This is a genomic window from Polymorphospora sp. A560, from assembly GCF_045781765.1.
Classification (GTDB): domain Bacteria; phylum Actinomycetota; class Actinomycetes; order Mycobacteriales; family Micromonosporaceae; genus Polymorphospora; species Polymorphospora lycopeni.
Window position 1 is genome coordinate 7,389,907 of record NZ_CP122282.1, and the last position, 114,892, is coordinate 7,504,798.

Annotated in this window: 103 protein-coding genes, 1 tRNA gene, 1 pseudogene and 2 riboswitches (2 of these 107 running past the window's edge); of the genes and pseudogenes, 47 read left to right on the forward strand and 58 right to left on the reverse strand. The window is 72.6% G+C overall.

All coding sequences use genetic code 11. The annotated features are described in order from the left end of the window. Positions 1-723: the 3' portion of a class I SAM-dependent methyltransferase gene (locus QCD66_RS33305; protein WP_375733735.1), read on the forward strand. It extends 78 nt beyond the left edge of the window; the window shows 723 of its 801 coding nt (coding positions 79-801); its start codon lies off the left edge, out of view; it ends in the stop codon at positions 721-723. 8 nt (positions 724-731) lie between these two features. Here QCD66_RS33305 and QCD66_RS33310 read toward each other — a convergent pair whose 3' ends face one another. Further along, positions 732-1,523 carry an LPXTG cell wall anchor domain-containing protein gene (locus QCD66_RS33310; protein WP_375733736.1) on the reverse strand — a complete coding sequence of 264 codons (792 nt, stop codon included), beginning with the start codon at positions 1,521-1,523 and terminating at the stop codon, positions 732-734. 59 nt (positions 1,524-1,582) lie between these two features. Continuing rightward, a complete protein-coding gene (locus tag QCD66_RS33315) occupies positions 1,583-2,671 on the reverse strand; it encodes a UDP-N-acetylmuramate dehydrogenase (protein ID WP_375733737.1) in 1,089 nt (362 codons plus the stop codon). A gap of 68 nt (positions 2,672-2,739) precedes the next feature. On the opposite strand from QCD66_RS33315, the gene QCD66_RS33320 reads away from it, so the two are divergent. The 3 genes from QCD66_RS33320 (at position 2,740) to QCD66_RS33330 (ending at position 6,218) form a co-directional block, all read left to right on the forward strand. Next, complete coding sequence (locus QCD66_RS33320) at positions 2,740-3,501, forward strand: maleylpyruvate isomerase family mycothiol-dependent enzyme (protein ID WP_364211312.1); 762 nt, start codon at positions 2,740-2,742, stop codon at positions 3,499-3,501. A 310-nt stretch (positions 3,502-3,811) separates the two neighbouring features. After that, on the forward strand, positions 3,812-5,194 hold the full coding sequence (locus tag QCD66_RS33325; RefSeq protein ID WP_375733753.1) for a GH1 family beta-glucosidase: 1,383 nt from the start codon (positions 3,812-3,814) through the stop codon (positions 5,192-5,194). Positions 5,195-5,201: 7 nt separating this feature from the next. Beyond that, a complete protein-coding gene (locus tag QCD66_RS33330; RefSeq protein ID WP_357535548.1) occupies positions 5,202-6,218 on the forward strand; it encodes a LacI family DNA-binding transcriptional regulator in 1,017 nt (338 codons plus the stop codon). 12 nt (positions 6,219-6,230) lie between these two features. Here the strand turns inward: QCD66_RS33330 and QCD66_RS33335 are convergent, their stop codons facing one another. Further along, complete coding sequence (locus QCD66_RS33335) at positions 6,231-6,746, reverse strand: O-acetyl-ADP-ribose deacetylase (RefSeq protein WP_364211308.1); 516 nt, start codon at positions 6,744-6,746, stop codon at positions 6,231-6,233. Between the two features lie 37 nt (positions 6,747-6,783). Further along, a complete protein-coding gene (locus QCD66_RS33340) occupies positions 6,784-7,128 on the reverse strand; it encodes a hypothetical protein (RefSeq protein WP_375733738.1) in 345 nt (114 codons plus the stop codon). Between the two features lie 88 nt (positions 7,129-7,216). On the opposite strand from QCD66_RS33340, the gene QCD66_RS33345 reads away from it, so the two are divergent. Beyond that, positions 7,217-7,933, forward strand: coding sequence for a DNA polymerase beta superfamily protein (locus tag QCD66_RS33345; protein WP_375733739.1), 717 nt, complete (start codon positions 7,217-7,219; stop codon positions 7,931-7,933). Here the strand turns inward: QCD66_RS33345 and QCD66_RS33350 are convergent. The 8 genes from QCD66_RS33350 to QCD66_RS33385 form a co-directional block, all read right to left on the reverse strand. Continuing rightward, positions 7,926-8,810 (reverse strand): alpha/beta fold hydrolase, encoded by an 885-nt coding sequence (locus tag QCD66_RS33350; protein ID WP_375733740.1) that lies wholly within the window; start codon positions 8,808-8,810, stop codon positions 7,926-7,928. The two genes, QCD66_RS33345 and QCD66_RS33350, sit on opposite strands and share 8 nt — an antisense overlap. Next, on the reverse strand, positions 8,807-9,121 hold the full coding sequence (locus tag QCD66_RS33355) for a DUF2516 family protein (RefSeq protein ID WP_357535538.1): 315 nt from the start codon (positions 9,119-9,121) through the stop codon (positions 8,807-8,809). The genes QCD66_RS33350 and QCD66_RS33355 overlap by 4 nt, the downstream gene beginning before the upstream one ends. Before the next feature lie 65 nt (positions 9,122-9,186). Continuing rightward, the gene (locus tag QCD66_RS33360) at positions 9,187-9,717 is read right to left on the reverse strand and encodes a hypothetical protein (RefSeq protein ID WP_375733741.1); all 531 of its coding nucleotides are present in this window, start codon (positions 9,715-9,717) and stop codon (positions 9,187-9,189) included. Next, complete coding sequence (locus QCD66_RS33365) at positions 9,714-10,316, reverse strand: helix-turn-helix domain-containing protein (RefSeq protein WP_375733742.1); 603 nt, start codon at positions 10,314-10,316, stop codon at positions 9,714-9,716. The genes QCD66_RS33360 and QCD66_RS33365 overlap by 4 nt, the downstream gene beginning before the upstream one ends. A 185-nt stretch (positions 10,317-10,501) precedes the next feature. Beyond that, positions 10,502-11,473 (reverse strand): asparaginase, encoded by a 972-nt coding sequence (locus QCD66_RS33370; protein WP_375733743.1) that lies wholly within the window; start codon positions 11,471-11,473, stop codon positions 10,502-10,504. Beyond that, positions 11,470-12,309 carry a 3-keto-5-aminohexanoate cleavage protein gene (locus QCD66_RS33375; protein ID WP_375733744.1) on the reverse strand — a complete coding sequence of 280 codons (840 nt, stop codon included), beginning with the start codon at positions 12,307-12,309 and terminating at the stop codon, positions 11,470-11,472. Before QCD66_RS33375 ends, QCD66_RS33370 begins: the two co-directional genes overlap by 4 nt. A 67-nt stretch (positions 12,310-12,376) precedes the next feature. Further along, entirely contained in the window at positions 12,377-13,483 is a 1,107-nt protein-coding gene (locus QCD66_RS33380) for a YgfZ/GcvT domain-containing protein (RefSeq protein WP_375733745.1), read from the reverse strand. Continuing rightward, on the reverse strand, positions 13,480-13,902 hold the full coding sequence (locus tag QCD66_RS33385; protein ID WP_357535528.1) for a Fur family transcriptional regulator: 423 nt from the start codon (positions 13,900-13,902) through the stop codon (positions 13,480-13,482). The genes QCD66_RS33380 and QCD66_RS33385 overlap by 4 nt, the downstream gene beginning before the upstream one ends. A gap of 40 nt (positions 13,903-13,942) precedes the next feature. Here QCD66_RS33385 and QCD66_RS33390 point away from each other — a divergent pair, with 40 nt between their 5' ends. Further along, positions 13,943-14,788, forward strand: coding sequence for an aminotransferase class IV (locus QCD66_RS33390; protein ID WP_375733746.1), 846 nt, complete (start codon positions 13,943-13,945; stop codon positions 14,786-14,788). A 70-nt stretch (positions 14,789-14,858) separates the two neighbouring features. Here the strand turns inward: QCD66_RS33390 and QCD66_RS33395 are convergent, their stop codons facing one another. Both QCD66_RS33395 and mtfM read right to left on the reverse strand, forming a co-directional pair. Next, on the reverse strand, positions 14,859-15,461 hold the full coding sequence (locus QCD66_RS33395; RefSeq protein WP_364211281.1) for an FABP family protein: 603 nt from the start codon (positions 15,459-15,461) through the stop codon (positions 14,859-14,861). Beyond that, complete coding sequence (gene mtfM, locus QCD66_RS33400; RefSeq protein ID WP_269746704.1) at positions 15,458-15,562, reverse strand: small membrane protein MtfM; 105 nt, start codon at positions 15,560-15,562, stop codon at positions 15,458-15,460. Before mtfM ends, QCD66_RS33395 begins: the two co-directional genes overlap by 4 nt. Before the next feature lie 12 nt (positions 15,563-15,574). Here mtfM and QCD66_RS33405 point away from each other — a divergent pair, with 12 nt between their 5' ends. Further along, the gene (locus QCD66_RS33405; RefSeq protein ID WP_357535523.1) at positions 15,575-15,949 is read left to right on the forward strand and encodes a DsrE family protein; all 375 of its coding nucleotides are present in this window, start codon (positions 15,575-15,577) and stop codon (positions 15,947-15,949) included. A 34-nt stretch (positions 15,950-15,983) separates the two neighbouring features. Here QCD66_RS33405 and QCD66_RS33410 read toward each other — a convergent pair whose 3' ends face one another. Next, complete coding sequence (locus QCD66_RS33410) at positions 15,984-16,892, reverse strand: hypothetical protein (protein WP_407566915.1); 909 nt, start codon at positions 16,890-16,892, stop codon at positions 15,984-15,986. Positions 16,893-17,025: 133 nt separating this feature from the next. Next, positions 17,026-17,325: pseudogene (locus tag QCD66_RS33415) on the reverse strand (winged helix-turn-helix domain-containing protein); the annotation flags it as partial. Positions 17,326-17,956: 631 nt separating this feature from the next. Here QCD66_RS33415 and QCD66_RS33420 point away from each other — a divergent pair. After that, positions 17,957-22,336: a S8 family serine peptidase gene (locus QCD66_RS33420; protein ID WP_375733755.1), complete on the forward strand. Its 4,380-nt coding sequence runs from the start codon at positions 17,957-17,959 to the stop codon at positions 22,334-22,336. Between the two features lie 126 nt (positions 22,337-22,462). On the opposite strand, the gene QCD66_RS33425 is transcribed toward QCD66_RS33420, so the two are convergent. The 5 genes from QCD66_RS33425 to QCD66_RS33445 all read right to left on the reverse strand — a co-directional run bounded on the left by QCD66_RS33425 (position 22,463) and on the right by QCD66_RS33445 (position 25,967). Continuing rightward, positions 22,463-22,783, reverse strand: coding sequence for a DUF1416 domain-containing protein (locus QCD66_RS33425; protein ID WP_212825993.1), 321 nt, complete (start codon positions 22,781-22,783; stop codon positions 22,463-22,465). 5 nt (positions 22,784-22,788) lie between these two features. Beyond that, on the reverse strand, positions 22,789-23,637 hold the full coding sequence (locus QCD66_RS33430; protein ID WP_364211274.1) for a sulfurtransferase: 849 nt from the start codon (positions 23,635-23,637) through the stop codon (positions 22,789-22,791). Between the two features lie 169 nt (positions 23,638-23,806). Next, on the reverse strand, positions 23,807-23,935 hold the full coding sequence (locus QCD66_RS33435) for an Ms5788A family Cys-rich leader peptide (RefSeq protein WP_375733748.1): 129 nt from the start codon (positions 23,933-23,935) through the stop codon (positions 23,807-23,809). Positions 23,936-23,948: 13 nt separating this feature from the next. Continuing rightward, positions 23,949-24,734, reverse strand: a complete 786-nt coding sequence (locus tag QCD66_RS33440; RefSeq protein WP_375733749.1) for a DUF2993 domain-containing protein — start codon at positions 24,732-24,734, stop codon at positions 23,949-23,951. A 222-nt stretch (positions 24,735-24,956) separates the two neighbouring features. Then, positions 24,957-25,967: a hypothetical protein gene (locus QCD66_RS33445; RefSeq protein WP_375733750.1), complete on the reverse strand. Its 1,011-nt coding sequence runs from the start codon at positions 25,965-25,967 to the stop codon at positions 24,957-24,959. Between the two features lie 276 nt (positions 25,968-26,243). Between QCD66_RS33445 and QCD66_RS33450 the strand changes: the two genes are divergently transcribed. From QCD66_RS33450 to QCD66_RS33465, 4 genes are all read left to right on the forward strand, one after another. Next, positions 26,244-26,957, forward strand: a complete 714-nt coding sequence (locus tag QCD66_RS33450) for a response regulator transcription factor (RefSeq protein ID WP_212825987.1) — start codon at positions 26,244-26,246, stop codon at positions 26,955-26,957. Positions 26,958-27,202: 245 nt separating this feature from the next. Next, positions 27,203-28,099, forward strand: coding sequence for a polysaccharide deacetylase family protein (locus QCD66_RS33455; RefSeq protein ID WP_407567267.1), 897 nt, complete (start codon positions 27,203-27,205; stop codon positions 28,097-28,099). A gap of 65 nt (positions 28,100-28,164) precedes the next feature. Then, entirely contained in the window at positions 28,165-29,100 is a 936-nt protein-coding gene (mshD, locus tag QCD66_RS33460) for a mycothiol synthase (RefSeq protein WP_407566916.1), read from the forward strand. Positions 29,101-29,231: 131 nt separating this feature from the next. After that, positions 29,232-30,110: an IS5 family transposase gene (locus tag QCD66_RS33465; protein ID WP_407566917.1), complete on the forward strand. Its 879-nt coding sequence runs from the start codon at positions 29,232-29,234 to the stop codon at positions 30,108-30,110. A gap of 19 nt (positions 30,111-30,129) precedes the next feature. Here the strand turns inward: QCD66_RS33465 and QCD66_RS33470 are convergent, their stop codons facing one another. Continuing rightward, positions 30,130-30,966, reverse strand: coding sequence for an NUDIX hydrolase (locus QCD66_RS33470; protein WP_375736873.1), 837 nt, complete (start codon positions 30,964-30,966; stop codon positions 30,130-30,132). Positions 30,967-31,135: 169 nt separating this feature from the next. Between QCD66_RS33470 and QCD66_RS33475 the strand changes: the two genes are divergently transcribed. Then, positions 31,136-32,104, forward strand: a complete 969-nt coding sequence (locus QCD66_RS33475) for a Gfo/Idh/MocA family protein (RefSeq protein WP_375736871.1) — start codon at positions 31,136-31,138, stop codon at positions 32,102-32,104. Between the two features lie 86 nt (positions 32,105-32,190). Here QCD66_RS33475 and QCD66_RS33480 read toward each other — a convergent pair whose 3' ends face one another. The 4 genes from QCD66_RS33480 to QCD66_RS33495 form a co-directional block, all read right to left on the reverse strand. Continuing rightward, positions 32,191-33,192, reverse strand: coding sequence for an inorganic phosphate transporter (locus QCD66_RS33480; RefSeq protein ID WP_364211256.1), 1,002 nt, complete (start codon positions 33,190-33,192; stop codon positions 32,191-32,193). Between the two features lie 3 nt (positions 33,193-33,195). Beyond that, on the reverse strand, positions 33,196-33,822 hold the full coding sequence (locus QCD66_RS33485; RefSeq protein ID WP_357535507.1) for a DUF47 family protein: 627 nt from the start codon (positions 33,820-33,822) through the stop codon (positions 33,196-33,198). A gap of 158 nt (positions 33,823-33,980) precedes the next feature. Further along, a complete protein-coding gene (locus tag QCD66_RS33490; protein WP_375736872.1) occupies positions 33,981-34,853 on the reverse strand; it encodes a PPK2 family polyphosphate kinase in 873 nt (290 codons plus the stop codon). 158 nt (positions 34,854-35,011) lie between these two features. After that, entirely contained in the window at positions 35,012-35,515 is a 504-nt protein-coding gene (locus QCD66_RS33495) for a DUF402 domain-containing protein (RefSeq protein WP_357535505.1), read from the reverse strand. 148 nt (positions 35,516-35,663) lie between these two features. On the opposite strand from QCD66_RS33495, the gene QCD66_RS33500 reads away from it, so the two are divergent. Next, entirely contained in the window at positions 35,664-37,796 is a 2,133-nt protein-coding gene (locus QCD66_RS33500; RefSeq protein WP_375736870.1) for an ATP-dependent DNA helicase, read from the forward strand. 23 nt (positions 37,797-37,819) lie between these two features. Here QCD66_RS33500 and QCD66_RS33505 read toward each other — a convergent pair whose 3' ends face one another. After that, the gene (locus QCD66_RS33505; protein WP_364211252.1) at positions 37,820-39,115 is read right to left on the reverse strand and encodes an AI-2E family transporter; all 1,296 of its coding nucleotides are present in this window, start codon (positions 39,113-39,115) and stop codon (positions 37,820-37,822) included. Positions 39,116-39,240: 125 nt separating this feature from the next. Between QCD66_RS33505 and QCD66_RS33510 the strand changes: the two genes are divergently transcribed. Further along, complete coding sequence (locus tag QCD66_RS33510; protein WP_364211249.1) at positions 39,241-39,579, forward strand: co-chaperone GroES; 339 nt, start codon at positions 39,241-39,243, stop codon at positions 39,577-39,579. Positions 39,580-39,589: 10 nt separating this feature from the next. Here QCD66_RS33510 and QCD66_RS33515 read toward each other — a convergent pair whose 3' ends face one another. Next, entirely contained in the window at positions 39,590-41,086 is a 1,497-nt protein-coding gene (locus QCD66_RS33515) for a PrsW family intramembrane metalloprotease (protein ID WP_407567268.1), read from the reverse strand. 280 nt (positions 41,087-41,366) lie between these two features. Further along, a riboswitch (SAM riboswitch) is annotated at positions 41,367-41,517 on the forward strand. 47 nt (positions 41,518-41,564) lie between these two features. Between QCD66_RS33515 and QCD66_RS33520 the strand changes: the two genes are divergently transcribed. Next, positions 41,565-42,854 (forward strand): aminotransferase class V-fold PLP-dependent enzyme, encoded by a 1,290-nt coding sequence (locus QCD66_RS33520; protein WP_375735869.1) that lies wholly within the window; start codon positions 41,565-41,567, stop codon positions 42,852-42,854. A gap of 3 nt (positions 42,855-42,857) precedes the next feature. Here QCD66_RS33520 and QCD66_RS33525 read toward each other — a convergent pair whose 3' ends face one another. Next, positions 42,858-44,021 carry an aromatic acid exporter family protein gene (locus tag QCD66_RS33525; RefSeq protein ID WP_375735868.1) on the reverse strand — a complete coding sequence of 388 codons (1,164 nt, stop codon included), beginning with the start codon at positions 44,019-44,021 and terminating at the stop codon, positions 42,858-42,860. Positions 44,022-44,113: 92 nt separating this feature from the next. Between QCD66_RS33525 and QCD66_RS33530 the strand changes: the two genes are divergently transcribed. Continuing rightward, positions 44,114-44,758 (forward strand): metal-dependent phosphohydrolase, encoded by a 645-nt coding sequence (locus tag QCD66_RS33530; protein ID WP_375735870.1) that lies wholly within the window; start codon positions 44,114-44,116, stop codon positions 44,756-44,758. Between the two features lie 34 nt (positions 44,759-44,792). Here the strand turns inward: QCD66_RS33530 and QCD66_RS33535 are convergent, their stop codons facing one another. Beyond that, the gene (locus tag QCD66_RS33535; protein ID WP_364211235.1) at positions 44,793-45,068 is read right to left on the reverse strand and encodes a DUF4031 domain-containing protein; all 276 of its coding nucleotides are present in this window, start codon (positions 45,066-45,068) and stop codon (positions 44,793-44,795) included. 36 nt (positions 45,069-45,104) lie between these two features. On the opposite strand from QCD66_RS33535, the gene QCD66_RS33540 reads away from it, so the two are divergent. Further along, on the forward strand, positions 45,105-46,499 hold the full coding sequence (locus QCD66_RS33540) for an FAD-binding oxidoreductase (RefSeq protein ID WP_375735867.1): 1,395 nt from the start codon (positions 45,105-45,107) through the stop codon (positions 46,497-46,499). Here the strand turns inward: QCD66_RS33540 and QCD66_RS33545 are convergent. From QCD66_RS33545 to QCD66_RS33555, 3 genes are all read right to left on the reverse strand, one after another. After that, entirely contained in the window at positions 46,496-47,248 is a 753-nt protein-coding gene (locus QCD66_RS33545; protein ID WP_375735866.1) for a MerR family transcriptional regulator, read from the reverse strand. The genes QCD66_RS33540 and QCD66_RS33545 overlap by 4 nt on opposite strands. Then, positions 47,245-48,618: an MFS transporter gene (locus tag QCD66_RS33550; protein WP_375735865.1), complete on the reverse strand. Its 1,374-nt coding sequence runs from the start codon at positions 48,616-48,618 to the stop codon at positions 47,245-47,247. Before QCD66_RS33550 ends, QCD66_RS33545 begins: the two co-directional genes overlap by 4 nt. A gap of 113 nt (positions 48,619-48,731) precedes the next feature. Then, entirely contained in the window at positions 48,732-50,552 is a 1,821-nt protein-coding gene (locus QCD66_RS33555) for a glycerol-3-phosphate dehydrogenase/oxidase (RefSeq protein ID WP_364211924.1), read from the reverse strand. 58 nt (positions 50,553-50,610) lie between these two features. On the opposite strand from QCD66_RS33555, the gene QCD66_RS33560 reads away from it, so the two are divergent. From QCD66_RS33560 to QCD66_RS33570, 3 genes are all read left to right on the forward strand, one after another. Then, positions 50,611-53,067: a S8 family serine peptidase gene (locus QCD66_RS33560; RefSeq protein WP_375735864.1), complete on the forward strand. Its 2,457-nt coding sequence runs from the start codon at positions 50,611-50,613 to the stop codon at positions 53,065-53,067. 11 nt (positions 53,068-53,078) lie between these two features. Beyond that, the gene (locus tag QCD66_RS33565) at positions 53,079-54,032 is read left to right on the forward strand and encodes a GNAT family N-acetyltransferase (protein WP_364211220.1); all 954 of its coding nucleotides are present in this window, start codon (positions 53,079-53,081) and stop codon (positions 54,030-54,032) included. Positions 54,033-54,187: 155 nt separating this feature from the next. Continuing rightward, entirely contained in the window at positions 54,188-54,418 is a 231-nt protein-coding gene (locus QCD66_RS33570; RefSeq protein WP_364211995.1) for a hypothetical protein, read from the forward strand. An 81-nt stretch (positions 54,419-54,499) separates the two neighbouring features. On the opposite strand, the gene groL is transcribed toward QCD66_RS33570, so the two are convergent. Next, positions 54,500-56,122: a chaperonin GroEL gene (gene groL, locus QCD66_RS33575; protein ID WP_357535479.1), complete on the reverse strand. Its 1,623-nt coding sequence runs from the start codon at positions 56,120-56,122 to the stop codon at positions 54,500-54,502. Positions 56,123-56,824: 702 nt separating this feature from the next. Continuing rightward, positions 56,825-57,028, reverse strand: coding sequence for a cold-shock protein (locus QCD66_RS33580; RefSeq protein WP_357535477.1), 204 nt, complete (start codon positions 57,026-57,028; stop codon positions 56,825-56,827). A gap of 253 nt (positions 57,029-57,281) precedes the next feature. On the opposite strand from QCD66_RS33580, the gene QCD66_RS33585 reads away from it, so the two are divergent. Then, the gene (locus QCD66_RS33585) at positions 57,282-58,217 is read left to right on the forward strand and encodes a serine hydrolase (protein ID WP_375735862.1); all 936 of its coding nucleotides are present in this window, start codon (positions 57,282-57,284) and stop codon (positions 58,215-58,217) included. Positions 58,218-58,269: 52 nt separating this feature from the next. Beyond that, positions 58,270-58,788, forward strand: coding sequence for a GNAT family N-acetyltransferase (locus tag QCD66_RS33590; RefSeq protein WP_375735861.1), 519 nt, complete (start codon positions 58,270-58,272; stop codon positions 58,786-58,788). A 119-nt stretch (positions 58,789-58,907) separates the two neighbouring features. On the opposite strand, the gene paaN is transcribed toward QCD66_RS33590, so the two are convergent. Further along, positions 58,908-60,575, reverse strand: coding sequence for a phenylacetic acid degradation protein PaaN (paaN, locus tag QCD66_RS33595; protein ID WP_364211211.1), 1,668 nt, complete (start codon positions 60,573-60,575; stop codon positions 58,908-58,910). Positions 60,576-60,640: 65 nt separating this feature from the next. On the opposite strand from paaN, the gene QCD66_RS33600 reads away from it, so the two are divergent. Further along, positions 60,641-61,105: a hypothetical protein gene (locus QCD66_RS33600; protein WP_375735860.1), complete on the forward strand. Its 465-nt coding sequence runs from the start codon at positions 60,641-60,643 to the stop codon at positions 61,103-61,105. A 44-nt stretch (positions 61,106-61,149) separates the two neighbouring features. Here the strand turns inward: QCD66_RS33600 and QCD66_RS33605 are convergent, their stop codons facing one another. The 4 genes from QCD66_RS33605 to QCD66_RS33620 all read right to left on the reverse strand — a co-directional run bounded on the left by QCD66_RS33605 (position 61,150) and on the right by QCD66_RS33620 (position 67,768). Continuing rightward, a complete protein-coding gene (locus tag QCD66_RS33605) occupies positions 61,150-62,169 on the reverse strand; it encodes a GNAT family N-acetyltransferase (protein ID WP_364211205.1) in 1,020 nt (339 codons plus the stop codon). A 263-nt stretch (positions 62,170-62,432) separates the two neighbouring features. After that, positions 62,433-63,725, reverse strand: coding sequence for a threonine synthase (thrC, locus tag QCD66_RS33610; RefSeq protein ID WP_407566918.1), 1,293 nt, complete (start codon positions 63,723-63,725; stop codon positions 62,433-62,435). Positions 63,726-63,734: 9 nt separating this feature from the next. Next, positions 63,735-63,874, reverse strand: a riboswitch (SAM riboswitch). Between the two features lie 136 nt (positions 63,875-64,010). Then, on the reverse strand, positions 64,011-64,901 hold the full coding sequence (locus QCD66_RS33615) for an ABC transporter permease (RefSeq protein ID WP_375735858.1): 891 nt from the start codon (positions 64,899-64,901) through the stop codon (positions 64,011-64,013). Then, complete coding sequence (locus QCD66_RS33620) at positions 64,901-67,768, reverse strand: alpha/beta fold hydrolase (RefSeq protein ID WP_375735857.1); 2,868 nt, start codon at positions 67,766-67,768, stop codon at positions 64,901-64,903. Before QCD66_RS33620 ends, QCD66_RS33615 begins: the two co-directional genes overlap by 1 nt. A 377-nt stretch (positions 67,769-68,145) precedes the next feature. Between QCD66_RS33620 and QCD66_RS33625 the strand changes: the two genes are divergently transcribed. Genes QCD66_RS33625 through QCD66_RS33650 form a run of 6 tightly spaced genes read left to right on the forward strand, consistent with a single transcriptional unit; the run spans position 68,146 to position 74,237 of the window. Beyond that, positions 68,146-69,378, forward strand: a complete 1,233-nt coding sequence (locus QCD66_RS33625; RefSeq protein ID WP_407566919.1) for a hypothetical protein — start codon at positions 68,146-68,148, stop codon at positions 69,376-69,378. Next, the gene (locus QCD66_RS33630) at positions 69,365-72,001 is read left to right on the forward strand and encodes a nitrate- and nitrite sensing domain-containing protein (protein WP_407566920.1); all 2,637 of its coding nucleotides are present in this window, start codon (positions 69,365-69,367) and stop codon (positions 71,999-72,001) included. The genes QCD66_RS33625 and QCD66_RS33630 overlap by 14 nt, the downstream gene beginning before the upstream one ends. Then, positions 71,998-72,477 (forward strand): roadblock/LC7 domain-containing protein, encoded by a 480-nt coding sequence (locus tag QCD66_RS33635; protein ID WP_357535458.1) that lies wholly within the window; start codon positions 71,998-72,000, stop codon positions 72,475-72,477. The genes QCD66_RS33630 and QCD66_RS33635 overlap by 4 nt, the downstream gene beginning before the upstream one ends. After that, positions 72,474-72,953: a DUF742 domain-containing protein gene (locus QCD66_RS33640; RefSeq protein ID WP_364211187.1), complete on the forward strand. Its 480-nt coding sequence runs from the start codon at positions 72,474-72,476 to the stop codon at positions 72,951-72,953. Before QCD66_RS33635 ends, QCD66_RS33640 begins: the two co-directional genes overlap by 4 nt. Beyond that, on the forward strand, positions 72,931-73,734 hold the full coding sequence (locus QCD66_RS33645) for an ATP/GTP-binding protein (RefSeq protein ID WP_364211184.1): 804 nt from the start codon (positions 72,931-72,933) through the stop codon (positions 73,732-73,734). The genes QCD66_RS33640 and QCD66_RS33645 overlap by 23 nt, the downstream gene beginning before the upstream one ends. A 38-nt stretch (positions 73,735-73,772) precedes the next feature. Continuing rightward, positions 73,773-74,237, forward strand: coding sequence for a hypothetical protein (locus tag QCD66_RS33650; RefSeq protein WP_357535454.1), 465 nt, complete (start codon positions 73,773-73,775; stop codon positions 74,235-74,237). Positions 74,238-74,259: 22 nt separating this feature from the next. Here QCD66_RS33650 and QCD66_RS33655 read toward each other — a convergent pair whose 3' ends face one another. After that, positions 74,260-74,835: a hypothetical protein gene (locus tag QCD66_RS33655; protein ID WP_407566921.1), complete on the reverse strand. Its 576-nt coding sequence runs from the start codon at positions 74,833-74,835 to the stop codon at positions 74,260-74,262. A gap of 181 nt (positions 74,836-75,016) precedes the next feature. Here QCD66_RS33655 and QCD66_RS33660 point away from each other — a divergent pair, with 181 nt between their 5' ends. Next, positions 75,017-77,314 (forward strand): AAA family ATPase, encoded by a 2,298-nt coding sequence (locus QCD66_RS33660; RefSeq protein WP_375735153.1) that lies wholly within the window; start codon positions 75,017-75,019, stop codon positions 77,312-77,314. A gap of 20 nt (positions 77,315-77,334) precedes the next feature. On the opposite strand, the gene QCD66_RS33665 is transcribed toward QCD66_RS33660, so the two are convergent. Further along, positions 77,335-78,561: an ice-binding family protein gene (locus QCD66_RS33665; RefSeq protein ID WP_375735154.1), complete on the reverse strand. Its 1,227-nt coding sequence runs from the start codon at positions 78,559-78,561 to the stop codon at positions 77,335-77,337. A 297-nt stretch (positions 78,562-78,858) separates the two neighbouring features. Here QCD66_RS33665 and QCD66_RS33670 point away from each other — a divergent pair, with 297 nt between their 5' ends. After that, positions 78,859-79,071, forward strand: coding sequence for a hypothetical protein (locus tag QCD66_RS33670; RefSeq protein WP_357535447.1), 213 nt, complete (start codon positions 78,859-78,861; stop codon positions 79,069-79,071). A 23-nt stretch (positions 79,072-79,094) separates the two neighbouring features. Here QCD66_RS33670 and QCD66_RS33675 read toward each other — a convergent pair whose 3' ends face one another. The 4 genes from QCD66_RS33675 to QCD66_RS33690 form a co-directional block, all read right to left on the reverse strand. After that, entirely contained in the window at positions 79,095-79,499 is a 405-nt protein-coding gene (locus tag QCD66_RS33675; RefSeq protein ID WP_375735155.1) for a DUF3263 domain-containing protein, read from the reverse strand. 178 nt (positions 79,500-79,677) lie between these two features. After that, complete coding sequence (locus QCD66_RS33680) at positions 79,678-80,691, reverse strand: ABC transporter permease subunit (protein WP_375735156.1); 1,014 nt, start codon at positions 80,689-80,691, stop codon at positions 79,678-79,680. Continuing rightward, complete coding sequence (locus QCD66_RS33685; RefSeq protein ID WP_375735171.1) at positions 80,688-81,620, reverse strand: ABC transporter ATP-binding protein; 933 nt, start codon at positions 81,618-81,620, stop codon at positions 80,688-80,690. The genes QCD66_RS33680 and QCD66_RS33685 overlap by 4 nt, the downstream gene beginning before the upstream one ends. A gap of 187 nt (positions 81,621-81,807) precedes the next feature. Then, complete coding sequence (locus tag QCD66_RS33690; RefSeq protein WP_364211166.1) at positions 81,808-82,593, reverse strand: DeoR/GlpR family DNA-binding transcription regulator; 786 nt, start codon at positions 82,591-82,593, stop codon at positions 81,808-81,810. 223 nt (positions 82,594-82,816) lie between these two features. Between QCD66_RS33690 and QCD66_RS33695 the strand changes: the two genes are divergently transcribed. The 3 genes from QCD66_RS33695 to nagA all read left to right on the forward strand — a co-directional run bounded on the left by QCD66_RS33695 (position 82,817) and on the right by nagA (position 85,914). After that, on the forward strand, positions 82,817-83,746 hold the full coding sequence (locus QCD66_RS33695; protein ID WP_364211163.1) for a sugar isomerase: 930 nt from the start codon (positions 82,817-82,819) through the stop codon (positions 83,744-83,746). A 189-nt stretch (positions 83,747-83,935) separates the two neighbouring features. After that, the gene (locus QCD66_RS33700) at positions 83,936-84,811 is read left to right on the forward strand and encodes an ROK family protein (RefSeq protein WP_375735172.1); all 876 of its coding nucleotides are present in this window, start codon (positions 83,936-83,938) and stop codon (positions 84,809-84,811) included. Continuing rightward, entirely contained in the window at positions 84,808-85,914 is a 1,107-nt protein-coding gene (nagA, locus tag QCD66_RS33705) for an N-acetylglucosamine-6-phosphate deacetylase (RefSeq protein ID WP_375735157.1), read from the forward strand. The genes QCD66_RS33700 and nagA overlap by 4 nt, the downstream gene beginning before the upstream one ends. A 25-nt stretch (positions 85,915-85,939) precedes the next feature. Here nagA and QCD66_RS33710 read toward each other — a convergent pair whose 3' ends face one another. Further along, entirely contained in the window at positions 85,940-86,725 is a 786-nt protein-coding gene (locus QCD66_RS33710; protein WP_364211157.1) for a phosphatase PAP2 family protein, read from the reverse strand. A gap of 9 nt (positions 86,726-86,734) precedes the next feature. Beyond that, entirely contained in the window at positions 86,735-88,084 is a 1,350-nt protein-coding gene (locus QCD66_RS33715; RefSeq protein ID WP_375735158.1) for a trypsin-like serine peptidase, read from the reverse strand. Positions 88,085-88,233: 149 nt separating this feature from the next. Here QCD66_RS33715 and QCD66_RS33720 point away from each other — a divergent pair, with 149 nt between their 5' ends. Then, entirely contained in the window at positions 88,234-89,442 is a 1,209-nt protein-coding gene (locus tag QCD66_RS33720; RefSeq protein WP_357535431.1) for a DUF4032 domain-containing protein, read from the forward strand. 28 nt (positions 89,443-89,470) lie between these two features. Here the strand turns inward: QCD66_RS33720 and QCD66_RS33725 are convergent, their stop codons facing one another. Next, positions 89,471-91,255: an NAD-binding protein gene (locus QCD66_RS33725; protein ID WP_375735159.1), complete on the reverse strand. Its 1,785-nt coding sequence runs from the start codon at positions 91,253-91,255 to the stop codon at positions 89,471-89,473. Between the two features lie 175 nt (positions 91,256-91,430). Between QCD66_RS33725 and QCD66_RS33730 the strand changes: the two genes are divergently transcribed. From QCD66_RS33730 to QCD66_RS33750, 5 genes are all read left to right on the forward strand, one after another. Beyond that, complete coding sequence (locus tag QCD66_RS33730) at positions 91,431-92,630, forward strand: hypothetical protein (RefSeq protein ID WP_375735160.1); 1,200 nt, start codon at positions 91,431-91,433, stop codon at positions 92,628-92,630. Positions 92,631-92,766: 136 nt separating this feature from the next. Beyond that, positions 92,767-94,296: an FAD-dependent oxidoreductase gene (locus tag QCD66_RS33735; protein WP_375735161.1), complete on the forward strand. Its 1,530-nt coding sequence runs from the start codon at positions 92,767-92,769 to the stop codon at positions 94,294-94,296. Between the two features lie 3 nt (positions 94,297-94,299). Continuing rightward, on the forward strand, positions 94,300-94,791 hold the full coding sequence (locus QCD66_RS33740) for an MSMEG_6728 family protein (protein WP_364211143.1): 492 nt from the start codon (positions 94,300-94,302) through the stop codon (positions 94,789-94,791). Between the two features lie 140 nt (positions 94,792-94,931). After that, positions 94,932-95,372: an HNH endonuclease gene (locus QCD66_RS33745; RefSeq protein ID WP_364211140.1), complete on the forward strand. Its 441-nt coding sequence runs from the start codon at positions 94,932-94,934 to the stop codon at positions 95,370-95,372. An 83-nt stretch (positions 95,373-95,455) separates the two neighbouring features. Further along, entirely contained in the window at positions 95,456-96,130 is a 675-nt protein-coding gene (locus QCD66_RS33750; RefSeq protein WP_375735162.1) for an RNA ligase family protein, read from the forward strand. A 72-nt stretch (positions 96,131-96,202) separates the two neighbouring features. Here the strand turns inward: QCD66_RS33750 and QCD66_RS33755 are convergent. Continuing rightward, positions 96,203-96,279 (reverse strand) — tRNA-Thr (locus tag QCD66_RS33755). A gap of 395 nt (positions 96,280-96,674) precedes the next feature. Here QCD66_RS33755 and QCD66_RS33760 point away from each other — a divergent pair. After that, a complete protein-coding gene (locus tag QCD66_RS33760; RefSeq protein ID WP_364211134.1) occupies positions 96,675-97,766 on the forward strand; it encodes a sn-glycerol-3-phosphate ABC transporter ATP-binding protein UgpC in 1,092 nt (363 codons plus the stop codon). Between the two features lie 146 nt (positions 97,767-97,912). Here QCD66_RS33760 and QCD66_RS33765 read toward each other — a convergent pair whose 3' ends face one another. The 7 genes from QCD66_RS33765 to QCD66_RS33795 form a co-directional block, all read right to left on the reverse strand. Further along, positions 97,913-99,535: a family 16 glycoside hydrolase gene (locus QCD66_RS33765; RefSeq protein WP_375735163.1), complete on the reverse strand. Its 1,623-nt coding sequence runs from the start codon at positions 99,533-99,535 to the stop codon at positions 97,913-97,915. Between the two features lie 164 nt (positions 99,536-99,699). Continuing rightward, positions 99,700-101,019, reverse strand: coding sequence for a polysaccharide lyase family 1 protein (locus QCD66_RS33770; RefSeq protein ID WP_375735164.1), 1,320 nt, complete (start codon positions 101,017-101,019; stop codon positions 99,700-99,702). 230 nt (positions 101,020-101,249) lie between these two features. Next, a complete protein-coding gene (locus tag QCD66_RS33775; protein WP_364211125.1) occupies positions 101,250-102,425 on the reverse strand; it encodes a Gfo/Idh/MocA family oxidoreductase in 1,176 nt (391 codons plus the stop codon). Between the two features lie 95 nt (positions 102,426-102,520). Continuing rightward, positions 102,521-104,044, reverse strand: a complete 1,524-nt coding sequence (locus QCD66_RS33780; protein ID WP_375735173.1) for a mannitol dehydrogenase family protein — start codon at positions 104,042-104,044, stop codon at positions 102,521-102,523. Next, positions 104,041-105,342: an enolase C-terminal domain-like protein gene (locus QCD66_RS33785; protein WP_375735165.1), complete on the reverse strand. Its 1,302-nt coding sequence runs from the start codon at positions 105,340-105,342 to the stop codon at positions 104,041-104,043. The genes QCD66_RS33780 and QCD66_RS33785 overlap by 4 nt, the downstream gene beginning before the upstream one ends. After that, positions 105,339-106,793, reverse strand: a complete 1,455-nt coding sequence (gene uxaC, locus QCD66_RS33790) for a glucuronate isomerase (RefSeq protein WP_375735166.1) — start codon at positions 106,791-106,793, stop codon at positions 105,339-105,341. Before uxaC ends, QCD66_RS33785 begins: the two co-directional genes overlap by 4 nt. A gap of 82 nt (positions 106,794-106,875) precedes the next feature. Further along, on the reverse strand, positions 106,876-108,207 hold the full coding sequence (locus QCD66_RS33795) for a Gfo/Idh/MocA family oxidoreductase (RefSeq protein WP_357535407.1): 1,332 nt from the start codon (positions 108,205-108,207) through the stop codon (positions 106,876-106,878). A 232-nt stretch (positions 108,208-108,439) separates the two neighbouring features. Between QCD66_RS33795 and QCD66_RS33800 the strand changes: the two genes are divergently transcribed. The 5 genes from QCD66_RS33800 (at position 108,440) to QCD66_RS33820 (ending at position 113,573) form a co-directional block, all read left to right on the forward strand. Next, entirely contained in the window at positions 108,440-109,474 is a 1,035-nt protein-coding gene (locus QCD66_RS33800; RefSeq protein ID WP_357535405.1) for a LacI family DNA-binding transcriptional regulator, read from the forward strand. A 19-nt stretch (positions 109,475-109,493) separates the two neighbouring features. Continuing rightward, positions 109,494-110,840, forward strand: coding sequence for an extracellular solute-binding protein (locus tag QCD66_RS33805; protein ID WP_357535403.1), 1,347 nt, complete (start codon positions 109,494-109,496; stop codon positions 110,838-110,840). A 30-nt stretch (positions 110,841-110,870) separates the two neighbouring features. Further along, entirely contained in the window at positions 110,871-111,851 is a 981-nt protein-coding gene (locus tag QCD66_RS33810) for a sugar ABC transporter permease (RefSeq protein WP_364211114.1), read from the forward strand. Then, positions 111,851-112,729, forward strand: coding sequence for a carbohydrate ABC transporter permease (locus tag QCD66_RS33815; protein ID WP_364211111.1), 879 nt, complete (start codon positions 111,851-111,853; stop codon positions 112,727-112,729). The genes QCD66_RS33810 and QCD66_RS33815 overlap by 1 nt, the downstream gene beginning before the upstream one ends. 163 nt (positions 112,730-112,892) lie before the next feature. Next, positions 112,893-113,573: a hypothetical protein gene (locus QCD66_RS33820; RefSeq protein ID WP_375735168.1), complete on the forward strand. Its 681-nt coding sequence runs from the start codon at positions 112,893-112,895 to the stop codon at positions 113,571-113,573. Positions 113,574-113,698: 125 nt separating this feature from the next. On the opposite strand, the gene QCD66_RS33825 is transcribed toward QCD66_RS33820, so the two are convergent. Beyond that, on the reverse strand, positions 113,699-114,892 hold the 3' portion of the coding sequence (locus tag QCD66_RS33825; RefSeq protein ID WP_407566922.1) for an Hsp70 family protein. 2,019 nt of this gene lie beyond the right edge of the window; the window shows 1,194 of its 3,213 coding nt (coding positions 2,020-3,213); its start codon lies off the right edge, out of view; it ends in the stop codon at positions 113,699-113,701.

The window sequence follows — 114,892 nt, forward strand, 5'->3', positions numbered from 1 at the left end:
TGGATAGCGGCGAACTGCGCCGACGTGCTGCGCGACGCCCCCGACCCGCTCGTGGTCGACCTGGGGTACGGCGCCACCCCGGTGACCGCCGTGGAGTTGCGTGCCCGGCTGGCCGCCGCGGTGCGGCCCGACGTACGGGTGCTCGGCCTGGAGATCGATCCGGTTCGGGTGGCGGCCGCGGCGGGCGCCGCCGACCCGCCGTGGCTGACGTTCGCCCGGGGCGGGTTCGAACTGGCCGGTGCCCGGCCGGCCGTCGTACGCGCGTTCAACGTCCTGCGGCAGTACGACGAGGCCGAGGTGGCGCCGGCGTGGCGGACGATGACCGGCGCGCTCGCCCCCGGTGGGGTGGTCGTCGAGGGCACCTGTGACGAGTTGGGCCGGCTCGGATCCTGGGTGCTGCTCGACACGGCCGGTCCCCGGTCGCTGACCCTCGCCGCCAAGCTGTCCAGGCTGGACAGTCCGGGCACGGTCGCCGAACGGCTGCCGAAGGCGCTGATCCATCGCAACGTGCCCGGCGAGCCGGTGCACGACCTGCTGCGGGCGCTCGACGACGGCTGGCGTGCCGCGGCGCCGTACGCGCCGTTCGGGCCGCGGCAGCGCTGGGTGCGCGCGGTCGCGGCGATACGCGAAGCGGGCTGGCCGGTGTCGGACCGGCCAGCCCGCTGGCGGCTGGGTGAGGTGACGGTGCCGTGGTCGGCGGTCGCCCCGGCGACCGGGGGCTGACCGGACGGTCAGGCGGCCCGGCGGCGCCGGGCGATCACGAGCGCGACGGCGCCGGCGGCGAGCAGGCCGCCACCGACGGCGGCGAGCCAGGTGACCGGCGCACCGGTGTTGGGCAGCGGCGGCGGGGTGCTGGGCCGGGCCACCGGCTCCAGCACGAACGACGAGACGGCGCAGCCGCCCTGCCGGTAGGCCGGGTCGCAGTTGCTCTCGGCCGGACCACGGACGACGTTGCGCATCCGCAGGTCGCCGGGCTGCCCGGTCTTCACCGTGACCGAGTAGCTGATCACCACCGGCTCGCCGGCCGGCACGTCGCCGGTCCAGGTCAGCTCCGGTTCGGCCCAGTCGAGTCGGCCGGCCGTGGCGGTCGCGTTGCCGTCGTAGTCGGCGTCGTCGAGCACACCGGTGAGGTCGTCGACGACCTCGATGTCGTCCAGCCCCTGCCCGCTGCGCAGGATGATCTGGTAGTTGACCTTGGCTCCGGGCATGACCTGGGCGGCGTCGGCCGCCTTGGTGATGACCAGCGGGCGGGCGGCCTCCACCTGGGCCGCGTCGCCGGTCGTGGCGGCGGGGCGGTCCCCGTCGCGGTACGCCGGTTCGCCGGTGTCCGTCCCCGGGATCGGCCCAGGCCCGTCGTCGGCCGGCGCGTCACCGGTCAGGCCGGGGATGACCGGGAGGCCGGGCAGGATCGGCGCGGGCGGCGACGGTTGGGCGGCCGCGGCGACCGGCAGGATCGGTACGGACACGACGGCGGCGAGTACGGTCGCGGACAGGACGCGACGGACGGCAGAGATCTTCCCCATAACCACCGTCAACGAGCCGACCGAACTCAGGCAACGGCAAAATAAGCAAATAGTCCGTTTTAAAGCTCGCAGTTGACCAACACCGGCTCCGGATGCAGCGTCACCCCGAACCGGGCGTGCACGCCGTCGCGGATCTCGCGGGCCAGCGCCAGCAGATCGGCCGTCGTCCCGCCGCCACGGTGGGTCAGCGCCAGCGTGTGCTTGGACGAGATCGCGACGGTGCCCGGGTCGCCGTACCCCTTGGTGAAGCCGGCGCGGTCGATCAACCAGGCCGCGCTCACCTTGACCACGCCGGACGGATCGGGCCAGGACGGCGGTTCGCCGGCCGCGCCGGCCCGGCCCAGCAGAGCCTCGTACGCCGCCGCGTCGAGCACCGGGTTGGTGAAGAACGAGCCGACCGAGCGGGTGTCGGGGTCATCCGGGTCGAGCACCATGCCCTTGCCGGCCCGCAGTGCCAGCACCGCCGTACGCGCCTGCGCCAGCGGCACCCGGTCGCCGGTCGCCACCCCGAGGGCCCGGGCCAGTTCGGCGTACCGGACCGGGGCCGACAGCGGCGAGCGGGCCAGCCGGAAGTCGACCGAGAGCACCACCCGGCGGTCGCTGTGCTTGAAGACGCTTCCCCGGTAGGCGAAGCCGCAGCCGGCCGGAGCCAGCCGGACCACCTCGTCGGTCACCCGGTCGTACGCCTCGACGGCGCTGATCGTCTCGGCCACCTCCTGGCCGTACGCGCCGACGTTCTGGATCGGGGTGGCGCCGGACGACCCCGGGATGCCGGACAGGCACTCGACGCCGGACAGCCCGGCATCGATGGTGTACGCGACGAAGTCGTCCCACGGTTCACCGGCGGCGACCCGTACCGTGACGGTCTCGGCGTCCTCGGCGACGACCCGCACCCCTCGCGAGCGGACGAGCACGACGAGCCCGGGAAATCCCGCGTCGGCGACCACCACGTTGCTGCCGCCGGCGAGAATCAGAACCGGCTGATCGTCGAACGCCGCCTCTCGTATGCTTTGCACGGTTTCAGCGGCGTCGCCAACGGTTAAAAATCGGCGGGACGGGCCACCGAGCCGCAGGGTCGTGTAGGCGGCCAGGGATCGGGGGCTGGTCGGTTCACCGGTGGTCGGCGCTTCTGCACTAACGTCGGGCACGCTGTTCACCCTAGGCTGGAAGCAGCCTGGCGAGGCACGGACGGTCGGTCGTCCTGGAGGAAATGGCGATGAGCAGACTGCACGGCACCAAGGATTTCTGGATCGGCGGACTGCGCGCCGAGGGCCCCGCGTTCCGCGCCGCGATCACCGAGGCCGCCCCCGACGCGCCGGTGCCGTCGTGTCCTGACTGGACCGTCACCGACCTCGTGCACCACCTCGGATCCTTCTACGGGTGGGTGGCCGGCGTGGTGGGTTCCGGCAGCACCGAGCAGCCGGCGGCACCGGCCGGGCCGGAGGGCCTGCCGGCCGGGGTCGCGGCGATCGACTGGTGGCAGCAGGAGTTCGACCGCCTCATCAACCTGCTCGACGGCCTCGACGCCGAGGCGCCGGCGTGGAACTGGGCGCCGCAGCCGAAGCGGGTCGGGTTCTGGCACCGTCGCGTCGCGCACGAGACCGCCCTTCGCCGGTGGGACGCCCAGACGGCGATCGTCTCGGTCGAACCGATCGAGGCCAAGCTCGCCGCCGACGGGGTGTCCGAACTGCTGGACACCTGGCTGCCGGCCGGGCGGCGGCTCTCGACCGAGCCGCGGCACGGTGTGGCGCAACTCGTCGCGACCGACGCCGACCAGGAGTGGTACCTGCGGCTGCGGGGCGAGGGCGTCGCACTGCTCGACACCGACACGATCCTGGACAGTGACGACCCGCACGCGCGGCTGCACGCGACCGGCACGGCGAGCGACCTGCTGCTCGCCCTCTGGGGCCGGATCGGCTTCGACGTGATCGACGTGACCGGTGACGCGACCCTCCTGACCGCTCTGCGCACCGGCTGATCCCGACCTCTTCCCCCGCTTCGAACCCGCCCTTCGTGGGCGGGTTCCTCGGCACCGCGCGGGCAACTTTCTGGGAGCGCTCTCTTGACGCCTGGCCACGCTCGGTCCACCCTTTCGTGAGAGCGCTCTCCTACTAGATACTCGATGCCGGAGGTCGAACACCACCACGACAAAGGGGCACAATGCGTTCGCCTCCGCCACCGCTCGTGTTCGTCGTACTCGGCCGCCAGATCATCGGCGACATCATGGAAGGTGCCGTGAAAGCTTGAGCAACCAACGAGTGACCACGTCCGGCGACACCGGCCAGGCACTGCTCGACCGGGCCCCGGCCGCCGTCCGGTTCCCCGAGGGCTTCGTCTGGGGGGCGGCCACCGCCGCGTACCAGATCGAGGGTGCCGCCCGCGACGACGGTCGCGGTCCGTCGATCTGGGACACCTTCAGCCGTACGCCGGGCAAGGTGCACGCTGGACACACCGGCGACGTCGCCTGCGACCACTACCACCGCTACCGCGACGACGTCGCCCTGATGGCGGAGCTCGGTCTGGCCAGCTACCGCTTCTCGGTGGCGTGGCCGCGGATCCAGCCCGACGGCAGCGGCCCGGTCAACCCCCGCGGGCTCGACTTCTACGACCGGCTCGTCGACGAACTGCTCGGTCGGGGCATCGACCCGATCGTCACCCTCTACCACTGGGACCTGCCGCAGCCCCTGGAAGACCGGGGCGGCTGGACCAACCGGGAGACCGCGGAGCACTTCGCCGGCTACGCCACCGCCGTGTACGGCCGGCTCGCCGACCGGGTCCGGACCTGGACCACGCTCAACGAACCGTGGTGCTCGGCGTACCTGGGCTACGGCAACGGGGTGCACGCGCCGGGCCGGCAGGACCCGGCGGCGGCCTTCGCGGCAGTACACCACCTGCTGCTCGCCCACGGGCTCGGCGCGCAGGCGCTGCGGGCGGCCGGGGCGACCACCGTCGGCATCACCGTCAACCCGGCCGCGGTGGTCCCCGCCGACCCGGACAGCGCCGCCGACCAACGCGCCGTACGGCTCGTCGACGGCCTGCACAACCGGATCTTCCTCGACCCGCTGCTGCGCGGCGGCTACCCCGCCGACGTGCTCGAACACGTCGCCCGGTTCACCGATCTCGACTTCCTGCGCGACGGCGACGAGCAGATCATCGGCGGCCCGGTCGACCTGCTGGGCATCAACTACTACGCGCCCACCTACGTCGCGGCCCGCCCCGGTGCCCCCGGGGGTGACGGCGCCTACCCCGGCACCGAGGGGATCGAGTTCCTGCCGCCGGTCGGGCCGCTGACCGACATGGGCTGGATGATCGAACCGTCCGGGCTGACCGCGCTGCTCGAACGCATCGGCCGCGACTATCCCGGGGTGCCGCTGTTCGTGACCGAGAACGGCGCCGCGTTCCCCGACCGGCCCGAGGGTGACCGGGTCCCGGACCCGGACCGGATCGGCTATCTCGACGGACACCTGCGCGCGGCACACGAGGCCATCGCCCGGGGCGTCGATCTGCGCGGCTATCTCGTATGGTCATTGCTGGACAACTTCGAATGGGCCGAGGGCTACGACAAGCGCTTCGGCATCGTCCACGTCGACTACCTGAGCCAGCGGCGGACGCCGAAGGACAGTGCGCGGTGGTTCCAGGAGGTGATCCGCCGCAACGGGCTGGAAGGATGAGAGCCACATGACGACTGCACGGGAACGGCCCACGCTGGAGGCGGTGGCGCGCCGCGCCGGTGTCTCCCGGGCAACCGTTTCACGCGTCGTCAACGGCTCGACCACGGTCGCCGAACCGATCCAGGAAGCGGTCCGCCGGGCGGTCCAGGAACTCGGGTACGTACCCAACCTGGCGGCCCGCAGCCTGGTCACCCAGCGCACCGACTCGATCGCGCTGGTGCTGCCCGAGACGGCGACCCGGGTCTTCTCCGACGACCAGTTCTTCCCCGGCATCATCCGCGGCGTCAGCCAGGAGCTGGAGGCCGCCGACAAGCAACTGGTGCTGATGATCGCCGGCTCGGCGGCGAGCCACGCCCGGGTCGAGCGCTACGCGACCGGGCGGCACGTCGACGGCGTGATGTTCGCGTCGGTGCACGGCGCCGACCCGCTCCCGGCGACCCTCGTGCGCTCCGGCATCCCCGTGGTGTGCAGCGGGCGGCCGATGGGCCAGGTCACCGTGCCGGTGCCGTACGTCGACGTCGACCACATCGGCGGTGTCGCGAAGGCGGTCCGGCACCTGTTGGAGACGGGCCGGCGGCGGATCGCCACCATCGCCGGCCCGCAGGACATGATCGCCGGCATCGACCGGCTCGCCGGCTACCGGGACGAGCTGCGCGACTCGGGCCGTCGATCGCTGATCGCGGTCGGCGACTTCACCCGGGAGTCCGGCGGGCTGGCCATGCGGCAGCTGCTCGACGACGACCCCGACCTCGACGCGGTCTTCGTCGCCTCCGACCTGATGGCGCACGGCGCGCTGCGTACGCTGCGCGAGGCCGGCCGCCGGGTGCCGGAGGACGTCGCCGTGGTCGGCTTCGACGACATCGAGATGGCCCGCTACACCGACCCGCCGCTGACCACGGTGCGCCAGCCGATCCAGGAGATGGGGCGGGAGATGACCCGCCAACTGTTGCGAATGGCTGCCGGTGAGGACATCGGGCACGCGGTCGTGCTGCCGACCGAGCTGGTGCTGCGCGAGTCGGCCTGAGTCCGGGGCGGCTCAGCCGGCCGCGTGCACCCGCCGCGCGACCGCGTACGTCGGCGCGTCGAAGAGGACCAGCCGGGCCGAGGTGACCTGTGCCGGCCCGGCATTGCGCAGTACGGCGAGCGCCTGCCGGACCGCGTCCTCGACCGGCCAGCGGTAGACGCCGGACGAGATCAACGGAAAGGCGACCGAGGCGGCGCCGAGGTCGTCGGCGACCCGCAGCGAGTTGGCGTAGCAGTCGCGCAGCAGGGCCGACCGGTCCTCGTCGGCCGACCAGACCGGCCCGACGGTGTGCACGACCCAGCGGGCCGGCAACCGGCCGGCCGTGGTGGCGACCGCCTGCCCGGTCGGCAGGCCGCGCCCGTACCGGGACGCCCGCAGGGCCCGACACTCGGCGAGGATGTCGGGGCCGCCCCGCCGGTGGATGGCGCCGTCGACACCACCGCCACCGAGCAGCGACGAGTTGGCCGCGTTGACGATCGCGTCCACCCGCTGCGCGGTGATGTCACCCTCGGTCAGGACGATCTCCATGCGGCCATCCTCCCGCGCCTCGGCCGGCGCGGACCACTCAGGGCCGGGCCGTGGCCGACGGCACCGGGGACGCCGTGCTGCTGGGAGTGCCGGTCGGCTCGCCGGTGACCTCCGGCGCGGGGCTGGTCGTGGGGGCCGGCGACGACGGTGTCGGGGACGGCTCGACCGGCGACTCCGACGGTTCGGCCGGGGTCGCCGTCGGGCTCGGGTCCGGGGTGGGTTCGGTGGGGACCACCGACGGCGACGGTATCCAGACCGGCTGGCTCGGCGTGGGCACGGCGCGGGTCGGCGCCGCGCCCATGGTGCCGGCTCCGCCCCGTTCGGCCGGTGGCGCCGGAACCTCACCGGCCCAGATCCAGCCGCCCCAGATCGCGACCGGCAAGCCAATTACAACGATGATCCCGAATATCACTTTCGGTGGTATACGCACACTAAATCACCGTTCTTCGGGTGCCGAAGGTTACGGCATCATGGCCGATATGCACGTACTACTTGCCGGAGTGGTGGGGTCGACCGCGTACGGCCTCAGCCGCCCCGGCTCGGACGTCGACCGGCTCGGCGTCTTCGCCGCCCCCACGGTCGCCTTCCACGGGCTGCACCCGCCCCGCGAGTCGATCGTGACCACCGCCCCCGACAGCACGCTGCACGAAGCGGCCAAATGGTGCCGGCTCGCCCTGAGCGGGAACCCCACCGCCACCGAACTCGCCTGGCTACCCGACGACCTCTACGACACCCGTACGCCGTGGGGCGACGAGCTGATCGCCATCCGGACGGCGTTCCTGTCCGCGCCCCGGGTCCGCGACGCCTACCTCGGCTACGCCGGCCAGCAGTTCCGCCGGCTCGCCGGCCGGGGCGACGGCAGCTTCTCCGCCGACACCCGCCGGCGTACGGCCAAGCACGCCCGGCACCTGGCCCGGCTGCTGCACCAGGGACGTCTGCTCTACGCCACCGGGCGGCTGGAGATCCGGCTCACCGAGCCGGCCCGCTTCGTCGAGTTCGGTGAGCGCGTCGCCGCCGGCGACCTCGACCTGGCGCAACGGCTGCTGGAGTCGACCACCCGCGAGTTCGACGCGATCCGGACCCCACTGCCGGACCGGCCGGACGAGACCACCGTGGAGCGCTGGCTGCTGGCCGTACGCGCCGACCACCTGCCCGCGCCGGTGGAGGGTGCCCGCCCGGCTAGTTGAGGAAGGTGGAGATCCGGTCGCGCAGGTCGGCGCGGTTGGTCCAGAAGACGCCGGGCCGGTCGTAGACGTGCAACTCGGCCTTCGGCAGGGCGGCCGCGAGCGCCTCGGCGGCCGCCACCGGATGCAGGTCGTCGCCGACGCAGCCGATCACCAGCGCCCGGGCGGTCACCCGGGACAGCGCGGCCCGGTCGGGAACCGCCACCTCGCCGGTCAGGTCGGCAAGTTCCGGGGCGAGCCCGTCGCGCATCAACTGGTCGATGCGCTGCCGCAGGTAGGCCCAGGAGGCCGGGGTGTTGCGGACGGCCGGCGGGATCTCCGCCGAGAGCACGTCGGCGACGGCCGAGATGTCTCCCACGCCCACCGCGTCGAGCAGGTGGTGCAGCCGCTCGGTCGAGGCGGGTGGCCTCGCCTCGTCGAGCACCGCCGGCAGGAAGAAGACGACCCGCTCGAACCGCTCGGGGCTCTCGGTCAACAGCCGGCCGAGCGCGCCGGCACCGAGGCTGACCCCGACGGCCCGCCCGGCGTTGGACAGGTCGGCGACCGCCCGGAGGTCACGGGCCAGGTCACGGTAGGTCCACGGCCCTGGCGGGGCGTCCGAGCGGCCGTGCCCGCGGAACTGGAAGAAGACCTTGCTCCCGGTCACCGCGCTGCCCAGCGGCCGGGTGGTGGCGATGCCGCTGCCGAACCCGTGGGCGAAGACGGTCACCGGCCGCCCACTGCCGGTGACCAGGCGTTCGAGCCGTGCGCCGTGCGGGGTGGTGACGATCTCGGTCGCCGGTTCGGGCAACGCCGGCCGGCCGGTGCGGGGTGCGCTCGGCCCGGGGCCGTAGGTCCGCGGGCCACCATCGGGTGGCGGTGGCCAGCGGAAATCCCTCACCAGAAGCCTTTGCCGTCGGTCATATCTCGCAGGCCGGCCCGGACGTCGAGCAGGTAGACCAGGGAGGCGGCGATGCCGATCAGGCCGAAGATGTTGATCGCCTGGAAGAAGAGCAGGGTCAGCAGGAGGCAGACGCCGAGGATGGCGAGCCAGGCGCCCTTGGGCAGGGTGCCGATGGCCGGGAACGCGTCGCCGCGCTGGGTGAGGCAGTGGACGAAGGCGACCCCCTGCACAACCAGGGCAAACACGAGCAGTACCAGCTCGATGACGGTACGCACATCGTAGATGAAGATCGGCGCGGCGTGGTCCATGGGAACAGCTTATGCCGGCGGCCCCGGCCGCGTGGAACACGCGGGCCGGGGCCGTCGACCATACGTCACTTGCTGGTGGGGCGGGTCCGCTTTGCCGGCTTCGCGGCCGGGGCGGCGACGTCGGCCGGGGTGGCGACGTCGGCGGGGGTAGCGACGGCCGCCGGGGTGGCTGTCACCTCGGCCGGCGCCTCGGTCGCCTCGATGTCGGCGTTGACCGTGTCGGCGGCCCGGACGACCCGGGTGCCGACGACGCGCTCGCCGTGGGCGACGAGGAGTCCGTAGACGGCGACCGCGCGCTCCTGGGCCGCCTGGGCGCCGGCCACGACGGCGGCGGCGTTACGCATGGCCGCCTCGCGCAGCCGCTCGACGTCGACGTCGGTCGCGGTGGCCTTGTCGCGCAGGGTGGTGGCGGTCGTGTTGGCGTTGCGCAGGGTGGCCGCGGCCTTGTCGCGCAGTTCGAAGGTGGTGACGACCGCCTTGCCGCTCAGCTCGTTGACGACGGCGGGCAGCTTGCGCAGTTGCTGGTAGGCGAGTTCGCCCGCACCGGCGGCAGCGTAGAGCGGGGTGGGAATCCGGGTCGTCTTCGGCTGGGTCATGGCTTCTCCTCTTCGGCCGCCGGGGCGGCGGCCTCGCTGATCGCCTTCTGGGCGATCTTCTTCGCGGGCTCAGGGGTCTCGGTGGTCGGCGCGGGCGTGGCGCCGGTCTCGGTCACGGCCACGGATTCGAGTACGCCGTCGGCCGGTGCCCCGGCGGGCGGTGTCTTCTCGAGGTCGGCCTTACCCGGCGTGGGCCGGTTCAGCTCCGTGTCGGCCGGCTCGTCGGACCGGCCGGCGGCCCGGTCCTCCTCGGCCTGGCGGGCGTTCTCCCGGCGGAACGTCTCGTAGATCTGGCTCAGCGACTGCTTCTGCGCGATCGTCAGGTCGGGGTCGGTGGCGATGGCCGCCAGCACCCCTTCCCCCTCGGCATCGAGCAGGCCGGCCCGCAGGTAGAGCATCGGGGCCGAGACCCGCAGGGCGCTGGCGAGCTGCTGGAGCACCTCGGCGCTCGGCTTACGCAACCCGCGCTCGATCTGGCTCAGGTAGGGATTGCTCACCCCGGCCTGGTCGGCGAGCTGGCGCATCGAGATCCGCGCGTTGTGACGCAGGTCGCGGATGAAGCCGCCGATGTCGCGGGGCAGGTCCTTGCGACTGGGCATGAAACCGAAGGTAGCGCCGACTGCTTGCTCCTGCAAGCGAAACGCTAGCCAGAGTTAGCGACTTCACCCGGCCAGCGTCTCCAGTTTCCCGCAGTCCCGCACTCCTCACCCGACATTTCGCCGTATGGCGGGAAAAAGGCTGCGGGGTGGCGCGGAAGGCGGCGGAATCGCGGGAAACGCGCCGGTCACCAGAGGGTGCGGACTCCGCCCACCCGGTCCCCACCGCCGTACAGCGCGGACTCCGCCAGCTCGTCCAGGACCGGGGCACTGATCCCGAGCCGGCGCAGCGCGGCGACCAGCACCGGTGGGCGCGCACGCTGCCCACCGTCGTCGATTTTGCAGGCGACCGCGCCGGTCCCGGGCAGCGCCACCGCCATCACCCCCTCCGCCCCGACCTTGGTCAACAGACCGGGCACGCCGCGCATGAGCCGGTTGTCCTCGGCTTCCGCGGCGGTCCCGGAAACCAGCTCGGGGTGGGCCCGCATCGCGTCCGCCACGGCACGCTCGACCGTGCCGGGCGCCGCGGACACCAGCCGGTGGAAGGCGGTGGCCAGCCCGGTCAGCGACACCGCCAGCACCGGGGCGGCGCACCCGTCGACCCCGGTCGCGGCGACCCGTTCCCCGGTGAACTCCTCGACCGCCGCCCGCAGCCGCCGCTGCAACGGATGCTCCGGAAGCCAGTAGCCGTCGACCGGCCAGCCGGCCGCCCGGCAGGTCAACAGCATCCCGGCGTGCTTGCCCGAGCAGTTCATCTGGATCCGGGTCGGCCCGCCACCGGCCCGCAGCACCGCCTCGGCCGCCGCCGGCCCGATCGGCATCGCGCGCGGGCAGTGCAGGTCCGCCTCGGTCAGCCCGGCCCGGCGCAGCAGCCCCGCGACCCGGTCCAGGTGGAACGGCTCACCGTGGTGACTGGCGGAGATCAACGCCAGGTCGGCCGGATCGGTCACCGGCAACCCGGCGCGCAACATCCCGACCGACTGCAACGGCTTGACCGACGACCGGGGAAAGATGGGCCCCCGTACGTCCCCGGCGGCGTCGGACACCGACCCGGTCGCGTCGAGCACCACGACCGAGCCGTGGTGGAAGCCCTCCACGAAGCCGGACCGGACCACCTCGGCGAGCCGGACGCCGCCGGCGTACCCGCCGGGGTGAGTCACGGCCGGGCCGGGATGCCGAACAGCTCACGGGCCGCGGCCGCCGTCATCGGCGGCCGCTCGGCGAGCCGGGCGAAGCCCACCGCCCGCGCGACAAGCTGCATGTTCGAGTCGACCGGACGCCCCTTGGCGTACGTCAGGGTGTCCTCCATGCCGACCCGCAGGTGACCGCCGGTCGACAGCGCGGCGAGCATCACCGGGATCGTGGTGCGGCCGACCCCGGTGGCCGAGAACGTGGTGCCCTCAGGCAGGTCACGCACCGCCTGGCGGCACGCCACCAGCGCCTCGGTCGTGCCCGGCATCCCGCCCGGCACCCCCATCACGAAGTCGACGTGCACGTGGCCGCCGGCCGGCAGGCCGTACTTGCCGAGGAGGCGCTGGAGGGCGGTCAGGTGGCCGAGGTCGAAGATCTCGTACTCCGGCACGACGCCGCGCTCCTGCATGCGCGTGTGCAGGTCGACGATGAACTCCCAGCGGTTGAGGAAGACGTCGTCGCCGAAGTTGACCGTGCCCATCGTGCACGACGCCATGTCGGGCGCGGCGTCGAGTACGGCCAGCCGGGCGGCCTCCGGGTCGGTGACCGCCCCGCCACTGGACAGTTGCACGACCAGGTCGGTCGACTCGCGCAGCGCGGCGACCGTGGCCCGCAGCCGGCCGATGTCGAGGGTGGGCCGGGCCTCGTCGTCGCGGATGTGGACGTGGATCACGGCGGCGCCGAGTGCCTCGCACTCCTTCGCCGTGACCACCAGCTCGTCGATGGTCACCGGGAGCGCCGGTACGTCAGCCTTGCTGGACTCGGCACCGGTCGGTGCCACCGTGATCAACGTCGTTGTCGTCATGCCGCTGATACTAGGGCCGGTTCTCCCAGGTGCCGGAAACCATGTCGGGTCACCGCCACCTGGCATCTCACGCCACCCGGCTCGGCTCCGGCACCGGATCGATGGCGGCGGCGGACTCGCCGACCGTCAGCCGCGCGTCGTCGGCGACGTTGCGCTTGACCACGGCCAGCGCGACCATGCCCAGCTCGAAGTGGCGTACGGCGGTGCCGACGAACCCGACCGTCCGGCCGTCGTCGGTGGTGACCGGGGTGCCCTTGGCCGGCGGCTGGTCGGTGGCCACCCCGTCGAGGTGCAGCAGCACCAGCCGGCGCGGCGGTCGGCCGAGGTTGTGCACCCGGGCCACCGTCTCCTGGCCCCGGTAGCACCCCTTGTCGAGGTGTACGGCCGGCGCCACCAGGTCGATCTCGGCGGGAATGGTGCGGTGGTCGGTCTCGAAGCCGACCCGGGGGATGCGGGCGGCGACCCGGATCGCCTCGTACGCCCACAGCCCGGCGGCCGGCACGCCGGCGGCGGTCAGCCGGCCGGCCACCTCGTCGACGGAACCCCGGGGCACGAGCAGGTCGACGCCGAGCGGCCCGCGTCGGGCCCACCCGCCGGTGGGCAGCGGCCGTACGGCGTATCGGCTGGTGGGGCGGGATGGCACGGAGCCGGCGGCGAACTTGGCGGCCGGGACGCCGAGGGTGTCGGGGTCGGTGAGCCTGTCGACGCCGAGCGTCGCGGCGGCCTGCGCCGCGCGCGGGCCGACCAGCGACAGCACGGCCCACTCGGCGGTGGCGTCGCGGGGCTCGACCCGGGTGAAGAACCGCATCTTCTCCAGGAAGCCGAGCAGTTCGCCGGCGGCCGGCCCGGGCTCGGTGTCGAGCCAGGTGGTGCCGTCGAGTTCGGCGACCAGCGCGTGGTGCTCGACGTGCCCGTGCGGGGAGAGGACGAGCAGTTCGCTGCCCTGCCCGTCGGCCAGCGCGGCGAGATGCTGGGTGGTGATGGTGTGCAGCCAGCTCACCCGTTCCTCGCCGGGTACGGCCAGCACGCCGCGGTTGGAGCGGTCGACCAGTCCGACGTCGGTCGCCAACGCCCGCTGCTCCCGGTTGGGGTCGCCGTAGTGGGCGGCGACGCCGACGTCGGGTGACTCCTCGTCGATGGCCCCGACCGCCACCGCCCCTGGTAGATCGATCATTCCTGCTCCCCACACTTCACGCAGACCCCGAAGAACGACACGTGCCCGATGTCGACCCGGAACCCCCGCTGCGCCGCCAACTGTTCGGCCAGCGGCATCAGCGTCGCCGGGTCGATCTCGTCGACCTCGCCGCACGACCGGCACACCAGGTGGGCATGCTGGTCGGCGCCGGCCGGGTGGTAGGTCGGCGACCCGTGCGACAGGTGCGTATGGGTAACCAGTCCCAGCTCTTCGAGTAGTTCCAGGGTGCGGTAGATAGTGGTGATGTTCACGCCCGCGGCGACCTCACGGACGGCGTTGTGCACCTGCTCCGGGGTTCCGTGCCCCAGGTCGTGCACGGCTTCGAGGATCAGCTGCCGCTGCGCGGTGAGCCGCAGCCCCCGCGACCGCAGCACTTCGGCGAGCGATGTGTCCGACACGGCCCGATCATAGTTCGAATCCCCGTTACGCTCGGGAGTCGTGTCCAGCCCGCAGTTCGTGGCCGTACTGGGCCGGGGTCTGGTCGCCCCGGACGCCCCGGTCGTGCGCGCCGACGACCGGGGTGTGCTGCACGGCGACGGCCTCTTCGAGACGATGCACGTCCGTGCCGGCCAGCCCTGGCTACGCGACCCGCACCTGGCCCGGCTGGCCCGCTCGGCCGACCAGGTCGACCTGCCGCTCGCCCCGCTCCCCGACCTCGCCGGGCTGATCGACCTGGTCTGCGCGGCCTGGCCGGCCGATCTGGAGGGGGCGGTGCGGCTGGTCTGCACCCGCGGCCCGGAGCACGGCGGGCCGCCGACCGCCTTCGCCACCCTGTCCGGAATCGGTCCGGCGGCGGTGCGCGCCCGCCGCGCCGGCATCTCGGTGGCGACCCTGCCGCTCGGCGTGGCCGCGACCGCCCGCGCCGCCGCGCCGTGGCTGCTCGCCGGGGTCAAGAGCACGTCGTACGGGGTCAGCCAGGCGACCCGCCGCTGGGCGGTGGCGAACGGGGTCGACGACGTGTTGTGGACGTCGACGGAGGGGTTCGCCCTGGAGGGGCCGGCCGCCAGCCTGGTCTGGCTGGACGGGGCGACGCTGTGCACGGTGCCGGCCGCGGCCACCGGCATCCTGCCCGGGGTGACCGCCGGTTGGCTGCTGGCCCGGGCCGGCGAGCTGGGCTGGGCGGCCGACGAACGGATGGTGACGCCGGCCGACCTGCACGCGACCGGCGGGGTGTGGTTCACCTCGTCGGTTCGCGGCGTCGCGGAGGTGCGGTCGCTCGACGGCGTGGCGTTGCCGCCGTCGCCGCACACGACGGCGATCCGCGAACTGCTCGGCTTCGCCTGACGGCTTGCGGAGCCTGACGACGTCCGGACCGGCCGCCGGGCGGCCGGTCCGGGGTGCCGACGGGGTCGGGTCAGCCGCCGACGCGGACGAGGCGGGCGGACAGGTGCGGCGTCAGACCGTGGCCGACGGCGGCCATCTCCTGGGCGTAGAGCAACGCCCCCTCGACGATGCCGAAGAGCCGGTGGCCGCCGGTGACCTCCTTGGCGGTGGCGGTCCGCAGCACCGCGTCGGTCGCCAACTCGACCTGGGTGCCGCTGACCCGGCCGAGGTAGAGCTCCATGATGCCGGTCGGGGTCATCATCAGCGCTTCGAGATCGTCGGTGACCCGTTCGCCGTCGAACACCGGCCGCCACCAGCCGACCTCGCGGCCGGCCGGCCGGATCGGCCGGCTCTGCTCGTCGAGCAGCCAGGCCCGCGACTCGTAGTGCAGGAACGGCCGGCCGTCGTGGCTGATCCGGATCTCCTGCGCGTAGTCGAAGTCGTCGATCGTCGGATAGCCGCCACGGCCCCGGCCGCGCCAGACCCCGATGTACGGCAGCAGCCCCAGCAGCGCGGGGTGCAGGTCGGGCCCGACCCGAAGGTCGTGCGTCTCCTCGAACGGGTACGGATCGACCGGCGGTGCGTTGAGCCAGGGCGGCGGGCCGATCGGGTTCTCGTCCGCGGGAGTAGTCACCAGCGTCCTCTCGAGATGCGTACGGCTAGGTAGACCAGGCCACCGGCGAGTGCGCCGAAGCCCGCGACCAGCAGGCTGACGAACCCGATCTCGGTGACCACGAAGGTCATCCTATGCTGACCGGTATGGCTCGCACTCTCGTCGTAAAGGCCACCGCGGGTTCGGATTCGGCGGAGCGGTGCGCGCAGGCGTTCACGGTGGCCGCGACGGCGGCCGCGGCCGGGGTCGACGTGTCGTTGTGGCTGACCGGCGAGTCGTCGTGGTTCGCCCTGCCGGGCCGCGCGGCCGAGTTCGACCTGCCGCATTCGGCGCCGCTGACCGACCTGCTCGGCGCGGTGCTGGCCGCCGGGCGGGTCACCGTCTGCACGCAGTGCGCCGCCCGGCGCGACATCGGCCCCGACGACGTGCTGCCCGGCGTACGGATCGCCGGAGCGGCGGTCTTCGTCGAGGAGTCACTGGCCGACGGCGCGCAGGCGCTCGTCTACTGACCCCCGCGCGACCGGCCGCTGATCCGACGGGCGGTCAGCAGCCGATCGTCACGGTCGCCCGTACCTCGCCGTCGACGACCCGGACCTCGACGCCGGTGTCGCCGGCGCGGTAGGCGTAGCCGTCCGGCGCGTCGGTCACCACCACGGCGTCGGCGGGCCGGACCTCGGCGAGCGCGTCGCCGAGCGGCCCGGTCGGGGTGCCGGTTCCGGTCGCCCAGGCGGTGTGGACCTGCCCGCCGCCCGGGCAGGTGGCGGACTCCCGCCCGCCCCCTCCGGCCGCGGTGACCCCGATCGCCGCCAGCATCCGGCCGGGCTCGGTGTCGACCGGCAGTCCGATCGCCAGCCGGACCGTCGGGTCGTAGTCGTCGGACGTGGGGCGGCAGCCGGTGCTCACGGTCAGGGTGATCACGCCGGGTGAGGTGACCCCGCCGCGTACGCCGACGAAGTCGCCGGCGTCGGCGCGCAACGAGTGGACGGTGCCACCCTCGCTGTGCCGGGTGCCGGCCCGCCAGGTCGGCGGCAGCCGGTCGGCGATCCGGTCGAGCAGGGCCGGCGCGTCGGCCTCGGTCGTCCGGAAGGCGACGCCGCGTTCCAGGGTGGCACCGGAGCGGATCGGGGTGATCCGGCACCCGGTCCGGTAACGGATCGGGGTGAGCTGCGCGACCACGTCGGTGCCGCCGGCGGCGACGAGTTCGCCGATCACCCGGTCGGCGAGCGGACCGGCCTCGGCCATGCCGCGCTGCTCGCGGACGGTCGGTTCGTCGGTGCGGGTGGAGACGTACGCGAGCACCAGCAGCACCACGGCCCAGGCGGCGCCGACCGCGATGAGCCAGCGCCGGGGACGGGGTGCGGGCGGGGCACCGGCCGGGGCGGGCCAGCCGCCGGGTGGCGGCACTTGCGGCGGTGCGACCGGCGGAAGCTGCCGGGGCGGGTCGATGCTCACGCCGCCCATGGTGGCACGTTCGCCGGTCGGACCCCCAGTGCCGGGTGCCGGCGGGCTCCGAGGTGCCGGTGCCGACAAGGTCCGCGGTGCCGGGCCGGCGGGATCCACGGTGCCGGTGCCGGCCGGCGGCCGGTCAGTTCGGTACGGCCAGCCGGTAGCCGACCCCGCGCACGGTCTGCACCCGCAGGTCGTCGTCGGTGGCGCGCAGCTTGCGGCGCAACCTCTTCATGGCCGAGTGCAGGATCGCGGTGTCGCCGAGGTAGGCGCCGCCCCAGACCGAGCCGAAGAGCCGCTCGTACGTCCACACCGCGAGCGGCGGGCTCGCGAGCACGGCGAGTACGGCCCGTTCCAGCCGGGTCAGCGCGAGCGGTTCGCCGCGCCAGGTGACCAGGTGCCCGGCGGCGTCGATGGTTAGTTCGCCGAGCCGGATCGGGCCGGCCTGGGCCGCCGGGTCGGCTACCTGGACCGGCGGGCCGGTGAGCGGGGTGACCGCGCCGGGCGGGGGCACCGGGGCGTGCCGGGGCGGCGGCGCCGGCCAGGGCACCGGCGGGCCGGACAGGGTCGCGACCGTGGGTGCCACGGCCGGCAGGACCTCGCCGGTCAGCCCGACCGGCCGGTATGGCACAAGGGACGGACCGTCGCCGGCCGAAGTGGCGGAAACCGGGGTGGCGGAAACCGGGGTGACCGCCGGAGTCACGAGCTGCGCCGGGAAGAGCAGCGCGCGCAGCTCGGTCAGGTCGGCACAGAGCACGACGGCGCCACAGTCGTCGAGGCGCCGTACCACCCGCTCGCGGACCGTCGGATCCGCCGATACGCAAACGACCAGCGGAACGTCGCCATCGACCAACGCGGTCCTCCCAGAATCCTCCCAGGTCTGCCGTGCACCATCAGCCAACGCCGTTCCATCGACGGAGTCAACAGTGTCTGTCGTCGATGTGCGACAACTTTCTGACGGCCGCCTGAATCGGGCCAGAATCTTGCCCGAAAACTGCCCGCCCGAATCCATTGATCACTACCTCTACCCACCAGAGCATGACTTCAAACGGTTGCGGGAGAGGAACCCTATGTCACATCGCTCAAGACGCCGTTCGTTAGTAACCCGATCGACGGCCGTGGCCGCCGCGATCATCCTGGCCCTCACCGGGACGCCAGGGATCGCGTCAGCCGCCCCGAAGGCCCAGGTCAACCCCGAACTAGCGGCTGAACTGGCCCGGGAGGGCAGCACCGAATTCACCGTCTACCTGAAGGAACGCGCCCAGCTCGGCGGCGCCGCCCGACTGTCCACCTCGGACGCCCGGGCCGCCGAGACCTACCGGCAGCTCACCGACACGGCGTCGCGCACCCAGCGTGGTCTGCGCGCCGAACTCGACGAGCGCAAGGTGCCCTACCAGGCGTTCTGGATCGCCAACGCGCTGCGGGTCACCGGCGACAAGGCCCTTGTGGACCTGATCGCCGCTCGCCCCGAGGTGGAGAGCATCGAGCCGGCGCGGACGTACGAGTTGGTCGAACCGGAGCGCAACGCTCCGACCGCCGACCGGTCCGGCACCAATGCCGTCGAGTGGAACATCACCAACGTCGAGGCGCCCCGGGTCTGGAGCGAGTACGGCGTCCGCGGTGAGGGTGTCGTGATCGGCAGCATCGACAGCGGCGCCCAGTTCGACCACCCGGCGCTGGTCAACAGCTACCGGGGCAACCTCGGCAACGGCACCTTCGACCACAACTACAACTGGTTCGACCCGTCGAACGTCTGCCCCGGCGACGTGCCGTGTGACAACAACGACCACGGCACCCACACCATGGGCACGATGACCGGCGACGACGGCGAAGCCAACCAGATCGGCGTCGCCCCGGGCGCCAAGTGGATGACCGCGAAGGGCTGCGAGAGCCGTAGCTGCAGCGACGCCGCCCTGCTCGCCTCCGGTCAGTGGATGCTCGCCCCCACCGACCTCAACGGCCAGAACCCCCGCCCCGACCTGCACGCCGACATCATCAACAACTCCTGGGGCGGTGGCGGCGGCGACGAGTGGTACCTGCAGACGGTCGCCGCCTGGCGGACGGTCGGCATGTTCCCCGTCTTCTCCGCCGGCAACTCCGGCCCGGGCTGCAACACCACCGGCTCGCCCGGCGACTACCCGATCTCGTACGCGGTCGGCGCGTACGACATCAACAACAACATCGGCAGCCTGTCCAGCCGCGGCTCGTCCGCCGTGGACGGTGGCATCAAGCCGAACATCGCCGCGCCGGGCATCAACGTCCGGTCCGCTGTGGACGGCAACGGGTACGCCGCGTTCAACGGCACCTCGATGGCCGCCCCGCACGTCTCCGGCACGATCGCGCTGATCTGGTCGGCGGCGCCGAGCCTGATCGGCGACCTCGACGCCACCCAGGCACTGCTCGACGACACCGCCACCGACGTCAACGCGACCACCTGTGGCGGCACCGCCGACAACAACAACACCTTCGGCGAGGGCCGGCTGAACGCGTACCAGGCGGTCACCGCCGCCCCGCGCGGTCCGGTCGGCCGGGTCAGCGGCAGCGTCACCTCGGCCGGAAACCCGGTCGTCGGCGCGAACGTCGTCTCCGGCACCCGCAGCACCGTCACCGGCCCCGACGGCCGGTACGCGCTAAACCTGCCGGCCGGCGACCACGAGGTGACCGCCTCCGCGTACGGCTACGGCAGCCAGACCGCCACCGTCACGGTGACCGAGGGCGGCGCGGTGACCCGCGACTTCACCCTCACCGCCGCGCCGGTCGTCACGGTCAGCGGCAAGGTCACCGACGGCTCCGGCAAGGGCTACCCGCTCTACGCGAAGATCGAGGTTGCCGGCCGCCCCGGTGGTCCCGTCTTCACCAACCCGGTGACCGGCCAGTACTCGTTCACCGTGGCCGGCGGCACCGACTACCGGTTCACCACCACCGTGCAGTACCCCGGCTACCAGACGGTCGTCCGGGACGTGGCGGTCGGCTCGGCGGCGCAGACCGTCGACTTCGCCGTCCAGGTCGACCCCGCCTGCACGGCGGCCGGCTACTCGGCCTCGTTCGGCGCGCCACTGGCGAGCGAGAGCTTCGACGCCACCACCACCCCGGCCGGCTGGTCGGTGGTCAACCGCACCGCGAGCGGCGGCTGGGTCTTCGACGACCCGGGCCTGCGGGGCAACCTGACCGGTGGCACCGGCAACTTCGCCATCATCGACAGTGACCGGTTGGGCAGCGGCAACACCCAGGACACCGACCTGATCTCGCCGCCGATCGACCTGTCCGACGCCACCGGCCCCTACCTGCGCTTCAACAGCGACTTCCGGGCCGTCGGCAGCACCAACACCGCCGACGTCGACGTCTCGATCGACGGTGGGACCACCTGGGTCAACGTCTGGCACCAGACCACCAGCCGGCGTGGGCCGACCATCGAGGAGATCTCGCTGGCCCCGGCCGCGGGTGCCGAAGAGGCCCTCATCCGGTTCCGTTACAAGGGCACCTGGGCCTGGTGGTGGCAGGTCGACGACGTTCAGGTCGTCAACCGCACCTGCTCCCCCGAGCCGGGCGGCCTGGTCGTCGGCTTCGTCACCGACGCCAACACCGGCGCGGCGGTCAACGGCGCGACCGTGACCAGTGGCGACGAGCCGCTGGACAAGGCGGTCTCGGCGGCGACGCCGGACGACCCGAACATCGGTGACGGCTTCTACTGGCTGTTCTCCAGCCTGACCGGGTCGCACCCGTTCACCGCCACCCGGTCGCCGTACCAGCCGGTCACGAAGAACGTCAACGTGGCCGCCAACGGCACCGTACGGAGCGACTTCGCCCTGCCGTCGGGCCGGCTCACGGTCAGCCCGACGTCGATCGAGTCGCACCAGCCATACGGCAGCACCCGCACCACCACGGTCACGGTCAAGAACACCGGTGGCGCCCCGGCGACCGTCGGGTTCGTCGAGCGGACCGGCGCGTTCGAACTGCTCGGCCGCCAGGGTGCGGTACTCGCCGAGCACCAGATGAAGGGCATCAGCAAGGCCGCCACCGGCACCGTCTACCCGGCGCCCGGGGTGACCGGGGCCGCCGCTCCGGCGGTCGACGAGGCCTGGACCCGCATCGCGAACTACCCGGCGGCCGTCTTCGACAACGCCGCCGCGACGCTGGACGGCAAGGTCTACACGGTCGGCGGCGGCAGCGGCAGCGGCATCGAGCGCAAGGCCTGGGTCTACGACCCGGAGACCAACGCCTGGACGGCGCTGCCGGACATGCCGAACGCCCGCGCCAAGCCGTCGGCGGCGGCCGTCGGTGGCAAGCTCTACGTCATCGGTGGTTGGGGTCCGGGCGGCACGCCGGTCGCCACGGTCGACGTCTTCGACCCGGCGGCCGGTACGTGGAGCACGCTGGCCGGCGTGACCAACCCGGCACCGCGGTCGGCGGCCGGTACGGCGGTCGTCGACGGCAAGGTCATCCTGGTGGGTGGCTGCGCCGACAGCGCCTGCACCGACTCCAACGACACGGTCATCTTCGACCCCGCCGCGGGCGCGTTCGGCACCGGTGCCGACTACCCGCTCGCGGTCGCGTGGATGTCCTGCGGCGGCATCGGTGGCCAGGTCTACTGCGCCGGCGGCGCCGGGGCCTCGGAGTTCACCGACGCGTACTCCTACGACCCGGGTGCCGACCAGTGGAGCCCGCTGCCGGACATGCCGATCGACCTGTGGGGTTCGCAGGGCACCTCGGCCGGTGGCCTGCTGGTGCTGGCCGGTGGCGTCACCGCCGCGTCGACGACGGTCACCAACCGGACGATCGCGTACGACCCGGTGGCGGCGGAATGGCTCAACCTGCCGAACGCCCAGTTCGCCCGCTACCGGGGTGCCGCCGCCTGCGGCGCGTACAAGATCGGTGGTTCGCCGTCGTCGTTCGTCGGCTCGGCGGACTCCGAGATGCTCGGCGGGCTCGACCTGTGCGACGCCGCCGGTGACGTGTCGTGGCTGTCGACCGACCCGACGGAGTTCACGCTGGCCCCGGGCGAGTCGAAGAAGGTGAAGGTCACCCTGACCGCCACCGCGGCGGCCGGTGTCGAGCAGCCGGGCACCTACACGGCCGAGCTGGGCATCGTCTCCGACACCTCCTACCCGGTCCCGGCGATCAGCGTCGAGATGAACGTCTCGCCGCCGACCAGCTGGGGCAAGGTGCAGGGCACCGTGATCGGTGAGACCTGTGCCGGGGTCAGGGTCGGCGTCGCCGCGACCGTCCGCCTCAACTCGCTCAACACGCCGGGCGTCGGCTACACGCTGACCTCGGGCGGCAACGGTACGTACGCGTACTGGATCCCGCGTGGGCGCTACGAGGTGATCGTGGCCAAGGACGGCTGGATTCCGCAGGCCGTACGAATCCAGGTGCAGCCGGGCTTCGTGGCGACGAGCGACTTCACGCTCGCGCCGTCGAGCCCCTGCGCGCCCCGCCTCGGCGGGATCTGATCCGGTCCCGGGGCCGGTCCGCCGGGTGGTGTGAAGCCACCCGCGGGCCGGTCCCGGCCCGGATGGTCCGGACATGACGAAGGGGGAGCCGGTCACCGGCTCCCCCTTCGGTCGTCCTGCGCCGGGTCAGCCCACGCTGACGCCGACCTCGTTGACGCCCTGCGCGGCGGTGACCGTCGCGTCGCCGTTGCCGTGCCGGGACAGCGCCCGCAGCGTCCAGGTGCCGGGGGCGGCGAAGAACCGGAACTGGCCGGCCGGCGAGGTGACCACCTCGGCGGTGAACTCGCCGGTCGAGTCGAGCAGCCGGACGTAGGCGCCGGCCACCGCCTCACCGTCGGCGGTCTTGACCACGCCGGTGATGACGGTCTCGCGGGTGAGGTCGACCGATGCGGGCAACGGAGCCGCCTGGTCCGGCGCGGCGCAGCCGGTTGATGTGGGTGCGGTCATCGTCGTCAGGCCTTCCCGGGCTCGTCGCCGAGGACGACCGGCACACCGATGAGCGAGCCGTACTCGGTCCACGAACCGTCGTAGTTCTTCACGTTCTGGTGGCCGAGCAGCTCCTTGAGCACGAACCAGGTGTGCGAGGAGCGCTCGCCGATGCGGCAGTAGGCGATGGTGTCCTTGCCGTCCTCGAGACCCGCGTCGGCGTAGAGGGCGCGCAGCTCGTCGTCGGACTTGAAGGTGCCGTCCTCGTTGGCCGCCTTGGACCACGGGACGTTGACCGCGGTCGGGATGTGCCCGGCCCGCTGGGCCTGCTCCTGCGGGAGGTGCGCCGGGGCGAGCAGCCGGCCGGCGAACTCGTCGGGCGAGCGCACGTCGACCAGGTTCTGGGTGCCGATGGCGGCCACGACCTCGTCCCGGAACGCCCGGATGGACAGGTCGGGGTCCTTGGCGACGTACTGCGTCGCCGGGCGGGAGACGGCGTCCTTCACCAGCGGACGGGCGTCGAGTTCCCACTTCTTGCGGCCACCGTCGATGAGCTTGACGTCGCCGTGCCCGTAGAGCTTGAAGTACCAGTAGGCGTAGGCGGCGAACCAGTTGTTGTTACCGCCGTAGAGCACGACGACGTCGTCGTTGGACACGCCACGCTCGGACAGCAGCGCCTCGAACTGCTCCTTGTTGACGAAGTCCCGGCGTACCGGGTCCTGGAGGTCCGTCTTCCAGTCGAGCTTGATCGCGCCGGCGAGGTGGCCGCCGTCGTACGCGGTGGTGTCCTCGTCGACCTCGACGAAGACGACGCCCGGGGCGCCGAGGTTCTTCTCGGCCCAGTCGGCCGAAACGAGTGCGGTGTCGCGACTCATCAGATCACTCCTTGTGACGATGGAGGTGGTGAGCCAGCGCGTTGATGATCACGGGATCGTTCGGTCGCACCACGCGCGGGACCCAGTTAGGGCGGATCACGGGTTTGTGCGACGGCGCCGCTGCCGAGCGTTCAGACCAGAGGGTACGCAGAGGGAGGCAGCCCCGCCGTCAGATGACGGGGCGACACAGGCAGGTGGCCACGCGGCACAGGTCGACCGCGCGCCGTTTGGTGAGGAACGTCCCCATGACCAGGCAGCCTACCAGCCGTGTTACCACGGCTGGTAGGTCGACCAGCATGCGGGAACCGCCGTCACACGGTGGAGTTGAGCGGCACGTCCTGGGCCGTCGCGGTCACCGCCAGGCCCTCCGGCAGCGGGCGTACCTCCTGCACGGCGAGTTCGAACGGCAGCGCCGGCAACGGCACGTCGATCGAGATCTGCCGGGCGTACGCGTTGACCAGCGCCTGGGCGGCCGGCACGTCGGGCAGCCCCTCGGCGGTCAGGTTCTCGAAACGGACCTGCACCTGTCCCTCGTTGATGGCCAGGTCGCCCGTGCCGTGGACGGTGAACTGCTGCCCCAGCACCTCCAGCGGGGCGCTCACCGCCAACTGCCCGCCCTCCTCGGCGAGCGTCACGCCCGGCCGCTGGATCAGCGCGGCGACGCTGGCGTACGAGATGGTGCCGGTGCCCTCGACCGTGCGGGCCCGTACGTCGCCCTGACCGGACCGAAGGGTCTCGATCGAGGCGGTGACGTCCCGGGCGTTGACGTCCAGTTCGGGCATGCTCACCGAGCGGCCCTGCACCGATCCCTCGACGTCGCGCAGCAGAATCGAGATCGACTCGTACCGCCCGGCGGCGACCTGGGTGAGGAACGGGAAACCGCCGACCGACACCTCCGGCTGCGACGCCTGGAGGTTCTGCCGGCTGACCTCGGTGCTCACCTGTTGCGCGATCGTCCGCTCGGCGAAGCCGACGGCGGCCCGGTCGGCGACGACGAGCAGGCCGGCCAGCACCAGGAGCAGGATCACCGCCACGATGAGCAGCCGCCGGCCCCGGCGGCGCGGCCGGACCTCCCGCGTCGGATAGCTGTCTGCCACGCCCGCCTCCTGTCTTCCGCTGCAAGCCGCCCCGTTGGGACGACCGGCCGATCTTCCGCTGCAAGCCGCCCCGGTGGGGGCGGTCGGCCGCGGTGCCGACGATTCCCGCGCGCCGGGCTGATTCTGTACCCGGATCGCGGCGCCGGCACGCTCGCCGCCGCGCGGATGGCACTATCGCGCGAGTCGGCGCCGTGATCCGTCGCCGTGGTCGGCCGGGGCGGATCAGAGGTAGAGCACCGTCATGGCGTACGCGACCGGGGCGGCCAGCGCGAATCCGCCCAGCGGTCCCTGGAGGTGCCGGGCCAGCCAGAGGGTCGGCGGATCGCCGGCCATCTGCCGTCCCGCCTCGGCGTAGCCGGCCCCGAGATCGGTCAGTACGGCGGCACCGGCGGCGACCAGCCCGATCACCGCCCCGCTCGCCGGGGTGAAAGACACGAGGTAGCTGCCGAGGACCGCGCTCGCCAGGGTGCCGCACATCGCGCCGACGACGACGCCGGCGGCGCCGCGCGGCACCTGGGGGGCCAGCCGTGGCCAGAGGAACACGGCGTCGGTCACCCGGGCCACGAGGAGCGCCACCGCGGCCGCCGTCGCCACGACGAAGATGGCCTGGGTGCCGGCCGGCACCCGGCTGAGGACCAGCAGCGTGCCCAGCGCCACCACCCCGAAGGTGACCAGCAGGGTGGCGCCGACCGACTCGGTCAACCGGGCCCGGTCGGCCCGGCGGACCAGCTGGCCGAGGACGGCCAGGACGGCACCGCCGATCGCCACGAGGAGCAGCGGCGAAAGGCCGGCCTCCTGTCGGGTGACCGCGAGCAGGTCGGCGGCGGCGGCGACGGCGACCGCCACCCCGGCGACCCAGGGCAGCGCCGGCGGCCGGGTCGCCATGGTCCAGGCCAGGACGAAGAGCACCTGTACGCCGAAGACGACGACCGCGAACGGGATCCGGGCGCCCGGGCCGGACGTCTGCGCGCCGAGGATCAGGCCGACCCCGACCAGCACGGCGAAGCCGGCGATCGCGGCCGACAGCCGGCGGCGTACCGGCACGATCTCGATCTCGTCCTCGAACTCGGCGTCGTCGTCGGGCTCGTGGCCGGGGTCCCCCTCCCGCGCCGCGGGTCCCGGATCGGCCGGATGGCCGCGCCGACCCGGTCCGTGCGGCGGACCGGCCGCGCCGGGGGGTGGGTCGTCGGACCAGGCGTCGCGGCCGGCCGGGGGGGGCGTGGAGGGAAACACCCTCCGATCCTTGCAGACGCTGGAAATGACGCGCGGATCACGCGGACACCCCCGGACAACGCCTCATCCGTTATGGCCGAACACACAGATGATCGGACCGGCACCCGCCGTTTTCGGGCCATGGATCGGTTAAGCTCGGCCCTTACCCGCCCCGTCAGCGACGCCGGGACCGGCAACTCCGCGGCAACGACAGCTGACCGCCCAGGACGCGGCGCGACCAGCTCGACAGCCGCCGGTCACCGCGCGGCCAGCGGGCCGCGAGGACGGAGGTGAAGTGTGGAGATCCTGCTGCTGGTGACCGCACGGGCCGGCGAACCATCCGCCGTACTGCCCGCGCTCGACCTGCTTCCGCACGCGGTACGCACCGCACCACGAGACGTACGCACACTGGTGTCCGCCCCCAGCCCGGACGCCGTCATGGTCGACGCCCGGTCCGAGCTGAGCGAGGCGCGGGCCACCTGCCGGATGCTGCACGCCACCGGTCTCGGGGTGCCGCTGATCGCGGTCGTCACCGAGGCCGGGCTCATCGCGCTCACCGCCGACTGGGGTGTCGACGACGTCATCCTGGCCAGTGCCGGGCCGGCCGAGGTCGAGGCCCGGCTGCGGCTCGCGGTCGGACGGCTCAGCAACGCGACCGCCGGCGCCGGTGGATCGATCCGCGCCGGTGAACTCAACATCGACCCCGACACCTACGCGGCCAAGCTCAAGGGCCGGCCGCTCGACCTCACCTACAAGGAGTTCGAGCTGCTGAAGTTCCTCGCCCAGCACCCCGGCCGGGTCTTCACCCGCGACCAGCTGCTGCGCGAGGTCTGGGGCTACGACTACTTCGGCGGCACCCGCACCGTCGACGTGCACGTCCGGCGGCTGCGGGCCAAGCTCGGCTCCGAATACGAGTCGATGATCGGCACGGTCCGCCAGGTCGGCTACAAGTTCGTCGTACCGCCGTCGCGGTCGCTGCCGGATTCGGAGCCCGCGCCGCTGCCGGTCTGACCCGCACCCCCTATACCGGTTCCGTCGCCGTGCGGCGGGATATCCGACGAGCGCCACCCGGTTTTCCGGGTGGCGCTCGGCTTTGTGTGCCCCTCCGGCCGCCGTGTGGCTGATTTGCTTTAAACACGCTTTTAGCGCTCTAAGTCGTACTTACTCTGGTTGCCGGAATCGGTACAGAGGAGGCGGTTGTGGGCCAGGTGAACGACGAGACGCCAGTGAAGCGGCGGGACGCCGTACTCGCCTGGCTGCGCGGGCGAGCGGTCGTACCCGCCGTCCTGGCCGTGGCGGCGATCCTGACCGGCGCCTACTCGCTCGGGCTGGCCGTCGACCCGTACGTCGCACCGGCCTCGACCGCCGCCAGCCCCAGCGCCTCCGCGACCGCCACCCCGGTCACCAGGCCGGCCGCCCAGGAGCGGGCCCGCCGCAACTCCGAGCCGATGGCGCAGCCGATCACCGGGCCCAACCGGCCACCGCTGCCGGAGGACCGGAACGGGCCGTTCGGCAGCCGGATGACGACCGGCATGTCGTACGTCGCCCTCACCTTCGACGACGGGCCCGACCCGAACTACACCCCGCAGGCCCTGGCGCTGCTGCGGCGGTACGAGGTCCGGGCCACCTTCTGTCTGGTCGGCGAGAACGCCCGCCGCTACCCGCACCTGGTACGCGCCATCGTGGCCGACGGGCACACCCTGTGCAACCACTCGTGGAACCACGACTTCGCCCTCGGGGCGCGGGGCCGGACGGTGATCGAGAACGACCTGCGCCGGACCAACGAGGCCATCCTGGCCGCCGTCCCCGGCGAGAAGATCTCCTACTTCCGCCACCCCGGCGGCAACTGGACACCGGGCGCGGTCGCGGTGGCCCGGGAGATGGGCATGACCTCCCTGCACTGGACGGTCGACCCACAGGACTGGACGGTGCCCGGTGCGGGCAGCATCGCGGCGACGGTGAACGCGGGCGCCCACCCCGGTGCGATCGTGCTGCTGCACGACGCGGGCGGCAACCGGCAGGGCACCGTCAACGCGCTGCGGTCGATCCTGCCCAACGTGGGCCGCCGCTTCCTGCTCGAGGCACTGCCGGCCGGGATCGACCAGCCGCCCCGCTTCGGGCTCGAACTGCCGCTGCACCCGGGCCAGATCTGACCCCCACGGTGTACGGCGGCGCACCGTCGCCGGTGTCCGGCGGCAGCGCCGGATACCGTGACGGGGTGAGCACCGAACGCCCCCTCGTCCAGTCCGCCGAGCGGCTCGACCCGGCGGGGATCGCCGAGGTGCTGGCGCTGGCCGCGACCGCCGACCGCGCCGACGGCGCCCAGCCGCTGTCGGAACAGGTCGTGCTACGGATCCGGCACGGGTCGGACACCCCGGCGGCGCACCTGACGATCCGGGACACCGCGGGCGAACTCACCGGATACGCGTACGTCGACGCGTCCGGCGCGGCCGACGGTGCCGCCGCCGAACTGGTCGTACACCCGATGCGACGCCGGCAGGGTCTCGGCCGCGAACTGGTGCTCGCCGTGATCGGCGCGGCGGGGCCGGTGGGCCCGCTGCGGGTGTGGGCGCACGGCGACCATCCGTCGGCCGGCGCGCTGGCGCTGCGGCTGGGTTTCCGCCGCGACCGGGTGCTGTTCTCCCAGCGCCGGTCGCTGGCCGAGCCGATCCCGGAGCCGCGGCTGGCCGACGGCGTGGCGCTGCGCCCGTTCCGGCCCGGCGTGGACGACGAGCCCTGGCTCGCGGTCAACAACCGGGCCTTCGCGAAGCATCCGGAACAGGGCCGCTGGACCCTGGACGACCTGCGGGCCCGGATCGCCGAACCGTGGTTCGACCCGACCGGCTTCCTGCTGGCGACCGACGTCCCGACCGGCCGGATCCTCGGCTTCCACTGGACCAAGGTGCACGACGGTGGCCGGGACGGCCGGAGTGTCGACCCGATCGGCGAGGTGTACGTCCTCGGCGTCGACCCGGCCGCCCACGGCACCGGTCTGGGGACCGCGCTGACCCTGGCCGGGCTACGTCATCTGCGCGAGCGCGGCCTGGGCGAGGCGATGCTGTACGTCGACGAGTCGAACACCGGCGCCATCGCCCTGTACGGCCGGCTCGGTTTCGCCCGCTGGACCGTCGACGTCAACTACGTACGCGACTAAGGCGTGTTTCGTAAGTCGGGCTGTCCCACGAAGTTGCGGCGTGGCGTGATCGATAACTGAAGAGGTCTCCGGTATCTGGTTCTGCGACCAAGCAAGAACTTCATACCGGAGACCTTGTGCCCAGCGTAGCGGTGACGAGGCGGCATGACCTGACCGACAGGCAGTGGGCTGTTCTGGCCCCGCTGCTGCCTGCCGCGCCGGCGACGGGTCGTCCGCCGAAGTGGGAGAAACGACAGCTCATCGACGGGATCCGGTGGCGGATCCGGATCGGTGCCCCGTGGCGTGACGTCCCGGCCGAGTACGGGCCCTGGCCCACCGTCTACGGCCTGTTCCGCCGCTGGCAGCGTGACGGGACCTGGGACCAGATCCTGTCCGCGTTGCAGGCCGCCGGCGACGCGACCGGCCGGATCGCCTGGACGGTGAGCGTGGACTCGATGACCAGCCGCGCTCACCAGCACGCCGCGGGTGCCCGCAAGGACGGCCATCTGCAGAAGGAGCCTCCCGGCGGCGTGCACGACGAGCCGGCCGACCACGCGCTGGGTCGATCGAGGGGTGGGCTGACCACCAAGACTCATCTGGCCTGCGAGCAGGGGCAGAAGGTTCTCTCCCTGATCGTGACCGCCGGGCACCGTGGTGACAGTCCACAGTTCATCCCCGTCCTGCGCCGTATCCGCGTGACACGTCTGGGCGTGGGCCGGCCCCGTACCTGCCCCGACCTGGTTCTGGCCGACAAGGCATACACCAGCCGCGGCAACCGCCGATACCTGCGCTCGCGCGGGATCAGGGCCTGCATCCCGAGCAAGAAGGACCAGGACGCCCACCGTAAGGCCAAGGGTTCCCGCGGTGGCCGCCCACCCGCGTTCGACCGGCAGCTCTACCGGCTACGCCACGCCGTCGAGAACGGAATCAACCGGCTCAAACGCCACCGCGGCGTCGCCACCCGCTACGACAAGCTTGCCGTCCGCTTCCAAGCCGTCCTGACCATCACCATCATCACCGAATGGCTCTGACCGACTTATGAAACACGCCTTAGGACAGGACGAACCGGACCTCGCCGTCCGGCATGACCTCCAGCTTCGGCATGATGATCCGGCCGGCGTCGCGGTCGGCCGCCGCGGCCAGCACCGCCGGGATGTCCGCGCACGCGGCCACCTCGCGCAGGGTCACCAGCGTCGGCGGCAGCATCGCGAACCCACCCGCCTCGGCCCGGGCGACCGCCTCGGCCGGCTTGATCCACATTGTGTGGTCGGCCTCCCCGGACACGTCCCGCGTCCGCTGCCCCCGCGGCAGCAGGGCCACGAAGAAGTACGTGTCGAAGCGGCGGGGTTCGAACTCCGGCGTGATCCAGCGGCTCCACGGGACCAGCAGGTCCGAGCGCAGCGTCAGCCGGCGCTCGCGGAGCAGGTCGGCGAACCCGAGTTCGCGGGCCACCAGGGCCCGGCGGGCCGCCTCCCAGTCGTCACCGCTGACGTCGCCGACGACGGTGTCACCGCCGGGGCCGGCGAGCAGCACCCCGGCCTCCTCGAACACCTCGCGTACGGCCGCGCACACCACCGCCTGGGCCGGCCCGTCGGAGAGCCCCAGCCGGCGCCCCCACTCCCCCGTGTCCGGCCCGGCCCAGTCGAGCTGCCCCTCGGAGTCGGTCGGGTCGACGCCCCCGCCCGGAAAGGCGTGCATGCCGCCGAACGCCATCGCGGCGAGGCGCCGGATGACGTACGCCTCGAAGTCGCCGGCGTCGGCCGGCCGCAGCAGCACGACGGTGGCCGCGACCCGGGGCGGCACCGGCCGCTCCTCGGCGCGGTAGAACCGGGTGGCGCGGGCGAGCAGGTCCTCCGGCACCGGAAAGTGGAGGTCGGGTGCCGGCACCGGGAGCTGGGGGGCGAGTGCCTCCGGCACCGGGAGCTGGGGGTCGGTCGATGTCACCCGGCCAGCCTATGCCGGCGGCCGGGAGCCGGCCCGCCACCGGGCCGTCGCCGGGCCGGGACGGGACGATCTCGCTCTCGGCGGCCGGGCCGGCCTCGACTAGCGTGCGGGCATGACTCGTTGGGGCATCCTCGCCACCGGCCACATCGCCGGCAGGTTCGTCGAAGACCTTGGTTTGCTGCCGGACGCCGAGGTGGTGGCGGTCGGCTCCCGGTCGTTGCCGAGCGCCCAGGCGTTCGCCGACCGGTACGGCATCCCGCGCGCGTACGGGACCTGGAAGGAGTTGGCCGCCGACGGCGACGTCGACGTGGTGTACGTCGCCACCCCGCACTCCGCGCACCACCTGGCCACCATGATCTGCCTCGACGCCGGCCGGGCGGTGCTGTGCGAGAAGCCGTTCACGCTCGATCTGGCCACCACGACCGAACTGATCGAGGCGGCGCGGGCCCGCGACCTGTTCCTGATGGAAGCGATGTGGATGCGCTGCAACCCGACGATCCTGCGGGTGCTGGAGCTGATCGCCGATGGGGCGATCGGCGAGGTGACCACCGTACGCGCCGATTTCGGGCTGGCCGGGCCGTTCCCGCCCGAGCACCGGCTGCGGGCCCGGGAACTCGGCGGTGGTGCCCTGCTCGACCTCGGCGTCTATCCGGTGAGCCTGGCCTATCTGCTGCTCGGCCGTCCCGACCAGGTACGCGCCTGGGCGAAGATCGGGCCGGAGGGCGTCGACGAGAACACCGGGATCGTGCTGGGCTACGAGTCGGGGGCGGTGGCGACGCTGACCTGCGGGCTGGTGGGCGGCACGCCGACCACCGCCTCGGTGACCGGCACCCTGGGGCGGATCGAACTGCCCTCGCCGTTCTTCCGGCCGGGCGGGTTCACGCTGCTGCGGGCGGGTGCGGAGGCGGAGGCCGTGGTGACCGAGCAGACCGGTGGCGGCTACCAGTACGAGGCGGCCGAGGTGCAGCGGTGCCTGCGGGCGGGGCTGCGGGAGAGTCCACTGGTGCCGCACGCCGCGACCCTGGACGTGATGTCGCTGCTCGACACGGTCCGCGCGCAGATCGGCGTCTCGTACACCTGACCCCACTCCCCGCGATCTTGCACTTGTCTCCCCCTTTTTGTCGCCTTTGTCGGGCGACGAGTGCAAGATCGCGGGGACGGGCACGGCTAGAAGAGCGGGCGGACGATCAGGTAGAACAGGGCGGCGATGGAGCCGGCGGCGGGGAAGGTGAGGATCCAGGCGCCGACGATGTTGCCGGCCACCCCCCACCGGACCGCCGACAGCCGCTTGGTCGCCCCGACGCCCATGATCGCCGACGTGATCGTGTGCGTGGTGGAGATCGGCGCGCCGAGAACCAGGGCGTTGAAGTAGAGCACGCCGCTGGCGACGGTCTCGGCGGCGAAACCCTCCGGCGGGCGCAGGTCGATGATCTTGCGACCGAGGGTACGGATGATCCGCCAGCCACCCGCGTAGGTGCCCAGCGCCAGCACGGTCGCCGAGGTCCAGAACGCCCACTCCGGAATGGTTTCCGCGTCGCTCTGGTAACCGCCGACGTACAGGGCGAGCACGATGATGCCGATCGTCTTGGCGGCGTCCTGCATGCCGTGGCCGACCGACATCGCCGCGGCCGAGGCCGTCTGCGCCCACCGGAAACCACGGTTCAGCTTGCCCGGGTGCCCGTTGCGGAAGGTCCACAGGACCAGCAGCATCACCAGGTAGCCGAGCACGAAGCCGACCACCGGCGACAGGATCATCGGCACCACGACGTCGGACAGGATGCCGCTCCACAGGACCTCGCCGGCGGCGACCAGGGTCGCGCCGACGACGCCGCCGATGAGCGCGTGCGACGACGACGAGGGCAGGCCGAAGTACCAGGTGATTAGGTTCCAGGTGATCGCGCCGACCACCCCGGCGAAGACGATGGCGAGGCTCGCCTTGCCGGTGGGCAGGTTGACCAGCCCGCTACCGACGGTCTTGGCCACCTCGGCGCCGAAGTGGGCGCCGATGAAGTTGCCGATGGCGGCCATGCCCAGCGCGACGCCGGGGGTCAGCGCCCGGGTCGAGATGCTGGTGGCGATGGCGTTGGCCGCGTCGTGGAAGCCGTTGGTGTAGTCGAAGACCAGGGCGACCAGGATGACGGCCAGAACTGCGATGAGCTCGGGGGACAAGGCCTAGGACTCCTTGACCGCGATGGTCTCGACTGTGTTCGCCACGTGCTCGAAGGCGTCGCAGGCGGCTTCCAGCTCGTCGGCGACCTCCTTCATCTTCAGCACGGTCAGCGCGTCGTACTCGCCGGAGAAGAGCCGGACGAGCAGCATCCGGTAGGCGCGGTCGCCCTCGTTCTCCAGCCGGTTGCACTCGATCCAGTAGTCCTCGAGGTCCTTCATCGACCGCAGCCGGGGCATCGCCTCGGCGGTCAGCTTGGCCTGCTGGTCCAGCACGTCGACCAGCTCGTGCATCTCCCGGGGCAGCGACGGCAACTTGGTCAGCCCGTAGAGGTAGAGCAGGTTGCCGACCGCCTCAAGGTGGTCCATGACGTCGTCGAGCTGCGAGCCGAGCTGGTAGATGTCCTCGCGGTCGAACGGCGTGATGAACGCGGAGTTGATCTTCTTGTAGAGCTGGTGGGTGATCTGGTCGCTGTCGTGCTCGACCTCGGTCAGCCGCTCGCTGACCGACTGGACGTCGACGTCCGGCAGGGCCAGCTCGTTGAGCAGTTCGGTGCCCCGTACCAGGTTCTCCGCCGCCCTGGTGAAGAGCTCGTAGAAGGCGCCCTCGGTGGGGCGGAAGGAAAACTTCACAGCGCGGACCTCGTTGCTCCTGATCGACGGGGATGCCGGCCTCGGGGACGGTTCCCCGGGATCCTCGGGGAATGCTAGGGAACCCCGAATCGCGCCCGCTGAGCGCCCACCCCTGGTCATGCGCCATTAGCGCCCAGTTCACCCTCCGTTTACCTTCGTCAGAGTGACGGAATGACCTGTTCCTCCAGCCGGCGCCGCTCCCGCTCGACGTCGAAGGTCGCCGCCGGGTAGGACAGCCCGAGGTCGGCGAAGGTCTCGCGGAGCAGGTTCGCCACCGCCCAGTCGCGGTACCACTTACGGTCGGCCGGTACGACGTACCACGGCGCCCGGTCGGTGCTGCAATACGCCAGCGCCTCGGCGTACGCGGCCTGGTAGTCGGCCCACCGGCGACGGGCCTCGACGTCACTCGGGTGGTACTTCCAGTGCTTGTGCGGATCGGTCAGCCGCTCCATCAGGCGTTCCCGCTGCTCTTCGGGTGAGATATGCAACATCACCTTCACGAGCGTGAAGCCGCTGTCGACGAGTTCCGCCTCGAACTCGTTGATCTGGTCGTAGCGGGCCCGCCAGACGCTCTCCGGCACCAGTTCGTCGACCCGTGCGATGAGCACGTCCTCGTAGTGTGACCGATTGAACACCCCGAGGTAGCCCGGGGCCGGCAGCGCGCGCCGGATCCGCCAGAGGAAGTCGTGCGACAACTCCTCCGCGGTCGGCGCCCCGAACGACCGGATGTGCAGGCCGAGCGGGTTCATCGCGCCCGCCACCCGCTTGATCGTGCCGTCCTTGCCACCACAGTCCATCGCCTGCAACACCAGCAGGACGCGGCGGTCGAAATCCGGCCCGGTCTTCGCCAGCGCCGCCAGCTTCTCCTGCTCCTCGGCGAGTTCCCGGCCGATCTGCGCGACCTGGGCCCGCCCCCATGCCTTGGGCACCGGCCCGACCACGTCACCGGTCGGCAGTCCGGGTGTGGACCTCGGCCGGATCGCATTGAGATCCACCGGTCCGGGTCCGCCGACCCGCAACAGATCCCGCATCTCGCTCACGTCGCCACCTCACTCGCGTCTCGCACCGGGCCACCCACGGGCCCACCAGGCGATCATGCCGAGCGGGAGCCGCCCGGCGACAGCCGGCTCGCCAGTCGACGGGTCCGGAGGATGCCGTACGGCGGCACCGACCGGCGGTGGCGGCCGGCTCAGACCACCAGGGCCAACCACTTGCGGTAGGCGGTCGCGAACGGCTCGGTGCCGTCGCCCAGCGCGAGGAACAGCCACGCCGCCGCGGCCCGGGCCTCGGTGATCAGGTCCTCCGGGTAGCCGAACCGGGCACCGTGATCGGCGAACTCGTCTTCGTCGCGCAGCTCCACCGCACCCGTCGCGCGCCGGCGCACCACGTCGAGATCGAGGTCGATGATGTGGACGGTGTCGCCCTCCCAGCGGGCCGGCGTGGCGATGTCACAGTAGACCTCGCTGGTGCGCGGCTCCGGGTTGAACATCCCGGTCCACCAGGCGGCGTGCGGGACCAAGAGGACGAACGGGATCTGCTCGACCGACGGCCGGCCATGGTAGACGGACGGGGTGCCGGCGGTGACGCCGAGCCAGGTGCCGAGGTCGTCCTCGGCGAGGCGCCGGGCGGGGTAGTCACGATGGGCGGAACCGTCGTATTTGCGATAAACGACCCGCACAACATCGCTCGGCATGACCGCACCCTAACTGATAGGTCACAACGGATGCCGGCCCGTGAACACTTCTCACATTGTCAGGAAATGAACAACCGGTACGCCGGGCACGGCGGGGCGTGACCCGGATCGGCGTGGCCGTGTCGGCCGCTACCGGTACGGTCGCACGGTGACCGCCGCGCCCACCTCCGCAGCCAGAACCGCCGCCACCGGCACTCCCGGCACCCGACGTCGACGCGGAAGGGTGAGCACCGACGATTTACTCACGGCCGCCGTCGGTGCGGTGCCCGGCGGCGCGGCCCGCCCCGGCCAGCAGCAGATGGCGGCGGCGATCGACGACGCGATCGGGTCCCGCGAGCACCTGCTCGTGCAGGCCGGCACCGGCACCGGGAAGTCGCTGGCCTACCTCGCCCCGGCGCTCACCGTGGACGGGCCGGTCGTGGTCTCCACGGCCACCCTCGCCCTCCAGTCCCAACTCGTCGAGCACGACCTGCCCCGGCTCGCCGACGCCGTCGAGCCGGTGCTCGGCCGCCGGCCGACGTACGCCGTGCTGAAGGGCCGCCACCACTACGTGTGCATGGCCAAACTCGACCACTCCACAGAGGACGAGCCGGACACCCTCTTCGACTCGCCGGGGTCCGGCGGCAACAGCACCGGCTGGCTCGGCGAGGCCGGCCGGCTCGGCAAGCAGATCCAACGGGTCCGCGACTGGGCGCTGACCAGCGAGACCGGTGACCGCGACGAGCTGGACCCCGGAGTCGACGACACCGCCTGGCGGCAGGTCTCGATGCCGGCCCGGGAGTGCGTCGGCGCGACCCGCTGCCCGTACGGCGACGAGTGCTTCGCCGAGGCGTCCCGGGTCCGGGCGCGGGAGGCCGACATCGTGGTGACCAACCACAGCCTGCTCGCCGTCGACATGCTCGCCGGCCGGCACATCGTGCCACCGCACAAGCTCCTGATCATCGACGAGGCACACGAACTGGCCGACCGGGTCTCGTCCGCGGCCCAGGCCGAGCTGACCGCCGAGGCGGTCGAGCGGGCCGCCCGGCAGTCCCGCCCGCTGCTGACCCCGGAGATCGCCGAGACGCTGGTCGAGGCGGGCGACGCGCTCGCCGTCGGGCTCGCCGAGGTGCCGGCCGGCCGGCTCACCGCCGGGCTGCCGCCGCCGCTGCGGGAGGCGTGCACCCTGCTCGACTCGGCGACCCGGTCCGCGCTGGACCGGATCGGCGACGTCAAGTCCGACGACCCGGACCCCGTACGCAAGCAGCAGTCGAAGTCGGTGCTCGACGAGCTGTCCAAGACCACCCAGCGCCTGCTGGAGGAGGCCGACCACGACGTGGCCTGGGTGGAGAAGCCCGAGGGTGCCCAGAGCGGCCGGCGGGCGCTGGTCGTCGCACCGCTGTCGGTCGCCGGCACCCTGGCCGTCAACCTCTACGACGAACGCACGGTCGTGGCGACCTCGGCCACCCTCACCCTCGGCGGCCGGTTCGACACCATCGCCCGGGCGCTCGGGCTGGCTCCGGGCGCCGCCGTCGACCAGCCCGACGGTGCCGGGCCGGGTAACGGCAAACCCGCCCTGGCCAGGGCCGGTGACGGCCGGCCGGGCGACGCCGAGAAGGACACGGACTCCCCGCCGTGGCGGTCGCTCGACGTCGACTCCCCCTTCGACTACCCCCGCCAGGGCATCCTCTACGTCGCCGCGCACCTGCCCCGGCCGGCCGCCTCCGGCCTGCCCGAGGCGGCCGGCGAGGAACTGCTCCGGCTGGTCGGCGCGCTCGGTGGCCGTACCCTCGGGCTCTTCTCGTCGCGGCGGGCCGCCACCCAGGCGGCGGAGTTGCTGCGGGCCCGCACCGACCTGCCGGTGCTGCTCCAGGGCGAGGAGGCGCTGCCGCTGCTGGTCCGCCGGTTCCGCGAGGACCGGGCGAGCTGCCTGTTCGGCGTGATGTCGCTGTGGCAGGGCGTGGACGTGCCGGGCGACGCCTGCCAGCTCGTGGTGATCGACCGGCTGCCCTTCCCGCGCCCGGACGAGCCGCTGGCGGCGGCCCGGGCGGCGGCGGTCGACGCGACCGGCGGCTCCGGCTTCGCCTCGGTGAGCGTGCCGATCGCCGCGATCCGGCTCGCGCAGGGCGTCGGCCGGCTGATCAGGTCGACGGGCGACAAGGGCGTCGTGGCCGTGCTGGACTCCAGGCTGGAGACCGCCCGGGGCTACGGGGCGTTCCTGCGTCGCTCGCTGCCACCGTTCTGGTACACGACCCGTCCCGACATCGCGCAGGGGGCGTTGGAACGCCTCTCCCGCACCTGACCGGGCCGGTGCCGGTCGGCGGATCAGGGTGTCTTCGACGCCACCACGACCGCGTCGGGCGGCACCTCCGGCGTACGCCGGCCGGCCAGCCGGCGTACGGCGGTGTTGAGCACCGCGATCAGCGGCACGGCCACCAGCATGCCGACGATGCCGGCGAGCACACTTCCCGCCGCGATGGCGATGATCACCGCGAGTGGGTGGATGGCCACCGCCCGTCCCATGATCAGCGGCTGGAGGATGTGCCCCTCGACCTGCTGCACGCCGATCACGGCGCCGAGGATGATCAGCGCGGTGACCCAGCCACTGTCGACCAGTGCCACCAGCACGGCGACCGCGCCGGACAGGGTGGCGCCGACGATCGGGATGAACGCGCCGAGGAAGACCAGCGCGGCCAGCGGAAGGGCGAACGGCACGTCGAAGATGACCAGGAAGATGCCGATGCCGACGGCGTCGATGAAGGCCACCAGCACGGTCGCCCGGACGTAGGACACGAGCGTCGACCAGGACGCCTGCCCCGCGTCGTCGACCCGCCACCGGGCGGCGACCGGCAGTAGCCGGACCAGGAACCGCCAGATCCGGCGGCCGTCGCGCAGGAAGAAGAAGGTCGCGAAGAGCACCAGCACCGCGCCGGTGAGCACCTCGAAGAGGGTGGTCGCGGTGGACAGGGCGCCGCTGGTGAGGGCCTGGGTGTTCTCGTCGATCCAGCGCTGCCCCTGCTCGATGTAGCGGCTGAACTGGTTGTCCGACATGTGCAACGGGCCGGTCTTCAGCCAGTCCTGGATCTGCTGCACGCCCTTGGTCGCGTTACGGCTCAACTCCGGCACACCGGCCACGAACTCGTTGACCACCATGGTCAGTGTGCCGACCACCGCGGCCAGCCCGGTGACCAGCACCAGGCCGGTGGCCAGCGAGCGGGGAAACCGGGCCCGCAGCAGCCAGCCGACGGCCGGGGCGAGCAGCGCCGACAGCAGCAGCGCGATGAGCAGCGGGATGATGACGATCCGTACGGTGCCGATCACCTTCAGCATCGCCCAGCCGATCGCGCCGATGACGATCAGCCGCCACGACCAGGCGGCGGCGATCCGCAGGCCGTGCGGTACGTCGGCGTCGTCACGGCTCGATGTGGACTGGTGGACCTCCGGTGGCGGCGGCTCGAATCCCCCGTTCGGCGGCGGCTCGACCGGAGCCGGCGCCGGCTCGGGTTCGGGCCGGGAGCGGCTCCTCGCGCGCACCGATGCCTCGCCCTTTTCGTAGGCCCGACGGATCTTCGCCCGTACCTGCTCGAAGCGGTTCAAGAGCACCTCCTCACGCTCGGCCACCCCACGTTAGCGGGTGTTCGCACTGAGCAGCGCTCACCGGGGTCCCGAGTCCGGCGTATGTTGCCCCCGGCCGGGGTGTCTCAACCGCCGCCGGGTCCGGTTGCGAGGCGGGGTACGGTTCCGTCGTGAGCGCCGAATCCAACTACGACCCCGGCCTGCCGATCCGCCTCCTGCACGACCGCGTGTTGGTGCAACTCGAGGGCAGTGACGGCGAGCGACGGTCCACCGCCGGCATCGTCATCCCGGCGACCGCCTCCATGGGCAAGCGACTGTCCTGGGCCAAGGCGGTCGGCGTCGGCCCGCACGTGCGGTCCATCGTCACCGGCGACCGGGTGCTCTTCGACCCCGAGGACCGCGCCGAGGTCGAACTGCACGGCCGGGCCTACATCCTGCTGCGCGAGCGCGACCTGCACGCGGTCGCGGCCGAACGGGTCGACACCGACTCCACCGGCCTCTACCTCTGAGCGGGGACGGTCAGCGCCAGCCCGGCGGCGGGTAGCCGCCCGGCGGGCCGTAGCCGCCGGGCGGGCCGAACCCGCCGGGCGGGCCGTACGCACCCGGTGGGCCGTACGCGCCGGGGTGGACCGGGACGGGCGGCGGGGGTGGCGGCGTGAGCACCACCGGGATCGGCACGACCGGCTGGTCGGGGGCGTCGACCACGCGTCGCACCCCGTCCGGGAACGCGATGTGATAGCGCTCGCCGTCCCAGCGCGCGTCGGGCGCCTGCGGGTCGCGTCCGGTGAAGACCTGCCGGTAGCGGACGATCGCCGCCAGCAGTTCGGCCTCCTCCCGTACGGCGCCGGCCCGGTCGGCGGGCTTGGCGTCGAGGCCGCGCAGCATGCCGTCGCGCAGGAGGGCCAACTGGGTCGCGGAGAACTGGTAGCCGCGCATCGCCTTGAGTCCGGCCTCGCCGGCCACCCGCCGGGCCCACCGGCGGGCCGAGTGCCGGCGTCCCAGGCTGCCCAGCGACGCGACCTCGGGCGGTGAGAGCCAGCCGGCCCGTACGTAGTGCGGCAGGGTGCGTTCGGTCAGCCGGCCCTCCCAGCCGCGCAGCCACACGGCCAGCCCGACCATGCCGAAGAAGATCGGCACCATCAGGCCGATGTAGCCGTAGAGCAGGATCAGGTTCTGCCCGGTGGCGACGGCGAGCGACGGCATCAGGTTCCAGGCGCCGTGCAGCATCATCGCCAGCAGCAGGCCGGCGAACGGGGCCAGCACCCGGATCCGCCGGTCGCTGGAGCGGGCGGCGATACCGAGGCCGATGCCGGCCATCGCGGTGAACAGCGGGTGGGCGAACGCGGTGAGCAGCACCCGGACGATGAAGATGGCGAAGAGCATCTGCGCGCCGGTGGCACGGCCGTACTGCTCGGCGCCGCTGGCGTAGCCGTGGCCGCCCAGGTAGAGGATGTTCTCCACCATGGCGAAGCCGATCGCCGACATTCCACAGTAGACGATACCGTCGGTGATGCCGGAAAACTCCCGGCGCCGCACGATCAGCAGCAGGATCGGGCCGAGCGTCTTGGTCAGTTCCTCGATGAACGGGGCGACCAGCACCGCGGTCAGTGAGTCGGGCAGGTCGTTGCGCTCGAACACCCCGGCCGCCCAGGTGTTCACGTTCAACGACGCGTACGTCGACACCGCCGCGCCCCAGGCGAAGCAGAAGACCAGGTATTTCATCGGCTCGGGCTCGTAGCGGTCGAGCCACAGGAAGCACACCACCAGGACCGGTACCGGCAGGATCGCCGCCACCAGACCGATGACCAGCGCCTCGACGCCCAGGTTCTGCCCGAGCGTCAACAGCATCGCGATCGCGCTGCCGGCGATCACCAGGATGGTCGCCGCCATGATCAGACCACGCCGCCAGCCGACCCGCCAGCGGCGCGCCTTGCCGGCCGGGTCCGGCACCGGACCCGACGGCCAGCCCGCCCCAGGCACGCCCGCCGCCGCCGGTACGCCCGGCACGGCGGCCATCCCCGCCTCGACGGCCACCCCGGGCACGCCCGGCACGACGGCCGCCGCCGGGGACGGGCCGACGCCCGGCGGTGCCGACGACGGCGCCGGCGGGGCGACGGGTCCGGGCGGCTCCCGGTCCACCGGTGGCGCGGCGGGCTGCCCGTCCCCCGGAACCGGGCCCGGGGGTACGGGCGACGCGGGTGGTTGCCCGCCGGGCGGAAGTTCGGCCATGCCCGCCAGCGTATCGAGTTGAAGACCACTCGCCGGGTCACCCGTGTTGCGGTTATGCTCCGGTGCAGGTCACGAGTGCCAGCGACCAACGGTCCGCCCCGCTGCGGTGCGGGCCGAAGCCCCAGCTTGCTGGCCGGCAACCCTCGTCGAGGTTCGCGGTGGGGTGCCCTGGGTGAAGACCGGGCCCGTCGCCACCAGGTGCCGGGCAAGCGCGGGCCCCACCCTTCCGCCACACCCGGGGTCCCTGATCGCCGGAGGCTGGCCGATGAACACGACCCTCACCCCCGTGACGACCCTGCCGTGGGCCGCCGAGCCGCTGCCGTGGACCGGCCCGGGACGTCCGGCCACGCGGCCGCTCGACGTGCTCGGCGTGCCCGGTCAGATCAACCTCGACTACGCGGCCACCGCACCCTGCGCGTCGGTCGCCGCCGACGCGGTGACCGAACTGCTGCCGTGGTACGCGAGCGTGCACCGCGGCGCCGGCCAGCTGTCGCGACGCTGCACGCTCGCCTACGAGCGGGCCCGCGAGGAGGTCGCCGATTTCCTCGGCGCCCGCGCCGACGACCATGTGATCTTCACCCGCAACACCACCGACGCGCTCAACCTGCTCGCCCACGCGCTGCCGGCGGCGAGCACCGTCGTCACCTTCGCCAGCGAGCACCACGCCAACCTGCTGCCCTGGCCGTCCGCAGCGGTACGGCTGCCGGTGCCGGCGTCGCCCGGCGCGGCCGTACGGGCGCTCGACGCCGCTCTGCGCGAGCTGCGCCGGGGCACCGATCCGGGCCGGCCGGTGCTGGTGGCGGTGACCGGGGCCGGCAACGTCACCGGGGAACGGTGGCCGGTCGCCGCACTGGCCCGGGTCGCGCACCGGCACGGCGCCCGCATCGCGCTCGACGCGGCCCAGCTCGCCCCGCACGCCCCGGTCGACATCGCCGCGCTCGGCGTCGACTACGTCGCCGTCTCCGGCCACAAGCTCTACGCACCGTTCGGCACCGGTGTGCTGGTCGGGCGGGGCGACTGGCTGGACGCCGCCCCGCCGTACCTGTCCGGCGGCGGGGCCAGTGCCTACGTCGGCCCGGCGACGCACCAGGTGCGCTGGGCGACCGGCCCGGCCCGGCACGAGGCGGGCACCCCGAACCTGCTCGGCGCGGTCGCGCTCGGGGCGGTCTGCGCCGCGCTCGGCGCGGCCGACCGCGCCGCGCTGCACGACGACGAACAGGCGCTGCTGGCCCGGCTGCGGGCCGGCCTCGCCGCGCTCCCCGGCGTCGAGGAGCTGCGGCTCTTCGACGCGGCCGAGCCCCGGGTCGGGATCGTGTCGTTCGTGGTCGCCGGCCGGGAGTCGGCGACGGTCGCGGCGGAGCTGGCGACGGCACACGGGATCGGCGTACGGGACGGCCTGTTCTGCGCGCACCCGCTGACCCGGCGGCTGATCGCGGAGGCCGCCGCCCGGCGCGGCTGGCGGAACCCGCCGGCGACGGCGCTGCGGGCGAGCATCGGGCTGGGCAGCACGGTCGAGCACGTCGACCGCCTCCTGACCGCGCTCGCCGGGCGGTAGGGGTCAACCGGTGGTGTGGCCGACGGCCCGCCGGACCATCCGGTTGGCCTCGGCCATGTCCACCCCGGTCGCGGCGATCAGGTCGCTGGCGATCGACCGGACCTGGGCCACGACAGTGCTGCCGGACAGGCCGACCCCCGCCGAGTACGCCCCGGCGGCGCCGCTCACCGCGCGCAGCGCGCGGTCCCGGGCCTCCTGCGGCTCCACCCCGGCCCCCAACTCGTTGTAGAGCAGCCGGGCCGCCTCGCCGAGGTCGCACACCGCGTCGGGCAGGGGTGGTGGGACCGGCTCGCCGTCCTGGATCTGGGTCACCGCCCGGCGGACCAGTGCCCGGCTGTCCCGCAGCGCGCGGCTGATGTACTTGGAGCTGTCCACGTACCTGGTGAGCACGCCCCGCTTGTGCCAGCGCAGCGGCGCCAGGGCGGCCGTCTCCCGGCCGGCCTCGATGGCGCTCTCCAGCGTCCGTACCTCGCCCTCCGCCTTGCGCAGCCGCTCCAGCGCGGCGTCGGCGAGGGCCGCGTCCCGGCGGGCCAGGGCGCCGCCGGTGTCGCTGAGCGCGTCGGCCATGGTTTCCAGCGCCGGGTCGACCGCCCGGTCGACCACCCGCAGCGGGTTGAGCGGGATCAACAGCGTCATGACGATCAGGGCGACCACGCCACCGATGAGCGCGTCGGAGAACCGGGTGAAGTAGATCCCGCCCTCCGGCGGACTCAGGGTGGCGACCAGCACGGCCGAAGCCGCGGCCTGGTTGAACAGCGACGGGCCGCCGCCGACGTAGATCGACGCGATGATCGCCAGCGTCACCACCACGGCGATCTGCCACGCCCCGGTGCCGATCACCAGGATGATGGCGTCGCCGACCGCGATGCCCAGCGCCACTCCGATGATCAGCTCGATGGTCCGCCGGAGGCGCTGCCCGACGGACGAGGCCAGGGTCACCACCGCCGCGATCGGCGCGAAGAACGGCGCCGGGTTGCCGACGATCCCGGCGGCCACGAACCAGGCGAGGCCGCCGGCGACACCGGCCTGGATCGCCAGCCCGGCGTTGGCGCGTACCTTGATGGTCCGTTCCCGGAAGGTGGTGTCGAACCGCCTGCGCCGTTCGCGCCACCGCTGCGCCATGCCGGTGGCCGGCGAACTCTCGGTGCTGTCCCGGTCCGCGGCCATGCGCCGGCATACCCGGCAGATTCCGGTTCATGGCTGGACCGGCCGCCCATCCAGCCATGACCGCGCCGGCCCGGCTGCGGCAGACTGGTCCGGTGACCGAACTGAGCGCCCGCTGGTCGGCCGCTGCCACGGCGGCCGGCGCGACCGGTACGGCCGCGATCGCCGCCGCCGGCCGCGACCTGCTCGACCGGTGGGGTGAGCCGCAGCGGCACTACCACACCGTCGACCATCTCGCCGCCGTGCTCGGGGTGGTCGACGGGCAGGCCGACCACGCCGACCGGCCCGACCTCGTACGCCTCGCCGTCTGGTTCCACGACGCCGTCTACGACCCGCGCGCGGCCGGCGACGCCAACGAGCGGGCCAGCGCGGCGCTCGCCACGGCGACCCTGACCGGGCTCGGCGTGCCACCGGACGCGGTCGCCGAGGTGGCCCGGCTGGTCCTGCTCACGGCCGGGCACGGCGCCACCCCGCACGACCGGGACGGGGCCCTGCTCTGCGACGCCGACCTGGCCGTACTCGCCGGGCCGGCCGCCGACTACGACCGCTACGCCGCCGCCGTCCGCCGCGAGTACGCCCACGTGCCCGACGAACTCTTCCGGGCCGGCCGGGGCGCCGTTCTGCGGCACCTGCTGGACCTGCCGGCCCTCTACCGGCTGCCGGTCCTCGCGCGGGACTGGGAGGCGCCGGCCCGGACCAACCTCGGCCGCGAACTCGCCGCCCTGGCCGCGACGGGCTGAGCGACGGCCGACCGAGCGGCAGCGGCCGGATCGGCTACGGGCGGCGGCCCCCGGCCAGGTGCTTGGGCAGCCGGAGCCCCGAACGGCGCAGCACGATGACGATCTCCCGGCTCGACACCACCCGGGCGCCGTGCCCCACCACCGTGGCGAACCGTTCCTCCGGCACGTCGTAGTGATCGCGGTCGAACGCCCGCCGGGGCAGGCCGATGCCCGCCGCGAAGGCGTGCAGTTCGGCGTACGACACGTCGCTGACCAGATGCGACCACAGCCGCCCGTCGGCGGGCCAGGCAGGTGGGTCCACGTAGACCATGGTCACCAAGGTAACCGGCCGATACCCTGGCCAGTCATGACCGACCTGCTGAGTGACCTGCGCGCCGTGCTCCCCGACCGGGCGGTGGTGACCGACCCCGATCTGCTCGTGAGCTACCAGCGCGACGAGGCGGACCTGTGCGCGTACGGCCTCCCGGCGGTCGTCGTACGGCCCCGCACCACCGCCGAGGTCGCCGCCGTCGTACGGGTCGCCGCCACGCACGGGGTGCCGGTCGTACCGCAGGGCGCGCGGACCGGGCTGGCCGGCGCCGCGAACGCCGTCGACGGCTGCGTGGTGCTCAGCACCACCGCGATGACCGAGATCCGGGAGATCGACCCGGTGGCCCGGATCGCCGTGGTGCAGCCCGGGGTGGTCAACTCGGCGCTGGCCGGGGCGGTCGCCGAGCAGGGGCTGCGCTACCCGCCGGACCCGGGGTCGTGGGAGTCGTCGACGATCGGCGGCAACGTCGCCACCAACGCGGGCGGCATGTGCTGCGTCAAGTACGGCGTGACCAGCGAGTACGTCATCGGTCTGGAGGTGGTGCTCGCCTCCGGCGAGGTGCTGCGCACCGGTCGGCGCACCGCGAAGGGGGTCGCCGGATACGACCTGACCAAGCTCTTCGTCGGCTCCGAGGGCACCCTCGGGGTGATCACCGAGATCACCGTGGCGCTGCGCCCGGCCGCCGAGCAGTCGCTGACCCTGGTGGGCGTGTTCCCGTCGACGGCCGCCGCCGGCGCGGCCGTGGCGGCCATCGCGTCCGAAGGGCTCACCCCGAGCCTGCTGGAACTGCTCGACCAGACCCACCTCGGCGCCATCGAGGCGTACCGGTCGATGGGGTTGCCGACCGAGGCGAAGGCCCTGCTCCTCGCGGCGGCCGACACCGGCGAGCGGGCCGGCGCCGACCTGGCCCGGATCGCGGCCGTGTGCGAGGCGGCCGGGGCGAGCGAGGTCTACCAGGCGACCGACGCGACCGAGGCGGCGGCGCTGTTGCAGGCCCGGCGGCTGGCGCACGCGGCGATGGAGAAGTTCGCCGCCGACACCTATCCAGGCGGCCGGGGCGGCCTGATCATCGACGACGTGGCGGTGCCCCGCGGCTCGCTGGCGTCACTGCTCGACGGGGTGGAGAAGGTCGCCGCCGAGTACCAGGTGCCGATCGGCGTCGTCGGGCACGCCGGCGACGGCAACATGCACCCGAACATCGTGGTCGACCGGGCCGACCCGGCGAGCCTCGAACGCGGCCGGCTCGCCTTCGACGCGATCATGGAGCTGGGGCTGGGGCTGGGCGGCACCTGCACCGGCGAGCACGGCGTGGGCCTGCTGAAGCGGGAGTGGCTGGCGAAGGAGATCGGGCCGGTGGGCGTACGCGTCCACCAGGCGATCAAGGCGGCGCTGGACCCGGCCGGACTGCTGAATCCGGGCAAGGTCCTCTAGGCGAAACGCGCCTGCACCCGGGCGAGGAAGGTCCGCTGGCCGTCGTTGAGCTGGTCGTCGCGCAGGTCGTCGAGGAGCTTCACCCGCTTCTCGTCGATCGTCGGCAGCACGTCCGAACCGCCCACCGCGGTCACCGCCGGCCCGAAGAGCTCGACGAACTGCTCGACCAGCGCGTCGAGCTCGTCCGCCCCGGTCTCCGGGCCGAGGTCGCCGAACCGGCGGGCGAACTCGACGACCCGCGGCGCGTACTCCTCGGAGGCCATCAGGTCGTAGAACTCGCCGAGTTGCGGCATGGCCTGGTCGCCGACCAGGTGGGCGAGCAGGATGGACTGGTCGCGGTCGGCCGCGGTCAGCTCGGGTGAGATGTCGGTGGCGGCGGCGCCGAACACGGCGAAGAACCGGCCGAGTTCGGGTGGGATGTCCGGGGCGGTGCCCTCCGCCCGGATCCGCGCGATGACCTCCCGCTGCCGGGTCAGCCGCTCGATCTGCGCGGCAAGCTCGCGGTCGAGCTGGTCCAGCAGCTCCGGCGGATCCTGGCCGGTGCCGTCGAGCAGCTGCGGCATGCGCTCGAGCGGGATGCCCAGCGCCGCGAGGCGCTTGATCCGCAGCAGCCGGACGAGGTCGCCGGCCCGGTACCGCCGGTAGCCGTTCGCCGCCCGGGGCGGTTCGGGCAGGACCCCGATCTGGTGGTAGTGGCGCAGCGTGCGTACGGACACGCCGGCCAGCCGGGCCACCTCGCCGCTGTTCACACGCTCTCCCGCACCCCGTCCAGGTTACGCAGCGCCCGGCTGCTCACGGCGGCCACGGCCGCGACCGCCCACACGGCCGCGAGGGCGACCGCGGCGGTGCCGAGTCCGGCGTACTCGACGACCACGGCCGCCAGCACGATGCCGAGCGGGGCCGCGCCGGTCAGGATCGCGTTCTGGGTCCCGAGGATCCGGCCCCGCATCCGGTCCGGGATCCGTTCCAGCATGAGCACGCCGAGCAGTCCGCTGAGCATTCCCATCGATCCGCCGACCACGAAGGCGCCGGCGAACACGAGGCCGGCGGCCGGCAGCGCGCCGATGACCGCGACCCCGACCACGCTCGCGGCGAAACCGGCCACCAGCCACGCCCGGCGCGGTCCCCGGCTGCCGGCGACCGCGTAGGCGGCACCGCCGACCAGGGTGCCGAGTGCGATCGAGCTGAGCACCAGGCCGAGCCGGCCCGGCTGGTCGAGGAGCGTGAAGTGCACCGGCAGCACGAGGCCCTGCAGGGCGGACAGCACGGTCGCCAGCACCAGGTTGAGCAGGGTCACCGCCAGCAGGAACGGACTGCCCCGGAAGAGCAGCCGCCAGCCCTCCCGCAACTGCGCCCAGCCGGTGACCGGCTCGGGTCGCAGCCCCACCCCCACGTCGCCACCACCCGGCTCCGCCGTGGCCGCGCTCCCGACGCCGGCGGCCGCGCTCCCGACGCCGACGGCCGCGCTCCCGGCGCCGACGGCCGCGCTCCCGGCGCCGACGGCCGCGCTCCCGGCGGCGGCTGGGGCCGGGACCGGGGCGGCTTCGAGTTCGCCGACCCGGCGCGGCAGGGTCAGGGTCACCAGCGCCGCCCCGAGGGACGTCGCCGCCGTGATCCACAGCACCGTCGAACCGTCGAAGAGGACCATGAGGCCGCCGGCCGCCGCCGGTCCGACCAGGATCGCCAGGGCACCCAGGCTCTCCCGTACGCCGATCAGCCGCTCCGCGGCGATCCCGCCGTGCCGCACGACCGCCGGCAGCAGCGCCTCCCGCGCGGTCATCCCGGGTACGTCCCCGAACGACCCGAGGATCCCGAACAGGATGAACCAGCCGAGTTCGAGGCCGACCAGCAGGTCGACGACCGGCAGCGCGGCCACCGCACCGGCCGAGATCAGGTCGGTGGCGATCGAGGCCGTACGCCGGTTGATCCGGTCGATCACCACACCGGTCAGCAGGCCGCCGAGCATCGCCGGGATCGCGGTGGCCGCCGCGACAATTCCGGCCCCCAGGACGCTGCCGGTCGTCTGCAACACGATCAGCGGCAGGGCCACGCCCGCGATCGCGTTGCCGAACAGCGACAGGAAGTCGCTGGCCAGGAAGGTGACGGGTATCCGCTTCATGGTCCGAGCAAAAACCATGACGCTACGGCGGGGTCAAGCTCGCTTTTCCGGCCTCGACGCGGCCGAGCCGACGCGCCTCGGCCGGCGGTCAGCCGGTGCGCCTCGGCCGGCGGTCAGCCGGGCAGGAGGCGGGCCTCCGGAGGCGGGGTCAGGTCGATGCCCCGGTCGGCGGCGAAGCCGCGTACGTCGGGTGCCCCCATCCGCGCCGCGTCGGCGGTCGCGTCGTCGGGCATCCGCTGCGACTGCCGCTCCGCCTCGACCCGGGCCAGGTAGTGCTCGACCTCGCGGGCCCGTACGGTCGCGTCCCAGCCCAGCACCTTGCCCATGATCTCGGCGGCCTGCTCGGCCGACTCGCTGCCCCGGTGCGGGGTCTCGAACGAGATCCGGGTGCGCCTGGTCAGCACGTCGTCCAGGTGCAGCGCGCCCTCGGCGTGCGCGGCGTAGGCCACCTCGGCCGCCAGGTATTCGGGTGCCCCGGCCAGCGGTGTCGCCAGCAGCGGATCGGCCTGGATCAGGGCGAGCAGGTGCGTGGTCAGGGTGCCGTAGCGCTCCAGCAGGTGCTCGACGACACCGCCCGGCATCCCGTGCCGGCGGGCGAGGTCGGCGCGGTCGCGCCACATGGCGGCGTAGCCGTCGGCGCCGAGCAGCGGCAGATCGGCGGTGCGTGACGGGCGGGCGCCGCCGAGCCGGCGGGCAGCCCGGTCGACCACGTCCTGCGCCATCACCCGGTAGGTGGTGTATTTGCCGCCGGCGACCAGCAGCAGGCCGAGCATCGGCTCGATGACCGCGTGCTCGCGGGACAGCTTCGACGTCGACTCGGCCTCGCCGGACAGCAGCGGGCGCAGTCCGGCGTAGACGCCCTCGATGTCGGCGGTCGTCAGCGGCCGGTCCAGCACCGTGTTGACCTGGTCGAGCAGATAGTCGATGTCGCTGGCCGACGCCGCCGGATGGGCCCGGTCGAGCTGCCAGTCGGTGTCGGTCGTACCGATGATCCAGTGACCGCCCCAGGGCAGGACGAAGAGCACCGAGGTCGCGGTACGCAGGATCAGACCGGCGTCGCCGGTGATCGCCGAGCGGGGCACGACGAGGTGCACGCCCTTCGAGGCGCGTACCCGGAAGCCGGGCCGCAGGCCCACGTCGCCGAGCATCCGGGACATGTCGTCGGTCCAGACCCCGGTGGCGGCGACGACGGTGCGGGCCCGTACCTCGAACTCGGCGTCGGGCGACCCGGCGGGCGCCTCCATGTCACGGACCCGGACCCCGGTGACCTCACGGGCCTGCCGCACCAGGGCGACCGCCCGCGCGCTGGTCACCACGGCGGCGCCCAGGCTGGCCGCGGTGCGGGCCAGGTTGACCACCAGGCGGGCGTCGTCCATCTGGCCGTCGTAGTAGCGGATCGCGCCACCGATCGCGTCGGCGCGCAGGCTCGGGAAGATCCGGCGGGCGCCCTCGCGGGACAGGTGGCGGTGCAGCGGCATGCCGCGACCGCCGCCGAAAGCCCCGGCGAAGGCGTCGTACGCCGCCACGCCGAGGCCGTAGTAGGCGCGCCGGAAGGCCCGGCCGGGCAGGGCGCGCGGGCCGGCGCCGGACGGCAGCGGCACGAGGATCGGCACCGGCCGGACGAGGTGCGGGGCGAGCCGGGTGGCGAGCAGCCCGCGCTCGGTCAGGGCCTCGTGCACGAGCCCGAACTCCAACTGTTCGAGATAGCGCAGGCCGCCGTGGATCAGCTTGCTGGACCGGCTGGAGGTGCCGGCGGCGTAGTCACGCGCTTCGACCAGCGCCACCTTGAGCCCGCGCGACGCGGCGTCGAGAGCGGCACCGACACCGGTGACACCACCCCCGATGACGAGCACGTCGAACCGCTCGCCGCGCAGGCGGCGCAGGTCGGCCGCCCGGCGGGACGCGGACAGTTGGCCGGCGGCGTATCGGGACACGGCTGGGTCACGCACGTGTCCACGTTAACCGCAGGCAGCGACAACGTACTGTCTGGGCATGCAGCCGGGTCCGCCGCCTTCTGGAGAACCGCCGTCGACCGGATGGGTGCCCGGGTACCCGCCACCGCCCCCGCCGCCCGGCCCGGGGATCGGGGCGGTCGTCGCGGCGGTCGCGGTGGGGTTGTGGGCGGTCGGCATCACCACCGTCGCGCAGGTGAGCGGGTGGCTGGTCGACCAGGTGGCGATCGTCGCCGGCCTGACCGCACCGGTCTGGGTGTGGCCGCTGACCAGCCTGGTCGACGCGGCACTGATCTCCGCGGTGGCGGCGCCGCTGGCGGTCGTACCCCGCTCGGCGGCGGTCCGGGCCGCCGGCCGGGCCTGGCTGTGCGGCGCGATCGTCCTGGCCGTACTCGGCCTGCTGCGGGCCGTACCGCAGGCGCAGAACGAGCTCTACCTGGCCCTGCTGACCGTCGGCGCGGTCCTGCTCGCCGTCGCGATCCGGAGCACGCGGGGCCGGGTACGCCGATCACGGCCGACCGGGGTGGCGGTGCTGCTCGCGGTCGCCGCCGGAGCCGCCGTACTGCTGCCCTGGCTCTGGGTCGGGGCGCTCGGCGGGCTCACCGAGACGCTGCTCGCCGGCACCGCCGCCGCCGCGACCGGCTGGCTGGCCGCCGCGATCCTCGACGCCGGCTTCTGGTCCACGTACGGCGGGCCGACCGGCCGGGGCGTACGGCCGGTCCTGCTGGGCGGGCTGGTGGCCGGCGTGACGCTGCTGCTGGTCGGGGCCGCCGTCGGGCACAGCGGCAGCCAGCTCGCCGCCCTGTTCCTGCTGCCGGCGACCGGGTTCGCCCTCGCCGCGCTGCGTCCCGTCGCGGCGACGCCGGAGCGCGGGACCGCCGGCTACGGACCGGCGGACGACGCCGGCCCCCGTCCGCCGGTCGGCTGGCTGGTCGCCGTCGCCGTCCTCGGACCACTGGCCCTGGTCGACCCCGAGGAGATCTCGCTGGTCCTGATCGACCGGGACGTGCCGTTCTGGACCATGGTGGCCGCCGGCAGCTCGGCCGCTCTCGCGCTCGTCGTCGGGATCGCGTACGCGGTCGCGTTCGGCCGTACCCGCGCCGCGACCCCGCACCGGTGGGTCGGCGTGGTCACCACCACCGCGGTCGTGCTCGCCGGCGCGGCCGTCCACGTCGGCCTCGGCCAACCGGGCCTGCACGGCGAGCGCCTCTTCGTGGTGATGAAGGAGCAGGCCGACCTGACCGGCATCACCGGCGGGGCCGGCCAGGCCGGGCGGGACGCGAAGGTGCGCGAGGTGCACCGGCGGCTCGTCGACACCGCCACCCGGTCGCAGGGTGACCTGCGCCGGGAACTCGACCGGTTCCGCCTGTGGCACCGGCCGTACTACCTGGTCAACGCGATCGAGGTGGACGGCGGGCCGGCGGTGCGGGCCTGGCTTTCGCGCCGTGCCGACGTCGACCGGGTGCTGCTCAGCCAGGAGATCCGGCCGCTGCCGGCGGCGCCGCCACCCGGCCGGGGCACCGAGCCCGCACCGCAGGCCCCGCCGTGGCACCTGACGATGATCGGTGCCGACCGGGTCTGGTCGCAGCTGGACACCGACGGGGCCGGCATCGTCGTCGGCTCGTCCGACTCCGGTGTGGACGGCAGCCACCCGGCGCTGGCCGCGGGCTTCCGGGGCGGCGACGACTCCTGGTACGACCCCTGGAACGACACCCGCACCCCGACCGACCGGGGCGGGCACGGCACCCACACCGCCGGTTCGGCCGTCGGGCGCGACAACATCGGCGTCGCCCCCGGCGCCCAGTGGGTCGGCTGCGTCAACCTCGACCGCAACCTGGGCAACCCGGCCCGCTACCTCGACTGCCTGCAGTTCATGCTGGCGCCGTTCCCGGCCGGCGGCGACCCGTTCACCGACGGCCGGCCGGACCGCGCGCCGCACATCCTCACCAACTCCTGGGGCTGCCCGGCCCTGGAGGGGTGCGACACCGCGGCCCTGGCGGAGGCGACGGCCGCCTTCGCCGCCGCCGGCATCCTCTTCGTCGCCGCCGCCGGCAACACCGGCCCGTTCTGCGGCTCGATCGACGATCCGCCCGCGCCGTACGCCGACGTGCTGACCGTCGGCGCGGTGAACGAGAACCGCAGGGTGACCGAGTTCTCCAGCCGTGGCCCCGCCCCGGACGGTTCGGCGAAACCCGATCTGGTGGCGCCGGGCGCCGACGTGCTGTCGGCGATGCCCGGCGGTGGCTACACCAGCAACTCCGGCACGTCGATGGCCACCCCGCAGGTCGCCGGCGTGGCGGCGCTGATGTGGTCGGCGAACCCGGCCCTGATCGGTGACCTGGCCACCACCCGGCAGATCATGCTGGACACCGCCACCGGGGTCGTGCCCCCGACGGCGAGCCAGCGCGAGGGCGACTGCGGGCAGCTCGCCAACGTCGAGGGTGCCGGTCTGGTCGACGCGTACGCCGCGGTGGAGCGGGCCCGCCAGACACGGTAGGTTCGGCGCTCGTGGATCTCGAGTTCTCCGTCGCCGAACTGACCGATGCCGATCTGCCCCAGGTGGTGGCACTCTGTGGCGAAGCGCTCGATCTGCCGGAGGACTCGGCCGAGGCGAACGAGATCGTCACCCGGCTCCGCGAGACCACCGCCCCCGGCGACGCGACCTGGACGGACGGCCGCCGGCAGCTCGTCGGGTTCGTCGCGGTCGCCGGCGGCGAACCGGTCGGCGTCGTGCTCGGCTCCATCGCCCACCGCGACCCCGCCGTCGGCCACGTCGACCTGATCGCGGTCCACCCCGCCGACCGGCGCCGGGGCATCGGCCGCACCCTGCTGTCACGGGTCGAGGGCGCGCTCGCCGGGCTGGGCGCCGGTGAGGTCCTGCTGGCCGGCAACCCGCCGTACTACGCCTGGCCGGGAATCGACGTTCGGTACACGCCGGCGATCTGCGCGGCGATGGCGCTCGGCTACGAGCAGGACCGGACGGCCTGGAACATGACCGCCGACCTGTCCTACGACGGCTCGCCGGCGCTGCGGGACACCGGGCCGGCCGAGGCCCGCCTCGCCGAGCGCGGGATCCGGGTACGGCGGGCGACCGAGGACGACGTGCCGGCGCTGGTCGCCTTCGCCCGGGCCACCTTCGGCGGGTCGTGGGGCGGCGAACTCGCCCACTCGGTCGACCGCCCGGACGGCGGCTGCCATCTCGCCGTACGCGACAGCGGCGAACTGCTCGGCTTCGCCGCGTACGGGTCGTCGCGGCCGTCCTGGTTCGGCCCGATGGGGACCGCGCCGGACACGCAGGGGCTCGGCATCGGCGGTGTGCTGCTGCGCCGCTGCCTGCGCGACCAGCGGGCGGCCGGGCACGATCGGGTCCAGATCGGCTGGGTCGGCCCGGTGCCGTTCTACGCCGGCAGCGCCGGGGCCTGGATCGAACGGGTCTTCTTCCTCTTCCGCAAGCAGCTCTGACCGTCGCCCTCGGCGCGTCTCCCTAAGCAGCTCTGACCGTCGCCGTCCGGCGCGTCTCCCTACCTGACCAGCGAAATGGGAGGTATCGGGTGTAGCGCCGTTCGTCCCCGGCCACCGGCCGCCGCGCCTTACGGTGACCGGGGAAGGAGGAGGTCATGACCAAGGACGACGACCCGACGGACGATCTCCACGTTCCGGCCTCGGCGCGGATGGCGGACCGGTCCACGGACCTGCCCGTCGACCGGCTCGACTTCGGTGACCTGGCCGAACTGGCGGAGTACGACGATCCGCCAGCGGACGAGCCGCTGGCGCTGGTCGACGCGCCCCGACAGATGGCGCCGGAACCCACGTCACGGCGCCAGAAGCAACGCAACCAGCGGCGCTAGGCGCCGTCAGCGGCCGGGTGCCGCAGACGCCGAAGGGCGGGCCGCTCGCGCGGCCCGCCCTTCGTCACGTGGAGTCCGGACTCAGAAGTCCATCTCCCCGCCGCCCGGCGCGCCCGCCGGGGCCGGGGTCTTCTCCGGCTTGTCCGCCACCACGGCCTCCGTGGTGAGGAACAGCGCCGCGATCGAGGCGGCGTTCTGCAGCGCCGACCGGGTCACCTTGGCCGGGTCGATGATGCCGGCCTTGAGCAGGTCGACGTACTCGCCGCTGGCCGCGTTGAGGCCGTGGCCGGCCTCGATGTTGCGGACCCGCTCGACCACGACGCCGCCCTCGAGGCCGGCGTTGACCGCGATCTGGCGCAGCGGGGCGTCCAGCGCGACCTTGACGATCTGCGCACCGGTCGCCTCGTCACCAACGAGGTCCAGCTTGTCGAAGGCGGTCTTGCCGGCCTGGACCAGCGCGACGCCACCACCAGGGACGATGCCCTCTTCGACGGCGGCCTTCGCGTTGCGGACCGCGTCCTCGATGCGGTGCTTGCGCTCCTTCAGCTCGACCTCGGTGGCCGCGCCGACCTTGATCACCGCAACGCCACCGGCCAGCTTGGCCAGCCGCTCCTGCAGCTTCTCGCGGTCGTAGTCGGAGTCGCTCTTCTCGATCTCGGCGCGGATCTGGTTGACCCGGCCCTGGATCTGGTCGGCGTCACCGGCACCGTCGACGATGGTGGTCTCGTCCTTGGTCACCTGCACCTTGCGGGCGTGGCCCAGCAGGTCGATGGTGACGGCGTCGAGCTTGAGGCCGACCTCTTCGCTGATGACCCGACCACCGGTCAGGATCGCGATGTCGTTCAGCATCGCCTTGCGGCGGTCGCCGAAGCCCGGGGCCTTGACGGCGACGGACTTGAAGGTGCCACGCACCTTGTTGACGATCAGGGTGGCCAGGGCCTCGCCCTCGATGTCCTCGGCGATGATCAGCAGCGGCTTGCCCGACTGCATGATCTTCTCGAGGATCGGGAGCAGGTCCTTAACCGCCGAGATCTTGCCGTCGACGATCAGGATGTACGGGTCGTCGAGGACGGCCTCCATACGCTCCGGGTCGGTCCAGAAGTAGGGCGAGATGTAGCCCTTGTCGAAGCGCATACCCTCGGTGAGCTCGAGCTCGAGCCCGAAGGTGTTGCTCTCCTCGACGGTGATGACGCCTTCCTTGCCGACCTTGTCCATCGCCTCGGCGATGATCTCGCCGACGGTGTTGTCACCGGCGGAGATCGACGCGGTGGAGGCGATCTGCTCCTTGGTCTCGACGTCCTTGGCGAGCTTGGCCAGCTCCTCCGCCACGGCGGCGACCGCGGACTCGATGCCCCGCTTGAGGGCGATCGGGTTCGCGCCGGCCGCGACGTTGCGCAGGCCCTCGCGGACCAGCGCCTGGGCCAGGACGGTCGCCGTCGTCGTGCCGTCGCCGGCCACGTCGTCGGTCTTCTTCGCGACCTCCTTGACCAGCTCGGCGCCGATCTTCTCGTACGGGTCCTCGAGCTCGATCTCCTTGGCGATGCTCACACCATCGTTGGTGATGGTGGGGGCGCCCCACTTCTTCTCGAGCACGACGTTGCGGCCCTTGGGGCCGAGCGTCACCTTTACGGCGTCGGCGAGGGTGTTCATGCCCCGCTCGAGGCCGCGGCGCGCCTCCTCGTCGAACGCAATGATCTTGGCCATACGGCGTTGTCCTCCTGGACACTCACGGCCACCTGGGCCGGTTGGCCCGGGTGTGCCGCCTGACTACGCAGCCTCGGACGTCACTACCTGGCGACAGTGACGTCCGTTGGCCGGGCCGGATAGCCCGCGACGACCGGCCATCGCCACAGCCCCGTCTCCCGGGTCCGCACCGGTGGCCCCACCGCCCCGACCATTGGCACTCACGGTCCGCGAGTGCCAATGACCTGTTTAGCACTCCCCCCTGCCGAGTGCAAGCTCGTTGAGCTTTTCCGGGATCGCCCGCGACGGCCCCGCCACACGTCGCGCGAGGCCGACCAGGCAGCCCGCGACAGATAGACGCGCAACGATCACTCTCGGGAGCGGGCGTCGCGACACCCCGGCGCGACGACAGCCCGTCCCGGATCACGCCGATCAGGGCCCGGAAACCCGACCCGGCCGGCGAACATCGGAGACGTTCCCCCATTCAAGGGGCCGGGGCTCCCTCATTCGAGGGACCGGCACGGAAGCCGAGAACGAACCGGCGGGCCGGAGCTGCCGGAGAGCCGTACACCGATTGAGGCACGTCATGTGCCTGCTCACCGGGAAGCGGTTAGGAAAAGGACGTCCTCGGGGACAACGAAGACGCCGGCCCTCTGCTATGGAGAACCGGCGCCGAACGTTTCTTCCGAGGCCCCTCTCGGTCGCCTTGGTCGATCTCTGCCGTCAGGCGATGAGGTGCACTTTTTCGGCCTGCGGCCCCTTTTGACCCTGGGCGATCTCGAACTCCACCCGCTGCCCGTCGTCAAGTGCCTTGTAGCCGTCCATCTGGATCGCCGAGAAGTGGACGAACACGTCCTGCCCCCCGTCGACCGCGATGAAGCCGTAGCCCTTTTCGCTGTTGAACCACTTCACGGTGCCCTGTGCCACGGTGCACTTCCTCACTTCGATGCTGCCTGGCCTTTCACTCCTCCCGGCCCGGGACGTACGCCCGGAGAGGACCTGGAATCGTGATCCATGTCGGTCCCGTCGAACATGGCGGCCGAAATCGCACGCTACACGAGGTATCTCTGCCGTGCACTACCCCAAAAAGGACACGGTGAATGCGATCTTATGCACGACGGCGTCGCCGGAATGGGTTGCTCGTTTAACCAACGTGGGTCACCCCGAAACCAGCCAACCGATGGCACGTCACCGGCTACGTCGGCACCGGCGGCGCCGGCGGCACCACCTGTTCGTCGTACTCCTGCTCGCCGCCGGGCTCATCGGGGCGGAGGTCGTCCACGAGGTGATCCGGCACGGTGCGGCCGACCCCGCCCCGGCCGCCCTCGTACGCGGCCCGGACCCCGCCGCGGGCACCGAACCCGCGGCCGGCGCGACCGCCGCCCCCGACCCCGGCCCGCCGTCCCCGGACGCGGTGCGGGTGCCCGTCGAAGGGTTCCTGTCCTGGGCCTTCCTCGACCGCCGCTCCGGCCGGATCACCGGGTCCGCCAACCACACCGCGCCAAGCGACACGATGTCGATGGTGAAAGCCTGGCTCGCCGCCGACTACCTGCGGCGGCTACCGCCCGGCGAGACCCCGACGGAGGCCCGGCTGGACGCGCTGACCCGGATGATCCGCGACAGCGACAACGCGGCGGCACAGGACCTCTTCGCGGTCCTCGGGCGCCGCCGGTCGATCGAGCGGCTGGTGGAGACCTGTGGGCTGACCGACTCGGCGCCCTACCACGACGCCTGGAGCAACACGGTCGTCTCGGCGCGGGACACCGTACGGATCGGGCTCTGCCTCGCCGACGGCCGCGCGGCCGGCGACCGGTGGACGCCGTGGCTGCTCGACGAGATGCGGCGGGTGCGCGGGGTGGGTGACTTCGGGATCCGGGCCGCGTTGCCCGCCGACCTCGCCCCGCAGGTCGCGATCAAGAACGGCTGGCTGCTGCGCGACGAGGACGGCCTGTGGCACATCGCCTGCCTCGCGATCGGCCCGGACTGGGTCGTGGCCGCCCTCGCCCGCTATCCCGGCCGGCTGGGTTTCGAGTACGGCACCGGACTGTGCCGCGACGTCGGCGGCCAACTGCTGGTCGGGCGGGTCCGGGCGGCCCCTCCCCCCAACGCGCCCTGACCGGCGGCGAATCGGGTTGCCGCCGGGCCGTACCGGCGCCGACCATGCCACGATGACCGACGTGACCGCCCCACCGACCGCCGTACGCCGGCTCCGCCCGTCCGACACGGCACGGATGCGGGCGATGCGGCTCGAGATGCTGGCCGACACGCCGCTGGCCTTCCTGGAGACGCTGGCCGAGGCGGCGGCGCGGCCGCACGCCGAGTTCGCCGCCCGGGTCGCCCGGGTCTCGGCCGGCGACGACGTCGCCCAGTTCGTCGCCGAGGTGGACGGGCGTTTCGTGGCGCACGCCGGCGGCGTCGTCTCGCCGCACGAGCCGACCCTCACCGTCGTCTACGCGGTCTACGTCACACCCGAACACCGGGGCAGCGGGGTGCTGGGGGCGCTGCTGGACAGCGTCGCGCGGTGGTCGCGGATGGCCGGCCGGCCCGAGTTGATGCTCGAGGTCGTGGTCGGCAACGACCGGGCGGTACGCGCGTACGAGCGGCTGGGCTTCGTCGACACCGGGGTTCGGGTGCCGCACCCGACCATCCCGGTGCTCACCGAACTGCAGATGCGCCGCTCCGCCTAGACGTCCCGCCGCCTAGGCGTCCCGCCCATGATCCCCGTGATCAGGGAGTACGCGCCTCGGCACGCCGACGACACGCGCGTCCTGGTCCCTGATCACGGGGATCATGAGGGTCAGGCGGATCAGAGGTGGCGGCGCGACTGGACGATGCGGAACCGGCCGGCGACGTACGCCCCGTCGGTGAGGGCCGCGTTCGCCGCCGGGTTGGCCCCACTGGCGTGGAAGTCGGAGAACGCCGCGGACTGGTTGACGAAGACCTGACCGGTCAGGTTGCACGACAGGTGCACGCCGGCCTCCACCGCCGCCTCCTCGGCCGCGTCGAGCACCTTCTCGTCGGACGAGTAGACCGCCGCCGTCAGCGCGCCGTTGCGGCCGACCGTCTCGCGGAAGATGTCGAGGCTCTGCGCGGTCGAGTCGGTGGCGATGACGAACGAGATCGGCCCGAACCACTCCCGGCCGTACGTGTCGACGGCGTCGGCCGGCAGCTTCACGATCGTCGGCGTACGGACCACCGCGTCGGGGTGCGCCGGGTGGTCGACCGCCCGCGACTCCAGCACGACGTCACCGCTGACCTCGGCGAGCCGGGCCAGCACCCCGGCGTTGACGATGGCGCCGGTGAACTCGACGGCCCGGGCCGGGTCGGCGGTGAGCTTGCCGACCGCTCCGGCGATCCCGGCGGCGACCTCGTCGAAGGTCTTGTGGCCCTGGTCGGTGCTGATGCCGCCGGCCGGCACCAGGATGTTCTGCGGGGTGGTGCACATCTGTCCGCTGTAGAGGGTCAGCGAGAACCCGAGGTTGCGGCACAGCCCGGCGAAGTCGTCGGTCGAGTCGACCACGACGGTGTTGACGCCGGCCTTCTCGGTGTAGACGGTCGCCTGCCGGGCGTTGGCCTCCAGCCAGTCGCCGTACTCGGTGGAGCCGGTGAAGTCGACGATCCGGACCTCCGGGCGCAGCGCCAGCGTGGACGCGATCCTCTCGCCGGGGGCCTCGACGGCGAGCAGCACCAGGTTGGGGTCGAAGCCGGCCTCGGCGAGCACCTCGCGGGCGATCCGGACGGTGATGGCCAGCGGCAGCACCGCGCCCGGGTGCGGCTTGACGACCACCGGGTTACCGGTGGCCAGCGAGGCGAAGAGCCCGGGGTACGAGTTCCAGGTCGGGAAGGTGTTGCAGCCGATGACCAGCGCCACCCCGCGGGGTACGACGTGGAAGGTCTTGCTCATCCGCAGCGGGTCACCCTTGCCGGCGGGCTTCTCCCACTCCGCGGTGCCCGGGTGCCGGGTCATCTCGGCGTACGCGTAGGCGAGCGCTTCGAGGGCACGGTCGAGGGCGTGCGCGCCGCCGGCCTGGAACGCCATCACGAACGCCTGGCCGCTGGTGAACTGGACCGCGTTGGCGAGTTCGAAGACGTTGGCGTGCAGCCGGGCGAGGATCTCGGCACAGACGCCGACCCGGGTCTGCGCTCCGGCGTCACGCCAGGCCGGCAGCGCGGCCCGCGCGGCGGCGACCAAGGCGTCGACGTCGCCGTGCGGATAGCTGACGCCGAGGTCGACACCGAACGGGCTGGCCTCGGTGGCCACCCAGTCGACGGTGCCGGGCTGGTCGAGCGGGTACCGGTTGCCGAGCAGGGCCCGGAACGCCGCCTCGCCCTGCGCGGCGGCGTTCTCGCCGTACACCCGGGGGCTGGGTGACTCGGGATAGGCCGACCAGTAGCCGCGCTCGGCGATCGCGGTGAGCGCGCGGGCGAGGGTGTCGGCGTGCGCGGTGTACATGGGATGCGGGGTCTCCGTCATGTCAGCCATCATGCCGTAGCCGACCGTGGGTGTCGTAGGGCGTGATTCCGGCGCATCCTCTTGTCATGGGCGGGCGCTGGTCGTCGTTGCGTACGGCCGTCAACTGGGTGAACGGCTCGACGCTTGCCGGGCTGGTGGTGGCCGCGCTGGGCGGGGCCACCCGCGAGCGCGGGCCGGACGGGGTGTTCGTCGCCGGCGGCTACCGGCTGCCGGTGCCGGCGCAGCCGTGCTTCACGGTCGGGTCGGTGGTCGTGACGCGGCGGCCGGCCGGGTGGCTGCTCGATCCGCGCCGGGCCGAACTGTTCGCGCACGAGGTCCGGCACGTCGGGCAGTACGCGCTGCTCGGCCCGTTGTTCCTGCCGGCCTACCTGCTGGCGTGCGGATGGTCGTACACGCTGACCGGTTCGTACGGCTGCCGCAACGTCTTCGAGCGGCGGGCCGGGCTTTCGGCGGGCGGCTACCGGGAGTTGCCGCTGCGGCCGTGGGCGGTCCGGGTCCACACCACGTTCACCCGCCGCCCGCCGCGCTGACCGGCGGGTACGCGTGCACCCGTACCCGCCGGTGGATGGCCGGGTCAGACCGCCTGTTGCCAGTTGTTCCAGGTGTCGACGGCGCGGAACCCGATCGCCTCGTTGATCGAGATCATGTGGTCGTTGGCCGCCGCGTTCCAGGTGTCGATGACGTTCAGGTCGGGTTCCTTCGCCAGGACCTGACGCAGATTGTCGATCTTGACGATGGTGCCGAGCCGGTGGCCCCGGTGGGCCGGCTCGACGATGGTGATCTGCTGGAAGGCGTGCCACTCGTTGCCGTCGGCGAGCGTGATCTCGGTCCAGGCCGCCAGCCGACCGCTCGCCACGTGCCGCAGACCGGAGTGGTACATGCGCCGGCCGCGCAACTCGTGGTTCTGCTCCACCTTGCGGATCCGGTCCGCGTCGACCTTCTCCGGCTCCCATTCCAGGTCGCCCATCGGCGCGTCCTCGACCAGCCGCCCGTCGAGGTAGGCGACGTCGTCGATGAGGTCCTCCGGGGTGGCCCCCACCCAGCGGACGGGCTCGTAGCCGTCGGCGTGCTTCCACGCCTCGGTCAGCATCGCGTCCAGCCGGGGCTGGTCGACCGAGGTCACGTCGAGCCGCCGGCGCACCTCGAGGAGCACCGACTCGGCGCCCATCGCGGCGGCGAACCGGTTGCCGGCCTCGTCGCGCACCGGGCCGCCGGGCAGCGTGGCGACGGCCATGCTCATCAGCCGCTTACGGCCGAGCGCCCGGGCCCGCTCGACGGCCCGGGCGTGCAGGGCCCGGCCCACCCCACGCCGCCGGTAGTCGGGCAGCACCTGCAACTCGACCGTGACGTTGTCGGTGTTGTCGAGCTGCGGCATCGTCATTTCGAGATAGCCGACCGGCTTGCCGTCGACGTGCGCGAGATAGCGCTCGAAGGCGTACCCGGTCCGCGGATGTTTCATCCCGACGTAGAAGTCGCGTTGAACGGGTGTCGGGAAACCCGGGATGTCGGCGGTGACGACCGCCGTCTGGATTTCGAAAGCTCGCTCCACGGCGGCGCTGTCGGCGGGGGTGAAGGCGGTGACGGCGATGTCCATGGGACCGAGAGTGCCGCCTGGTCGGGGTGCCCGCGACCGAATTTCTTCTTTGGTCGGGAGGACGTGCGCACAACGCCTCCGGCGCTGGGTCGTTAGAGCTTCAAAAGTCTACGGCGCTACGCCCTCCCGCACGGAGCATCTTGCGTCTTCGCGAGGCGGTCGTCAAGTCTGTCGGGCCAGGTTTTCTCCACGGACGGCAAAACCCCGGTTACCGGCCGCGCAGACCGGTCACCCCGGCGGGTGACCGGCTTGACAGCGGACGCTCAGCCGAGCAGGCCGGCCTCCCGGGCCGCCCGCAGCGACGGCTTGACCCGGTGCGTCGGGCCGACCAGCCCGGCGACCGCGTCGAGGGTCTTGAGGCCCTCGCCGGTGTTGTAGACGACCGTCTCCGCCGCGGGGTCGAGCCGGCCGCTGTCGACCAGCTTCTTCAGCACGGCCACCGTGGTGCCGCCGGCCGTCTCGGCGAAGACGCCGGTCGTGCGGGCCAGCAGCCGGATCCCGTCGCGGATCTCGTCGTCGTCGGCGTGGTCCATCCAGCCGCCGGTACGCCGTACCGCCTCGATCGCGTACGCCCCGGCGGCCGGGTCGCCGATGTTGAGCGACTTGGCGATGCCGGTCGGCTTGACCGGGCTGATCGTGTCGGTGCCGGCGTGCAGGGCGGTGGCGATCGGGTTGCAGCCGGTCGACTGGGCGCCGAAGACCCGCCAGCCGCCGGCCGGCGCCTCGACGAGCCCGATCTCGACCAGTTCGCTGAACGCCTTGTCGACCTTGGTGAGCAGTTCGCCGCTGGCCATCGGGATGACCACCTGGGCAGGGATGCGCCAGCCGAGCTGCTCGGCCACCTCGTAGCCAAGGGTCTTGGAGCCCTCGGCGTAGTAGGGCCGGACGTTGACGTTGACGAAGGCGGTGTCCTCGAACTCGTCGGTCTCGACCAGTTCGCCGCAGAGCCGGTTGACGTCGTCGTACGACCCGTCGATGGCGACCAGGTCACCGCCGTACACGGCGGTTGTGATGATCTTGCCTGGCTCCAGGTCGCCGGGGATGAAGACGATCGACGGTACGCCGGCGCGGGCGGCGTGCGCGGCGACCGAGTTGGCGAGGTTGCCGGTGGAGGCGCAGGCGAAGCGGGTGAAGCCGAGGTCGCGGGCGGCGGTCAGGGCCACCGACACGACCCGGTCCTTGAACGAGTGGGTCGGGTTGCCGCTGTCGTCCTTGACCCACAGCGGTGCGCTGATGCCCAGTTCGGCGGCGAGGCCGGGGGCGGCGACCAGCGGGGTCATGCCGGGATCGAGCGTCACCCGGGTGGCCGGGTCCTGGCCGGCCGGCAGCAGGGCGGCGTACCGCCACATGTTGTTCGGGCCGGCCTCGATGTCGGCCCGGGTGACCCGGGCCAGCGCGGCCTGGTCGTAGGCGACCTCCAGCGGGCCGAAACAGGCGAAGCAGGCGTGCTGGGCGGCCAGCGGGTATTCGGCACCGCAGCCGCGACAGACCAGGGACCGGGCCGGGCTGGAGATCGAGGTGGCGGCGTCGGCGGTTTCGTCGATGATCGACGTCATCTGAGGGTCCTCTCATCTTTCCCCTGCACCGCACCGCGCGGCGGGGACGGATTTGGCACCTGCCCCCCGCGACTCGGCGATGAGTCGGTCGTGCGGGGTGGTTGCCGGGGCGTCAACGGGCCGTATCCCTCAGCCCCTCTGGATGAGGTATTGAGTTGTGCACCCGAGTCTACGGGCGTGATCGCGGTTGACCACCGCTGATTCCCAGGTTGTGAGCCACACCTCGGGATCTTGACGTGGGCCGGGCGGCCCCGTAGCGGCCCGCCCGTCCCCGTCGCGCGGGTCTCAGGAGACGACGTCCTTGCGGGTGAAGCGCCAGAAGGCCAGCCCCCAGAAGATGGTGGCGTAGCTGATCGCGGAGATCGAGCCACGGACGATGTCGTCGGTCTGCACCGGCGTCGACAGCAGCCCGAGCCAGGCGCTGCTGTAGTGGGTCGGCAGAAAGTCACGCAGCACGCCCAGCGCGGTGATCTGGTCGAGGATGCTCGACAGGATCCACAGCAGCACCGCCCCGCCGACCGCGCCCAGCGCCGCGTCGGTCGTCACCGAGAGCAGGAACGCCAGCCCGGCCACCACCAGCAGCACCACGGCCAGGTAGCCGAGGATGCCGAGCAGCCGCAACAGGCCCTCACCGGCCGGGATCTCGGCGGCGACCGCGCTCTGCAACGGCCCCCAGCCGTAGCGCAGGGTGCCGATCAGCAGGGCGGTGCCGGCGAGCAGGAGCAGGGCCAGCGCGGAGTAGGCGAGCGCGACCACCAGCTTCACCGCCAGCAGCCGCGACCTCGGCACCGGGATCGCCAGCAGGTAGCGCAGGCTGCCCCAGCTCGCCTCGCTGGCCACCGTGTCGCCGCAGAAGAGCGCGACCACCACGACCAGCAGGAACGAGGCCGACACGAACAGCGTGAAGAGGGTGAAGTTGAGACCGTTCGCGGTCGCGAACTCGATCAGGCTGGCGAACTCGCCGCCGCCGTTGTCGTCGTCACCGCTCTCGAACTGGAACGCGATCAGGATGATCAGCGGCAGCAGCACCATGAACCCGAGCGCGAGCTGCGTACGTCGGCGGGACGCCTGGCGCCGGAACTCCGCGGACATCGGGAGGGTGGCGCGCGGCCGGTAGCCGGGGGCGGCCCCCGAACCGTCGGCCGCCGGCCGCTCCGCCTGCTCGACGTCTGCCATCACCGGTCCCCGCTTCCCCGAGAGTTCTCCCCGACCAGGGCGAGGAAGGCGTCCTCCAGGCGGCGCCGGGGCACCACCCGGTCCACCCCCACCCCGGCCCGGACGAGTTCGGCGACCACCTCGCTGCGGGCGGTGCCGTCGATGTCGACGACCAGGCCGCCGTTGCCGTCGCCGCCGACCGTACGCACGCCCTCCAGCCCGTCGAGCACGGCCCGGGCGGCACCGGCGTCGCTGACGTCGAGCTGCACCATCGGCGACTCGCCCACGATGTCGGCGACCGGCCCCGCCGCCACGACCGCGCCCTTGTTGACCACGATCGCGTGGGTGCAGGTCTGCTCGACCTCGGCCAGCAGGTGGCTGGAGACCAGCACGGCCCGGCCGTCGGTGGCGTACCGCTTGAGCACCCGGCGCATCTCGGCGATCTGCGGCGGGTCGAGCCCGTCGGTCGGTTCGTCGAGCACCAGCAGCTCGGGCAGGCCGAGCATGGCCTGGGCGATGGCCAGCCGCTGCCGCATGCCGTGGCTGTAGGTGCGGACCCGCCGGTCGACCGAGGTCCCGAGGCCGGCGATCTCCAGCGCCTCCTCGAACCGGGCCTCGGCCCACGGCCGCCCGGTGGCCCGCCAGTACGACTTCAGGTTGTCGCGCCCGCTCAGGTGGGGCAGGAAGCCCGGCCCCTCGACCAGCGACCCGATCCGGGAGAGCACCGGCGAACCGGGGACCAGTCGGTGGCCGAAGACGTAGATCTCGCCGGCGGTCGGCTGGGTCAGCCCCATCAGCACCCGCAGCGTGGTGGTCTTGCCGGCGCCGTTCGGCCCGAGCAGGCCGACCACCTGGCCGCGCCGTACCTCGAAGCCGACCTTGGCGACGGCGACGAAGTCGGCGTACGCCTTGCGCAGGTCGCGTACGACGAGCGGGGTGTCGGCGTGTTCGGCGACGACCGACGTGTCGTGCCGGCGGTGCCGGTGACGGACCACCGCCACGACCGCGACGAGACCGACGACGATCGCGGCGAGCAGGCCGGCGAGCACCCAGCGCCAGACCAGCTCCGAGGTGGCGATCGGCGCGCCGGTCACGGTCGGCAGCGTCACCGGGCCGGTGCTGCCGGCGCCGAGGCCGACGGTGTAGACGGTCGGCTCGACCGGGGTGGCGTACGCCTGGTCGGCGGTGGCGAGCACGAGCCGCAGGTGGTGGCCGGCCTCGACCCGGTGGACGATCGCCGGCAGCGTCACGGTCACCGGCCGCGCCTGTCCGATGTCGGCCGGCAGGCCGGTGAGCCGTACCGGGGCGACCAGGCCGCTGGGCAGGGTGGCCGCACCGTTCGGGTCGACGTCGTAGAGCTTGACGAAGAGCACCGCCTCACCGGTCGGGGACGCCGCCCGGACCGACACGGTCGGTGAGCCGACCACGTCGACCGCCTCGTCGAGCGGCGCGGACTCGAACCGGGCGTGCTGTCCGGGCAGGTCTCCGGCGACCCCGCCGAGTACGGACGACAGGCCGCCGGCGAACGGCAGGGAGGAGATCGCGGCCGGGTTGCCGGCCGGCGGGTTGGCGATGGCCTGTGGTGGCCCGGCGACTGCCACCGCGGAGGTGGTGGCGCCGCCGACGCCGGGATAGTCGACGGTGCTGTAGCCGGTCGCCACCAGTCCCCGGTCCATGGCGTCGAAGCCGGCGATCCGCGACCAGGTGAAGCTGTCCGCCGGCGGCTCCCCCTCGCCCTTGACGTAGTGGCCGAGCCACTGCGCGGTGAGGAACTTGAGCCGGTCGCGGTCGGCCTGCGGACCGGTGCCGCCGTCGTGGCCGCCGGTGAACCAGGCGACCCGCACCGGGGTGCCGTTGGCCGCGATGCCGCGCGCGTTGAGGTCGGCCTCGGCCAGCGGGAAGAGCGTGTCGGCCCCGCCCTGGACGAGCAGGGTCGGCGCCTTGATCCGGTCGAGCACGGTGGCCGGGCTGGACCGGCGCAGCAACTCCACCGCCTCCGGCGTACCCCGACCGGTGGTGGCGATCTGCTGGTAGGCCGCGCAGACGTCGCGGGCGAAGCGGCCACAGGACGGGTCGCCGAACGGGGCGCCCGGGCCCAGCCCGCCGCCGGCGGTCGGCACCCCGGCGGGGAGGCCCCCGGTGTCGCCGGAGCCGGGTCCGGTGGCCGGGCCGCCGGGCAGGCCGGCGGCGCCGAGCCCGCCACTGGTGCCGCTGCCGAAGAAGAGGCCGGCCCAGCCCTTCTTGAAGACCCCGTCGACCGGCTCCCGGCCGGTCGACTCGGGCAGGAAGGAACGGGACAGGTCGTTCCAGGTGATCATCGGGACGATCGCGTCGACACGGGGGTCCTGGGCGGCGAGCAGCAGGGCGAGGGCGCCGCCGTACGAGCCGCCGACCACCCCGACCCGTGGATCGCCGGGGGTGTCGGTACGGACCTCCGGCCGGGCGGCCAGCCAGTCGAGGAGCCGTTGCGCGTCGCGCACCTCGTAGTCGGGGCTGTCGAGGTGGATCTCGCCACCGCTGCGGCCGAACCCGCGGGCGGTGAAGGTCAGTACGGCGTACCCGAGCCCGGCCAGGTCCTCGGCGTCGGCGCGCACGGTGTCCTTGGTCCCGCCGAAGCCGTGGGCGAGCAGCACCGCCGGCACCGGGGCGTCGGCGGAGGCGCCGTCGGGCAGGTAGTACCGGGTGTCCAGGGTCACCGGCTCGTCACCGGTCGGCCCGGACCGGACGCTGATCATGCTGTCGGTGGCGGTGAAGTCGCGCCGTTCCGGCCAGACCGCCCAGGCGACCGCGCCGGCGAGGACGGCGATCAGCACGGTGGCGGTGACGACCCGGCGCCGGGTCATCCGCGGCAGGGCACGACGGAGCCGCGCCGACAGCGGTGAAGGCATGGGGACACCGTACGGCCCCGTTCCTGAGTGCCACCTGAGATCGTCCGTACGGCCCGGACCGGCCTCCGAACGTCGCCCCGCAACCGTGAGTCGACCGGACATACCCGAAGGACGGCAGGACAAGTGCAGCATCCCGTGAATTCCGATCTTCAGTCACATATCACGGCAATCGAAACAGGCCACTCCAGAGTCGACACGCAACGTAACCATCGTTCCGACACAGCGGCACGTTACTTGCCAGTGGGCAAGAAATAGCTGTTCGGTGTGGATTGCACCGCCGCAGATGTCCATTAGGTTTCCGGTCCGGCGGACGGGACCGGCATCGTGCGACACGTACCCCCGCCTGCGCCTTTCACGTCGCCCGAGGGGGGAAGACGATGACACTTCCAGCAGAGCGGTCGCCCGACCGGCGGATGTCGGGACTGCTCCCGCGCCTGCTACTCGCGGTGACGCTGCTGGTGCCCACCCTCGTCCTCTCCGTACAGGCATGGCGCGGGACCGACGAGAAGGCGGCGTTCGCCGAACGGGAACGCGCCGGGGTCGAATACCTGCGGGCGCTCGGACAGATCACCCTCGCGCTCGTCGACGCCCAGTCGGCCGCGGTGGCCGGCCAGCCGGTGCCCCGCGACGCGCTCAACCGGGCCGTCGCCGAGGGCGGCACGGTCGACGCCCGGCTCGGCACCGAACTGCGCACCCACGAACGGTGGGCCGGCGTACGGGCCAAGATCGAATCGCTGTCCGACCGGAGCCACACCTACCCGGAGGCCACGTACACGGCGTACACCGAGGCCACCGACCTGCTACTCGCCCTGTACGCCAAGGTTCGGGACACCTCCGGCCTGGTCCGCGACCCCGACCCGGACAGTTATCAGCTCCAGGACAGCGCCGGCGAGGAACTGCCCGAGTCGGTCGTCGCCGCCGGCCGGCTCGCCGACCTGGCGGTGCTCGCCGCCGCCCGGCCACAGGCCGAACTGGTCCGCACCGCGGGCGAGCTGAGCAACGCCCGGGCCGAGGTCCTCGACCCCGCCCACGACCTGGTCACCAACCTCCAGCTCGCCGTCGACAGCACGGACAGCGGCACCCTCGGCGGCAACCTGCTCGGTGAACTCGACGCCTACCAGCAGGCGGTGGAGGCGCTCGGCGCCGCCGCCACCCTGGACACCGGCAACCCGAACACCGGCGACGCGCTGCCCGACCCGGCGGCCGTCGCCGCCGCCCGGGTGGTCGTGCACGCCGCCGCGGCGGCGCTGTCGGCGACCGTACTCACCGAGATCGACCAGTTGCTCGAAGCCCGTGTCGACGGCCTCGGCACCGCTCGCCTGGTGACGGTCGCGGCCGGCGTGGCCCTCTTCCTGATCGGCCACGCTCCGCTCCTGGTCTTCCTGGTCTTCCTGGTCGCCGCCGGCCGCCGCCGCGGCAGCACCGCCCCGCCCGCGCCCGGTGCCGGACCGTCCGGTCCGGCCGGCGACCCGGCACCCGCCGGCCGGGCGGGCGCGGTGGCGAGGCACTGGCCCGGCGGCACGCCGGAACCCCCCGGTCCCGGCCACCCGACCCCGGCCGACACCACCCCGGCGCCGAAGCAGTGGGAGCACAGCGGTGCTGCTCGGTAGGCTGCGCATCCGGGGCAAGCTGGCCCTGCTGCTGATCGTTCCGCTACTCAGCCTCGCCGGTCTCGCCGTACCGATGGTCGTCGACCAGGTGACCCAGGCCGGCCGGGCCGCCGACACCGCCCGCTCGGTGCGCCTCGCCGGTCACATCGGCACCCTGGTGCAGGATCTGCAACGGGAACGACTGCTGTCGATCGGGTATCTGCTCGGCGTCGTCGACCGGTCCCGCCTGCTACTGCAGACGGCACAGGTCGGCGACCGGGTCGCCGACCTGGCCGCGGACTACGAGGGCACGCCACCCGAACGGGTCGCCGAGGCGGTCGACGGGGTCCAGTACCTCGCCGACCTGCGCGCCAACGTGCTCGACCGCACCGCCAGCCCGGATGCGATCATGGCCGGCTATTCGGCGCTCAACCAGCGGCTCGTCGACTCGCTGCGGCTGCTCGACGGAATCGACACCGCCGCCGACGAGGGCCGGCAGGTGGTCGCGCTCGACGCCGTACTGCGCGCCGACGAGGGCATCAGCGCGGGCGCGAGCTGGCTCGTGGTCGTGGTCGGCACGAAGAACGCCGGCGCGATCACGGCCTACATCGCCAACATGGCCGCCCTCCAGGTCTCGATCGGCCGGTTCGGCCTCTACGCCAGCGCCGAGCAGAACGAGCTGTACCAGCTGGTCGAGGTCGCGGCCGGGGCCCGGACCAGCCCCGACTTCCTCGACACCTTCGGCACCGACCCGCAGGGCGCCATCGCCGGCCTCGAACTCGCCACGCTCTTCCCGGCCGTCGAGTCGCTGATCACCCTCGGCCAGTTCGTCGAACAGAAGATCATCACCGACGTCCTCGGCGAGGTCACCGCACGCCAGCAGACCGAACTCCTCCTCGCGTACGGCATCGGCGCCCTCGCCCTGCTGGTGCTCGCCGCGGTGGTGCTGCTCAGCACCGCCGTCGCCCGGGCGGTGGCCCGGCCGCTGACCCGGCTCACCCAGTCCGCCGACCGCGTCGCCCGGGTCGCCGAGGCCGAACTCGTCCGGATCTCCGACGAGGAGAGCGAGGTCGTGGAGCAGGTGCGCCTCGACCCCGTCGACGTCGACGCCCGCGACGAGATCGGCGACCTGGCGCGGGCCTTCGAACGGGTCCAGGGCACCGCCACCCGGCTGGTCGAACGGCAGGTGGCCAGCCGGCGCAACGTGGCGCAGATGTTCGGGCACGTCGGACGGCGTACCCAGAACCTGGTCGGCCGGCAGATCGCGCTGATCGACCGGCTCGAACACGACGAGACCGACCCGACCCGGCTGCAGAACCTCTACCGGCTCGACCACGTCTCCAGCCGGCTGCGCCGCAGCGCCAGCAGCCTGGTCGTGCTCTCCGGCTCGACCGGCGCCGACGGGTACGTCGCCCCGCTGCCGCTGGCGAACGTCGTACGGCTGGCGCTCGGCGAGATCGAGGACTACCCGCGGGTCGACGTACGGGTGCCGCCGGAGGTGCTGGTCGCGCCGGGTGCCATCGGCGACCTCGTGCTGGCGCTCGCCGAACTGATGGAGAACGCCACGTCGTTCTCGCCGCCGCACACCCGGGTCAGCGTCACCGCGCAACCGCGCCACGACGGCGTACGGGTCACCGTCATCGACCACGGGATCGGCATGTCGCCGGAGCGGATGGCGGAGGAGAACGCCCGGATCACCCGGCGCGAACGGCTCGACCTGGTGCCGACCGAACTCCTCGGTCTCTTCGTGGTCGGCCGGCTGGCCCGTCGGCACGGGCTGGGCGTCGCGCTGAGCCCCACCCCCGGCGGCGGTGTCACCGCCGACGTCGACATTGCCGCCCGGCTGCTGGTGACCGGCCGTCCGGTACCGACCCCCGTCACCCGGCCGGAACCGCCGCTGGTCGTGGCGGCCCGGCCCGGCACGGCGGGCGCCAAGGCGCTGCCGGCCGCACAGCTGCGGCCGGCCGGCGCGCTGCCGGCGGCGCCCGCGCTGACGTCCGACGGGCTGCCCGCCCGGACCTCCAGCCGCCGGCCGGACCGGGCCGGACGTATCCCGGCCGGCGCGGGGCTGTTCGACCCGGCCGCGCTGACCCGGGCCAGCCGGTCGCTGGAGTCCGGGCAGCCGTGGAACGCGTTCGCCGCCCCGGTACCCGCCGCCGACGAACCCGCACCGCCGGCCGAACCCGCACCGCTCCCCGGGCTGGCACCCGCCGTGGCCGGCCGGTCCGCCGCGGCGTCGACGGCGGACGAGCCGCCCGCCCGGCCACCGGCCACCACCCCGGCCGGTCAGGTGCTGCGGCAGCGGGTGCCCGGCGCGCAACTGCCCGTCTCGGTCGGCGGCCCGCCCGCGGCACCGCCCGCGCCGGCCGACCCGCTGACCGTGCGGGCCCTGGTCGAGGAGTTCGAGTCCGGCGTACGGCGGGCCGAGCAGCAGGGAGCGGGTACGACCGTCCTGACCCAGCGGATCCCCGGGGCGAGCCTGCGCCTGCCGCCGGTGGCGGTCCGGCACCGGGCCCCGCGGGCGCACCGGCCGCTCGACCCGGAAGAAGTACGTCATCTCGTCACGCAGTTCGAGTCCGGCGTGGAACGCGCACTGCGTGAGGTCAGTTCAGAACACCGCAGCGAAGAGGGATCACCACGATGAGCAGCCCCTTCATCCACGAGAGCGTGGAACGCCAGGATTCCCGGCCGGGTACGGCCGGACAGCTGAGTCCCGAGGCGAAGACGTTCAACTGGCTACTCGACTCGTTCACGTCGACCACCGCCGGGGTGCTGGAGGCCATCGCGGTGTCGTCCGACGGCCTGCTGATGGCGATGTCGGCGATCAAGGACCGGTCGAACGCGGAGCGGCTGGCCGCCGTCGTCTCCGGCATGACCAGCCTGGCCGGCGGGGCAGCGAGCTGGTACTCCCTGGGGCCGCTCAACCGGGTGATCGTCGACATGGCCGACGGCTACCTGCTGGTCGCGTCGATCAGCAGCGGCTCGGTGCTCGGCGTCATCGCCGACCGGTCGGCCAACCTGGGCACGGTGGCGTACGAGATGACCCTGTTCGCCAGCCGGGCCGGCAGCGCCCTGACACCGCGACTGATCGTCGAACTGAAGAACTCCGTCCAGTCATGACCCCGTCCGCCGGCGACGAGGTGCCGGAGCCGTCCTTCCGGGTACGTCCGTACCTGCGCGGGTCGGCACCGGAACCCGCGCCGGATCCGGAGGCCACGACCGGCCGGGCCGAGACCGCCCCGGTCGTGCCGGGCGGGCTGCGCCCGTTCGTGCTGACCGCCGGCCGGGTGAACAGCACCGATCCGGCGATCGGCCTGGAGACGCAGGTGACCGCCCGGCTCGGCGGGGTGGCCTGGACCGCCCCGCCGCTGGCGAGTCTGGCCCCGGAGCTTCAGGCGATCGTCGACCTGTGCGCCGTGCCGCTGTCGGTCGCCGAGATCTCGGCCCGGCTGCGACTGCACCTGGGCGTCACCCGGGTCCTGGTCGGCGACCTGAGCGCGGCCGGCCATCTCGACGTACACACCGCCGACGTGGCGGACCCATACGATCCCGAGACGATTCTGCGAGTGATCCATGGACTCCGTGCGATCTCCTGACCGGCCACGGGCCGGCTCCACCATCTACGGCACGCCACGTGGGCACACCACCGGCTACGGCCCGGCGATCCAGGACGGTTCGACCGGGCGGCTCGAAGCCGCCGGCGACGCCGACCCGGCCGCGCCCCGGCCGGGCGGGCCGCCGCGTCACGGTGCACCCGCCGACCGGCCGGCACCCCGGATCGGGACGGCGGCACCGCCGGCCGGCGGCCGCCGGGCCACCCCACCCATCCCAGTCAAGATCGTCATCGCGGGCGGGTTCGGGGTCGGCAAGACCACGACCGTCGGCGCGATCTCCGAGATCGACCCGCTGACCACCGAGGCGGAGATGACCTCGGCCGGCATCGGCGTCGACGATCCGGGCAGCCGCTCGGCGAAGACGACCACCACCGTCGCCATGGACTTCGGCTGCGTCACGATCGACCACAGCCTGAAGCTCTATCTCTTCGGCACCCCGGGGCAGGCCCGCTTCGGCTTCATGTGGGACGACCTGGTCCGCGGCGCGCTCGGGGCGCTGGTGGTCGTCGACAGTTCCCGGCTGGACGACTGCTACCCGGCCGTCGATTATTTCGAACGCGCCCGGCTGCCGTTCGTGGTGGCCGTCAACGCGTTCGACGGACGCGTGGCGCATGATCTCGAACAGGTGAGATGGGCGCTCGCGATCGGACGACACGTCCCGCTGCTGACGTTCGACGCACGGGACCGGCTGTCCGTACGCGACGCTCTGCTGGTTGTCCTGGACCGCGCCCTGGACCGGGCGGTCAAGGAGAAGAAGTCCTGACGAGGTGGTCGGGACGCGGACGAGAAAGGTGACACCGGATGAGGGGTGAACTGGACGACGCGCTCGCCCGGTTGGCGCGGCGCGACGAACTGAAGCGCCGGCTGGCGGCCGAAGCGCCGCCCGCCCCCGAGCCGCCGCCACCCGCCGGGCCCACGCCCGCGGACGAGGTGACCGCGGCCGTACGGGAGGTCGTATCCCGGCACCCGGACATGGCCGTCACCCTGTCGGTGCACACCGGCGCGTCCGCCGCCCTGCTGCGCGTGCAGTGGACCGCCGGCGAGGTGACCGTCACCGTCGGGCCGGCCACCACGGACGTCCGTGCGCCGGCGGCCACGCACGCACCCGGCGCCGCGACGGCCGCGCCACCGGCCTGGCCGGCCGGCACCGGGCAGCCGTGGACCGGACCGGCCGACAGCGCCGCGACCGGCCGGTCGGCCGCCCGGCTGGCCGAACTCATCCGCAGCGACCCGTCGCTGCTGGACGGCTACGAGAACGAACGGTGACCGGCGGGTTCACCGGCGCCGGTCAGCACTCCCGGCCGCTGGTGAACCTCCGCTGGAGCGCCGCCGAGTCGCCCGCCTCGATCGACTCCACCCGGTTTTCGCCGTCGAACCGGAAGAGCAGGCCGTTGGCGTCCTCGGTCACCAGCCATCCGGACGCCCCGGCCCGGCCGGCCACCTGCCGGCCGTCCGGGTGGTTGGCCTCGACCTCGGCGCGGGTCATCGCCACCCGGCCACCCTCGGTCGTACGCACCGCCGGGGTGCTCACGGTCAGGTGCACCAACTGGCCGTCGTCGAAGGCCAGCGCCGGCACCGCGTAGTCCGGCAGTCCCTTGCCGAGGGCCAGGTCGGGGCAGCCCTCGGCCTTCTCGGTGTCACCGACCAGGCCGGCGGTCTGGAGGTCGGCGAGCTTGACGCCGACCAAATAGGGTCCCATCCCCTTCGGGCTGATGTCGCTGTCGACGGCCGGCCGGGTCGGGCCCACCGCGCCATCCGCCGCCGCCGACCCGATCGTCGGGCCCGGCTCGTCGTCGCCGGTGCACCCGGCGAGGGCCAGCCCGCCCACGACGGCCAGGGCCACCAGCGCGCGACGCTGCATCATCTTCGAGCCTCCCGGCGATCTCACGAAAGTCCTCCGCGAGTGTGAGCCCCCGGCCAGTCGGGCACCAGCGCCTGTTCGGGCACCATCCCGCCGCGTCCGGACGGCGGGGCGGCGACCCGGCCGTACGGCACACCGGCCGCCGTACGGCCCGGGGTCACCCCGGGCCGGATAGTCTCGGCGGGTGGCGGATCACGACCTCACCCTCACCGCGAGCCTACGGCCGGCCGCGCTCGACGCCCGCCGCGGCATCGTCCGCCTGCACCCGGAGGTGCTCACCGCCCTCGGGCTGCACCCGGGCGATCCGGTGCGGTTGTCCGGCCGCCGGGTGACCGCCGGGATCGCCGCCCGCGCCGAGCACACCGCCAGCCGCGCCCTGCTCTACGCCGACGACCTCATCCTCGGCAACCTCGGGCTGCGCGACGGCGGCCAGGTCACCGTCGCGCCCACGCCGGTCGTACCGGCCCGGCGGGTGACGCTCGCCGGCCCGCCGGAGATCGTCGCCGCGGTCAGCCCGGAGATGCTCCGCCTCGCCCTGCTCGGCAAGGTCGTCACCGAGGGCGACGACGTGTCGCTGCTGCCCCAGGACGTGCTGCCCGACGCCACGGCCCGCGCCCTGGTCGAGGCCGCCCGCCGCAGCCTGGCCAACACCGTCGGGTACGCCTGGACCAGCACCCTGCTCACCGTCGCCGCCGCCGAGCCGGCGCAGGCCGCACTGGTCACCATGGACACCAGCGTCGGCTGGCAGGGCGGCCAGGTCACCCACGGCAACATGCCCGGCGCCGCGGCCGCGGGCCGGCTGGCCGTCGGTGGCGGGCCGGTGGCCGGTGCCGGCCGGGGCACCGGCGGTTCGCCGTACGCCACGACGCCCGCCGGCGGCGGTGCCCCGGCGCCGGCCGCCGTCGACGAGGTCGAGGCGCCCAGCGTCGACGACCTGCCCGGCCTGCGCGCCCAGGCGCACGAACTCACCGAACTGCTCGACCTCGGGTTCCACCACCGGGAGGTGCTCGGCCGGCTCGGCACCACCGTGTCGCTCGGCGTGCTGGTCAGCGGCCCCGCCGGATCGGGCAAGACCGCCCTCGTACGGGCCGTGAGCGCCGCCGTCGGCGCCCGGCTGGTGGCGCTGTGGGCGCCCGAGATCGCCGCGCTGACCAACGACGCCGCCGCCCGCCGGCTGCGGGAGGCCGCCGCCTCGGTCCGCTCCGGCGGCCCGGCGGTGCTGCTGGTCTCCGACGTGGACGCGCTGGTCCCCCGCGACCAGCCCGGCCCGCTGGCGACCGTGTTCCGGCAACTGCTCGCCGAGACGGTCGCCGCCGGGGCGGCCGTCGTCTGCACCACCAGTCACCCGGAGTCGGTCGACGTCGGGCTGCGCTCCCCCGACCTGCTCGCCGTGCAGATCACCGTGGCGCTGCCGGACAACGCGCTGCGCCGCGAGCAGCTGACCGTACTGACCCGGGGCATGCCGCTCGCCGACGACGTACGGCTGGACGACGTCGCCGGCCGTACGCCCGGGTTCGTCGCGGCCGACCTGGCCGCGCTGGCCCGCGAGGCCGGCGTGCGGGCGGCGCTGCGCCAGAAGGAGGCGCCCTCCCCGGCGGTGGCGATGGCCGACTTCGAGGCCGCCCTGGAGGTGGTCCGGCCGACGTCGATGGGTTCGTCCACCCTGGACATAGCGACCGTCACGCTGGACGACGTCGGCGACATGGTCGAGGTCAAGGAGACGCTCACCGAATCGGTGCTGTGGCCGCTGACCTATCCCGACACGTTCGCCCGGCTCGGTGTCCGGCCGCCGCGCGGCGTGCTCCTCTACGGGCCGCCCGGCTGCGGCAAGACCTTCCTGGTGACCGCGCTCGCCGGCACCGGCAAGGCCAACGTGCTGTCGGTCAAGGGCGCCGAGGTGCTCTCCAAGTGGGTCGGCGAGAGCGAGCGGGCCGTCCGGGAACTGTTCCGCCGGGCCCGGGAGGCCGCCCCGACGCTGGTCTTCCTCGACGAGGTCGACGCGCTGGCCCCCGTACGCGGTCAGGCCACCGACGGCGGCACCACCGACCGGGTCGTCGCCGCCCTGCTCACCGAACTCGACGGGGTCGAGTCCCTGCGCAACGTGGTGGTGATCGGGGCGACCAACCGGCCCGACCTGATCGATCCCGCCCTGCTGCGCCCCGGCCGGCTGGAACGCCTGGTGTACGTCCCGCCGCCGGACGCCGACGCCCGGGCCGAGATCCTGCGGGCGTCGGCCCGGACGGTGCCGCTCGCCGACGACGTCGACCTGGCCGAACTCGGCACCGAACTCGACGGGTTCTCGGCCGCCGACTGCGCGGCCCTGGTCCGCGAGGCGGCGCTGGCGGCGATGCGCGAGTCACTGGAGGCGTCGACGGTCACCGCCGCGCACGTCGCCGCGGCCCGCGCACGGGTACGCCCCTCGCTCGACCCGGTCCAGGTCGCCTGGCTGGCCAACTACGCCGACAAGCACTCGGCCCGCTGACCCGGCGCCGGGCCGCCCGGTCACGGCCCCTGCGGGACCTCGAAGTTCGGTACGGCCGGGGCCGCCGGCCCGGGCGCCCCCGGTTGTCCCGGTTCCGCCGGCATCACCGGCTGTTCCGGCACGACGGGTTGCTCAGGCAGGACCGGCTCTTCCGGCACGACGGGCTGTTCGGGCTGGGCCGGCTGCTCGGGCTGGACGGGCGGCTGTTCGGGCTGGGCCGGAGCCGGCGGTGCGGGTGGTTCGGCCGGCGATGCCGGAGCTTGGGTCGGCGTGGGCCCCGCCGGGGACGGGCTCGGCGAGGACGACGAGATCGACGGACTCGGGGAGGACGGCGACGGGCTCGACGGTGACGGGCTCGGTGACGACGAGGACGGTGACGGGCTCGGCGAGGACGGCGACGGTGACGGGCTCGGCGAAGGCGAGGGCGACACCGACGGTGAGGGAGACGGGGACACCGACGGCGTGGGTCGACCCGGCACGCCCGACGCACCAGGCGACGCGGCCGGAAGGCAGCTCGCCCGGTTCACGGTGTTCTCGTCGAGGGTGACCGCGCCGTCGCGGGCCAGCACCGCGCCGGGTGTGACCCGGGCACCGGGGTTGAGGCTGACCGAGTCGAGCGCCATGATGACGCCGACGAACTCGGTGTCGGAGCCCAACGTGGCCGACGTACCGACCTTCCAGTAGACGTTGCACAGCGGCCGGGGCGAGTTGACCACCCGCACCTGGCTGTCCGCGCCGGTGACCAGGGTGGTCGCCAGTTGGAAGACGAAGACCGCGTTCGCGTCGCCCCGGGCGTCGAGGGTGAGCGTGCCGGTGAGCGCCACCGCGTCGGTCGACGTGTAGACGCCGGGTGCGAGCGTCTTGCCGCCCAGCTCGGTGCCGGTCGGGTCGGTCGACACCCGGTTGCTCGCGTCGTCGTACGCGCTCGCCAGGTCGCGTTGGGCGTGCTGGGCCGACTCGTCGTTGGGATGCCGTTCGCCGTTGACGACCCCGGGCGGGAATCCGGTCAGCGTCTCGCCGGGTGCCACGCCGAGATCACCGCCGATCACGGAGTTGCCGACGTTGTTCACCGTTTCCCCGGCCAGTACGGCATAGCGGTCGGCCGCGCCGAGCGGGACCGGCCCGTTGGCCGCGTACGCGGGCGACGGCGCGAGGACCACGCCGGAGGCGAACGTGCCGCAGAGGACCAGACCCAGCCCTCTCAGGCCACGGCGGGCGCGTGCCCGGAGCGCAGCGTTGACTGTCATCGGATATCCCATTCGGTGTCGGATGGCTTGGCCCACCCTCGCGATCGCCCACCGGTGCCTGGCGGGCGGTGCCGGACCACCGACGGGCTCCCCCTACGTCTGTCGGTCAAACCTGGTCGCCCCGGCGAAGACCACTGGGGCGACACATCACGAAGCATTCTCACGACCGACCGAAGTCGGATGGTGACCGAATGTAGCGTGAAGCCGAGTGGCACCAGCGGGTCCACCACTGGGACATCGCACCGGGTGATGTTCCGCCACTGGGCGCCGTTTCCACGACCGAAGGGTTCACCGCGGATGTTGGAGCGACTGCACGAAGCCGGCCTTCGGGCCGAACACTGCTACATGGCGGGCATCGCGAGCATCGGCCTGTCGTTTCTGAGCTGGGCCTGCTCCCGCAAACTCGAGTCGGCGGGCATCGACCGCGCCGACCGGTGGGGCATCTTCATCGGCGAATGGGCCCCGACGTTCATCGCGCTCGGCAACGGGCTGCGCACGTACGAGAAGTGAGCCCGCGCCGAACCGGCAGATGATCAGCGCCGGCGGGTGCGGGCCCGCGTGGAGCGCAGCCGGCGGAGCCGGGCGACGAGCACCGGGGCGGCGGCAAGCGCGGCCGGGTTGTCGAGCAGCCCGTTGAGGATCTGGTAATAACGGGTCGCCGACAGGTCGAACGCGTCGCGGATCGCCTGCTCCTTCGAGCCGGCGTGTTTCCACCACTTCTGCTCGAAGGCGAGGACCTGCAGCTCGCGGTCGGTCAGCGGCGGAACCTCGGGCCGCGCCGCCCCGTCCGGCGGGGCACCGGCCCCGGTGGCATCGCCCGCACCCGCCGGCCCGTCGGGACCAGGCACGCCGGCCGGTTCGGCCGCGCCGTCCGGCGGCCGGAGGTCCGGGGCGTCGGAGGCGGACGATTTCCTGCCGCCGGAGGCGGATGACTTCATAGCGCCGGAGGCGGACGACTTCATAGCGCCGGAGGCGGATGACTTCATAGCGCCCCCCGGGCGTCGGTGGCACTGATGTGCGAACGGACTCACCAGCCTAGCCGCCTGCCGCGCACCGCGCACCAGACGCCCAGGTGGGGCGGGTTCCGGACCCCGCCCCACGCCACCAAGAATACTCTCAGGTGATGTCTCGACTACGCATTGTCCACAGTGCCGCGCCGAGAACCGCCACCAGTCCGACGCCGAACAGCACGGCCGACTGCTGCCAGGTGACCACCCACTCCGCCGGCTCGCACGCACCCATCGTGAACTGGCACGAGTTCCAGTCGAAGAGCGTGTACGACTTGTTGAACCAGGCCACCGCGTAGCTCGACAGCACGAACCGGTCGGGGAAGGACACGCCGACGATGTTCAGCGCGATCCGGAGCCCGATCTCGCTCACCACGCCGATCCCGACCGCGGCACCGAGCGCCATCGCGGTGTGCCGGCCCAGCGAGGCGAGGCCGAACGCGACGGCGGTGACCGCCAGCACCAGACCGATCCCCCGGGCACCGGTGATCGCGAGCGACTGCCAGGTGCCACCGGTCATCCCCGCGACCGTGCCGTCGAACTTGCCGATGAGCCAGAACGCGACCGTCCACAGGGCACCGAGTACGACGCTGATCCCGAGCACGCTGCCGAGCAGCACACCGAGCTTGGTGAGCAGGACCGGCAGCCGCCGGGGCCGCCAGAGCAGCAGGTTCATCATGCCGCCGGTGTTCCACTCGGCGCCGACATACGACGCGCCGACGATGAACCCGAACAGGGCGACGATCCCGGCGAACACCGAGACGAAGATGCCGAACTCGGCTTTGAAGTCGAACTGGTAGGGCAGGAACCACTCGGCCATGAACTGGTCGCGCTGGGGCGCGTAATCGCGGCCGCAGTCCGGCGGGTAGCGGTCGTCGGTGTTCTCGCCCCGCGCCTGCGCCGCCTCGCAGTCGGCCACCGACTCCTGGTGGTAGCGAACCTGTTCCTCGTACTGCTGTTGGGCCTTGGCCTCGGCGGCGGCGCGCTGCGCCGGGCCGGTCGGCTGGCTGGCCAGGGAGAACGAGACCACGATGGCGCCGAGCCCGAGCACCATCAGGACCAGCATCAGCCGGGTCACCCGGCGCTTGAACAACCGGCGGAACTCCGCCTTCGCGAGGCTCATACCCCCCACGCTCCCTTGCTCGGCGCCCCGGCGTCGGCCGCGCCGGCCGGCCCCACCACCACGGACTGGTCGACCTGCCGGTTCTGGCCGGGCACCGGTGCGGTTGCGGTCAGTTCGAGGAAGACGCTCTCCAGGTCGACGGTGAGCGGGGTCAGTTCACTGACGAAGAAGTCGCTCTCGGCCAGCACCCGGGTCACCCTGGCCGGCTTGTCGATCCCGCCCACCATGAGGTGGTCACGGTAGGTGGTGACCTGCGCGCCGGCCCGGGTGAGCAGGTCGGCGGCGATCGGCAGGTCGGTGACGGCCTCCAGGCGGACCCGGATCTCGGTGGCGGAGTGCTGCGCGAGCACCTCGGCGACCGGCCCGGCCGCGACCCGGCGGCCGCGGGAGATGATGGTGACCGAGTCGCAGATCTGCTGCACCTCGCCGAGGATGTGGCTGGACAGCACGACGGTCATGCCGGACCTGGCGAGGTTGGCCATCAGCGACCGCATCTCCCGGATGCCGCCGGGGTCGAGGCCGTTCGCGGGCTCGTCGAGGATCAGCAGTTTCGGGTTCTTCAGCAGGGCGGAGGCGACCGCGAGCCGCTGCTTCATGCCCAGCGAATAGGTCTTGACCCGCTCACCGGCCCGGTCCCGCAGGCCGACCAGTTCGAGCACCTCGGCCACCCGGGTCTGGGCCACCCCGCCGGCGTCGGCGAGTAGCGACAGGGTGTCGCTGGCACTGAAGAACGGGAAGAACTGCGGACTCTCGACGATCGCGCCGACCTGGCCGGCGACGGCCGGCAGCGCCGCCGGCACCTCGTGACCGAGGATGCTCATCCGGCCACCGTTCGCCCGGATGAGCCCCAGCAGGGTGCGCAGGGTGGTGGTCTTGCCCGACCCGTTCGGGCCGAGGAAGCCGTGCACCTGACCGGCTTCGACCAGCATGTCGAACCCGTCCAGCGCCTGGCGGACGCCGTGGCGTCTGCTCCGGTACGTCTTTCGTAGACCTTCTATTTCCAGTACGGCGACCAAGTTCGGCCTCCCCGCCTCGGTTCCGATGACGTGGGCACCATACTCGGTATGCACAAGCCACGCTCACCCTTCCCCGGACAGGGGACAGAAAGGTAGGCCGTCAGGCGCAGATGACCGTCAGCCCGGCGGCCCGGAACGCCTCGACCGTCACCGGGTCGGCCCCCGAATCGGTGACCAGGGTCTCCACCCGCTCGATCGCGCAGATCCGGGCGAAGGCGTGCCCGCCCAGCTTCGACGAGTCGGCGATGATCACGACCCGCTTCGCGCGGGCGACCATGAGGGCGTTCATGGACGCCTCACCCTCGTGGTGGGCCGCCGCGCCGAGGTGTACGTCGATCGCGTCGACCCCGAGCAGCGCCACGTCGAGGGTGACCTCGCGCAGCAGCGCCCCGCCGAGCGGCCCGACCAGCTCGAACGACTGCGGCCGTACGACGCCGCCGGCTACGACGACCTTCATCCGCGACCGGACCAGCAACTCGTTGGCGATGTTGAGCGCGTTGGTCACGACGGTCAGCTGCGCGCCGTCGGCGCTGGTGTTCAGGTCGGCGCGTACGGCGAGCGCCCGGGCGACCTCGGTGGTCGTCGTGCCGCCGTTGAGACCGACCACCATGCCGGGCGAGACCAGCCCGGCGGCGGCGGCGCCGATGCGCTGCTTCTCCGCGGAGTGCTTGGCCGTCTTGTAGCGCAGCGGCAGGTCGTAGGAGACACCGTTGGCGACCGCGCCACCCCGGGTACGCGTGATCATCTGCTGCTGCGCGAGCTGGTCGAAGTCACGCCGGATGGTGGCCTGCGAGACGTCGAGCCGTTCGGCCGCGTCCTCGACGCTCACCCGACCGCTCTCGGTGAGCAGTTCGAGCAGGGCGTTCCAGCGCGCGTACCGGTCCACGGAATGCCTCTCTGCACGAACGGTGAGCAGTTGCGTGCACGATAGTGCGCGAAACTGCGCCACGCAAAGCCCGCAGGGTGCGCGATCTCGTCACATGGTTGCCAGGCCCCGGAAACTTCGCGCACAATGACGCTCGAAAGACCCTCGTACCGAGCCGTATCAAGCAGCAGGGTTCGGTGCGCCACCGTCCGGCGCGCAGTGGTCTCGGCAAAGGAGTGCTTCCATGGCTTACGTCGACACGGAGATCGCGAGCCAACCCGACTGCTGGCGCCAGGCCGCCGAGGTCGCCGCAACGTCCACCGACGCGCTACCCCGCCGGGGCGAACGGGTCGCCGTGGTCGGCTGCGGCACCTCGTGGTTCATGGCGATGGCGTACGCGGGCCTACGCGAGCGGGCCGGCCACGGCGAGACCGACGCCTTCCCCGCGTCCGAGTTCCCGGTCGGCCGACGTTACGACCGAGTGCTCGCGATCACCCGGTCCGGCACCACCACCGAGGTACTCGACCTGCTCAACGACCTGCACGGCACCTGCCCGACGTCGGTCGTCGTCGGCGACCCGGCATCGCCGGTGGTCGACGTGGCCACCGACACGGTGCCGATTCCGTTCGCCGACGAACGGTCGGTCGTGCAGACCCGCTTCGCCACCAGCGCCCTCGCGCTGCTGCGCACCAGCCTCGGCGAAAACCTGTCGGCCGCGGCCGCCGACGCCGAGGTGGCCGTACGGGCACCGCTGCCGATCGACCCGGCCCGCATCGAGCAGGCCACCTTCCTCGGCCGGGGCTGGACGATCGGGCTCGCCCACGAGGCAGCGCTGAAGTGCCGGGAGGCGGCCACCTTCTGGGCCGAGGCCTATCCGGCGATGGACTACCGGCACGGCCCCATCTCGATCGCGGCGCCCGGCCGTGCGGTGTGGGCGTTCGGCGAAATCCCCGACGGGCTCTCGCTCGACGTCGAGGCCACCGGTGCGGCGTTCGTCCACAGCCGGACCAGCGGGGTCCACTCCGTACTCGGCCGGTGGGTCGCCGGGCGCAAGCCGCTGGACCCGATGGCCGACCTGATCCTGGCCCAGCGGTTCGCGGTCGCGCTGGCCACCAGCCGCGGTCTCGACCCGGACGCACCCCGCCACCTGACCCGCTCCGTCGTTCTCACGTGACCGAGCGGAGCGAGGTGACCATCGGGCTCAGTACAAGGCACGGTGGCACCGGGCGCGGCGAGGGGGCAGCGTGACCGAGCGCAGCGAGGTCGCCATCAGGCTCAGCACAAAGCACGGTGGCACCGAGCGCAGCGAGGGGACACCGTGACCGGAACCGCCGTCGTCGCGCTCGACGTCGGGGGCACCGGGATGAAGTGTGCGCTGGTCCGGCCCGACGGCCGGGTGCACCACACCGAACGGCACCCGACCGGCGCCGACCGGGGCCCGGAGGCGGTGATCGGCACCATCCTCGACGTCGCCGAAGGGCTGGCGGACAAGGCGCGGGCCGACGGGCTCGAGGTGGTGGCGGCCGGGGTGGCCGTACCCGGGGTCGTCGACGAGGCCGCCGGCGTGGCCCGCTGGTCGGCGAACGTCGGCTTCCGTGACGTACCGCTGCGGGACCTGGTGGCGGCGCGCCTGGGGCGGCCGGCGGCGCTCGGCCACGACGTGCGGGTCGGCGGCATCGCCGAGGCCCGGCTCGGTTCCGGGCAGGGCAGCGACCACGTGCTGTTCGTCGCGATCGGCACCGGCATCGCCGCCGCCCACGTGGTCGGCGGGTCGGCGTTCGCGGGGGCGCACGGCGCCGCCGGCGAACTGGGCCACATCGTCGTACGCCCCGGCGGCCTGCGCTGCGGCTGCGGGCAGTACGGCTGTCTGGAGTCGATCGCGTCGGCGGCGGCGGTCGGCCGGCGCTACACCGAGTTCTCCGGTACGCCGGCGACCGCGGCCCAGGTGGCCGCCGGTGCCGTCGCGGGTGATCCGGTCGCCGGGAAGGTGTGGCGGGAGACCGTCGAGGCGCTGGCCGACGGCCTGCTCGTCGCCCAGGCCCTGTTCGACCCGGCGGTGGTGGTGCTCGGCGGTGGACTCGCCGAGGCCGGCGCCGCCCTGCTCGACCCGCTGCGCGCCGCCCTGCGCCAGCGGCTGACCTTCCACCGCGAGCCACGACTGGTTCGCGCCACTCTCGGCGACGAGGCCGGCTGCATCGGGGCCGCCCTGCTCGCCCTCGACACTCTGGAGGCTCCGTGACCGTACGCGTCAGTGGCAAGGTGGTGACGCCGAACGGCGTGATCCGGCAGGGCTGCGTGGAGGTCGTCGGCGACCGGGTCAACGCGGTCGCCGAATACCCGAGCGTGCGTGACGGGCACTGGATCGTGCCGGGGTTCGTCGACATCCACACCCACGGCGGCGGCGGGCACACGTTCACGACCGGTGACGTCGACGCGGCGCGCGGCGCGGCGGCGTTCCACCTGGCGCACGGTACGACGACGCTGCTGGCCAGCCTGGTCAGTTCGTCGTACGAGCTGATGCGGGCGGCGACGGCGGCGTTCGCGCCGCTGGTCCGCGAGGGGGTGCTGGCCGGGGTGCACTACGAGGGGCCGTACCTGTCGACGGTGCGCTGCGGTGCGCAGAATCCCGAGTTCCTGCGTGACCCGTCGGCCGACGAACTCACCGAGTTGATCGAGTTGAGCGGCGGCACGCTGCGGATGGTCACCCTCGCGCCGGAGCGGGACGGGGCGCTGGAGGCGGTGAAGCTGCTGGTCTCGCACGGGATCGTGGCGGCGGTCGGGCACACCGACGCGACGTATGAGCAGACGCTGGCGGCGGTCGCGGCCGGCGCCTGCGTCGGCACCCATCTCTTCAACGGCATGCGCCAGCCGCACCACCGCGAGCCGGGGCCGGTCTTCGCCCTGCTCGGGGCGCCGAACGTGTTCTGCGAGCTGGTCGCCGACGGGGTGCACCTGCACGACGGGACGCTGGCGTTCGCGGCCCAGACCGCCGGCCCGGACCGGGCGGTGCTGATCACCGACGCGATGGCCGCCGCCGGGATGGCGGACGGCGAGTACGAACTCGGCGGGCAGTCGGTGACGGTCGCCGACCGGGTGGCCCGGCTGACTCGCGACGGGTCGATCGCCGGGTCGACGCTGACCATGGACGCGGCGCTGCGCCAGGCGGTGGGTGCCGGGGTGTCGATGGTCGACGCGGTCCGGATGGCGGCGACCACGCCGGCCCGGGCGATCGGGGTCGACGACCGGGTCGGGGCGCTGGTCCCGGGCCGCCGCGCCGACCTGGTGGTGCTCGACGACGAACTGCGGGTGGTCCGGGTGATGCGCGCCGGCGCCTGGATCTGACCGGTACGCCCGGCACCGGGCCGGGTCAGGAGACCGGTGTGGGCTTCTCCACGGGTGCGGCCGGCTGGTTGAAGATCGCCGGCCGGTCGAACCCGTTGGGCAGCGCCGGCAGCGGGAGGTCGTCCCAGGGCACCCGGCTGAGCAGGCGGGAGAGCAGGAGGCCGAGCAGGAATCCGGCGATCGAATCGGTGATCCAGTGGAAGCCGAGGTAGGTCGTGGTGCAGAAGACGATCGCCGGGGGCGCCACCCGGATCGTGCGGTAGACCGCCGGGGAGACGTCCGGCCGGTGGAGGTGCCGGAGCAGGCCGGCGAGCAGCAGGGTGATGACGCCGTACCAGACGATGGCGTTGGCGACGTGCCCGGATGGATAGGCGTGTTCGGTCGGGTCGCTGAACAGCCGCTCCGGGTGCGCGACGTCCTCGTTGTGCGGGTAGCCGCGGTGCAGCAGCAGCTTCATCGGCCCGATCGTCGCGTACGTGATCAGGAACCCGCCGGCGAAGACGAGTGCCGGCCGTACCGACCGGGACCGCCAGGCCAGCGCGGCGGCGAGCAGGCCGGCCACCGGCATCAGCAGCCAACCGCCCTGGCCGAGGAAGTTGAAGACCCGGGCGGTCCAGTACGCCGCCTCCGGCCGGTGCGAGTCGACCCAGTCCCGTACGGCGATGTCGGTGTCGAGGAACAACCCGTTCGCCAGGGCGAGCGTCAGGGCCGCCGTGGCGACGAGCAGCACCCCGTCGAGCCACCAGCCGGCCGGCCGGACCGGGCGCGGGGTGAGCCCGGCGATCTGCCGTACCGTCCGGGTCAACTGCACGCAGCCAGGCTACAGGTGCTGGCGGATCCGCTCGTGGATCAGATCGATGCGGACCCCGGAGTTGGGGCAGCCGCCGAAGTGGTGCAGCGCGATGACCTTGTCGCTGGCCCGGGAGATGACCGGCGAACCGGACGAGCCGCCCTCGGTGTCGCAGTGGTAGGAGATGTCGGACGCGGTCCCGTAGCCGTCGTAGCTCGGGTTGTCGACGGCGCAGGTGCCGTTGGCGTCCCGGTCGCTGGACATCGCGATCACGGTCGGGTCGCCGCCCGGGTGCTGCGGGATGTAGAGCTCGGTGCCACGGGCTGGCCGGCGCAGGTCGAGTTCGAGGTAACCGAACTTCTCCACGGCCGGAAAGTCCTCGACGGTGAACAGCGTGTAGTCGAGCGTCCGGTCGGTGCTCAGCACCCGGTCGCCCCACACCTTCGTGCTCCGGAACACCTCGTAGCCGCCGCAGGCCGCGCACTGGTAGTTGAACCACACCTCGGTCTGGTACGCCTCTTCCGAGCTGGTGAAGCAGTGGTGGTTGGTCATCATCCGGTTGGTGGGGCCGAGCCGCCACGCCGTGCACAGTTCGGTGCCGTTGATGAGCAGCCGGGCGACCGCCTTCGAGCGCTCGTACGCGACCGGGTCGCTGGACCGGTAGCAGATCGCGTCGCGGGAGTCGTTGCGGCCGCAGACGCTCTCCTCCCGGCCGGGCCCGGCGGCGCCGGGCGCCGCTGCCGCGCTCTCCCGGTCGGCGGCGGTGAGGCCGTGCGCGACCCGGTCGATGCCGACGCCGAGCCCGGCCAGCCGGGAGCCGAGGCCGAGCAGGTCGGGGCGGGCCCGGTGCAGGGTGACCACGGCGGTGTCGCCGGAGACCGACATCGCCCAGCGGCCGGCCGGCGAGCCGCGCAGCGCGTCGACCACCCCGCCGACCGGGTCGCCGTCGATGCGGTGCACCTCGGTGCCGTCCGGGCTGGCCACCGTGACGTGGTCGCCGGGCAGCATCAGGAGCCGGTCGAAGTGCACCTTGACGTAGTCGGCGCCCGGGTAGCGCAGTGTGGTGGAGGTCTCCCCGTCGAGGTAGCCGAGCACCCGGTCGACGGTCTTCAGGGTGCCGATCCGGTCCCGGCCGGCGGGCGCGGAGGTGTTCTCGTCGCGGCCGGTGGGCGGCGCCGTCCGGTCGCGCCCGGCTGGGGCGGTGGCCGCGCGGTCCGGCTCGGGGAGCGGCGGGTCCTCCTCGACCCGGTCGGCCGGGTCGGGCGTACCGGTGGCGGACGTCTCCGTGCCCGACCAGGTCGGCCGCTCGGCGGGCTGCCCCACCGCCGCCGCCACCCCGGCCAGTGCCACCACCGTGCACGCTCCGACAACCCATGCCACCGTCCGCCGCATACCTGTGTCTCCCGTGTGTCCTGTGCGCGACATGCCGACGGCAGAAACCGTCAGATGCCACAAAGCCGGTGATCTCGCCACTGTGTAACGAGCCACGCCAGGCGGCGACGCGCGGTCCCGGCCGTCATGCTTGATGGGTGCGTATCACTTCCGCCCTCGTCGACCCGGCACTGCTCGACCTGCCGTGGTCCACCCCGCTGGAGGAGTGGCCGGCAGATCACCTGGTGGCGCTCCCCCAGGGCATCTCGCGGCACGTCGTACGGTTCGTCCGGCTCGCCGGCACGGTCTACGCGGTCAAGGAGACCGGCGAGCGGGTCGCCGAACGCGAGTACGACCTCCTCCGCGCCCTGGAGCGGATCGACTTCCCGTCCGTCGAGGCGGTGGCGATCGTCGCCGACCGGGTCGACCCGACTGGTGAGCCGCTGGCCCCGGTCCTGATCACCCGGCACCTGCAGTTCTCCCTGCCCTACCGGGCGCTCTTCTCCAACACGCTGCGCCCGGAGACGATGAACCGGCTGCTGGACGCGCTCGCCGCGCTCATCGTCCGGATGCACCTGACCGGCTTCTTCTGGGGCGACTGCTCGCTGTCCAACACGCTCTTCCGGCGCGACGCCGGCGCCTTCGCCGCCTACCTGGTCGACGCCGAGACGGGGGCACTGCACCCGCGGCTCTCCAACGGCCAGCGCGGCGAGGACCTGGAGATCGCGCGGGTGAACATCTTCGGCGAGGCGCTCGACCTGCAGGCCGCCGGGCTGCTGCACGAGTCGATCGACCCGGAGGTGGTCTGCGAGGAGGTCGTCGCCCGCTACGAGCGCCTGTGGCACGAGATCACCTTCGAGCAGGAGGTCGCCCGGGAGGCCCGGCACGACATCGAGGGCCGGATCCGGCGGCTCAACGAGATGGGCTTCGACGTGGCCGAGGTGGCGATGTCCCTGGTCGACCAGGGGGCCTACCTGATCCGCCCGAAGGTCGTCGACGCCGGCTACCACTCCCGCCGGCTGCTGCGGCTGACCGGGCTGGACGCCGAGGAGAACCAGGCCCGCCGGCTGCTCAACGACCTCGACACCTACCGGGCCGAGAGCGACCTGACCGACGAGCAGCAGGCGGCACACCGGTGGTTGACCGAGGTGTTCGAGCCGGTGGTCCGGGCCGTACCCGCGCACCTGCGCCGCAAGCTGGAGCCGTCGGAGTTGTTCGCGCAGGTCATCGAGCACCGGTGGCGGTTGTCGGAGAAGGCCGGTCGCGACGTCGGGCTGGCCCCGGCGGTGCAGTCGTTCCTCGCCGACGTGCTGGTGCACCGCCCCGACGAGCAGGCCGTGCTCGGCATCGAGGTCGCCACCGGGTGACGAGCGACCGGCCGGTCCACCCGGCCGGTCACGGGACCGGGTCGGGTTCGTCCTCGGGTAGGGCCGGCACCGGGGTGGTCTGGGTGAGCAGCCAACTCAGCCCCGCCCGGCGGGCGACGACGGTGATCCGGTCACCGGCCCGGACCCGGCTCTCCAGGGCGGGCGCCCACCGCAGCCGCGACTGACCGGCCCGGGCCAGCCCGATCACGCGTACGCCGGTGCCGCGCCGGGCATCGCGCAGCCGTAGCCCGTCGAGCGGCGACCGCTCGCCGACGGTCACCTCGGCGACCAGCAGGACGTGCCGGTCGACCGGGATGGTGGCGATCACGTTGCGGTTGGTCAGGGCACTGGCGAACGACGGCGCGGCCAGGTAGGAGACGCTGCGCGAGATGTTCATGTTGAAGGCGTGCTGGATCCGGGCGGCGAAGTCGCCGTCGAAGAGGCGCAGCACGACCCGCAGGTCGGGGTTGAGGGTGCGCCCGTTGAGCGCCGCCTGGAGGTTCGTCACGTCGTCGGTGGAGACCATGACCAGGGCCTGGCAGGTGGCCACCGAGGCGGCCCGCAACGTCTCCTCCTGCGCCCCGTCGGCGACGATGAACGGCACGCCGAGCCGGCGGACCAGCGACGCGCCCCGGGCATCGGGGTCCTTGTCGATGGTCACGACCTCGACCCCCAGGTCGTGCAACTGCCCGACGACCCGGCTCCCGACGTTGCCGAGCCCGACCACCACCACGTGGCCGTCGCGGCGCACCGAGAGCCGGCCGACGGTGAGGGCGAGCTTGGCGTTGACGATGCCGTCGACCACGGCGGCGGTGATCAGCGGGATCAGCGCCAGCCCGGCGAGGGTCAGCACCACCTGCATGACCTGCACCCGCGCGTCGGTGCCGGCCTCGGGCTCGGCCCCGCTGAACGTGGTCAGCAGGGTCAGGTAGACCGCCTCCGCGATGCTGACCCGCTCGGCGCGGGCCAGCAGGAAACCGAAGAGCGCGACGATGGCGAGCACGCAGAGCGTCGCCATGCCGATCTTTCGGGTGGCGAACGACCGGATGCTCCGCAGCAGCCCGACGAACGGGTGCCGCCAGCGGGCCCGGGCCAGCCGCCGGGCCGCCAGTTCGGTCCCGGCCGGCCGGCCGCTCGCCTCGGCGAGCACCAGGTCGGCCCGACTCTCGTCGGACGGCAGGACCCGCAGGTTGTTGGGCTCGCGGGTGTCGGCGAGCCCGACCACCACGTGCTCGGGCCGTACGTCGGCCCGCCGGGCCACCAGCAGGGTGCGGCCGGCGTGCCGGAAGTGGGTGGGGGCGACCTCGCCCAGCGCGGCGGCGACGAAGGCGGGTGCCGCCATCGAGGCGTCGGAGAGCACCTCGCAGTCCGGGAAGAGCCGCTTGACCCCGTTGCCGAGGTTGGCGTTGAACATCCGCATGACCAGGCGGAGGTCGGGCTCGACCTCCTGTGCGCACAGTGCGGCGTGGATGTTGCCGACGTCGTCCTGGTGCAGCAGCGCCAGGCCGGCCGCCCCGGTGAGGCCGGCGAGGCGGAAGGTCTCCTCGTTGAGGCGTTCGGCCCGCACGATCCGTATGCCGCGCAGCGCCGTGATGTCCGGGTCGCCGGGACGGCGCCTGGTCGGCACGATGACGGTGATCCGTACCGGGCTGGTGGGGGTGTCCCGCCGCAGCGTCCGGACCACCCAGTAGGCCAGTGCGTCGTCGCCGCAGATCACGTAGTGCGGACGTGCCTCGCCGTTGGGGCGCAGGCTGTCCCGCAGCCTCGACTCGACCACGCGACGGGCGCGGCTACGCCAGGGGCCGGAGGTCATGCCCGGATCGTAGCGATGTCGTTCATCGATCGCCGCCCCGTGATCATTTCGCCGGATCGGGCAGCAACGTATCGACGACTCGATCGTTAAGCACTTTGTTGCAGTGCTCCCTATTTGCTAGGTGTATCCGGATTTGCTGCCCGCAGTATCCGTACGGCACCTGATTGGATGCGCAATGTCGAGATGGTTCCATCGTGCGGTCGGCACCGTCGGTGTCGCCGGCGGCTTCCTCCTGCTCACCGGCGGCGCCGCCCAGGCCGATCCGGCCGACGCCACGCCGCAGGCGGCCGATCCGCAGCAGGTCCAGGGCGCCATCGACAAGCTCCTGACCCCGACCGGCACCCTTCCCGACCTGGGCCTGTCCGAACTCGACGCGACCGCCGGGGAGATCTCCGACGGCGTGCTCACGATCAGCCGCAACAACGCGGCCGACGGCAGCCGGGAGGCGGCGCCGGACCCGCTGACCGGACAACTGCCGGACCTCGCCGACGTGCCGGTCGACCGGCTGCTCGCCGGCGAGCTCCGGATGTTCCCCGGCCTCGGCGACCAGTCCGCCCCGGCCGGGCCGGCGGTCGACCAGGTCGGCCAGCCGGTTGGCCGGACCGGCGCCACGGCGGACGCCATACCGGCCATGGTGACCTCGGCCGGCGAACAGGTGCCCGCCCTGATCGGCGACGCGCTGATGGCCCAGAAGCCGGAGCTCTTCGGTGCCACCGAGTCGCTGCCCGTCGTCGACACGCTGCCGGTCGTCGGCGGCCTCCCGGTGGTCGGTGACCTGACCCACGGCGGCGTACCGCTGGTCGGATCACTGCCGCTGGTCGGCGACCCGTCGAACCTGGTCGGCCCGGCCGCCGCCGGTCCGACGACCCAGCCGGCCACGACCCAGCCGGCCACGACCCGACCGGCGACCACCCAGCCCGCCACGACCCAGCCGGCGACGACCCAGCCGGCGACCGGGGACACGGCCACCCGACCCGCGACCGGACCGGCACCGTCGACCGCCGGCGGGCAGCCGGCCCGCGGCGGCGAGCGGAGCTTCAACGGCACCGGCCGTCCGGTCGCCGGCGAGGACCCCGACTACGCCGAGTCGGCCTCGTCCGCACGGCAGGTCCTCCCGGCCTCCGACGGCCCGCAGACGCTCCCGGCGTTCGACGGCCCGGTGACCCTGCCGGCCCCCGCCGGCTCACCCGTCTTGCCCGCCGCCGGTCAGCACCCCGGAATCCGGCCCGCCGGGGCCCTGCCCGGCGGACCGGATCCGCAACTCCTGCCGGCCTTCGACGGCCTGCAGACCCTGCCCGCACAGGGCGGCCGACCCGCCACCAGCACCGTCGCGCCGATGGTCATGAGCATCGACCGAACCCTGCCGGCGGGCTGACCGCCCACGGCCCCCCGACGGCCCCCGCCCGGCGCGACCCGCCGGCCGGGGGCCGTTCCCCGATCCACCCACCCGCCGACCCGGATTGAACGCCGCCGTACCGGGCACCCTGGCCACAACCGGGCCGGAGGGGCGGATGGACGGATCACGACTGCTGGGCCGCCTGTTCGGCGTACGCGCCGAGCAGGTCGACCCCGGCGCCGACGGCCCGGCCGAGGCGCCGGGGATGCCCGGCCCGGCCGGGGTGACGGTCGTCGGCGGTGGCATCGCGGGCATGTCCGCGGCGGTGGTGCTAGCCGAACGCGGGGTGCGGGTGACGGTGCTCGAAGGCGCCCCACGGCTGGGCGGGCGGCTGTCGGCCCGGCCGGAGTCGCTTCCCGACGGTACGTCCCAACTCGTCGACCACGGTTTCCACGCGTTCTTCCGGCAGTACTACAACTGGCGGGCGATCCTGCGCCGGATCGACCCCGGGCTGGGTTTCCTGCGCCCGGTCGACGGCTATCCGGTGCTGTCGGCCGACTGGCCGCCGGAGGAGTTCGGCCGGCTGCCGGCCGCCCCGCCGGCGAACCTGCTGGCCCTGCTCGCCCGCAGCCCCAGCCTGCGCCTGCGCGACCTGCGCGACATCGACCGGCGGGCGGCGCTGCCGCTGCTCGCGTACGACCCCGAACGCACCCACCGCGACCACGACGGCGCCAGCGCACGGCAACTGCTGGACCGGCTGCACCTGCCCGACCGCGCCCGGGCGATGCTCTTCGAGGTCTTCGCGCACTCGTTCTTCAACCACGAGGCCGACCTGTCGGCCGCGGAACTGATCGCCGCCTTCCACTTCTACTTTCTCGGCAATCCCGAGGGGCTCGCCTTCGACGCACCCGACCTCGACCACGACAGCGCTATCTGGCGGCCGCTCGCGGCCCACGCCGAACGCCGGGGCGCGGTGGTGCACACCGGTGACCCGGCCGTGGAGGTCCGGCCCGGCTGGCGGGTCGACACCGCCGCGGGGCGTACCCACCGGTCGGCGTTCCTGGTCCTCGCCGTCGATCCGCCGGCCCTGCGCGACCTGCTCGCCGCCTCGCCCCGGCTCGCCGCCGCCGCACCGGTGCTCGCCGGGCAGGTCGCGGCGGCCGGAGTCGGACCGCCGTACGCGGTCGCCAGGTTCTGGTTCGGCGGCGACGTGGCCCCGGGGCGGTCGGTGTTCAGCGGGGTTTCGCGGCAGCCGACCCTCGACTCGATCACGCTCTACCACCGGCTGGAACGCGGCGCCCGGCGGTGGGCCGACCGCGTCGGTGGTTCGGTCGTCGAACTGCACGCGTACGCCTGCCCCGACCTGCCGGCGCCGGTCCTGGCGGACCGGATGCGGGCCGAACTCGCGGCCCTGTGGCCGGAGACGGCCGGCCTGCCCGTGATCGACCTGCGGGCGGAGACCGGGGCGCGGGCCCCGGCGTTCCGGCCCGGCACGGCGGCCGGCCGCCCGGGTGTGCGCACCGACGCCGACCGGCTCTACCTGGCCGGCGACGGCATCCACACCGACCTGCCGAGCGCGTTGATGGAGCGGGCCGCGGCCACCGGGATCACCGCCGCCAACCACGTGCTGCGCCGGCTCGGTGCGGCGGCCGAGCCGCTGCGGTCGGTCCGCCCACGCGGGCTGCTGGCCGGTCGGCGGGGCTGAGCCGTGCAGACGTTCCTGCCGTACCCGGACTTCACCGCCAGCGCCCGCGCGCTGGACGCCCGGCGGCTCGGCAAGCAGCGGGTCGAGGCGTTGCAGGTGTTGCGGGCCCTCACCCGGCCGCGCTACGGGTGGCGGCACCACCCGGCGGTGAAGATGTGGGCCGGCTACGAGGAGGGCCTGGTCCGCTACGGCCTGCAGATGTGCGCGGTGTGGTGCGAGACCGGGCGCCGGGACACCGTCGCGGGCAGCCTGGTCGCGGACCTCACCCTCGCCTGCGGCGCCTTTCCCGTACGGGCCCAGCCCGACCTGGCCGCGGCCGGCGAGCTGCCCCCGTGGCTCGGTGACGGCGCGCTGCACCGCAGCCACCGCTCGTCGCTGCTGCGCAAAGACCCCGACTTCTACCGGCCGCTGTTCGGCGACCTGCCGGACGACCTGCCGTACGTCTGGCCGGGCTCCGACCGGCCAGCCCGCTGCCTGCCGCCTGCCGACGGTTAAATCGCTGGTCCGACGTTCGCCGGTCTACCTACAGTGGACCGGTCAGCCGGCCACGACCGAGCCGCCCGTCCGACCGGACCGGGCGGCTGTTTCGTCACGCCCCACCCCCACCGCGCCGCGACCGAACGAGAGGAGTCCCGGTGAACGCCGTACTGGTCGTCAACGCCGACCTCGGGCCGCTGCACCGGGTCAGCGTGCAGCACGCGATCCGGATGCTCTGCCGCCGGGTGGCCGAGATCCACGAAGCCGAGCCGGACCGGCTCATCGGGGCGTTCCCGCTGCCCCGGGTCGTACGCCTGGTCCGCTACGTCGTCACCCGCTGGCGGTTCACCTCCGGGCCGGGGTGGTCCCGGGCCGGGGTACTGGTCCGCGACGGCCGGTGCTGCGCCTACTGCGGCGGCCCGGCGAGCACCGTCGACCACCTGCTGCCCCGCTCGCGCGGTGGCCGGAACACCTGGCTGAACACGGTCGCCGCCTGCGGTCCGTGCAACAACCGCAAGGCCGACCGTACGCCCGGTGAGGCGGGCATGCGGCTACGCCGTACGCCGGTCGCCCCCAGCTGGGCGGCGCTGGTCCGCTGAACCCACCCGGCCACGTCGGCCGGTCGACCCGGCCGGCCGGTGAAGGACCTCCTTCGCCGGCCGGCTCCGCCCTGGAGGCGACGATGTCCGCCCGCCGGAAGAAGTACCCCCGCACCCACCACCTGCCCGGCTCCCCCGGCGCCACCGCCGACGACCGGCGGCTGCCCGACCTGTCCGGCCTGACCGGCGAACTGGTGGTGACCGAGAAGATGGACGGCGGGAACGTCACCTTCACCCGCGAGGCGATGTACGCCCGCTCGGTCGACTCCGGCACGCACGTGTGGGACCGGCCGGCGAAGGCGGTCTGGGCGCGGGTGGCGCACGACGTCCCGGCCGGCTGGCGGATCTCCGGCGAGTCGATGTGGGCCCGGCGCAGTGTCGGCTACGACGACCTGCCCGGGGTCTTCCTCGTCTTCGCGGTGTGGGACGCCGACGACACCCTGCTCGGCTGGGACGACACCGAGCAGTGGGCCGCCCTGCTCGGCCTGCCACTGGTGCCGGTGCTGCACCGGGGGGCGGATCTCGCCGCCGCACTGGGCGCCTGGGCCGGGTGCCGGGACGCCACGACGTCGGAGGGTTTCGTCGTACGGCCGGCGGGTCCGGTGCCCGCAAGCGAGTTCGCGCACCGGGTCGGCAAGTGGGTACGCGCCGGCCACGTCCGTACGACGGCGGCCTGGCGGCACCGGGACGACTTCGCCACCAACGGTTTCCGGGCAACGGATGGGCCGAAACGGTCACCTTCTCCGGGGGCCGGATAAGTGAGTGGGCATCGATCGTGGGCCGCCCGTTTTCCGGGCGGGCCCATCGGCTTCCGTGCGGTCCGAGATTGGTGGAGCCCCCGGCCGGGATCGAACCGGCGACATCTCGCTTACAAGGCGAGTGCTCTGGCCAGCTGAGCTACAGGGGCGTGTCCGTGGCCAGCATAACCACTGATCGGGCCACAACAGCGCAATGACCGGCATCGGTGGCCAAGATCGCTCTTCCGGTGCCGGAAGTGCGGCGGGAGCAACTGAATCGGACCGATAGACGAACTTGTCGACATGGACTGCCCGACTGGCCATTTAGTGACTGTCAGAAGCCACTTGTCCCAGAAAGTCGGGCCCGTCAGCGCCGGCTTCCGTCCCACGGATGGCGTCTGACCTTGGCACCGGGCCGAATCCCGTTTACCGTGGCGTGACACGAGCGACATCCGTGGCTGCCCTGCTGTCCGGATGCCGTTCGTTGGCCGGTGCCCACCGCACCGGTCGCTCCTTCACTCGGATCGTCCGGCACGTTCCTGCCGGTGAAAGGAAGCGCTTCACCATGGCTACGGTCACCTACGCGAAGGCGTCCCGGATCTACCCGGGCACCGAACGCCCCGCGGTCAACGAACTCGACCTGGAGATCGGCGACGGGGAGTTCCTCGTCCTGGTCGGCCCCTCCGGTTGCGGCAAGTCCACCAGCCTGCGGATGCTCGCCGGTCTCGAAGACGTCGACAAGGGCTCGATCTACATCGACAGCCGCGACGTCACGCACCTGCCGCCGAAGGCCCGCGACATCGCGATGGTCTTCCAGAACTACGCGCTCTACCCGCACATGTCGGTCTACGACAACATGGCCTTCGCGCTGAAGCTGCGCAAGACCTCGAAGGCCGAGATCGACCGGCGGGTGAAGGAGGCGGCGGCGCTGCTGCAGCTCGAGGAGTTCCTCAGCCGCAAGCCCAAGGCGCTCTCCGGTGGTCAGCGCCAGCGGGTCGCCATGGGTCGCGCCATCGTCCGCGAGCCGCAGGTCTTCCTCATGGACGAGCCGCTGTCCAACCTGGACGCCAAGCTGCGGGTCCAGACCCGTACCCAGATCGCCTCGCTGCAGGCCAAGCTCGGCGTCACGACCGTCTACGTCACCCACGACCAGGTCGAGGCCATGACCATGGGCCACCGGGTGGCGGTCATGCTCGACGGCGTGCTCCAGCAGGTCGACACCCCGCGGACGCTCTACGACACCCCGGCCAACGTCTTCGTCGCCGGCTTCATGGGCTCCCCGGCCATGAACATCAAGACCGTGTCGCTGTCGGAGAAGGGCGCGGTGTTCGCGGACCTGCTCGTTCCGCTGACCCGGGAGCAGGTTGCCACGGCCCAGGCCGACGGCGGCAACAAGAAGGTGACCGTCGGGTTCCGTCCGGAGGACTGCGACCTGGTCAGCCCGACCGAGGGCGGCCTGCCGGTCGTCGTCGAACTGGTCGAGGACCTCGGCTCCGACGCCAACGTCTACGGCCACGCCACCCTCGACGGCGTCTCGGAGCGGTTCGTCGTACGCACCGACCGCCGGCACATGCCGAACATGGGCGACACGGTGTTCGTGAAGCCGCGTACCGACCGGCACCACACCTTCCACGCCGCGACCGGCGTGCGGATCTGATCCGCCTGGTCGAACGAGAAGGGCGCCCCACGGATCTCCGTGGGGCGCCCTTTCCCGTCCGGCCGGGCACCGGAGGCTCGGGGTCGCGGGCCGATCCCGCCGGTGCCGAAACACCGGCGGTCACGGTGGCCTCGACGTCGTAGGCGCTACAGACCGATCTTGCCGGTGCCGGCACCGGCCATGACGACCGATTTCACGTCGTTCGGGTTGGTGAGGGTGTAGCTGTAGTAGGTGCTCGGCTCCTGCACGGTGCCGCCGGCGTCACCCGGCTCGCTGCTGCCGGCCAGCACGTTGTCCCGGGCGATCATCCGGCCGCGCTGTCCGGAGTAGCTGATCGACCACGGCTCCTCGACGTCCTCGAAGTAGTTGCCCTCGACGACGCAGCCGGAGTTGAGCTGGCAGGCCACCCCGACATCGGTGTTGTAGACGAAGTAGTTGTTGAACACGTGCACCGGATCGCCGAACCGGACCCGCGGGTTGCGCTGCGGCGTACGGTCGAACCAGTTGTTGTGGTACGTCACCTTGAGCTGGCCGATGTCCTGCGCCCCGTTGCTGTCGTCGTGGCCGAGCAGCATCGTCTTGGTGTGGTGGTGGACGTGGTTCCACGAGATGGTCACGTAGCTCGACCCGCGCTTGACGTCGATGAGACCGTCGTAGCCCTGGGCCAGGTCGTTGTGGTCGATCCAGACGTGATGGCTGAACATCTGGACGTTGATCGCGTCGTCGACGGTGTTCCGGAAGTTCAGGTTCCGGATGATCACGTTGTGCACCGCGTCCGGCGGCCGGGTGGTGATGTCGCTGACCGGCAGGCCGATGTTGAGGCCGCCACCGGTGATGCCGGAGTTGGCCCCGACGCCGACGATGGTCTTGTCCGAGGTCACGTCGTGCATCGGGCCGGGCAGGGCGATCATCCCGTCGACCCGGATGTTGAGCGGACCCGGGGTGGCGATGGCGGTGAGCAGTTCGGCCGCGGTGTCGACGGTGACCGTCGGGCCGCCGGCGCCGCCGGTGGTGCCGTTCTGCCCGAGGGCGTCGACCGAGGCGAAGCCGACCGGCGGCGCCATCGGGTCGAGCGGCGGGCCGGTGGGCGGCAGGGTGGGTCCGGTGGTGGGGCCACCGGTCGGTGGCGCGCCGGTCTCGGTGTCGACGGCGACGTCGTCGAACGACGCGCTGGCGTACGAGGTGGCCAGGCCGACCCGGCCACTGGCGAAGGCGCTGTCGGTGGCCTCGACGGCGAGGTTGCCGTTGACATACCCGCGCAGCGAGTTGCCGACGGCCTCCAGCCGCAGCGTCGCCCAGCTTCCGACGGTCGGGCCGCCGGCACCGCTGGCCAGCGCGACGGGAGCGCCGCCGGACCGCTTGAGCAACTGCACCGCGCCGCCGCTGGTGACCACGAGGGCGTAGTAGTTGCTGCTGCTCTGCGCCCGGGCGACCACTCCGACGTGGCGGTTCGCGCCGTTGAACCCGGTGGGCTTGACCCGGGCCTGCACGCCGTAGTCGGTCCAGGTGGCGGAGCCGACCAGGGTGCGGGCGTCGCTGCTGGTGCCGGACTGGCGGTTGACGAGTGAGCCGTCGGTGACGACCGACCAGCTTCCGCCCGACTTGGACCAGCCGTTGGAGTTGCCGTCCTCGAAGTCGTCGGAGAACAGGCTGTCCGCGAAGGCGTACGGGGTGCCGAACGCCAGGACGGCGGCGGTCAGGGTTCCGGCGGTGGCTGCCGCGACGGGCAGCCGCCACCGGGATCGGTGGGGAACGGGAGTCTTGTCCATGGTTGAGCCTCCCTGGGGTGTGTGGTGGGGTGGCCGCCCGGCGGCCGGCCGGGAACCGGCCGCCGGGTGGACGATGGCCAACCGTGCCGGCCACGGATGCGAGGACGCGGCCGGGCACGGCTGGCGGCTTGCGGGTCCGGCGGGACGGCCGGACCGACCGGTAATCAGACCGGCAGCTTGCCGGCCCCGGCGAGCAGCGTGGTCGCCAGCGGGACCAGCGGTGCGGGCAGCACCGGTCCGTGGCGCAGGGTGGGCGTCCAGCCCGCGTCGGAGCCGAGGGGAACCTCGTTCGCCGCGTTGTACGCCCCCAGCAGGTCGACGTGGCGGGGCAGCCGCCAGCCCTCGCGGACCCAGTTGCCCTTCTCGGTGATCGCGGTTCCGGACCAGTCGTAAATGATCTTGTCTGCGGTGACGCCCCGGTCGAGGGAGAAGTAGTTGTTCTCCGCGTAGATGGCCGACTGGACCCCGACCCCGAGGGCGTACTGGAAGTCGGCGCCGGACAGCTTGTAGTGGTTGTTGTAGACGTCGACCTGACCGAACCGCACCCGCGGCAGCCGCTGGTAGACGTTCTCGAAAACGTTGTGGTGAATCGTCACGTTGAGCTTTCCGACGTCCGGCCCGACGGTGTTCGACGAACCGATCAGCATGACCTTGTCACGGCCCGTGAAACGGTTGTAGGAAACGGTGACCAGGCTGGCGGTGTGGGTGATGTCGACCGAGCCGTCGTGCACCTGGTACGGCCGCCCGAAATACAGCGGCTGGGAACTGTCGGGGTTGTCGCCGTCGGTGAACGTGTTGTGGTCGATCCAGACGTTCTGGCTGCGCCGCACCGAGATCTGGTCGTACTGCGAGTTCCAGTTTCCGGTCTCACCGTCGGTCGGCGACCAGGCCGGGAAGCAGTCCCGGGCGTCGTCGAAGGTGATGTTGCGGATGATCACGTTGTTGGCGGTGTCGGCCATCAGGGTGAGACCGGTCAGGACCGCACCGCGCAGTCCGATGACCGTGGTGTTGGGGCCGAGGTTGATCTGGGTGTGCCGGGTCTGGTTGGTGACCGAGCGGACCCGGGCCTGCTCCAGCGCCCCGGACGGGGTGACCCGTCCCCAGGTCGCCGGGTCGTAGGCGGCCAGGTACGCCGGCAGCGAGTATTCCGGGTCGGCCAGATCGTCGCAGCTCAGCAGCTTGTCGTCGGGTCCCTCGAAACCGTCGATGGTGCCCTTGATGTAGATGATCTTCGGAGTGGCGTTGGACCGGTTGGTGGCGTTGTCACCGCCGAGCGCCGCGATCAGCTCGGCCCGGGTCTGCACCACGTGCACCTGGTCGCGCGTCGCGGCGGCACCGCCGGTGGTGCCCGGGCCGTACGCGGCCCAGCCGTCGTTCGCCGGCAGCGTCTGCCGGCCCGCCGGCCGGTCGATGCCGCCGCCGGCGGCCGCGACGGTGGCCGGAGCCGCCGCGAGGCAGACCCCGACCGCCGCGGCCGTCAACACCCTCGATCGCATTCGCATATTTCGCCCCTGCCTGATGTTCGCCAGTACGAAACCTCACTGGAACAAACGCTAGGTAAGTGGCCACAAATATGTCAATGCATTGGAAACGCAGATATGTTGCATTGAATCAGGGCAATGCATATTCACTCGGCCACTCTCGCCGAGGTTCGTACTCTTCGGTCCGTTTTGCTACCGGACTGTTGTTCCCCAGATTTGCAATATGTTTTCCGTCACCCGCCCTGCCCGACTCCGGCCGCCCCGGCGAGTTCCGCCCGGAACGGCGGCCGGGCCCAGGCCACCCCGAGTTCGGAGAGCAGTGCCATCCGATCCCCGGCCAGCCGCAGCGCACCGTCGATGCCCTCGATCACCCGTACCCGTGCCGGCCCCGCACCGACCGACACCGCGTCGACCAGGGTCGGCTCCGGCGCGGTCCCGATCGCCTCGACCACGGCGGTGAACGCCTCCGTGGCGGCCAGCGGCGCGATCAACGGCACCCCCGCCGGGTCGGCGCGATGGGCCAACAGGTTCTCCAACAGCCCGACCCGGCCCGGCACCTGCCGCGCGACCGTCTCACCCGGCAGCCTGAGCCGGTCGGTCGGATACTCCAGCACCGCCCGGCCGGCCGTACCGTGCACGATCACCTCGCCCGGGATGAAATCCTCCCCGGCCAGCGTCACCGCGACCACCACCGGCGGGCCGCCGTCCAGCGTCACCCGCATCGTGGCCGTGTCGTCGACCTCGATCGGCCGGGTCCGGTAGCGCTCCACCTCGACCGACACCGGGCGGCCCGGCGCGCACCCACCGGCGATCACCAGCGACTGCATCACGGCGTGGGCCAGCGGGTTGACCAGGGCTCCGTCGAGTACCGGCCGGCCGTCGACGGACCGCCGGCCGGCCCACGACGAGCGGGCGTAGTAGGCGTCGTCACGGCGCCACGACGCGACCGCCGCGACGCCGGTGACCGTACCCAGGGCACCGGAGCCGACCGCCTGCCGCAACTCGGTCAGCGCCGCCGACCCGAGCGCCTGGAACCCGACCTGGCAGGTCCGCCCGGCCGCCGCCAGCGCGTCGGCGAGCGTGGCGTGCTCGGCCAGCGTCAGCACCGGCGGCTTCTCCAGCAGCAGATCGGCGCCGGCCGCCACGCAGTCCAGCGCGATCGGCAGGTGGGTGTGCGCGGGCGTGCAGATCACCACCACGTCGGGCCGGGCGGCGCGCAGCATCTCCCGGTGGTCGGTGAACACCCCGACCCCCTCGGGTACGGGCGCGTCCGGCGCCGCCTCCACCGGCCGTACGTCGACCAGCGCGACGAGCCGGAGCCGGCCGGACTCGTGCAACGGGGCCAGCGCCCGGCGGTGCCACAGCCCGTGGCCGCTCGCCCCGATCAGGGCGACCGTCGGTGTCGTCACCGTTCCTCCTCCATCTCACTCCACCGCGGCAGCGGCCCGCTCCCGCTCCACCGCGCGGCGGCGGGACCCGGTCCCGCCGCCCGGCGGTCGTACGGTCAGGTCGCCCCGGCCAGCGTCGCCTCGACGCCGTGCCGGTCCAGCGCGGTCAACCAGTCCACGATCAGTTCACGAACCACATCGTCGTCGGCGAGCCCGGACGGGAACACCTCGGTCAGGCCGAGCAGCGCGGTGACCACACCGGCCGGGGTCCCGTCGCTGTCGGCGAGCGCGGCACCGATCATCGGCGCCAGCGGGTCGTCGAGCGGCAGCGCCGAACCGTCGTCGGCGCGACCCTGCGCGAACCGCATCCAGGCGGCGACCACCAGGGCCGCCCAGCGCGGGCTCGCCCCGACCGCCCGGCGGTCGAGGATCGTGTGCAGCACCCGCTGCGGAAGCTTCTGCGATCCGTCCATCGCCACCTGTACGGTGCGGTGGCAGATGACCGGGTTGGCGAACCGCTCCAGCACCGTCTCGCCGTACTCGACCACCGAGACGCCGTCCGGCGGCATGAAACTGTTCGCCACGTCCTCGGCGACCAGCCGGCGCAGCACCCGCGTCAGGTGTGGGATCCGCAGCGCGTCGGCGATCGTCTCCCGCCCGGCGAGCGCGCCCAGATAGGCGGTCGCCGAGTGCAGGCCGTTCAGGGTCCGCAGCTTCAGCCGCTCCCAGCCGCCGGCGTCGTCGGTGAGCACCGCGCCCGCCCGTTCCCACGCCGGCCGGCCGGCCGGGAACCGGTCCTCGATCACCCACTGCCGGTACGGCTCACCGGCCACCGCCATCAGGTCGGCGACCCCGAGCGCCCGCTCCGCCGTCGCGAGGGTGTCGGGGGTGCTGGCCGGGACGATCCGGTCGACCATGGTGCCGGGGAACGTCACGTTCGCGTACACCCAGTCGACGGCCTTGGCGGGCGCGTCGGCGTACTCCAGCGCCTGGGTCACCAGACCGGCCAGCCGCCGGCCGTTGGACGGCAGGTTGTCGCAGCTCACCAGCGCGATCGGGCCGGCGTGTGCCCGTGCCCGGGCCAGCAGCCCACGGACGAGCAGGCCGGGTACGGTCACCGGCGGCCGGTCGCTGGTGAGGTCGGCGGCCACGGCCGGGTCGGGCCGCAGCACGCCGGTGGCCGGGTCCAACTGGTACGCCTTCTCGGTCACGGTCAGCGTCACCACCCGGATCGCCGGATCGGCGAGCAGCGCGACGATGGCGGCCGGGTCCCCGGCGGCGTGCCGTACGCCGGCGAACGCGCCGATCACGTTGGTGCCGGTCCCGGCGGCCGACATCGTCGTGACGCTGAACAGGTTGTCCTGCTCGGTGAGCCGGCGCACGGTGTCGAGGCTGCGCGGGGCCACCGCGACGATGCCCCAGTCACCGCCGGCGGCGGCGATCGCCGCCTCGGTGTAGACCGCCTGGTGGGCCCGGTGGAAGGCGCCGAGCCCGAGGTGCACGATGCCGGCGGACACCTCGCCGGGGCGTACCAGCGGGCGGCTCTCGGCGGGCAGGTGACGGAGCGTGTCGAGCCGCAGCCGCCCGCCCGGGGCCGGGTCGGGCCGGCTGCCGGTCGCCGCGCCGGGCTGGCTGGTTATCGCCACGCCGGGCCGTCCGGGAAGGAGAACTCGGCGATCGAGGCGGGCCGCATCGTGCTGCTGTAGCCGGGCTGTTCGGGCACCAGGTAACGGCCGTCCCGGGTGCGTACCGGGTCGACGAAGTGCTCGTGCAGGTGGTCGACGTACTCGACCATCCGGCCCTCCAGCGACGTACCGACCCGCAGGTAGTCGAAGATCGCCAGGTGCTGGACATACTCGCAGAGGCCGACGCCGCCGGAGTGCGGGCAGATCGGCACCCCGAACTTGGCCGCCATCAGGATCTCGGCGAGCACCTCGTTGACCCCGGCGACCCGGCAGGCGTCGATCTGCATGACGCCGATCGCCTCGGCCTGCAGTAGCTGCTTGAAGATCACCCGGTTGGCCGCGACCTCGCCGGTGGCCACCCGGATCGGCGCCACGGCGCGGGCGATCCGGGCGTGGCCGAGCACGTCGTCGGCGTGCGTCGGCTCCTCGATCCAGTACGGGTCGACCTCGGCGAGCCGGGCCATGTTGGCGATCGCCTCGTCGACGTCCCACACCTGGTTGGCGTCCATCATCAGCAGCGCGTCCGGGCCGATCTCCTCGCGGATGATCCGGGCCCGCCGTACGTCGTCTTCGATCGGCCCGCCGACCTTCATCTTCATCGCCCGCCAGCCCTCGGCGTACGCCTGCCGGGTCAGCGCCCGGACCTTGTCGTCGGGGTAACCGAGCCACCCGACCGAGGTGGTGTACGAGGGGAACCCGTCCCGCTCGATGCCGGCGAGCCGCTCCTCCCGGCCGGTCAGGCCCTTGTCGAGGATGGCCCGCGCGTCGTCGGGGGTCAGCGCGTCGGTGATGTGCCGGAAGTCGATGTTGGCGACCAGTTCCTCGGTCGGCATCTCGGCGAGCAGCCGCCACAGCGGCTTGCCCTCCAGCTTGGCCCGCAGGTCCCACACGGCGTTGACCAGCGCGCCGGCCGACATGTGGATGACGCCCTTCTCCGGGCCGAGCCAGCGCAGCTGCACGTCGGCGGTGAGCGACCGCCAGAACGTCACCGGCTCGGCGAAGATCTCGCCGACCGTACGCCCCACGACGTGGTGCGACAGGGCCCGGATGGCCGCGCAGGTGATCTCGTTGCCCCGGCCGTTGGTGAACGTGAACCCGGCGCCGAAGACCCCGTCCGGGGCGTCGGTGCGCAGTTCGACGTAGGTCGCCGAGTAGTCACCGCGGTTGATCGCGTCCGAGCCGTCGCCGGCCGCCGCGGTGGGAAACCGCACGTCGTGTACGTCGACGCCGGTGATGGTGACCGTGCCGCTCATAACCTCTCCCCGATCTTGAAGATCTTCTTCGGCAGCCGGTACGCCAGGTCGACGATGGTCTCGGCCGCCTCGGCAAGCGGCAGCCGTTCCTCGGCGACGAGCCGGGCGAGGAAGCCCGCGTCGATGCGGCGGGCCACGTCGTGGCGTACCGGGATGGAACAGAACGCCCGGGTGTCGTCGACGAACCCGGCCGTGTTGTAGAAGCCCGCGGTCTCGGTGACCGACTCGCGGAAGCGGCGCAGCACCTCCGGCGAGTCCAGGAACCACCACGGGGCACCCAGGTAGAGGGCGGCGTAGCCACCGGCCAGCGGGGCGAGTTCGCGGCTGAAGGTGTACTCGTCCAGGGTGTAGACGACCACCCGCAGCCGCGGGTCGTTGCCGTACGCGTCCAGCAGCGGGGTGAGCGCGTGCAGGTACTCCGTCGCCTGCGGGATGTCGCCGCCGACGTCGCGCCCGTGCGTCTCGTACAGCCAGCGGTTGTGGTTGCGGACCGATCCCGGGTGCAGCTGCATCACCAGTCCGTCCTCGATGGACATCCGGGCGAACTCCAGCAGCATGTGGGCGCGGAACGCCTCGGCGTCGGCCGCGTCGGCCGTACCGCGCAGGCCCCGCTCGAAGAGTGCGGTCGCCTCGGTCTCGGACAGGGCCAGGGTCAGCGCGGTCGGGTGGCCGTGGTCGGACGAGGTGGCCCCGGCGGCGATGAACGCCTGCCGGCGGTCGCGCAGGGCGGCGAGGTAGCCGCGGTAGGTGCCGGTGTCGGCTCCGGTGATCTCACCGAGCCGGGCCACGTTGTCGGCCCAGCCCTCGAACTCCATGTCGACCACGTTGTCGGGACGGAACGTGGTGATCACCCGGCCGCCCGGTCCGCCCCAGCCGTCGGCGGCGAGCTTGGCGTGCCGGCCCAGGTCGTCCAGCGGCGACTCGGTGGTGGCCAGCACCTCGATGTTGAAGCGTTCGAAAAGCGCGCGGGGCCGGAACTCGGGTTCGGCGAGCCGGGCGGCGATGGTGTCGTACACCTCGTCGGCGGTCTGCGGGCCCAGGGCGGTCTCGACGCCGAAGACCTCGGCGAAGGTCCGCTCCAGCCACAGCCGGGAGGGGGTGCCACGGAAGAGGTGCCAGTGCGCGGCGAACCGCCGCCAGATGGTGCGGCCGTCGGTCTCCACCGGCCGGCCGTCGACGGTCGGTACGCCCAACTCGGCCGGCGGGACCCCCTGGCTGAGCAGCATCCGGGTGACGTAGTGGTCCGGCACGATGATCAGCCGGGCCGGGTCGGGGAACGGCGCGTCGTCGGCGAGGATCAGCGGGTCGACATGCCCGTGCGGGGAGATGATCGGCTGGTCCTTGGCCAGCGCGTACAGTTCCCGGGCGAGAGCCCGCTGGGTGGGCTCGGCCGGGAAAAGGATGTCGGATCTGGGTGTCGGCGACACGTTGCGGTCTCCTCGCAAGTGCATGGTCGGGATCAGGTCACGGGGCGGCCGGCTCGGCCGGCCGGCAGTCAGGTCACGGGGCGCGGCCGGCTCGGCCGGCCGGCACTCAGGTCACGGACAGCAGGTCGGCGACCCGCACCGGCTGCCCGGTTTCGAAGGAGCGGTTCGCGGCCAGGCCGGTGAGCAGGGCGAGGGCCCCGTCACGGGCGGTGGCGCCCCGGGTCATCGGGTCGGCCGCGCCGCCGAAGAGCACCCCGGTCATCCGGGCGTCGGCGCCGCCGTGGCCCTCGCGGCGGTAGCCGGGCACCGGCACCTCCCGGGGCCTGGTCCAGAACGGCCGTACGGTCAGGCTGACCGCGCCGGACTCGGCGGCGGCCTCGGTGCCGTGCAACGCGGCACCCTTGAGCGCGCCGGCACTCTGCGGGCTGACGTGGTCGCTCTCCACGACCTCGAGTTCGAGGCGGCCGCGGCTGCCGTTGAACATCACCCGGTAGCCCTCCCAGGGCGCGTACGCGGTGAGGTGGTAGGTCAGGGTCGCGCCGGTGGAGTAGCGGGTGAGGACCGCCATGTCGTCCTCGATCGTCACGCCGGGCGCGAAGACGTTGCGGTCGCGGTGGTAGCCGTCCTCGGTCTCGGCGTCGAGGTAGAGCGCGCGCAGCCGGGGGTGCTGTGCGAGGTGCATCGCGAACGGGTCGTCGGTGGCCGCCGGTGAGCCGTGCACCCGGTCGTAGTCGCGGGCGTAGCCGTGCCGGTGCCCGGCGTCGGAGCCGTAGAAGAACAACCGCCCGGCGGCGTAGACCTCGACCGGCACCGCGTCCAGCCACCAGTTGACCAGGTCGAAGTGGTGGCTGGCCTTGTGCACCATCAGCCCGCCGGAGTTGGCCTTGTCGCGGTGCCAGCGGCGGAAATAGTCCGCGCCGTGCCGTACGTCGAGCAGCCACTCGAAGTGGACCGAGCCGATCTCGCCGATCTCGCCGGCGGCGATGATTTCGCGCACCTTCTCGTGCAACGGGTTGTAGCGGTAGTTGAAGGCGACCGCCACCGAGCCGCCGGTCGCCTCCACTGCGTCGAGGATCCGCTGGCAGCGGGTCACGTCGACGGTCATCGGCTTCTCGGTGATCACCCGGCAGCCGGCCCGCAGCGCGCCGACGATGTATTCGTCGTGGGTGCTGTCGACGCTGGTCACGAGCACGGTGTCGACGCGTTCCTTGTCCAGCATGGCGCCGAAGTCGGCCGCCCGGTACGTCGGCACGGCCGGTGCGGCCAGCTCGCGCAGCCAGGCGTTGTGGGCGTCCATCCGGGTCTGGTTGACGTCGGCCAGCGCGACCAGTTCGGCGGTCGCGCCGTGGTCGAGGACCAGGGAGCGGACGAACATCTCCGCCCGCGCACCAGCTCCGACCAGGGCGTAACGCTGCCGTCGACCGGGTTCGCCTGACATTCCGCACCGCCTCCGTAACTGCAAACGTTTGCAGCAGAAATAACCATGTAACCGAAGGATCGTCAACGCTCGACGGCAAAGTCGCCCTGATTGTCCTAGTTAGCTACCGTTCAGGACGCCGATCGGGAACCTCGCCGCAATGATCCGGTAATCCAGGCGTTGACACCCGAGCAACCGTTTGCATTAATTGGCGCACCGAAGTGACGACAGCCACAGTGCGAAAGGGATTCACGTGCCTGCCACCATTCGGGACGTAGCCCGGGCCTGCGGGGTGCACATCTCCACCGTCTCCCGCACGTTCTCGGCCCCGCACCTGGTCAACCCGGAGACCCGTGGTCGCGTGTTGGCCTGCGCCGAGCACCTCGGTTACCGCCCCAACAAAGCCGCCCGTGCACTGATCACCGGCCGTACCCACAACATCGGCCTGATGGTCGCCGACATCGCCAACCCGTTCTTCCCGCCCCTGATCAAGGCGGCGGAGAGCCAGGCCCGACACCGGGACTACCACATCTTCGTGACCGACACGAACGAAGACCCGTCGGTCGAGGAGGAGCTGGTCCACGCGCTCGCCAAGCAGGTCGACGGGGTCCTGCTGTGCAGCCCCCGGATGAGCAACAGCCTGATCGAGCAACTCAGCCGGGAGGTGCCGCTCGTCGTCATCAACCGGCAGGTCACCGGCCTACCCGCGGTCGTGATGGACGTCGGCCAGGGCGCCCGCCTGGCCATCGAACACCTGACCGGCCTCGGCCACCGCGAGATCGCCCTGCTCAGCGGTCCGCGCGGCTCGTGGACCAGTCGTGAGATCCGCCGCGCTGCCGGCGCGGCGGCCCGTGCCGCCGACGCCACCCTCACGGTGCTCGGCCCCAACCCACCAACCGAAGACGGCGGTCAGAGCATGGCGGACCAGGTCCGCCGCGCCGAGGTCACCGCCGTACTGGCCTACAACGACCTGATGGCGATCGGCCTCATCGAGGGGCTCGACGCGCTCGGGATCGGGGTGCCGAAAGACATCAGCGTGGTCGGCATCGACGACATCTCGCTGAGCCGGCTCACCCGCCCCAAATTGACGACGGTGGCCACCCCAACCGCGGCCGCCGGCCGGACGGCCGTCGACATGCTGCTACAGCACGGAGACGACCGTCGCACCACCGCACAGGTAACGCTGCAGACCGAACTGGTCATTCGCGACTCAACGAGCCCGGGCCCGCATTGCCCTGCGGGCCCGGGCAGCACGGCGACAGCCGCCCTCGAAGGAGTCGCCTCCTAACGCCAAGGAGTGAGCGCAAATGCACCCCGCTTCATCCCCGACGGCGGACGCCCCGCGCGACCACCGTACCCCTTTCCGTCGTGGCCGTAGGCTACGTGCCCTGGTCGCGGCGGTCGTCGCACTGCCCCTGGTCCTCGGCGCCGCGGCCTGCGGTGGCGAGGACAACGAAGCGAGCACCGACCCCAACGCCCCGGTCGAACTGTCGATCTTCTGGTGGGGCGGTGAGGCACGCGCCAACCTCACCGAGCAGGCGCTCGCCCTCTACACCCAGAAGCACCCCAACGTCACCTTCAAGAAGACCTGGCAGGCCAACCAGGGCTACTTCGACAAGCTCGCCACCCTCACCGCCGGCGGCGACGCCCCCGACATCTTCCAGATCGACGACAACTTCCTGACCGAGTACGCGTCGCGCAACACCACGCTCGACCTGACCTCGTACAAGGACGACAACAAGCTCGACGTCACCAAGTTCCCGGAGAGCCTCTGGCAGTACGGCGTCGTCGACGGCAAGCTCGCCGGTATCGCCTCCGGCGAGAACACCCAGGGCCTGGTCTACAACAAGACGCTGCTGCAGAAGCACAACCTGCCCGAGCCGACCACCGGCATGAGCTGGGAAGACTTCATCACCTGGGCCGAGCAGGTCAGCAAGACCACCGGAACCCCCGGGACCATGGACCCGAGCGCCGACTACAAGGCGTTCTGGGTGTGGCTGCGCCAGCAGGGCAAGGACCTCTACAAGGGCAAGGACCTCGGCTTCGACGAGTCCGACGTGACCCGCTGGTTCGAGCTGTGGAAGGGCGCCCGCGACCGCGGTGCCACCCCGACCGCCGACGTGATCCACGAGGGCAACGCCACCGACATCACCAAGCAGCTCGTCGTCACCGGCAAGGCCGCCACCTCGTTCGTGTGGGTCAACCAGCTGCCGGAGCTGAAGAAGAACACCAAGGACGAACTCGGCGTCATGGCCTACCCCGGCGACCCGAGCGCGCAGTGGGCCCGGGCCTCGATGTACTGGTCGGTCTTCCGCGGCACCAAGCACAAGGACGTCGCGGTCGACGTACTCAACTTCCTGTCCAACGACCCCGAAGCCGGCAAGATCCTCGGCACCGACCGGGGCCTGCCGTCCAACCTCGACGTACGCAAGACCGTCAGCGACGCCGTCACCGACCAGGCCATGAAGACCTCGATCCAGGTCGAGACCGACCTGGCCACGAAGTTCGGCCCGTCCCCGCAGGTGCCGCTCAAGGGCCACAGCAAGGTCCGGGCCGAGCTGATCAAGTCGGCCGAGGAGGCCCAGTACGGCCGGCAGACGCCGGCCCAGGCCGCCGCCGCGTTCCTGACCGCCTGCAAGTCCGCGATCGTATAGCCCGTCACGAGATCGGAGAGGAGTCGACTCGTGGCGTTGACCACGGCGCCCCAACCGACCTCGCGCACCAAGGACCCGGTCCGGACCTCCGCTAAGCGGGGGTCCGGACGGGTCCGGCGGCGCGAAGGTCTGGCCGGGTACGTCTTCCTGTCGCCCTGGCTCATCGGACTGATGGCCATCACGGCGATCCCCATGCTGCTTTCGCTCTACCTCAGCTTCACCAACTACGACATCCTCAGCAGTTGGTCCGAACTCGAATGGGTCGGCTTCGCCAACTACGAGCGGATGTTCACCGCCGACCCGTCGTACTGGCACGCCGTACAGGTGACGCTGTCGTTCGCCCTGATCGCCGTACCGCTCAAGCTGGCCGCGGCCCTCGCCGTCGCCCTGCTGCTCAACCGCGCCTGGCGCGGCGTCGGGCTGTTCCGCGGCCTGTTCTACCTGCCGTCGCTGCTCGGCGGCAGCGTGGCGCTGGCCATCGTCTGGGTCAACATGTTCAACCGCGACGGGGCGTTCAACTCGTTCCTGAGCATCTTCGGCATCGAGGGCAAGCCCTGGGTCAACGACCCCGACTGGGCCCTGGAAACCCTGATGGTGCTGGCCATCTGGCAGTTCGGTGCCCCGATGGTGATCTTCCTGGCCGGCCTCAAGCAGGTGCCGACCGAACTCTACGAAGCCGCCTCCGTCGACGGCGCCGGGCCGGTACGCCAGTTCCTCAACATCACCCTGCCGATGCTGTCACCGGTCATCTTCTTCAACCTGGTGCTGGAGACGATCAACGGATTCCAGGGCTTCACCGCCGCGTTCGTACTCAGCAACGGCACCGGCGGCCCGGTCGACTCCACACTGATGTACACGCTGAACCTCTACATCACCGGCTTCACCGAGCTGGAAATGGGCTACGCATCCGCCATGGCCTGGGTCTTCCTGCTCGCCATCGCCGCCATCACGATCGTGCTCTTCAGCACCGGGCGGTTCTGGGTGCACTACTCCGACGGGGAGGACCACTGATGGTCACCCAGACACCGGCAATCGCCGCCACCCGCCGGTCCGGCGGCGGCCGGCAGGCGCTGCGCCTGCTCATGCTGATCGCGATCCTGGCCGTCGTCCTCTACCCGCTCATCTGGATGATCGGGACGTCGTTCAAGTCGCAGGAAGAGATCGTCAACAACATCGGCCTCCTGCCGGAACGGTTCACCCCGGGCAACTACACCAACGGGTGGACCAACTTCGACGTCAACTTCGGCCGGTTCTTCTTCAACAGCGCCCTGGTCAGCCTGCTGACCGTCATCGGCAACGCGGTCTCCTGCCTGCTCGCCGCGTACGCCTTCGCCCGGCTGCGGTTCAAGTTCCGCGGCATCTGGTTCGCCATCATGATCGGGACGCTGCTGCTCCCCGGTCACGTGCTGATCGTGCCGCAGTACATCCTGTTCCGCACCTTCGACATGGTCGGCGGCCCCTGGCCCTACCTGCCACTGGTCGTACCCCAGTTCCTGGCCACCGAGGCGTTCTTCGTCTTTCTCATGGTCCAGTTCATGCGGGGCATCCCGCGCGAACTCGACGAGGCTGCCAAGATCGACGGCGCCAGCTCGTACGGCGTCTTCTACCACGTCATCCTGCCGCTGAGCAGGCCGGCGCTGGTCACCACGGCGATCTTCTCGTTCATCTGGACCTGGAACGACTTCTTCCGGCAGCTCGTCTACCTGTCCGACCTCGACGACTACACGGTGCCGGTCGCGCTGACCCTGTTCATCGACTCGACCAGCCAGAGCGCGGTCGGCCCGATGTTCGCCATGTCGGTGCTGTCCCTGCTGCCGGTCTTCCTCTTCTTCGTCGCATTCCAGCGGATGCTCGTCGAGGGGATCAACACGAGCGGGCTCAAAGGGTGAAACCGGAGGGTCACGGCGTGCCAGTCGGTGGTTGCGCAAGCCGGTCGGGGTTTGACGCTGGTCCGGGGGCCTCGTCGGGTGGCAGCGGTGCTGGTCGCTGGTCGGGGGTCGATGACGGGGCGGGTGCCTGGTCATGACGTCCGGGCGGGTGTCTCGTCGGGGGATGGTCGACCGTCCGGGTGCGCCGGGCGGCACGGCAGCCGATCCGGTCGTCGGCCGGTGGCCGGAGGAAGCCGATGCCGCAGCGCCGCGGCGGGACTGGCGGGACACCCTGCGCAACGCCAGCGACCTGGCCCTGGTCGGGATCCTCGCGGCCATCGGGTCGCTCGGGGTGGTGACGGCGGGCGGTGCGGTGGCGACCGCGAGCGCCGCCGTCCACGACTGGATCGAGACGGACAGTTGGCCCGGGCTGCGGCCGACCCTGCACCGGTTCGCCCGCGCGCTTCTGCCCGGTGCGGTGGCCACCCTCGCCCTGCTCGCCGTCACCGCGCTGCTCGGGGTCAACCTGCTGGCGCTGCACCGGGGCGTCGTACCGGGCGGTGCCCCGCTGGTCGTGCTGACCGTCGTACTGGCCGTGGCCGGTGCCGGGCTCGCCGGACTCACCCTGGTGGAGGTGGGGCGGCGGGGCGGCCGGGACTGGCTGGCCGCCACCCGCGCCGCCGCGCTGACCGCCGGGGCGCATCCCGGCCTGCTGCTCGCCACCGCGGGCGTCGCCGCGCTGGTGGCGGTCCTCGGCGTCATGATCCTGCCGGCGGTCATCCCGATCCTCGGCGGATACGCGCTACTGGCCCTGCACGCCGTGGTCCGGCGTACCGAACGCCGGCACCCGGCCAAGGCCGGCTGACGCCGACCTCGCCGCATTGCCAGCGGCGAACAGCATCGTGATCTGAGCGAAAACCACCTTTCCCAGCCTGGGAGAGGTGGTTTTCGCTCAGATCGACAAGGAACACCGAGGCCGCGCGGCCGGCCTCACTCCGGGGTGAAGCGCCTCACCACGAATCCCTCGTCGGTCCCGCAGATGATCTGGGCGGTGTTCCACGAACAACTCGCCGGCCAGACGTCCTTGAGCTGACCGAGTTGGACCGGCTCGCCGGCGCGTACCGGCAGCCCCGCGACGCTCGGGCTGGCCGAGTAGGTGGCCAGGTCCTCGCTGAAGAGCAGTACGTTGGCCGCGTCGAGCCGGACCGCGACCCCCTCCTGGCTGACCAACTCGTCACCGTCGGCGTCGAAGACCTTCGACTCCGAGTTGCTCTGGGGCCGGGTGATGACGTGGTCGCCCACCGGCACGACGAGTTGGGCGTCGGGGGACGGCTTGCGCCAGATCTCTCCGTCCTTCTCGGTGTTCACCGCCACCAGGTGGGTGGTCTTCCGGTCCAGGGACGACGTCTCCAGCAGGCAGATCCGCCCGTCACCGCAGGGCACCATGGCGTCGAGCCGCCCCTGCGCGTCGGCCGCGGTGTAGACGATCGACGGTTCACCGAGGCTCTCCAGGTCGTACGCGGCGATCCGGTATCCGCTCTCGCTGGCGCCGACGAAGAGCCGGTTCCCGTACGCCAGGACCGTGTCGTCGGGGTCGGCCACGTTCGGCCGGCTCTTGACGATCTCGCCGCTCTTCACGTCGATCACCCGGACGCTGCGGTCCGCGCCGACCTGCACGATCCGCTGGTCGTCGCCGAGATCCGGGGCGAGCGCGCTGCCGTCGACCATGGCCGGGCCGGAGATGTCCTTCTCCGTGGTCACCGGGTAGACGGCGGTCGCCGCGTTGTCGTACTGGTCCCGCGGGTTGTCGTGGGACCACTTCTGCGTACCGGACCGCCGGTCGAGACCGACGACCCGGTTGCCGGTCCGGTCGATGACCACGGCCGCCCCGTCGAAGACGAACACCCAGTCGTTCCCCCGGACCTGGTGGGTCCACAGCTTGTCGCCGTCGTCGTCGTAGACGACCATGGCGCGCGGCTCGGAGTCGCTGATCCGGTCGGCGTACGCGATGACACCGTCGGGCAGCGCGCTGATGCCGGCCCAGTCGTCGGACGTCTCGGTGGTCTGCCGGCGCCAGACCTCCTTGGCGGTGGTGATGTCGACGGCCACGATCTCCAGCCGGTTGTCCTCCCGCTCGTAGGCGGCGTACGCCCGGTTCCCGACGACCCGGGTGAAGACGCGCGA

Excerpts from the sequence above, each read along its gene's own strand:
- QCD66_RS33520 (WP_375735869.1), top strand. The coding sequence starts at position 41,565 with ATGAACACGACCCTCACCCCCGTGACGACCCTGCCGTGGGCCGCCGAG.
- QCD66_RS33365 (WP_375733742.1), bottom strand. The coding sequence starts at position 10,316 with ATGCCCAGTCGCAAGGACCTGCCCCGCGACATCGGCGGCTTCATCCGC.
- QCD66_RS33425 (WP_212825993.1), bottom strand. The coding sequence starts at position 22,783 with ATGACCGCACCCACATCAACCGGCTGCGCCGCGCCGGACCAGGCGGCT.
- QCD66_RS33650 (WP_357535454.1), top strand. The coding sequence starts at position 73,773 with ATGAGGGGTGAACTGGACGACGCGCTCGCCCGGTTGGCGCGGCGCGAC.
- QCD66_RS33310 (WP_375733736.1), bottom strand. The coding sequence starts at position 1,523 with ATGGGGAAGATCTCTGCCGTCCGTCGCGTCCTGTCCGCGACCGTACTC.
- QCD66_RS33360 (WP_375733741.1), bottom strand. The coding sequence starts at position 9,717 with ATGACCCAGCCGAAGACGACCCGGATTCCCACCCCGCTCTACGCTGCC.
- QCD66_RS33820 (WP_375735168.1), top strand. The coding sequence starts at position 112,893 with ATGGTCGACCGTCCGGGTGCGCCGGGCGGCACGGCAGCCGATCCGGTC.
- QCD66_RS33475 (WP_375736871.1), top strand. The coding sequence starts at position 31,136 with ATGACTCGTTGGGGCATCCTCGCCACCGGCCACATCGCCGGCAGGTTC.
- QCD66_RS33590 (WP_375735861.1), top strand. The coding sequence starts at position 58,270 with ATGACCGACGTGACCGCCCCACCGACCGCCGTACGCCGGCTCCGCCCG.
- QCD66_RS33695 (WP_364211163.1), top strand. The coding sequence starts at position 82,817 with ATGGCTTACGTCGACACGGAGATCGCGAGCCAACCCGACTGCTGGCGC.
- QCD66_RS33525 (WP_375735868.1), bottom strand. The coding sequence starts at position 44,021 with ATGGCCGCGGACCGGGACAGCACCGAGAGTTCGCCGGCCACCGGCATG.
- QCD66_RS33430 (WP_364211274.1), bottom strand. The coding sequence starts at position 23,637 with ATGAGTCGCGACACCGCACTCGTTTCGGCCGACTGGGCCGAGAAGAAC.
- QCD66_RS33635 (WP_357535458.1), top strand. The coding sequence starts at position 71,998 with ATGAGCAGCCCCTTCATCCACGAGAGCGTGGAACGCCAGGATTCCCGG.
- QCD66_RS33735 (WP_375735161.1), top strand. The coding sequence starts at position 92,767 with ATGGACGGATCACGACTGCTGGGCCGCCTGTTCGGCGTACGCGCCGAG.
- QCD66_RS33515 (WP_407567268.1), bottom strand. The coding sequence starts at position 41,086 with ATGGCCGCCGTGCCGGGCGTACCGGCGGCGGCGGGCGTGCCTGGGGCG.
- QCD66_RS33600 (WP_375735860.1), top strand. The coding sequence starts at position 60,641 with ATGGGCGGGCGCTGGTCGTCGTTGCGTACGGCCGTCAACTGGGTGAAC.
- QCD66_RS33560 (WP_375735864.1), top strand. The coding sequence starts at position 50,611 with ATGCAGCCGGGTCCGCCGCCTTCTGGAGAACCGCCGTCGACCGGATGG.
- QCD66_RS33750 (WP_375735162.1), top strand. The coding sequence starts at position 95,456 with ATGTCCGCCCGCCGGAAGAAGTACCCCCGCACCCACCACCTGCCCGGC.
- QCD66_RS33815 (WP_364211111.1), top strand. The coding sequence starts at position 111,851 with ATGGTCACCCAGACACCGGCAATCGCCGCCACCCGCCGGTCCGGCGGC.
- QCD66_RS33405 (WP_357535523.1), top strand. The coding sequence starts at position 15,575 with ATGCTGACCGGTATGGCTCGCACTCTCGTCGTAAAGGCCACCGCGGGT.
- QCD66_RS33765 (WP_375735163.1), bottom strand. The coding sequence starts at position 99,535 with ATGGACAAGACTCCCGTTCCCCACCGATCCCGGTGGCGGCTGCCCGTC.
- QCD66_RS33675 (WP_375735155.1), bottom strand. The coding sequence starts at position 79,499 with ATGAAGTCATCCGCCTCCGGCGGCAGGAAATCGTCCGCCTCCGACGCC.
- QCD66_RS33420 (WP_375733755.1), top strand. The coding sequence starts at position 17,957 with ATGTCACATCGCTCAAGACGCCGTTCGTTAGTAACCCGATCGACGGCC.
- QCD66_RS33495 (WP_357535505.1), bottom strand. The coding sequence starts at position 35,515 with ATGCCGAGCGATGTTGTGCGGGTCGTTTATCGCAAATACGACGGTTCC.
- QCD66_RS33665 (WP_375735154.1), bottom strand. The coding sequence starts at position 78,561 with ATGACAGTCAACGCTGCGCTCCGGGCACGCGCCCGCCGTGGCCTGAGA.
- QCD66_RS33645 (WP_364211184.1), top strand. The coding sequence starts at position 72,931 with ATGGACTCCGTGCGATCTCCTGACCGGCCACGGGCCGGCTCCACCATC.
- QCD66_RS33730 (WP_375735160.1), top strand. The coding sequence starts at position 91,431 with ATGTCGAGATGGTTCCATCGTGCGGTCGGCACCGTCGGTGTCGCCGGC.
- QCD66_RS33355 (WP_357535538.1), bottom strand. The coding sequence starts at position 9,121 with ATGGACCACGCCGCGCCGATCTTCATCTACGATGTGCGTACCGTCATC.
- QCD66_RS33345 (WP_375733739.1), top strand. The coding sequence starts at position 7,217 with ATGGCCGATATGCACGTACTACTTGCCGGAGTGGTGGGGTCGACCGCG.
- QCD66_RS33605 (WP_364211205.1), bottom strand. The coding sequence starts at position 62,169 with ATGGACATCGCCGTCACCGCCTTCACCCCCGCCGACAGCGCCGCCGTG.
- QCD66_RS33640 (WP_364211187.1), top strand. The coding sequence starts at position 72,474 with ATGACCCCGTCCGCCGGCGACGAGGTGCCGGAGCCGTCCTTCCGGGTA.
- QCD66_RS33585 (WP_375735862.1), top strand. The coding sequence starts at position 57,282 with ATGGCACGTCACCGGCTACGTCGGCACCGGCGGCGCCGGCGGCACCAC.
- uxaC (WP_375735166.1), bottom strand. The coding sequence starts at position 106,793 with ATGCACTTGCGAGGAGACCGCAACGTGTCGCCGACACCCAGATCCGAC.
- QCD66_RS33540 (WP_375735867.1), top strand. The coding sequence starts at position 45,105 with ATGACCGACCTGCTGAGTGACCTGCGCGCCGTGCTCCCCGACCGGGCG.
- QCD66_RS33380 (WP_375733745.1), bottom strand. The coding sequence starts at position 13,483 with ATGATCGATCTACCAGGGGCGGTGGCGGTCGGGGCCATCGACGAGGAG.
- QCD66_RS33615 (WP_375735858.1), bottom strand. The coding sequence starts at position 64,901 with ATGGCAGACGTCGAGCAGGCGGAGCGGCCGGCGGCCGACGGTTCGGGG.
- QCD66_RS33795 (WP_357535407.1), bottom strand. The coding sequence starts at position 108,207 with ATGTCAGGCGAACCCGGTCGACGGCAGCGTTACGCCCTGGTCGGAGCT.
- QCD66_RS33685 (WP_375735171.1), bottom strand. The coding sequence starts at position 81,620 with ATGCTGGTCGAAGCCGGTCAGGTGCACGGCTTCCTCGGCCCGAACGGG.
- QCD66_RS33680 (WP_375735156.1), bottom strand. The coding sequence starts at position 80,691 with ATGAGCCTCGCGAAGGCGGAGTTCCGCCGGTTGTTCAAGCGCCGGGTG.
- QCD66_RS33320 (WP_364211312.1), top strand. The coding sequence starts at position 2,740 with ATGAGCAGACTGCACGGCACCAAGGATTTCTGGATCGGCGGACTGCGC.
- QCD66_RS33550 (WP_375735865.1), bottom strand. The coding sequence starts at position 48,618 with ATGAAGCGGATACCCGTCACCTTCCTGGCCAGCGACTTCCTGTCGCTG.
- QCD66_RS33435 (WP_375733748.1), bottom strand. The coding sequence starts at position 23,935 with ATGCTGGTCGACCTACCAGCCGTGGTAACACGGCTGGTAGGCTGCCTG.
- QCD66_RS33375 (WP_375733744.1), bottom strand. The coding sequence starts at position 12,309 with ATGACGACAACGACGTTGATCACGGTGGCACCGACCGGTGCCGAGTCC.
- QCD66_RS33670 (WP_357535447.1), top strand. The coding sequence starts at position 78,859 with ATGTTGGAGCGACTGCACGAAGCCGGCCTTCGGGCCGAACACTGCTAC.
- paaN (WP_364211211.1), bottom strand. The coding sequence starts at position 60,575 with ATGACGGAGACCCCGCATCCCATGTACACCGCGCACGCCGACACCCTC.
- QCD66_RS33490 (WP_375736872.1), bottom strand. The coding sequence starts at position 34,853 with ATGCGGGATCTGTTGCGGGTCGGCGGACCCGGACCGGTGGATCTCAAT.
- thrC (WP_407566918.1), bottom strand. The coding sequence starts at position 63,725 with ATGACGTCGATCATCGACGAAACCGCCGACGCCGCCACCTCGATCTCC.
- groL (WP_357535479.1), bottom strand. The coding sequence starts at position 56,122 with ATGGCCAAGATCATTGCGTTCGACGAGGAGGCGCGCCGCGGCCTCGAG.
- QCD66_RS33335 (WP_364211308.1), bottom strand. The coding sequence starts at position 6,746 with ATGGAGATCGTCCTGACCGAGGGTGACATCACCGCGCAGCGGGTGGAC.
- QCD66_RS33700 (WP_375735172.1), top strand. The coding sequence starts at position 83,936 with ATGAAGTGTGCGCTGGTCCGGCCCGACGGCCGGGTGCACCACACCGAA.
- QCD66_RS33625 (WP_407566919.1), top strand. The coding sequence starts at position 68,146 with ATGACACTTCCAGCAGAGCGGTCGCCCGACCGGCGGATGTCGGGACTG.
- QCD66_RS33760 (WP_364211134.1), top strand. The coding sequence starts at position 96,675 with ATGGCTACGGTCACCTACGCGAAGGCGTCCCGGATCTACCCGGGCACC.
- QCD66_RS33655 (WP_407566921.1), bottom strand. The coding sequence starts at position 74,835 with ATGATGCAGCGTCGCGCGCTGGTGGCCCTGGCCGTCGTGGGCGGGCTG.
- QCD66_RS33785 (WP_375735165.1), bottom strand. The coding sequence starts at position 105,342 with ATGAGCGGCACGGTCACCATCACCGGCGTCGACGTACACGACGTGCGG.
- QCD66_RS33805 (WP_357535403.1), top strand. The coding sequence starts at position 109,494 with ATGCACCCCGCTTCATCCCCGACGGCGGACGCCCCGCGCGACCACCGT.
- QCD66_RS33535 (WP_364211235.1), bottom strand. The coding sequence starts at position 45,068 with ATGGTCTACGTGGACCCACCTGCCTGGCCCGCCGACGGGCGGCTGTGG.
- QCD66_RS33330 (WP_357535548.1), top strand. The coding sequence starts at position 5,202 with ATGACGACTGCACGGGAACGGCCCACGCTGGAGGCGGTGGCGCGCCGC.
- QCD66_RS33620 (WP_375735857.1), bottom strand. The coding sequence starts at position 67,768 with ATGCCTTCACCGCTGTCGGCGCGGCTCCGTCGTGCCCTGCCGCGGATG.
- QCD66_RS33570 (WP_364211995.1), top strand. The coding sequence starts at position 54,188 with ATGACCAAGGACGACGACCCGACGGACGATCTCCACGTTCCGGCCTCG.
- QCD66_RS33725 (WP_375735159.1), bottom strand. The coding sequence starts at position 91,255 with ATGACCTCCGGCCCCTGGCGTAGCCGCGCCCGTCGCGTGGTCGAGTCG.